This window comes from Streptomyces sp. NPDC042259 (assembly GCF_055582085.1).
In genome coordinates this window covers 327,447-442,789 of record NZ_JBVJDW010000002.1, presented here as the reverse complement: position 1 = coordinate 442,789, position 115,343 = coordinate 327,447, and the positions used below count along the sequence as shown (strand labels likewise).

20 protein-coding genes and 1 pseudogene are annotated in these 115,343 nt (G+C 73.5%); 16 read left to right on the top strand and 5 right to left on the bottom strand.

Going from position 1 to position 115,343, the window contains the following annotated elements; all coding sequences use genetic code 11:
• The first annotated feature begins 106 nt into the window (after window positions 1-106).
• The 5 genes from ACZ6MA_RS06635 to ACZ6MA_RS06615 all read left to right on the top strand — a co-directional run bounded on the left by ACZ6MA_RS06635 (window position 107) and on the right by ACZ6MA_RS06615 (window position 53,638).
• Window positions 107-1,138, top strand: coding sequence for a GDP-mannose 4,6-dehydratase (locus ACZ6MA_RS06635; protein ID WP_469431611.1), 1,032 nt, complete (start codon window positions 107-109; stop codon window positions 1,136-1,138).
• A 282-nt stretch (window positions 1,139-1,420) separates the two neighbouring features.
• A complete protein-coding gene (locus ACZ6MA_RS06630; protein ID WP_469431610.1) occupies window positions 1,421-29,830 on the top strand; it encodes a type I polyketide synthase in 28,410 nt (9,469 codons plus the stop codon).
• A gap of 12 nt (window positions 29,831-29,842) precedes the next feature.
• Window positions 29,843-46,090: a type I polyketide synthase gene (locus ACZ6MA_RS06625; protein ID WP_469431609.1), complete on the top strand. Its 16,248-nt coding sequence runs from the start codon at window positions 29,843-29,845 to the stop codon at window positions 46,088-46,090.
• Window positions 46,091-46,126: 36 nt separating this feature from the next.
• Complete coding sequence (locus tag ACZ6MA_RS06620) at window positions 46,127-52,339, top strand: type I polyketide synthase (protein ID WP_469431608.1); 6,213 nt, start codon at window positions 46,127-46,129, stop codon at window positions 52,337-52,339.
• 111 nt (window positions 52,340-52,450) lie between these two features.
• Window positions 52,451-53,638 (top strand): cytochrome P450, encoded by a 1,188-nt coding sequence (locus ACZ6MA_RS06615; RefSeq protein ID WP_469431607.1) that lies wholly within the window; start codon window positions 52,451-52,453, stop codon window positions 53,636-53,638.
• Window positions 53,639-53,726: 88 nt separating this feature from the next.
• Here ACZ6MA_RS06615 and ACZ6MA_RS06610 read toward each other — a convergent pair whose 3' ends face one another.
• From ACZ6MA_RS06610 to ACZ6MA_RS06595, 4 genes are all read right to left on the bottom strand, one after another.
• Window positions 53,727-53,927, bottom strand: a complete 201-nt coding sequence (locus tag ACZ6MA_RS06610; RefSeq protein ID WP_469431605.1) for a ferredoxin — start codon at window positions 53,925-53,927, stop codon at window positions 53,727-53,729.
• Between the two features lie 97 nt (window positions 53,928-54,024).
• Window positions 54,025-55,200, bottom strand: a complete 1,176-nt coding sequence (locus ACZ6MA_RS06605) for a cytochrome P450 (protein WP_469431604.1) — start codon at window positions 55,198-55,200, stop codon at window positions 54,025-54,027.
• Window positions 55,201-55,219: 19 nt separating this feature from the next.
• Window positions 55,220-56,278, bottom strand: a complete 1,059-nt coding sequence (locus tag ACZ6MA_RS06600) for a DegT/DnrJ/EryC1/StrS family aminotransferase (protein ID WP_469431603.1) — start codon at window positions 56,276-56,278, stop codon at window positions 55,220-55,222.
• Window positions 56,279-56,289: 11 nt separating this feature from the next.
• Entirely contained in the window at window positions 56,290-57,678 is a 1,389-nt protein-coding gene (locus ACZ6MA_RS06595) for a glycosyltransferase (RefSeq protein ID WP_469431602.1), read from the bottom strand.
• Window positions 57,679-58,084: 406 nt separating this feature from the next.
• Between ACZ6MA_RS06595 and ACZ6MA_RS06590 the strand changes: the two are divergent.
• From ACZ6MA_RS06590 to ACZ6MA_RS06580, 3 genes and pseudogenes are all read left to right on the top strand, one after another.
• Window positions 58,085-61,309, top strand: a pseudogene (locus tag ACZ6MA_RS06590) (type I polyketide synthase); the annotation flags it as partial.
• Window positions 61,310-61,350: 41 nt separating this feature from the next.
• The gene (locus ACZ6MA_RS06585; protein WP_469431600.1) at window positions 61,351-70,839 is read left to right on the top strand and encodes a type I polyketide synthase; all 9,489 of its coding nucleotides are present in this window, start codon (window positions 61,351-61,353) and stop codon (window positions 70,837-70,839) included.
• Window positions 70,840-70,859: 20 nt separating this feature from the next.
• Entirely contained in the window at window positions 70,860-103,166 is a 32,307-nt protein-coding gene (locus ACZ6MA_RS06580) for an SDR family NAD(P)-dependent oxidoreductase (protein WP_469431599.1), read from the top strand.
• Window positions 103,167-103,341: 175 nt separating this feature from the next.
• Here ACZ6MA_RS06580 and ACZ6MA_RS06575 read toward each other — a convergent pair whose 3' ends face one another.
• The gene (locus ACZ6MA_RS06575) at window positions 103,342-104,106 is read right to left on the bottom strand and encodes an NAD-dependent epimerase/dehydratase family protein (RefSeq protein ID WP_469431598.1); all 765 of its coding nucleotides are present in this window, start codon (window positions 104,104-104,106) and stop codon (window positions 103,342-103,344) included.
• A 465-nt stretch (window positions 104,107-104,571) separates the two neighbouring features.
• Between ACZ6MA_RS06575 and ACZ6MA_RS06570 the strand changes: the two genes are divergently transcribed.
• The 8 genes from ACZ6MA_RS06570 (at window position 104,572) to ACZ6MA_RS06535 (ending at window position 115,265) form a co-directional block, all read left to right on the top strand.
• Window positions 104,572-105,225, top strand: coding sequence for a PAS domain-containing protein (locus ACZ6MA_RS06570; protein WP_469431596.1), 654 nt, complete (start codon window positions 104,572-104,574; stop codon window positions 105,223-105,225).
• 266 nt (window positions 105,226-105,491) lie between these two features.
• Window positions 105,492-106,262: a thioesterase II family protein gene (locus tag ACZ6MA_RS06565; protein WP_469431595.1), complete on the top strand. Its 771-nt coding sequence runs from the start codon at window positions 105,492-105,494 to the stop codon at window positions 106,260-106,262.
• A 236-nt stretch (window positions 106,263-106,498) separates the two neighbouring features.
• Entirely contained in the window at window positions 106,499-106,795 is a 297-nt protein-coding gene (locus tag ACZ6MA_RS06560) for an acyl carrier protein (RefSeq protein ID WP_469431594.1), read from the top strand.
• Complete coding sequence (locus tag ACZ6MA_RS06555; RefSeq protein ID WP_469431592.1) at window positions 106,792-108,015, top strand: beta-ketoacyl-[acyl-carrier-protein] synthase family protein; 1,224 nt, start codon at window positions 106,792-106,794, stop codon at window positions 108,013-108,015. The genes ACZ6MA_RS06560 and ACZ6MA_RS06555 overlap by 4 nt, the downstream gene beginning before the upstream one ends.
• Window positions 108,012-110,333 (top strand): MMPL family transporter, encoded by a 2,322-nt coding sequence (locus ACZ6MA_RS06550; RefSeq protein ID WP_469431591.1) that lies wholly within the window; start codon window positions 108,012-108,014, stop codon window positions 110,331-110,333. Before ACZ6MA_RS06555 ends, ACZ6MA_RS06550 begins: the two co-directional genes overlap by 4 nt.
• Window positions 110,334-110,509: 176 nt before the next feature.
• Entirely contained in the window at window positions 110,510-111,448 is a 939-nt protein-coding gene (locus ACZ6MA_RS06545) for an isocitrate lyase/PEP mutase family protein (protein WP_469431590.1), read from the top strand.
• A gap of 348 nt (window positions 111,449-111,796) precedes the next feature.
• Window positions 111,797-114,343 carry a tetratricopeptide repeat protein gene (locus ACZ6MA_RS06540; protein WP_469431589.1) on the top strand — a complete coding sequence of 849 codons (2,547 nt, stop codon included), beginning with the start codon at window positions 111,797-111,799 and terminating at the stop codon, window positions 114,341-114,343.
• Window positions 114,344-114,635: 292 nt separating this feature from the next.
• A complete protein-coding gene (locus ACZ6MA_RS06535; protein ID WP_469431587.1) occupies window positions 114,636-115,265 on the top strand; it encodes a 50S ribosomal protein L25/general stress protein Ctc in 630 nt (209 codons plus the stop codon).
• Window positions 115,266-115,343: the final 78 nt, after the last annotated feature.

Here is a 115,343-nt window from a genome sequence, read left to right as displayed (position 1 = left end):
CGGTCATTCTTCCGGTGCGTTCACCGTCGGACTCTCGCATGTTCCGCTCCCGTGGTGGGACAGCTCTGCGTGCGGGCGGTCTGTCCGGGGGAGAGAAGGGGATGACATGTCCAGGCGCGCGTTGATCACTGGGATCACCGGACAGGACGGTTCTTACCTGGCGGAACACCTGCTGTCGCAGGGTTACCAGGTGTGGGGATTGATCAGGGGGCAGGCCAATCCGCGGAAATCGCGGGTGAGCCGTCTGGTCTCCGATTTGTCGTTCGTGGACGGCGATCTGATGGATCAGGCAAGTCTCGTATCGGCCGTGGACACGGTGCAGCCGGACGAGGTGTACAACCTCGGTGCGATTTCCTTTGTGCCGATGTCGTGGCAGCAGGCCGAACTCGTCACCGAGATCAACGGCATGGGTGTCCTGCGGATGCTCGAAGCCATCCGCATGGTGAGCGGACTGAACGGCTCCCGCCACGCGGGCGGCAACCAGATCCGTTTCTACCAGGCGTCCTCCTCGGAGATGTTCGGCAAGGCCGCCGAGACTCCGCAGAGCGAGACCACCAGGTTCCACCCCCGCAGCCCGTACGGCGTCGCGAAGACGTACGGGCACTTCATCACGAAGAACTACCGTGAGTCCTTCGGGATGTACGCGGTTTCCGGGATGCTCTTCAACCACGAGTCCCCGCGCCGTGGCGCGGAGTTCGTCACCCGGAAGATTTCGCTGGCGGTCGCCCGGATCAAGCTGGGCCACCAGAAGAAGCTGCACCTGGGGAACCTCGACGCGGTGCGCGACTGGGGCTTCGCCGGCGATTACGTCCGGGCGATGCATCTGATGCTCCAGCAGGAGGAGCCGGGCGACTACGTGGTGGGCACCGGACAGATGCACACCGTGCGCGACGCGGTGCGCTATGCCTTCGAGCACGTGGGCCTCGACTGGAAGGACTACGTCAGCGTCGATCCCGCCCTGGTCCGGCCGGCCGAGGTGGAGGTGCTGTGCGCGGACACCCGGCGGGTCCGTACCGCGCTGGGCTGGGAGCCGACCGTCGACTTCCCGCAGCTGATGCAGATGATGGTCGAATCCGACCTCCAGCAGGTGTCCCGTGAGCACGAGTACGGGGACCTCCTGCTGGCCGGCAGCTGGTGACGCCCGGCCCGGCCGCACCCCACCAGAACGAGTAACAGACACGAGGCGTCAAAAAACCGGCGCGGCGTGACGCGTATCCGCGTCCCGCCGCGCCGTCGCGGACGAAGCGCCGCGCAGAACTAGGGATTTCTTGCCGACGTCGCGACGAGACTCGCTTCATGGCATTCCGCGGACGCGGATGCCGCGAGTCTCGTCGCCCCAGGCCAAGACGTGCCTGCCGGGTGACGTTCGGGCGGCGCGATTCAGGTTCGGCCACTGGCTGTCGAGATTGGTTGAGTTGAGATGGACAACGAACAGAAGCTCCGGGACTACCTCAAGCGAGCGACAGCCGATCTCCGACGGACGCGGCAGCGGGTGCAGGAGTTGGAGTCGGTCTCCCAGGAGCCCATCGCCATCATCGGCATGACCTGCCGCTACCCGGGCGGTGTGGCCGGCCCGGAGGACCTGTGGCGGATGGTCGAGGCCGGGGGCAACGGCATCACCGACTTCCCCACGGACCGTGGCTGGGACCCCGAGGCCCTCGCCGCCTCGCAGACCAACTCCGGTGGCTTCCTGCACGACGCGGCCGACTTCGACACCGGCTTCTTCGGGATCTCCCCGCGCGAGGCGGTGGCCATGGACCCGCAGCAGCGGGTGCTGCTGGAGTCGTCCTGGGAGGCCTTCGAGCGCGCCGGCATCGACCCCACCTCGATCCGCGGGACCCGGACCGGTGTGTTCATGGGCGCGATGGCCCAGGACTACCGGGTCGGCCCCGCCGACGGTGTCGAGGGCTTCCAGCTCACCGGCAACACCGGCAGTGTGCTCTCCGGACGCATCTCCTATGTCTTCGGTGCCGTCGGTCCCGCCGTGACCGTCGACACCGCCTGCTCCTCCTCGCTCGTGGCCCTCCATCTCGCCGCCCAGGCGCTGCGCGCGGGGGAGTGCTCGCTCGCGCTGGCCGGTGGTGTCACGGTCATGGCGAGCCCCACGACGTTCGTCGAGTTCAGCCGTCAGGGCGGGCTGTCCGCCGACGGCCGCTGCCGTTCCTTCGCCGACTCCGCCGACGGCACCGGCTGGGCGGAGGGCGTCGGTGTGCTGGTGCTGGAGCGGCTCTCCGACGCCCAGCGCAATGGGCACGAGATCCTCGCCGTGGTGCGCGGCAGCGCCGTCAACCAGGACGGCGCCTCCAACGGTCTGACCGCCCCGAACGGCCCGTCCCAGCAGGCGGTCATCCAGCAGGCGCTGGTCAACGCGCGACTGTCGGCCGACGAGGTCGACGTCGTCGAGGCGCACGGCACGGGCACCACGCTGGGTGACCCGGTGGAGGCCCAGGCACTGCTGGCCACTTATGGCCGCAACCGCGACGAGAGCCGGCCGCTGCTGCTCGGCTCGGTCAAGTCGAACATCAGCCACACCCAGGCCGCCGCCGGTGTCGCCGGTGTCATCAAGATGGTCATGGCGATGCGCCACGGCGTCCTGCCCAAGACCTTGCTGGTCGACGCCCCCTCGTCCCATGTGGACTGGTCGCAGGGCGCCGTCCGGCTCCTGACGGAGAACACCGTCTGGCCCGAGACGGGACGGCCGATGCGCGCGGCCGTCTCCTCCTTCGGCATCAGCGGCACCAACGCCCACACCATCATCGAGCAGGCCCCCGAGCCCGAGCCCGCGACCGGTCCCGAGGGCCCGGCGGACGTCAGCGTCGATACCGTCGATACCGTCGAGGCGGGCGTCGTGCCGGTGGTGGTCTCCGGGCGGACCCGCGAGGCCCTGCGGGCCCAGGCCGGACGGCTGCTGTCCGCCCTGAGTGCCGATCCCCGCCCCGGTGTGCTCGACACCGCCTTCTCCCTGGCCACGACGCGGGCCGGTTTCGAACACCGCGCCGTGCTCGTCGCGGCCGGGCACGACGACGTCGTGGCCGGTCTGACGGCCCTGGCCGAGGACCGCCCGGCGCCCGCCTGTGTCCAGGGCACCACCCAGGGCGAGGGCAAGCTCGCGTTCCTCTTCTCCGGGCAGGGCAGCCAGCGCCTGGGCATGGGACGCGAGCTGTACGAGCGGTTCCCCGTCTTCGCCGAGGCGCTCGACGAGGTCCTCGCCGCACTCGACCCCCATCTGGACGGGTCGCTGCGCGAGGTCATGTGGGGCGAGCGGGAAGAGGAGCTGGAGCGTACCGGCTACGCCCAGCCCGCCCTGTTCGCCGTGGAGGTCGCCCTCTTCCGGCTGACGCGCTCGTGGGGCGTCAAGCCCGACTTCCTGGCCGGCCATTCCATCGGCGAGATCGTCGCCGCCCATGTCGCCGGTGTGCTGTCGCTGCCCGACGCGGCCGCCCTGGTCGCCGCCCGCGGCCGCCTGATGCAGGCACTGCCCGCCGGCGGCGCCATGGTGGCCGTCCAGGCCACCGAGGACGAGGTCCTGCCGCTGCTGGCCGAGCAGCCGGCCGACCGGGTGTCCGTCGCCGCGGTCAACGGCCCCGGCGCCGTCGTCATCGCCGGTGCCGAGGACGCGCTCGCCGCCGTCGTCGCCCGGCTGGAGGCCGACGGCCGCAAGACCAAGCGGCTGCGCGTCTCGCACGCCTTCCACTCGCCGCTCATGGAGCCGATGCTCCAGGAGTTCCGCGCGGTGGTGTCCGGGCTGACTCTCCAGGCGCCCCTGATGCCGTTCGTGTCGAACCTGACCGGCGAGCCCGTGACCGTCGCCCAGGTCACCTCCGCCGACTACTGGGTCGACCACGTCCGCCGGGCCGTCCGCTTCGCCGACGGCGTCGACTGGCTGCGCGACCACGGGGTGACCACCTTCCTGGAGCTGGGCCCCGACGGCGTCCTCGCCGCCATGGCCCAGAGCTGCCTGGACGAGGCCGGCGCCGAGGGCCGCGCCGCCCTGCCCCTGCTGCGCGCCGGCCGCCCCGAGGTGCGGGCCGTCACCACCGGCCTCGCCGGTCTGCACACCCGGGGCGTACCCATGACGTGGGACGCCTACTTCGCGGGCACCGGCGCGCGCCGCGTCGACCTGCCGACCTACGCCTTCCAGCGGCGGCGGTACTGGCCCAAGGACAACCCCGGCCAGTCCGGCGACCTGCGCGCCGCGGGACTCGGCGTGGCACATCACCCGCTGCTGTCCGCGGCCGTCTCCCTCGCCGACTCCGACGGCGCCCTGCTCACCGGCCGCCTGTCGCTGCGCTCCCACCCCTGGCTCGCCGACCACGCCGTACGCGGCACGGTGCTGCTGCCCGGCACCGCCTTCCTGGAGCTGGCCGTCCGGGCCGGCGACGAGGTCGGCTGCGACCGGGTGGAGGAGCTGACGCTCGCCGCACCGCTGACGCTGCCCGAAGAGGGCGGCATCCAGGTGCAGTTGTGGATCGGCAGCCCCGACGACACCGGCCGCCGGACCCTCAACGTCTACTCCCGCCCGGACGGCGCCGACGAACTGCCGTGGACGCAGCACGCCACCGGTGTGCTCACCGCCGGTGAGCGCGGGCTGCCGTTCGACGCGACCGTGTGGCCGCCGGCGGGGGCCGAGCCGGTGTCGCTCGACGGCCTCTACGACCGCCTCGCGGAGGACGGCTTCGGCTACGGCACGACCTTCCAGGGTCTGCGCGCCGCCTGGCGGCTCGGCGGCGAGGTCTTCGCCGAGGTGAGCCTGCCCGAGGGCGGCGACGCCGACGCGGGCGCCTTCGGCCTCCACCCCGCGCTGCTGGACTCGGCGCTGCACGCGGCCCGGTTCACCGACCTCGGCGCCCAGGGCCAGGGCGGGCTGCCGTTCTCCTGGGAGGGTGTGTCGCTGCACGCCACCGGCGCCTCGGCGCTGCGGGTCCGGCTCGCCCCGGCCGGTGAGGGCACCGTCTCGATCGCCGTCGCCGACACCTCCGGCGAGCCGGTCGCCTCCGTCGACTCCCTGGTGCTGCGCCCGGTGTCCGAGCAGCGCCTCGGCGACGCCGCCGGGGTGGCCCGGGACGCGCTCTTCCGGCTGGACTGGGCGCCGGTGCGGGCCGAGTCGGCCGCGTGCGAGTCGGTGGCCCTGGTGGGCCCGGACGCCTTCGGGCTGGCCGGGGCGCTGCCGGGCGCGGTGGCGCACCCGGACCTGGCGTCCTTGACGGCTTCGGACGCGGCGGTCCCGGCCGTGGTGCTGATCACCGCCGCCGGTGCGGACGGTGACGCGACCGCCGCGTCCGCGCACGCCCTGGTGGCCCGGACGCTGGACCACCTGCAGCAGTGGCTGGCCGACGAGCGGTTCGTCGGCTCGCGCCTGGTGTTCGTGACCCGTGGCGCACTGGGCGGCGGCGACCTCGCCGCGGCCTCGGTGTGGGGTCTGGTGCGTTCGGCGCAGACGGAGAACCCCGGCTGCTTCGGCCTGCTGGACATGGAGACGGCCGTCACGGACGACACCTCGGCCGCCGCGATCACCCGGGCGCTGACCGCCGACGAGCCGCAGCTGGCCGTCCGCGCGGGCGAACTCGTGGCCGCCCGCCTGGCCCGGGTGCCGGTGCCGGACACCGTGTCGGAGCCGGTGTTCCCGGATGCCGGGGGCCGGGTGCTCGTCACCGGCGGCACCGGCGGGCTGGGCGCGGTCGTGGCGCGGCACCTGGTGACCGCGCACGGGGTGCGCGAACTGCTGCTGGTGAGCCGCCGGGGCCGCGCCGCCGACGGGGTGGACGACCTGGTCGCGGAACTGGCGGAGCTGGGCGCCGAGACGGTGGTGGCCGCCTGCGACATCGCCGACCGCGAGAGCCTCGCCGAACTCCTCGACCGGCACCCGGTCACCGCGGTGGTGCACGCGGCGGGGGTCCTCGACGACGGTGTCATCGCCTCCCTGACGCCCGAGCGCGTCGACGCGGTGCTCCGCCCGAAGGTCGACGCGGTGTGGAACCTGCACGAGCTGACCCGTGAGACGCACCTGACCGCCTTCGTAGTGTTCTCCTCCGTCGCCGGTACGTTCGGCGGCGCGGGGCAGGCCAACTACGCGGCCGGCAACGCCTTCCTCGACGCACTCGTCCAGCGGCGCCGCGCCGCGGGCCTGCCCGGCCTCTCCCTGGTGTGGGGACCCTGGGACCGGTCCGGCGGTATGACCGACACGCTCGACGACGCCGATCTCCAGCGACTGGCCCGCGCGGGCATGCCCGCCCTGACGGCCGAGCAGGGCGTGGCGCTGTTCGACGCGGCCCTGGCCGCCGACGAACCCGTCGTCCTGCCGGTCCGGCTCGACCTGCCCGCCTTCCGCGCGAACGGCGACGTCCCGCCCCTGCTGCGCGGCCTCATCCGGACCCGCGCCCGGCGCGCGGCCGTCGCCGGGTCGAGCACGGCCACCGGCCTGGTGCAGCGCCTGGGCCGGCTGACGGACGCCGACCGGGACGCGGCCCTGCTGGACTTGGTGCGCGGCCAGGTGGCCCTGGTGCTCGGGCACGCCGACGCCGACGAGATCGACGTCGCCCGCCCCTTCCGCGACCTCGGCTTCGACTCGCTGACCGCGGTCGAACTGCGCAACCGGCTGAACACCGTGACCGGGCTCCGGCTGCCCGCCACCCTCGTCTTCGACTACCCGAGCGTGCGCACCCTGGCCGGGTACGTCCTCGACGAGCTGCTCGGGTCGCAGTCCGCGCCCGACGCGCCCGCCGCGCGGGCCGTGGACACCGACGACCCGATCGTCATCGTGGGCATGGCCTGCCGCTATCCGGGCGGGGTGACGTCGCCGGAGGACCTGTGGCGGCTCGTCACCGAGGGCACCGACGCGGTCTCCGGCTTCCCCGCCAACCGCGGCTGGGACGTCGACGGCCTCTACCACCCCGACCCCGACCACCCCGGCACGGCCTACACCCGCTCGGGCGGCTTCCTGCACGACGCGGGCGAGTTCGACCCCGCCTTCTTCGGGATGAGCCCGCGCGAGGCGCTCGCCACCGACTCCCAGCAGCGGCTGCTGCTGGAGGCCTCCTGGGAGGCCGTCGAGCGCGCCGGGATCGACCCGGTGAGCCTGCGCGGCAGCCAGACCGGTGTGTTCGCCGGTGTGATGTACAGCGACTACAGCGCCGTCCTGGCCGGTGGTGACTTCGAGGGCTTCCAGGGCAGCGGCACCTCCCCGAGCCTGGTCTCGGGCCGGGTGTCCTACACCTTCGGGCTGGAGGGCCCGGCGGTCACCGTCGACACGGCGTGCTCGTCGTCGCTGGTGACGCTGCACCTGGCCGCGCAGGCCCTGCGGGCGGGCGAGTGCTCGCTCGCGCTGGCCGGCGGTGTGACGGTGATGTCGACACCGTCGGTGTTCGTGGAGTTCTCCAAGCAGCGGGGCCTGTCCGCGGACGGCCGCTGCAAAGCGTTCTCCGACGCGGCCGACGGCGTCGGCTGGTCCGAGGGCGTCGGTGTGCTCGTCGTCGAGCGGCTGTCCGACGCGCGGGCCAACGGGCACCCGGTCCTCGCGGTCGTCCGCGGCAGCGCCATCAACCAGGACGGTGCCTCCAACGGACTGACGGCCCCCAACGGCCCGTCCCAGCAGCGCGTCATCCGCCAGGCACTCGCCAGCGGCGGGCTCGCGCCCGCCGACGTCGACGCCGTCGAGGCGCACGGCACCGGCACCACCCTCGGCGACCCCATCGAGGCCCAGGCCCTGCTGGCCACCTACGGGCGGGACCGGGACGAGGACCGACCGCTGCTGCTCGGCTCGGTGAAGTCCAACATCGGCCACACCCAGGCCGCCGCCGGTGTCGCCGGCGTCATCAAGATGATCATGGCGATGCGGCACGGCGTCCTGCCGCGCACCCTGCACATCGACGCCCCCTCCAGCAAGGTCGACTGGACCGAGGGCGCCGTCGAGCTGCTCACCGAGCAGACCGCGTGGCCCGAGACCGGCCGCCCCCGCCGGGCCGGCATCTCCTCCTTCGGCATCAGCGGCACCAACGTCCACACCATCATCGAGCAGCCCCCGGCCCCCGCCCCCGAGCGGACCGCCCCGTCCGCCCTCGACACCGCGCCCGCCGCGACCGTCGTCCCGTGGCTGATCTCCGGCCGTACCCGCGAGGCCCTGCGGGCGCAGGCGGCACGGCTGCGGTCCTACGTCGAGGCGCGCCCCGAGCTGGCCCCCGCCGACATCGCGTACTCGCTGCTGACCACCCGCTCCCGCTTCGACCAGCGCGCCGCCGCGGTGGCGGGCGACCGCGAGGCGCTGCTGCGCGCGCTCGCCGCGCTGGCCGCCGACCGGCCCGACGCCCACCTCGTCGAGGGCGAGGCCGCCCACCCGGGCAGGACCGCGTTCCTCTTCGCCGGCCAGGGCTCGCAGCGCCTGGGCATGGGCCGGGAACTCTACGAGCGCTTCCCCGTCTTCGCCGAGGCCCTCGACGCGGTCCTCGCCGAACTGACCCCGCGTCTGGACGCCCATCTGGACCGCCCGCTGCGCGAGGTGCTCTTCGCCGCCGCGGAGTCGGCCGACGCCGCGCTTTTGGACCGTACGGGCTGGACCCAGCCCGCCCTCTTCGCCGTCGAGGTCGCACTGTTCCGCCTCGTGACGTCCTGGGGCATCACCCCCGACTACGTCACCGGGCACTCCATCGGCGAACTCGCCGCCGCGCACGTCGCGGGCGTCCTCTCCCTCACCGACGCCTGCGCGCTGGTCGCCGCGCGGGCCGGACTCATGGAGGCGCTGCCGGCCGGTGGCGCGATGGTGGCCGTCCAAGCCACCGAGGAAGAGATCCTGCCGCAGCTCACCGACCGGGTGTCGATCGCCGCGGTCAACGGGCCGTCGTCGGTCGTCGTCGCCGGTGACGAGGACGCCGTCGGTCAGCTCGCCGACGCGTTCGCGGCCCAGGGGCGCAAGACCAAGCGCCTGCGGGTGAGCCATGCCTTCCACTCGCCCCGCATGGACGCGATGCTGGACGACTTCCGGCGCGTCGCCGAGGGCCTGACCTACGCGGCACCCGCCATCCCGCTGGTGTCGAACCTGACCGGGCGGCTCGCCACCGAGGAGGAGCTGCGCTCCCCCGACTACTGGACGCGGCACGTGCGCGGCGCGGTCCGCTTCGCCGACGGCGTCCGCACCCTGCGCGACGCGGGCGTGACCACCTATCTGGAACTCGGCCCCGACGGCGTGCTGTCCGCCATGGCACAGGACACCCTCGGTGACGAACACGGCGCCCTGCTCGTCCCCGTGCTGCGCGCCGACCGCTCCGAGGAGCAGACCCTCACCGCGGCGCTGGCGCGCCTGCACACGCACGGCCTGGACGTGGACTGGTCCGCCGCCCTCGCGCGCCTCGGGGCCCGCCGGGTGGACCTGCCGACCTACGCCTTCCAGCACGAGTTCTACTGGCCGCAGAACCAGGCGCCGGTGACCTCCGTCGCCTCCGCCGACCCCGCGCACCAGCGGCTGTGGGCCGCCGTGGAGCGCGGCGACGCCGACGAACTGGCCACGATCCTGGGCCTGGAGGACGATCAGGTCTCCTCGCTCGGCTCGCTGCTGCCCGCCCTGTCGTCCTGGCGCCAGGGCAACCAGGAGAAGGCCCTCCTCGACACCTGGCGCTACCGCGTCGAGTGGACCCGGCTGCGCCAGGCCGCCGCCCCGGCGGCGGACGGCGACTGGCTGCTCGTCGGCACCGACGCGACCGACGCCGGGCTCCGCGACGACCTGCTCGCCGCGCTGAACACCCACGGCACCCGGGCCCGCGCCCTGGTGCTCGACGCGTCGTGCGCCGACCGGAGCGTCCTCGCCGAGCGGCTCGCCGCCGTCGAGGGGGCGGAGGACCTCACCGGCATCCTGTCCCTCCTCCCGCTGGACGAGAGCCCGAGCACGGCCTGCCCGCCGCTCACCACCGGACTCGCCCTGACGGTCGCCCTCACCCAGGCACTCGGCGACAGCGGGCTCGGCGCCCGGCTGTGGACCGCCACCCGGGGCGCCGTGTCGACCGGCCCCGCCGACCCCGTCACCCACCCCGCCCAGGCCGCCGCGTGGGGCCTCGGCCGCGTCGCCGCCCTGGAATACCCGCGCGGCTGGGGCGGCCTCGTCGACCTGCCCGAGGTGCTCGACAAGCACGCCGTGCGGCGCCTGCTGGGCGTCCTGGCCGGCACCGACGGCGAGGACCAGGTGGCGGTCCGCGCCTCCGGCCTCTCCGGCCGCCGCCTCGCCCGCGCCGTCGTGGCGGACCTGCCCGCCGAGACCGCCTTCACCGCCCACGGCACCGTGCTGATCACCGGCGGCACCGGGGCGCTCGGCGCCGACGTCGCCCGCTGGCTCGCCCGCAGCGGCGCCGAGAACCTGGTGCTCACCAGCCGCCGCGGCCCCGGCGCCCCCGGCGCGGACGGACTCCGCGCCGAACTGGAGGCGCTGGGCGCCCGCGTCGAGATCGTCGCCTGCGACGTCGCCGACCGGGACGCCCTGGCCGCCGTGCTCGCGAACGTCCCCGACGAGCTGCCGCTGACCGGTGTCGTGCACACCGCCGGCGTCGGCCAGGCCGCACCCCTGGAGCAGACCCCCGTCGCCGCCTTCGCCGAGCTGACGTCGGCCAAGGCGGCGGGCGCCGCCAACCTCCACGCCCTGCTCGGCGACCGCGAACTCGACCTGTTCGTCCTCTTCGGCTCCATCGCCGGTGTGTGGGGCAGCGGCGGCCAGAGCGCCTACGGCGCGGCCAACGCCTACCTCGACGCCCTGGCCGAGCACCGCCGCGCCCGTGGCCTCGCCGCGACATCCGTCGCCTGGGGGCCGTGGGCCGAGGCCGGCATGGCCGTCGACGACGCCATCTCGGACAGCCTGGCCCGCCAGGGCCTGGGCTTCCTCACCCCGCGCACCGCCATGACCGAACTGCGGCGCGCCGTCGTGCAGGGGGACGTCACCGTCACCGTCGCCGACGTCGACTGGGAGCGCTACTACCCGCTCTTCGCCTCCATGCGCCCCAGCGCGCTGCTCGCCGACCTGCCCGAGGTCCACGCCCTCCGGCGGGACACCGCCCACGAGAGCGGTGCCGCCTCCGAGTACGCCGCCCGCGTCCGGGCCCTGGCCGACGACGAGCGGGAGCGGCTCCTGGTGGACCTGGTCCGCGACGAGGCCGCCGCGGTCCTCGGCCACGACTCGGCGGACTCCGTCCCCGCGCAACGCGCCTTCCGCGAGGCCGGCTTCGACTCGCTGACCGCCGTGGAGCTGCGCAAGCGCCTGGGCACGGTCACCGGTCTCACCCTGCCGGCCACCATGGTCTTCGACTACCCCACCCCGCTGGCCCTGGCCCGCTACCTGGGCGCGGAGATCCTCGGCGCCGGCATCGACGTGGCCGGCCCGGTCGCCACCTCGGCGGCGGCCGACGACGAACCGATCGCGATCATCGGCATGAGCTGCCGCTACCCGGGCGGGGCCGGCTCGCCCGAGCAGCTCTGGCGACTCGTCGCGGACGGCGTGGACGCCATCTCGGAGTTCCCCGCCAACCGCGGCTGGGACACCACCGGCCTCTACGACCCCGACCCCGACCGGGCCGGCACGACCTACACCACCCAGGGCGGATTCCTGCACGAGGCCGGCGAGTTCGACCCCGGCTTCTTCGGGATCTCCCCGCGTGAGGCCCTGGGCATGGACCCGCAGCAGCGCCTGCTGCTGGAGACCACCTGGGAGGCCGTCGAGCGGGCCGGCATCGACCCCGCCTCGCTGCGCTCCAGCCTGACCGGCACCTTCATCGGCTCCAGCTACCAGGAATACGGCCGCGGCGGCGCCGAGCCCGGCTCCGAGGGCCACATGGTCACCGGCAGCCAGCCGAGCGTCCTCTCCGGCCGGGTGTCCTACGTCTTCGGCCTGGAAGGCCCCGCCGTCACCGTCGACACGGCGTGCTCGTCGTCACTGGTCGCCCTGCACCTGGCCTGCCAGTCGCTGCGCAACGGCGAGACCACCCTCGCCGTCGCGGGCGGTGTCACGGTCATGACGACCACCGACCCGTTCGTCGCCTTCAGCCGCCAGCGGGCACTGGCCACCGACGGCCGGTCCAAGGCGTTCGCCGAGGAGGCGGACGGCTTCGCCCTCGCCGAAGGCGTCGGCATCCTGCTCGTCGAGCGGCTGTCCGACGCCCAGGCCAACGGGCACCCGGTCCTCGCGGTCGTCCGCGGCAGCGCCATCAACCAGGACGGCGCGTCCAACGGACTGACGGCCCCCAACGGCCCGTCCCAGCAGCGCGTCATCCGCCAGGCCCTGGCCAACGCCCGGCTGTCCCCGTCGGACGTCGACGCGGTGGAGGCCCACGGCACCGGCACCCCGCTCGGCGACCCCATCGAGGCCCAGGCGCTCCAGGTGACCTACGGCCGTGACCGCGACGCGGACCGGCCGCTGCTGCTCGGCTCGGTGAAGTCCAACATCGGCCATACCCAGTCGGCCTCCGGTGTCGCGGGCGTCATCAAGATGGTCATGGCGATGCGCCACGGCGTGCTGCCGAAGACCCTGCACAGTGACAACGCCTCCTCCCACGTCGACTGGTCGGCGGGCGCCGTCGAGCTGCTCACCGAGCCGGTCGCGTGGCCGGCGGGGGAGCGGCCGCGCCGCTGCGCGGTCTCCTCCTTCGGCATCAGCGGGACGAACGCGCACGCGGTCCTGGAGGAAGCACCGAGCACCCAGGAGACCCCCATTGGGGAACCCGCGTCCCCGGCCGACGCCGCCGGGCCGCTCCCGTGGGTGGTGTCCGCACGCAGCGCCCCCGCCGTACGGGACCAGGCCGCGAGCCTGGTGTCGGCCGTGGAGGCCGAGCCGGGCTGGCGCCCGGCCGACATCGGGTACTCCCTGACGTCGGCACGGTCGCTGTTCGAACACCGCGCGGTCGTGGTCGGCTCGGATCGCGAGGAGCTGCTGACCGGTCTGCGGTCCGTCGCCGCCGACGCGTCGTCGCCCGCCGTCGTGCGCGGTGTCGCCGATGTCGACGGCAAGACGGTGTTCGTGTTCCCGGGCCAGGGGTCGCAGTGGGTGGGCATGGGTGCCCGGCTGCTGGAGGAGTCCCCGGTCTTCGCCGAGCGCGTCGCCCAGTGCGCGGACGCGCTCGCCCCGTTCGTCGACTGGTCGCTGACCGACGTCCTGCGCCAGGCACCGGACGCCCCCACCCTGGACCGGGTCGACGTCGTCCAGCCGGCGTCGTTCGCGGTGATGGTGTCGTTGGCGGCGTTGTGGCAGGCCCATGGGGTGTCTCCGGATGCTGTGGTGGGTCATTCGCAGGGTGAGATCGCGGCGGCTGTGGTGTCGGGTGCGTTGTCCCTGGAGGACGGTGCGCGCGTCGTGGCGCTGCGCAGTCAGACGATCGGTCGTCGGCTGGCGGGGCGTGGCGGGATGATGTCCGTCGCGTTGCCGGTGGTGGAGGTCGAGGAGCGGCTTGCCGGTTTCGCGGGCCGGGTGTCGGTCGCGGCGGTCAATGGTCCTCGTTCCGTGGTGGTTTCCGGTGATCCGGAGGGTCTGGACGAGTTGTTCGCGCGGTTGTCGGACGAGGGTGTCCGGGTGCGGCGGATCGCGGTGGACTATGCCTCGCACTCCGCGCAGGTCGAGGACCTCCACGACGAGCTGCTGTCCGAGCTGGGGCCGATCCGGCCCCGCGAATCCGAGGTGCCGTTCCTGTCGACCGTTACCGGCGGTTGGCTGGACACCAGCGGCATGGACGCCGAGTACTGGTACAACAACCTCCGCAACACGGTGGAGTTCGAAGCGGGCATACAGGCGCTCCTCGGTACCCACCACCGGGTATTCGTCGAGGTCAGCTCGCACCCCGTGCTGACCGTCGGCGTGCAGGACATGCTCGACGACGCCAGCGGCCAGGGACTGGTGACCGGCACGCTGCGGCGGGACGAGGGCGGGCTGCCGCGGTTCCTTACCTCGCTGGCCGAGGTGTTCGTCCGGGGCACTGCCGTCCGGTGGCCGGTGGACTACACCGCCGCCGGTGCCCGCCGGGTCGACCTGCCCACATACGCGTTCCAGCACGAACACCTGTGGATCGTCCCCTCCGAGACCGACCGGACGACCGCGTCGGACCCCGCCGACGACGCCTTCTGGGCCGCCGTCGAGCAGCAGGACGTCTCCGCTCTCACCTCGAGCCTGCACATCGACGAGGAGTCGCTCGCCGCCGTGCTGCCCGGTCTGTCGTCGTGGCGCCGTCAGCGGCGTGAGCGGTCGGCGCTGGACGCCTGGCGTTACCGGGTCGCCTGGTCACCGCTCGCTGGTGTGCCGCAGGTGTCGCTGTCGGGTACGTGGCTGGTGGTCACGGCCGAGGGCATCGCCGACGAGGACGTGGTGGCCGCGCTTTCCGGGCAGGGCGCGCAGGTGCGCCGCCTGGTCCTGGACGAGTCCTGTGTCGACCGTGCCGTTCTCGCGGCCCGGCTGGAGGACGCCCACGATGTGGCGGGCATCGTCTCGGTGCTGGCGGCGGCCGAGCAGCCGTCCGCCGCGTACCCGGCGCTGGCCTCCGGTCTCGCTCTGACCGTCGCGCTCGTCCAGGCCCTGGGCGACGCGGGGATCGACGCGCCGCTGTGGTGTGTGACGCGCGGCGCGGTATCGACGGGCCGTTCGGACCTGGTGACCAACCCCGTACAGGCACAGGTGCTGGGCGTCGGCTGGACCGCCGCGCTCGAACACCCCCAGCGCTGGGGCGGCACGATCGACCTGCCCGGCACGCTCGACGAGCGCGCCGGACAGCGCCTGGCCGCCGTCCTCACCGGAACCACCGGCGAGGACCAGCTCGCGATCCGCTCCTCCGGCGTCTTCACCCGCCGGGTGCTGCCCGCCCCGGCGGGCGAGCCGAACCCGGAGCGGACGTGGTCGCCCCGCGGCACCACCCTGATCACCGGCGGCACGGGCACCCTCGGCCCCCACATCGCCCGGTGGCTCGCCGGCCAGGGCGCCGAGCGCCTGGTCCTCGTCAGCCGCAGCGGCACGAACGCCCCCGGCGCCGCCGAACTGGTGGCGGAACTCGCCGCACAGGGCGCCGAGGCCACCGTCGCCGCCTGCGACATCACCGACCGCGACGCCCTCGCCGCACTGATCGCCGGGCTGAAGGCCGACGGCCACACCATCCGTACCGCCATCCACACCGCGGCCGTCATCGAGCTGCACTCGCTCGCCGAGACCACCATGGAGTCCTTCGCCAAGGTCATCGACGCCAAGGTCGCCGGCGCCCGGAACCTCGACGAACTCCTGGACGACGAGGAACTCGACGCGTTCGTCCTCTTCTCCTCCGCCGCCGGCATGTGGGGCAGCGGACAGCACGCCGCCTACGTGGCGGGCAACGCGTTCGTCAGCGCGCTCGCGGAGAACCGCCGCGCCCGCGGAGTGACCGCGACGTCCCTGCACTGGGGCATCTGGGCCGACGACCTCGGCCTCGGCCGGGTCGACCCCGACCAGATCCGCGGCAGCGGCCTGGAGTTCATGGACGCCCGGCTGGCGCTGGCCGGCATGCGGCGCGCCCTGGACGACGACGAGACGGTCCTCGCCATCGCGGGCGTCAACTGGGACACCTACCACCCGGTGTTCACCTCGGCCCGCCCCACCACGCTCTTCGACGAGGTGCCCGACGTCCGCCGGCTGGCCGAGGCCGCCGAGCGGAGCGTGCGCAAGGACGGCGAAGGGGAGTTCGCGGCCCGGCTGCGGGCCCTCCCGGCCGTCGAGCAGGAACGCCAACTGCTGGAACTGGTCCGCTCCGAGGCCGCCGTCGTCCTCGGCTACACCTCCGCCGAGGCCCTGTCCGACACCCGCGCGTTCCGCGACGTCGGCTTCGATTCGCTGACCGCCGTGGGCCTGCGCAACCGCCTCCGGGAGATCACCGGACTGCGGCTGCCGACGACCATGGTCTTCGACTACCCCACCCCGCTCGCGCTGGCGGAGTTCCTGCGCGGCGAGATCGCGGGCGTCGAGATCTCCTCGGCCGCCCCGGCGGCCTCCGCCCACCTCACCGACGACCCGATCGTCGTCGTCGGCATGAGCTGCCGCTACCCCGGCGGTGTCGGCTCCGCGCAAGACCTGTGGGACCTCGTCACGAACGGCACCGACGCCGTCTCCGGCTTCCCCGCCGACCGCGGCTGGGACGCCGAGGGCCTCTACGACCCGGACCCCGACCGCCACGGCAAGACGTACTCCGTCCAGGGCGGATTCCTCACCGACGTCGCGGACTTCGACGCCTCCTTCTTCGGCATCTCCCCCCGCGAGGCGCTCGCCATGGACCCCCAGCAGCGGCTGCTGCTGGAAACCGCCTGGGAGGCGCTCGAAGGCGCCGGCATCGACCCCGACTCGCTGCGGGGCAGCTCGACGGGCACCTTCATCGGCGCGAGCTACCAGGACTACGGGACCGGCGCCGCCGGCGCCACCGAGGGCTCCGAGGGCCACATGGTCACCGGCACGCTCTCCAGCATCCTCTCCGGCCGGGTCTCCTACCTCTTCGGCTTCGAGGGCCCGGCGGTCACGCTCGACACGGCCTGCTCCTCGTCGCTGGTCGCCATGCACCTGGCCTGCCAGTCGCTGCGCGACGGCGAGAGTTCCCTCGCCCTCGCCGGCGGCGTCAGCATCATGGCCACCCCGAACGCCTTCGTGGGCTTCAGCCGCCAGCGGGCCCTGGCCGTCGACGGCCGCTGCAAGGCCTACTCGGACGACGCGGACGGCATGACCCTCGCCGAAGGCGTCGGCCTCGTCCTGCTGGAACGGCTCTCGGACGCCCGCCGTAACGGCCACGAGATCCTCGCCGTCGTGCGCGCCAGCGCCATCAACCAGGACGGCGCCTCCAACGGGCTGACCGCCCCCAACGGCCCCTCCCAGCAGCGCGTCATCCGCCAGGCGCTGGCCAACGGCGGTCTCACGGCCGCCGACGTCGACGCGGTCGACGGACACGGCACCGGCACCGCCCTCGGCGACCCGATCGAGGCCCAGGCGCTGCTGGCCACCTACGGCCAGGACCGGGAGCGGCCGCTGCTGCTCGGGTCGGTCAAGACCAACATCGGCCACACCCAGATGGCCTCCGGCGTCGCGAGCGTCATCAAGATGGTCATGGCCCTGCGCGCGGGCGTCCTGCCGAGGACGCTGCACGCCGAGACGCCGTCGTCCCACGTGGACTGGTCGGCGGGCGCCATCGAGCTGCTGACCGAACCGGCCGAGTGGCCCGAGACCGGGCGCCCCCGCCGGGCCGGTGTGTCCTCCTTCGGACTCAGCGGCACCAACGTGCACACCATCCTCGAACAGGCGCCCCCCGCCGACGAACCGGTGGCACCCGAGAGCGGGCCCACGCCCGGCGTCGTGCCCCTGACCCTGTCCGCGAAGAGCGACACCGCCCTGCGCGCCCAGGCCGACCGGCTGCTGTCCCTGCTTGCCGAGCGGCCCGGCACGGCCCTCACCGACCTCGCCTTCTCCCTGGCCACGTCCCGGACCGGCTTCGAACGCCGGGCGGGCATCGTGGCGGGGGAGCGCGAGGACCTGCTGCGCGGTCTGACGGCCCTGCGCGACGGCACCCCCGCCCCGGGCCTCTTCCAGGGCACCACGGGCCGCGGCCGGCTGGCGTTCCTGTTCACCGGGCAGGGCAGCCAGCGGCCCGGCATGGGCCGGGAACTCTACGCACGCTTCCCGGTGTTCGCCGACGCGCTGGACGCCGCGATCGCCCACCTCGACACCGCCCTCGACCGCCCCCTGCGCGACGTGCTCTTCGCGGCGGACGGCACCCCCGAGGCCGAGCTGCTCGATGCCACCGGCTACGCCCAGCCCGCCCTGTTCGCCGTCGAGGTGGCGCTGTTCCGCCTCGTGGAGTCCTGGGGCATCAGGCCCGACTACCTCGCCGGACACTCCATCGGCGAACTCGCCGCCGCGCACGTCGCCGGGGTGCTGTCCCTTCAGGACGCCTGCGCCCTGGTGGCCGCCCGCGGCCGGCTGATGCAGGCCCTCCCGGCCGGCGGTGCCATGGCGGCCCTCCAGGCCACCGAGGAGGAGGTCCGCCCGCTGCTGGCCGACCACACCGACCGGGTGTCCGTGGCGGCCGTCAACGGCCCCGCCTCGCTCGTCGTCTCCGGCGACGAGGACATCGTGGTGGACCTCGCCGCCCGCTTCGAGGCCGACGGCCGCAAGACCCGGCTGCTGCGGGTGAGCCACGCCTTCCACTCGCCGCTGATGGACGCGATGCTCGACGACTTCCGCCGCGTCGCCGAGACCGTCACCTACCACCCGCCCACCATCCCCTTCGTCTCCAACACCACCGGTGAACTCGCCACCGCCGAGCAGGTGTGCACGGCCGAGTACTGGGTGCGGCACGTCCGCGACGCCGTCCGCTTCGCCGACGGCGTGAACTGGCTCGCGCAGCACGGCGTACGCGCCTTCCTCGAACTCGGCCCCGACGGCGTGCTCTGCGCGATGGCCCGCGAGAGCCTCGCCGACGACCCGCACACCGTGCTCGTCCCGCTGCTGCGCCGGGGCCGCCCCGAGGAGCCGGCGATCACCGCCGCCCTCGTCGACGCCCACGCGCACGGGGTGTCCGTCGACTGGACCGGCTACTTCGCCGGTTCGGGCGCGCGCCGGGTGGAGCTGCCGACCTACCCCTTCCAGCGGGAACGCTTCTGGCCGGAGGCCGTCGCGGCCCCGGCGGCCTCCGGACCGGTGGACCCCGTGGACGCCGAGTTCTGGTCGGCCGTGGAGCGGGAGGACCTGGGGTCCCTCGCGGACACGCTGGAGCTGGACGGGGAGACCGTGACGGCGATGGTGCCGGCGCTGTCGTCCTGGCGCCGCCGCCGGCGTGAGCAGTCCGTGGCCGACGCCTGGCGCTACCGCGTCACCTGGAAGCCCCTCACCGCCCCCGCCACCGCCGCACCGCGCGGCCCCTGGCTCCTCCTCGTCCCGGCCGGCGCGGACACCGACCCCTGGACGCGTGCCCTGACCGACGGCCTCGCCATGGAGACCGTCCGCGTCGAGGTGACCGCACCCGACCGCGCCGCCCTCGCCGGGCGCCTGCGCGAACTGCTCGACGAAGGAGCCCGGTTCGAGGGCGTCCTGTCGCTGCTCGCCCTCACCGACGACGAGCGGGCCGGGCACCCCGGGGTACCCGCCGCGCTGGCCCTGACGGCCACGGCCGTCCAGGCCGCGGGCGACGCCGGACTCGACGCCCCCCTGTGGTGCGTCACCCGCGGCGCCGTCTCCGTCGGCCGCTCCGAGCACGTCCAGGACCTGTCCCAAGCGGCGGTCTGGGGCCTCGGCCGCGTCGCCGCCCTGGAGAACCCGCAGCGCTGGGGCGGACTCCTCGACCTGCCCGGACAGCTCGACGACCACACCGCCCGCCGCATCGCGGGCGTGCTCGCCCGGACCGACGGCGAGGACCAGGTGGCCGTCCGCGCCTCCGGCGTCTTCGTCCGCCGGCTCGCCCACAGCCCCGCGGCGGACCGGCCCGTACGCCGCGTGTTCGCCCCGACCGGCACCGTGCTGATCACCGGCGGCACCGGCGGGCTCGGCGGCCACGTCGCCCGCTGGCTGGCCCGCAGCGGCGCACAGCACCTGCTGCTCACCAGCCGCCGCGGCCCCGACGCCCCCGGCGCCGCCGAACTGCGCGCCGAACTGGAGCAGCTGGGCGCCGACGTCACCGTCACCGCCTGCGACGCCGCCGACCGCGACGCGCTCGCCGCCGTACTCGCGGGCATCCCCGCCGACCGGCCGCTCACCGCGGTCATCCACACCGCGGGCGTCGTCGAGGACGGCGTCCTGGCCGACCTGACGCCCGAGGACTTCTCCGCCGTCCTGAACGCCAAGGCCGTCTCGGCCCGCAACCTGCACGAACTGACGCGGGAGACCGCCCTGTCGGCATTCGTGCTGTTCTCCTCCACGGCCGGCACCCTCGGCGCCGCCGGACAGGGCAACTACGCCGCCGCCAACGCCTACCTGGACGCCCTCGCCGAACACCGCCGGGCCGCCGGCCTCACCGCGACCTCCCTCGCCTGGGGCCCCTGGGCCCAGTCCGGCATGGTCGCCACCGACGCCGACGTCGAGAGCCGCGTACGCCGCGGCGGCTTCGCACCGCTCGCACCCGAGCGGGCCATCGCCGCGCTGAAGCAGGCCATCGAGCACGACGACACCGTCCTCGCCCTCGCCGACATCGACTGGAGCCGCTACGCCGCCACCGTCGCGGCCGTCCGGCCCGCCCCGTTCGTCGCCGACCTGCCCGAGATGCGCCAGGCCACCACGACCGGCACCACCGCGGACACCACCGGCCACGGCGAACCCGCCCTGCGCCGCCGCCTCGCGGAACTGCCCGCGGCCGACCGCGGCCGGTTCCTGGTGGACCTGCTGCGCACCCAGGTGGCCGCGGTACTCGGCCACAGCGACGCCGCACGGGTGGAGTCCGACCGGGCCTTCAAGGACCTCGGCTTCGACTCGCTGACCGCCCTCGAACTGCGCAACGGGCTCGCCGCGGCCACCGGCCTGAGCCTGCCCGCCTCCCTGGTCTACGACCACCCGACCCTGCTGGAGCTGTCCGCGTTCCTGCTGGCCGAGATCGCCGGGACACTGCCCGGCACCGAGGAGAGGGCACCCGCCGCCCGCCCGGCCGATGACGACCCGATCGCGATCGTCGGCATCGGCTGCCGCTTCCCCGGCGGCGTGTCCTCCCCGGAGGACCTCTGGCGGCTGCTCGCCGACGGCCGCGACGGCATCTCCGCCTTCCCCACCGACCGGGGCTGGGACCTCGACGCCCTCGCCGCCGGGGCCTCCGCCACCACCGAAGGCGGATTCCTCACCGGCGTCGCCGACTTCGACGCCGCCTTCTTCGGGATCTCCCCGCGCGAGGCCCTCGCCATGGACCCCCAGCAGCGACTGCTGCTGGAGACCACTTGGGAGGCCCTGGAGCGGGCCGGCATCGACCCCGCGTCGCTGCGCGGCTCCCGCACCGGCGTCTTCGTCGGCACCAACGGCCAGGACTACCCCACCCTGCTGCGCCGGTCCGCCTCCGACGTCCAGGGATACGTGGCGACCGGCAACACCGCCAGCGTCATGTCCGGCCGGCTCTCCTACACCCTCGGCCTCGAAGGCCCGGCGGTCACCGTCGACACCGCCTGCTCGGCGTCGCTCGTCGCCACCCACTGGGCGGCCGGGGCGCTGCGCTCCGGCGAATGCGAACTGGCGCTCGTCGGCGGCGCGTCGGTGATGTCCGGACCGGACTCCTTCGTCGAGTTCAGCACCCAGGGCGGGCTGGCCCCCGACGGCCGCTGCAAGGCCTTCGCCGACGGCGCCGACGGCACCGCCTGGTCCGAGGGCGTCGGCATCCTCGTCCTGGAGCGCCTCTCCGACGCGCGGCGCAACGGCCACGAGGTCCGCGCCATCGTGCGCGGCACCGCCGTCAACCAGGACGGCGCCTCCAACGGCCTCACCGCCCCCAACGGCCCGGCCCAGCAGCAGGTCATCCGGCAGGCCCTGGCCGACGCGGGCCTCACCGCCGCCGACGTCGACGCCGTGGAGGCACACGGCACCGGCACCACGCTCGGCGACCCCATCGAGGCACAGGCACTGCTCGCCACGTACGGGCAGCACCGGGAGCGGCCGCTGCTGCTCGGCGCGGTCAAGTCCAACATCGGCCACACCCAGGCCGCCGCCGGCATGGCGGGCGTCATCAAGATGGTCCTGGCCATGCGGCACGGCTCACTGCCCAAGACCCTGCACATCGACGCGCCCTCCTCGCACGTCGACTGGTCGGCGGGCGCCGTCGAGCTGCTGACCGAGCCGGCCGAGTGGCCCGAGACCGGGCACCCGCGCCGGGCGGGCGTCTCCGCCTTCGGCGTCAGCGGCACCAACGCCCACGTCATCGTCGAACAGGCACCGCCGGCCGAGGCCGCGCCCGAAGCGGACCCCGTGCGCACCACCGCACCGGGCGTCGTGCCGTGGGTCGTCTCCGGGCGGACCCCCGAGGCGCTCGGCGAGCAGATCGAGCGGCTCACCTCCTTCGTGGCGGACCACCCCGGGCTGTCCCCGGTGGACGTGGGGTACTCGCTCGCGAGCGGCCGCTCCGTCCTCGGGCACCGCGCGGTGCTGCTGGCCGGCCCGGACGGGGTGACGGAGGCCGCGCGCGGCCTGCGCGCCACCGCGGGCACGTCCGCGTTCCTGTTCTCCGGGCAGGGCAGCCAGCGGGCCGGCATGGGCCGCGAGCTGTACGAGCGGTTCCCCGTCTTCGCCGAGGCCCTGGACGCCGTCCTGGCCCATCTGGACCTGGAACTCGACCGCCCGTTGCGGGACGTGCTGTTCGCCGAGGCGGGCACCGACGAGGCGGCGCTGCTGGACCGGACCGGCTTCACCCAGCCGGCGCTGTTCGCGATCGAGGTCGCGCTCTACCGCCTGGTCGAGTCCTGGGGCATCACCCCGGACTTCGTGGGCGGTCACTCCATCGGCGAGATCACCGCCGCCCATGTGGCCGGGGTGTTCTCCCTGGAGGACGCCTGCCGGCTGGTCACCGCCCGCGCCACGCTGATGCAGGCCCTGCCGGCGGGCGGTGCGATGCTCGCGGTGGAGGCCACCGAGGACGAGGTCACCCCGCTGCTGCCGGACGGCGTCACGATCGCGGCCGTCAACGGCCCGCACGCCGTCGTCGTCTCCGGCCCCGAGGAAGCCGTCCTGGAGACCGCCGGACGGTTCGCCGCCGACGGCCGGCGCACCACCCGGCTGCGGGTGAGCCACGCCTTCCACTCGCCGCTGATGGACCCGATGCTGGACGCGTTCCGCGCGGTCGCGGAGACCCTGACGTACACGGCGCCGCGCGTTCCCGTCGTCTCCAACCTCACCGGCGCGCTCGCCGACCCCGAGCGGCTGTGCACGGCCGAGTACTGGGTGCGGCACGTCCGCGAGGCCGTGCGCTTCGCCGACGGCGTCCACACCCTGCGCGCCGCCGGGGTGGACACCTTCCTCGAACTCGGCCCCGACGCGGTGCTCTCCGCCCTCGTCCGGCGCGCCCTCGACGGGCAGGAGCCGCAGCCGGCCGTCGTGCCGGCGCTGCGCGGCGACCGGGGCGAGGAGCGGGCCGTGGTCACCGCGGCCGCCCTGCTGCACGTGCGCGGGACGGCCGTGGACTGGCCGGCCCTGTTCGCGGGCTCGGGTGCGCGGCGGGTGGACCTGCCGACGTACGCGTTCCAGCGGGAACGCTTCTGGCCGGAGGCCGTCGCAGCCCCGGCGGCGGCCGGTCCGGTGGACCCCGTGGACGCCGAGTTCTGGTCGGCCGTGGACCGGGAGGACCTCGGTTCGCTCGCGGACACGCTGGAGCTGGACGGGGAGACGGTGACGGCGATGGTGCCGGCGCTGTCGTCCTGGCGCCGCCGCCGGCGTGCGCGGTCCGCCGCCGACGCCTGGCGCTACCGCGTCACCTGGAAGCCCCTCACCGGTGCCCCGGCGGCCGCCGGGGCAGGTCGCCGGCTGGTGATCGTGCCGGCCGGGTACGCCGACGACGCGTGGCTCACCGCCGCCGTCGACGCCCTGGGCGAGGACACCGTCCGCGTCGAGGCCGACGCCACCGACCGCGCCGCCCTCGCCGACCGGCTGACGGCGGCCCGGAACGACGACGCCGCCGCGTACACGGCCGTGGTGTCCCTGCTGGCCGTCACCGCCACGGGGGACACCTCGCTCCCCGGGGAGGCGGCATGGCCCGCCGGGCTGCTGGACGCGCTCGGCACCGCCGGCATCACGGCACCCCTGTGGTGCGTCACTCGCGGCGCGGTCTCCGCCGGCCGCGCGGACGCCCCGGCGCACACCGGCCAGGCCGCCGTGTGGGGCCGGGGCAGGGTGGCCGCGCTGGAACACCCCGACCGCTGGGGCGGGATGGCCGACCTGCCCGACACGCTCGACCCGCGCTCGGCCGGCCGCTTCGCCACCGCGCTGGGCGGCCACGAGGACGAGGACCAGATCGCGATCCGCCCCTCCGGTGTGCTCGCGCGGCGTCTGGTGCGGGCGGGCCGCTCCACCGCCGCGGCCTGGAGCCCGTCCGGCACGGTGCTCGTCACCGGCGGCACCGGTGCCATGGGCGGCCGCGTCGCCCGCTGGCTGGCCGGGCACGGTGCCCGGCACCTCGTGCTCACCGGCCGGACCGGGGCGAAGGCCCCCGGCGCCGCCGCCCTGGAGGCCGAGCTGACCGGACTGGGCGTCACGGTCACGATCGCCGCGTGCGACCTCACCGACCCCACCGCCCTCCCCGCCGTCCTGGCGGCCCTCCCCGAGGACGCCCCGCTGACCGCCGTCGTCCACGCCGACGAGGAGACCGGCACCGACGTGACGGCCGCACTCGCCGGGGTGACCCACCTCGACGCCGCCCTGGGCGACCGGGACCTGGACGCGTTCGTCCTCTTCGGCTCCATCGCCGGTGTCTGGGGCGTGCGCGGGCAGGGCGACGAGGCCGCGGTCGGCGCGCTCCTGGACGCGTTCGCCGCCCGGCGCCGCGCCCGGGGCGCCACCGCCCTCGCCGTCTCCTGGGGCGCCTGGGAAGGGACGACCGACCCCGGCATGACCGGGCACCTGCGGTTGAGCGGGCTGCCCGTCATGGACCCCGAAGCGGCGCTCACCGCGCTCGCCCACGCCGTCACCGACGACGCGAGCGGCGTCACCGTCGCCGACGTGCGCTGGGAGACCTTCGCGCCCGCCACCACCGCCACCCGCCGCACCACGCTCTTCGCGGAACTGCCCGAGGCCCGTACGGCCGTCGAGGCCCTCGGGGACGGGAGCCGGGACGGAGGGTCCGCCGCGGGCACGCTGCGGCAGCGGCTGGGCGCCCTGCCGGAGTCCGAGCGGTCCGCCGCACTCCTCGACCTGGTCCGCGACAAGGTCGCCGTGGTCCTCGGGCACACCGGCGCCGACGCCGTCGACGCCGACCTGCCCTTCCGGGACCTCGGCTTCGACTCCCTGACCGCCGTCGACCTGCGCGGCCAGCTCACCACCGCGACCGGACTGAACCTGCCCGCGACCCTCGCGTTCGACCACCCCACCCCGGCCGTGCTGGCCGACCACCTCAAGGCCGAACTGCTCGGCGAGCTGTCGGTGACGACGGCCGACGCCACACCCACCGGCCCCGTGACCGACGACCCCGTCGTCATCGTCGGCATGGCCTGCCGCTACCCGGGCGGGGTGCGCTCCCCCGAGGACCTGTGGCACCTCGTCATGAACGAGACCGACGCGGTCGGCGACCTGCCCACCGACCGCGGCTGGGACCTGGACGACCTGCTCTCCGGCGGACCCGGCGGCCGCGGCCGCAGCGCCACCGGGCACGGCGGGTTCCTCTACGACGCCGCCGACTTCGACCCCGGCTTCTTCGGGATCTCCCCCCGCGAGGCACTGGTCATGGACCCCCAGCAGCGCATCGTGCTGGAGACCGCCTGGGAGGCGCTGGAGCGGGCGGGCATCGACCCCGTCACCCTGCGCGGCACCGACGCCGGCGTCTTCGTCGGCGGCGGCAGCGGCGACTACCGCCCGCCGGTGGAGTACGGGGAGTGGCAGACCGCCCAGTCGGCGAGCCTCCTCTCCGGCCGGCTCGCCTACAGCTTCGGGCTGAACGGGCCCACCGTCTCGGTGGACACCGCCTGCTCCTCGTCGCTGGTCGCCCTGCACCTGGCCGCACAGGCCCTGCGCAACGGCGAGTGCTCCCTCGCGGTGGCCGGCGGTGTGACCGTCATGGCCACCCCGACCGGATTCATCGAGTTCAGCGCCCAGGGCGCCCTGTCCGCCGACGGCCGCTGCAAGGCGTTCTCCGACGCGGCCGACGGCACCGGCTGGTCCGAGGGCGTGGGCATGCTCGTCATCGAGCGGCTCTCCGACGCGCGGCGCAACGGCCACCGGGTCCTCGCGGTCCTGCGCGGCTCGGCCATCAACCAGGACGGCGCGTCCAACGGCCTCACCGCGCCGAGCGGCCCCGCCCAGCAGCGCGTCATCCGCCGCGCCCTGGCCGCCGCCGGACTGACCACCACCGACATCGACGCCGCCGAGGCCCACGGCACCGGCACCAAGCTCGGCGACCCCATCGAGGCCCAGGCACTCCTGGCCACCTACGGCCAGGACCGCGAACGGCCCCTGCTGCTCGGCTCGCTGAAGTCCAACATCGGCCACACCCAGGCCGCGGCGGGCGTCGCGGGCGTCATCAAGATGATCCTCGCGATGCGCCACGGTACGCTGCCGAAGACCCTGCACGCCGACACCCCGACCACCCACGTGGACTGGACGGCGGGCGCGGTCCGGCTGCTCACCGAGACGACCGGCTGGCCCGACGCCGGGCGCCCGCGCCGCGCCGCCGTCTCGGCGTTCGGCGCCAGCGGCACCAACGCGCACGTCATCCTGGAGCAGGCACCACAGGAGGCGCCCGCCACGGCACCCGCCGGGCCCGCCCGCAGGGCCGGCACCTGGCCGGTCCTGGTGTCCGGCAAGACGCCCGGCGCGCTGCGCGCCCAGGCCCGCAGGCTCCTGGAGCACACCGCCGCGAGCCCCGAGCCGGCCGTCGGCGACCTCGCATACGCGCTGGCGACCACCCGGTCCGCCTTCGAACACCGGGCCGCCGTGCTCGCCACCGACCCGCACACCCTCCTCGCCGGACTCACCGCGCTGGCCACCGGGGAGCCGGCCCCCCACACCCTGGTGGGCGAGACCGGACGCACCGGCCGGACCGCGTTCCTGTTCTCCGGGCAGGGCAGCCAGCGGCTCGGCATGGGCCGCGAGCTGTACGAGCGGTTCCCCGTCTTCGCCGAGGCCCTCGACGAGGTCCTCGCCCACCTCGACCTCCACCTGGACCGCCCGCTGCGGGAGGTGATGTGGGGCGAGGACGCGGAGGCCCTGGACAACACCGGCTACGCCCAGCCCGCCCTGTTCGCCATAGGAACAGCCCTCTTCCGGCTCGTGACGTCCTGGGGCGTCACGGCCCGGTTCCTGGGCGGCCATTCCATCGGCGAGATCACCGCCGCGCACGCCGCGGGCGTCCTCTCACTGGCGGACGCCTGCCGCCTGGTCACCGCGCGGGCCGGCCTGATGCGGGCCCTGCCCACCGGCGGCGCCATGGTCGCCCTGCGGGCCACCGAGGACGAGGTCACCCCGCTGCTGACCGACGACGTCGCGATCGCGGCCGTCAACGGCCCGGACGCCGTCGTCGTCTCCGGCACCGAGGAGGCGGTCCTGTCGATCGCCGGTCACTTCACGGACCTGGGCCGCAAGTCGACGCGGCTGCCGGTCAGCCACGCCTTCCACTCGCCGCTGATGGACCCGATGCTGGACGACTTCCGGCGGGTGGCGGAGGAGCTGACCTACCACGAGCCCACCGTGCCCGTCGTGTCGAACCTGACCGGCGAGACGGCCACCGGCGAGGAACTGCGCACGCCCGCGTACTGGGTGCGGCACGTGCGGGAAGCCGTCCGCTTCGCCGACGGCATCCGCGCCCTCACCGGCCGGGGCGTGACCACCCTCCTGGAACTGGGCCCCGACGGGGTGCTGTCCGCCCTGGCCCGGGAGTCCGCCCCGGAGGCGACGCTCGCCGTACCGGCCCTGCGCAAGGGCCACGGCGAGGAGACCACCCTCGTCACCGCGCTGGCCCGGCTGCACCTCGGCGGCGTCGCACCCGACTGGTCGGCGTTCTTCGCGGGCACCGGCGCCCGTCGGACGGAACTGCCGACCTACGCCTTCGAACACGCCCGCTTCTGGCCCGAGGACCGGCCGGCGGCCCCGGATGCGGCCCAAGTAGCGGCAGACGCCACCGACCGCGAGTTCTGGGACGCCGTCGAACGGGAGGACTTCGCCTCCCTGGAGTCCGTCCTGAGCGTCGGCGGGGACACCCTCTCCAAGGTCCTTCCCGCGCTGCTCGACTGGCGCCGGGCCCGGCGGGAACAGTCCGTCGTCGACGGCTGGCGGCACCGGATCGTCTGGAAGCCGCTCACCGAGGTCCCGGCCGGACGCCCCGCCGGCACCTGGCTCGCCGTGACCCCCGCCGGATCCGGGGACGACCCCTGGACGACCGCGGCGCTCGCCGCGCTCGGCACCGACGTGGTGCGGCTGGACGTCGCGGACACCGCCGACCGGGCCGCGCTCGCCGGCCGGCTGCGGGAACTGGTCACGGACGGCGCGCCGTTCGCCGGGGTCGTCTCCCTGCTGGCCCTGCGGGAGACCGCGGACGGGAGCGCGCCCACCGGGCTCGCCCTCACCACCGCGCTGCTCCAGGCCCTGGGCGACGCCGCGATCGGCGCCCCGCTGTGGTGCGTCACCCGCGGCGCGGTGTCCGTGGGCCGCGCCGAGGCCCTGCGCAACCCCCTCCAGGCCGCCGTCTGGGGCCTGGGCCGGGTCGCCGCGCTGGAGCACCCGGACCGCTGGGGCGGACTCGTCGACCTCCCCGAGGTCCTCGACGAGCGCTCGGCCACCGGCTTCGCCGCCGTCCTCGCCGGTGCGCAGGGCGAGGACCAGGTGGCCGTACGGCCCGCCGCGGTCTTCGGCCGACGGCTGGTGCAGGCACCCGGCAAGGGAGCCGGACCGCAGTGGGATCCCACCGGCACGGTACTGATCACCGGCGGCACGGGCGCCCTCGGCGGCCACGTCGCCCGCCGGCTGGCCCGCGACGGCGTCCGGCACCTGGTGCTCACCAGCCGCCGCGGCGAGGACGCCCCCGGCGCGACCGCGCTGCGGGACGAACTCCTCGCCCTGGGGGCCCGCGTCACCGTCGCCGCCTGCGACGTCGCGGACCGCACCGCACTGGAGGCCGTCCTCGCGGACATCCCCGCCGAGCACCCGCTCACCGGTGTGGTGCACGCGGCCGGCGTCCTCGACGACGGCGTCCTCGACCGGCTGACCCCGGAGCGCTTCGAAGCGGTCTTCCGCTCAAAGGTCACCTCCGCGTTCCTGCTGGACGAACTGACCCGCGAGCTGGACCTGTCGGTGTTCGCCCTGTTCTCCTCCGCCTCGGCGGCCGTCGGCAACCCCGGCCAGGCCAACTACGCGGCGGCGAACGCGGTGCTCGACGCCCTGGCCGAACACCGCCGGGCGCAGGGCTTCCCGGCGACCTCGATCGCCTGGGGCGCCTGGGGCGGCGGCGGCATGGCCGACGGCGCCGCCGCCGACGCGGCGGCCCAGCGCGCCGGCATCGGCGCGATGGACCCCGAACTGGCCCTGGAGGCCATGCGCCGGCTGGTCATGGAGAGCGAACCGACAGCGGTCGTCGCCGACGTCGCACCCGAGCGGTTCGCCCTGGCCTTCAGCGCCGCCCGCCCCGCCGCACTGCTGCGGGAACTCCCCGGCTACCAGGCCGCGATCGCGGCCACCACGCCGCAGGACGGCGGCGGCACGGCCGACGGCGGCCTCCGCGACCGGCTGGCGGCCCTGCCGCACAGCAGGCGCCACGAGGCGGTGCTCGACCTGGTCCGTACCCGGGCCGCCCACGTCCTCGGCCACCCCGACCGGGACGCCGTCGGCGCCGAACGGTCCTTCCGGGACCTCGGAGTCGACTCCCTGGGCGCCGTGGAACTGCGCAACCAGCTCGGCGCGGCCAGCGGCCTGAGCCTGTCCGCGACCCTCGTGTTCGACCACCCGACCCCCGCCGCCCTCGCCGAGCACATGCTGCGGCAGCTCGTACCCGACGAGAACGGCACCACCGACACCACCGACGGCGAGGAAGCGGAGATCCGGTCCCTGCTGTCCTCGGTGTCACTCGCCCAGCTGCGCGACATCGGCGTACTGGAACCCCTGCTGCAACTGGCCGGACGGGGCACGGCAGACCCGGAACCGGAGGACGGGGACGCGGAGTCCATCGACTCCATGGCCCTGGACGACCTGGTCCGTGCCGCCCTCGACAACCAGTCCGACGCGTCGCGCGATTGACGGAGTAGAGACATGAACAGCACCAACGAGAAGGTTGTCGAAGCACTCCGTGCCGCGATGAAGGAAGCCGAGCGGCTGCGGCGGCAGAACCGGCAACTGGTCACCGCCGCCACCGAACCCATCGCCATCGTGAGCATGAGCTGCCGGTACCCCGGCGAGGTGGCCTCGCCCGAGGACCTGTGGCAGCTCGTCGCCTCCGGCACGGACGCCATCTCCGGCTTCCCCACCGACCGCGGCTGGGACCTGCGGGCCCTGCACACCAGCGAGGTCGACGACCGGGGCACCAGCGTCAGCCAGCGCGGCGGGTTCCTCGGCTCCGTCGCCGACTTCGACCCCGGCTTCTTCGGCATCTCGCCCCGCGAGGCGGTCACCATCGACCCCCAGCAGCGGCTGCTGCTGGAGACCGGATGGGAGGCCTTCGAACGGGCCGGCATCGACGCGAACGGGCTGCGCGGCAGCAAGACCGGTGTCTTCGTCGGCACCAACGGCCAGGACTACGCCTATCTGACCGTCCGGTCGCTGGACGACGCGACCGGCGACGTCGGCACCGGCATCGCCGCGAGCGCCGCCTCCGGCCGGCTCTCCTACGCACTCGGCCTGGAGGGCCCCGCCGTCACCGTCGACACCGCGTGCTCGTCGTCGCTGGTCGCCCTGCACCTGGCCGTGCAGGCCCTGCGCAACGCCGACTGCTCGCTGGCGCTCGTCGGCGGCGTCAACGTGATGTCCACCCCCGGCTCGCTGGTGGAGTTCAGCCGCCAGGGCGGCCTCGCCCGCGACGGCCGCTGCAAGGCGTTCTCCGACGCGGCCGACGGCACCGGCTGGTCCGAGGGTGTCGGCGTGCTGCTCCTGGAGCGGCTCTCCGACGCCCAGCGCAACGGCCACCCCGTGCTGGCCGTGGTGCGCGGCTCCGCCGTCAACCAGGACGGCGCCTCCAACGGCTTCACCGCGCCCAACGGCCCCGCCCAGCAGCGGGTCATCCGGCAGGCCCTGGAGCGTGCCGGGCTGTCCCCGGCGGACGTCGACGCGGTGGAGGCCCACGGCACGGGCACCCCGCTCGGCGACCCCATCGAGGCGCAGAGCCTGCTCGCCACCTACGGCCAGGACCGCGAACACCCCCTGCTGCTGGGGACGATCAAGTCGAACATCGGTCACTCCCAGGCCGCCGCCGGTGTCGCCGGTGTCATCAAGATGGTCATGGCCATGCGGCACGGCGTCCTGCCCAAGACGCTGCACGCCGACACGCCCTCCTCCCACGTGGACTGGTCGGCGGGCGACGTCTCGCTGCTGACCGAGGCCCGGGAATGGCCCGAGGCGGGCCACCCCCGGCGGGCCGGTGTGTCGTCCTTCGGCGTCAGCGGCACCAACGCGCACGTGATCATCGAGCAGGCGCCGGCGGACACCACCGGCCCCGAGCCGCGCGACGAGCCCGTCCGGCGGCCGGGCGCCGTCCCGTGGGTGCTCTCCGGCCGGACCGTCCAGGCGCTGCGCGACCAGGTGACGGCCCTGCTCTCCCGCCTGGAGAGCGAACCCCGGCCCGCCGCGCCGGACGTGGCGCTGGCCCTGGCCACCTCCAGGGCGGCCTTCGAACACCGGCTGGCCGTCGTGGCGGACGACGGTGACGGTCTGCGCGCCGCCCTGACCGCCTGGGCCGAGCACGGCACCGCCCCCCAAGCCGTGGAGGGCGTCGCCGCGGGCCGGGCGAAGTCCGCGGCGCTGTTCTCGGGCCAGGGCTCGCAGCGGCTCGGCATGGGCCGGGAGCTGTACGGCTCCTTCCCCGTCTTCGCCGAAGCGCTGGACGCGGTGCTCGCCGAGCTGGACCCCCTGCTGGAGAGCCCCCTGCGGGAGGTGCTGTGGGGCGACGACGCCGCGGCGCTGAACGCGACGGGCCACACGCAGCCCGCGCTCTTCGCGCTCGAGGTCGCGCTGTACCGCCTCGTCGAGTCATGGGGCGTCACCCCGGACTTCGTGGCCGGTCACTCCATCGGTGAGATCGCCGCCGCGCACGTCGCGGGGGTCTTCTCCCTGGGTGACGCCTGCCGTCTGGTGGCCGCCCGTGGCCGTCTGATGCAGGCCCTGCCCGCCGGCGGCGCCATGGTCGCCGTCCGGGCCACCGAGGACGAGATACGGCCGCTGCTGACCGAGACGGTGTCGATCTCCGCGGTCAACGGCCCGTCGTCCGTGGTGATCGCGGGGGAGGAGGCCGCGGTCCTCGACCTCGCCGGCCGTCTCGCCGCCGACGGCCGCAAGACATCCCGGCTGTCGGTCTCGCACGCCTTCCACTCACCGCTCATGGAACCGATGCTGGACGACTTCCGCACGGTCGTCGCCGGTCTGGCCTTCACCGAACCGGCGATCCCCGTCGTCTCCACCCTCACCGGCCGCCCGGCCAAGGCGGGGGAGCTGGGCGACCCCGAGTACTGGGTGCGCCACGCCCGGGAAGCCGTGCGGTTCGCCGACGCCGTGCGGGCGCTCACCGCCGAAGGCGTGGGAACCCTCTGGGAAGTGGGGCCGGACGGCGTGCTGTCCGCCATGGCCCAGGAGTCGGCCCCGGCCGGCACCCGCACCGTGCCGGTCCTGCGCAAGGACCGCCCCGAGGAGAACGCCGCCGTCACCGCCCTGGCCGGGCTCCACACGGCCGGCGTGCGGGTGGACTGGCGGGCGTTCTTCGCCGGCACCGGCGCCCGCCGGGTGGACCTGCCCACGTACGCCTTCCAGCACGAACGGTTCTGGCCGCAGGTGTCGACGGCCGCCGGCGACGCCGCCGGGCTCGGCCTGACCCCCGCGAAGCACCCGCTGCTGGGCGCGACGATGGTGATGGCGGGCTCCGACGAACTGGTGCTCACCGGCACCCTGTCGCTGCGCACCCACCCCTGGCTGGCCGACCACGTCGTCAGCGGCATGGTCTTCTTCCCCGGCACCGGCTTCCTGGAACTCGCGATCCGGGCCGCCGACGAGGTCGGCTGCGCGTCCGTCGAGGACCTGACCCTCGTGGCCCCGCTGATCCTGCCCGAACACGGCACCACCCAGGTGCAGATCCAGGTGGGCGGCGCGGACGACGACGGCCGCCGGGAGCTGCGCTTCCACTCGCGCCCCGCCGACGCCCCCGACCAGGACTGGTCCCTGCACGCCACCGGCACCCTCGCCAAGGACGAACGGACACTGCACTTCGACGGCGCCCAGTGGCCGCCGCGCGGCGCCGACCCCGTCGACCTGGACGGCCTGTACGAGCGCTACGCCGAAACGGGCCTGGACTACGGCCCGGTGTTCCGGGGCCTGCGCGCCGTCTGGCGGCGCGGCACGGAACTGTTCGCCGAGGTCGCCCTCGACCAGCGGGTCAAGGATGCCGACGCCTTCGGCCTCCACCCCGCCCTGCTCGACGCGGTGCTGCACTCGACCGTCTTCGCCAGCGACGACGGCGACCAGCGGGGCCTGCTGCCCTTCTCCTGGAGCGGGGTCTCCCTGCACGCCTCCGGCGCCTCGGTGCTCCGGGTCAAAATCACCAACTGTGGCCCGGACGCCGTCGAACTGATCGCCGTCGACGCCGAGGGCGCCCCCGTCATCTCGGTGACCTCGCTGACCCTGCGCTCCGCCGCCCCCCAGGCGGCGGCCGCGGCCACCCGCCGCGACGAGCTGAACTCCCTGTTCCACCTGGACTGGATACCCCAGACGCCCCAGGTGACGGCATCCGGCACCGCCCCCACCGGCTGGGCGGTCCTCGGCGACGACACCCTCGCCCTGGCCGACGCCCTGGAGTCCGCCGGCATCACCCCGCTCCACGCCGCCACCCTCACCGCACTGGACACCACGGCGGAGACCGTCGTCGTCCCCGTCACCGGCGACCCCACCCGCGTCCCCGCATCCGTGCACGAGCTGACCCACCGGGTACTGGGCCTCCTCCAGGAGTGGCAGGCCGACGAGCGGTTCGCCCGCTCCCGGCTGCTGATCGTGACCCGGGGCGCCGTCGCGACCGGCGACGAGAGCGTCACCGACGTCGCCGCCGCACCCGTCTGGGGCCTGGTGCGGTCCGCGCAGGCGGAGAACCCCGGCCGCCTCCTCCTCGTCGACCTCGACGAGACGGCGGACTCCGCCGCCCTGCTCCCCGCCCTGCCGGGCCTGCTGGAAGCCGACGAGCCGCAGGCCGTCGTCCGCGCCGGCACCGTACGCGTCGGCCGTCTCGCCCGCCTCGCGTCCTCCGGCGCCCTCGTCCCCCCGGCGGGCACCCCGTGGCGGCTGGGCAGCACCGCCAAGGGCAGCCTCGACGGGCTGGCCCTCATCCCCTGCCCCGAGGTCCTCCAGCCGCTGACCGGCCGCCAGGTACGCGTCGACGTACGGGCCGCCGGCGTCAACTTCCGCGACGTCCTCAACGCGCTCGGCATGTACCCCGGCGAGGCCGGGCTCTTCGGCTCCGAAGCCGCCGGAGTCGTCACCGCCACCGGCCCCGACGTCACCGGCCTGCGCCCCGGCGACCGCGTCATGGGCATGCTGTTCGGCGGCTTCGGCCCCCAGGGCGTCGTCGACGAACGGCTCCTCACCCCCGTCCCCGACGGCTGGTCGTGGGAGACCGCCGCCTCCGTGCCGCTGGTGTTCCTCACCGCCTACTACGCCATGGTCGACCTCGCCGGGCTGCGCCCCGGCGAGAAGGTCCTCGTCCACGCGGGCGCGGGCGGCGTGGGCATGGCCACCGTCCAACTGGCCCGCCACCTGGGCGCGGAGGTCTTCGCCACCGCCAGTGAGGGCAAGTGGGACGTCCTGCGCTCGCTCGGCGTCGCCGACGACCACATCGCCTCCTCACGCACCACCGACTTCGAGCACGCCTTCGCCGCCGTCACCGACGGCAGCGGCGTCGACGTCGTCCTCAACGCCCTGTCGGGCGAGTTCGTGGACGCGTCGCTGCGCCTGCTGGCGCCCGGCGGCCGCTTCCTGGAGATGGGCAAGACCGACATCCGCGACGCCGGCACCCTCCCGGGTGTCGACTACCGGTCCTTCGACCTCGGCTTCGCCGACCCGGACCGCATCGGGCAGATGCTGACCGAACTGGTCGGCCTGTTCGACCGGGGCGCCCTGCGGCCGCTGCCCATGAAGACATGGGACGTGCGCCGCGCCAAGGACGCGTTCCGGTACATGAGCCTCGCCAGGCACGTCGGCAAGATCGTGCTGACCAACCCCGTCGCCTGGGACCCGGACGGCACGGTCCTGATCACCGGCGGCACCGGAGGTCTCGCCGCCGAACTCGCCCGCCACCTGGTCACCGAGCGTTCCGTACGCCATCTGCTGCTGGTCAGCCGCCGGGGCCCGAACGCCCCGGGAGCGGCGGAACTCAGTGCGGAGCTGACGGCCCACGGCGCCGAGGTGACCGTCCTCGCCGCCGACATCGCCGACCGCACCGCCGTGGCGGACCTGCTCGGCCGGATCCCGGCCGCACACCCGCTCACCGCCGTCGTGCACACCGCCGGCGTCCTCGACGACGGAGTCATCGCCTCGCTCACCCCCGAGCGGCTCGACACGGTCCTGCGCCCGAAGGTCGACGCCGCCTGGCACCTGCACGAGCTGACCCGCGACCTGGACCTCGCGGCCTTCGTCCTGTACTCCTCGACGGCCGGCGTCATGGGCAGCCCCGGACAGGGCAACTACGCCGCCGGCAACACCTTCCTCGACGCCCTGGCCCACCACCGGCACCACCAGGGCCTGCCCGCGACCTCCCTCGCCTGGGGGGCGTGGGAGCAGGGCGCCGGCATGACCAGCACCCTCGACGACCGCGACGTACGCCGCATCAGCGGCGGCGGCCTGCCGCCCCTGTCGGTGGAGCTGGGCCTCGCCCTGTTCGACGCCGCCACCACGACCGACGAGGCACTGGTCGTCCCGCTCCCCATCGGCTCCGGCCCCGGCGCGCTGCCCTCGGCGGACGGCCTGCCGGCCCTCCTGCGCGGACTCGTCACGACCGGCCGCCGCGCGGTGGCGAGCAGCGCCGCGCGCGCCTCCCGCAAGGACCTGGTCCAGCAGCTCGCCGGCCTCGGCGAGGAGGAGCGCCTGCGGTTCCTCGTCGACCTCGTGCGGGCCGAGGCCGCCGTCGTCCTCGCGCACCCCTCACCGGAGGCCATCGCCGCCGAACGGGAGTTCCGCCAGCTCGGCTTCGACTCGCTGACCGCGATCGAACTCCGCAACCGGCTGCAGACCACTACCGGCATCACCCTCTCCGCCACCCTCGTCTTCGACTACCCCACCCCCAAGAGGCTCGCGGAGTACCTGCGAGACGAAGTGGTGGGCGCGGACACCGAAGCGACCGGCGACACCCCCGCGCCCAGGGCCGCGGCCACCGACGAACCGATCGCCATCGTCGGCATGAGCTGCCGGTTCCCCGGCGGCGTGGACTCCCCGGAGGCCCTGTGGGACCTCCTGGCGGCCGACGGCGACGCGATCTCCTCGTTCCCCGGCGACCGCGACTGGGACCAGCACGCCATCGGCGGCGGTGACCTCACCGGCGCGGGCGGCTTCCTGCGCGGCGCGGCGGACTTCGACGCCTCCTTCTTCGGCATCTCCCCCCGCGAGGCCCTGGCCATGGACCCGCAGCAGCGTCTGCTGCTGGAGGTGTCGTGGGAAGCCGTCGAGCGCTCCGGGCTCGACCCGGCGGCACTGCGCGGCAGCCGCACCGGCGTCTTCGTCGGCGTGAGCGGCCAGGACTACTCCAGCCTCATCATGCGCTCCACCGACGACGTGGAAGGCCACGCCACCACGGGCCTCGCGGTCAGCGTCGCCTCCGGCCGGCTGTCCTACACCCTCGGCCTCGAAGGCCCGGCGGTCTCGGTCGACACGGCCTGTTCCTCGTCGCTGGTGTCCCTGCACCTCGCCGCGCAGGCCCTGCGCAGCGGCGAGTGCACGCTCGCCCTGGCGGGCGGTGTGACGGTGATGTCCACCGCGATGGGCTTCACCGGCTTCTCCCGCATGGGCGGACTGGCCAACGACGGCCGGTGCCGGGCGTTCTCCGACGACGCCAACGGCACCGGCTGGTCCGAAGGCGTCGGCATGCTGGTCGTCGAGCGCCTGTCGGACGCGCGAGCCAACGGCCACCGGATCCTCGCCGTGGTGCGGGGCTCCGCGGTCAACCAGGACGGCGCGTCGAACGGGCTGACGGCGCCGAACGGTCCGTCGCAGCAGCGAGTGATCCGCCAGGCCCTGGCCAGCGGCGGCCTTTCGCCCGCCGACATCGACGCCGTCGAGGCGCACGGCACGGGCACCCCGCTCGGCGACCCGATCGAGGCGCAGGCACTGCTCGCGACCTACGGGCGGGACCGGGACGCGGAGCGTCCGCTGTGGCTGGGTTCGGTGAAGTCGAACCTCGGTCACACGCAGGCCGCGGCCGGTGTCGCGGGTGTCATCAAGATGGTGATGGCGATGCGGCACGGTGTGCTGCCGCGCACCCTGCACGTGAGCGAGCCCTCGACGCACGTCGACTGGTCGGCGGGCGCCGTGGAGCTGCTGACGGAGACGACGGCCTGGCCGGAGGGCCGGGTGCGCCGGGCGGGGGTGTCGTCGTTCGGTATCAGCGGGACGAACGCCCACGTCATCGTCGAGCAGGCACCGCGGGACGCGGCCCCGGCGGAGGACCCGGACGTGGTGCCGGGCGTCGTGCCATGGGTGGTGTCGGCCAAGTCCGAGGCCGCGCTGGACGCCCAGCTCGACCGGATGCGGTCGTTCGCGGCCGACGGCGCGGGCGAGGCCACCCCGGTGGACGTCGGCTTCTCGCTGGCGACGGCACGCTCGGCGTTCGACCACCGTGCGGTGTTGTTGTCCTCGGCCGAGGGTGTGGTCGAGGCGGCGCGTGGTGTGGCGGTCGATCGTCCGCTGGCGGTGTTGTTCTCGGGTCAGGGTTCGCAGCGGCTGGGGATGGGCCGGGAGCTGTACGCGCGCTTCCCGGTGTTCGCGGAAGCGTTGGACGCGGTGTTGGCGGAGCTGGAGCCGCTGGTCGAGGGCTCGCTGCGGGAGGTGATGTGGGGCGACGTTGCCGCTCTGCTGAACGAGACCGGTTACACGCAGCCGGCGTTGTTCGCGGTCGAGGTGGCGTTGTTCCGGTTGGTGCGGTCGTGGGGTGTGAGGCCGGACTTCGTGGCCGGTCACTCCATCGGTGAGATCGCCGCCGCGCACGTCGCCGGGGTGTTCTCGCTGTCGGACGCCTGCCGGCTGGTCGCGGCGCGTGCTGGTTTGATGCAGGCGCTGCCCGCCGGTGGTGCGATGGTGGCGGTCCAGGCGACCGAGGCCGAGGTGCTGCCGTACCTCACCGACGAGGTGTCGGTCGCGGCGGTCAACGGTCCGTCGTCGGTGGTCATCGCCGGTGCGGAGTCCGATGTGCTGGACATCGCGGGCCGGTTGTCGGCGGAGGGGCGTAAGACGTCACGCCTGCCGGTGTCGCACGCGTTCCACTCGCCGCTGATGGAGCCGATGCTGGACGACTTCCGGACGGTCGTCGAAGGTCTGTCCTTCGCGGCACCGTCCGTCCCGGTGGTCTCCAACCTCACCGGCGACCTCGCCACCCCCGATGAGCTGTGCTCGGCCGAGTACTGGGTGCGGCACGTCCGTGAGACCGTCCGTTTCGCCGACGGCATGCGCGCCCTGGCCGGTGAAGGCGTCGGCACCTTCCTGGAGTTGGGCCCGGACGGGGTCCTCTCGGCGATGGCCGCCGAGTCGGTGCCGGAGGGCGCCGTGACCGTGCCGGTCCTGCGCAAGGACCGGCCCGAGGAGACCGCCGCCGTCACCGCCCTGGCCCGCCTGCACGTGACGGGCCTCGCGGCCGACTGGCAGGCGTTCTTCGCCGGGACCGCCGCCCGCCGGGTGGACCTGCCCACCTACGCCTTCCAGCGCGAGCGCTACTGGCCGCGACTGGCCGACGCCACCGTGGCGACCGGTACGGACGCCGTGGACGCGGAGTTCTGGTCCGCCGTGGAGCGGGCGGACGTCGCCTCCCTCGCGTCGAGCCTGGAGATCGACGGCGACTCGCTCGAAGCCGTACTGCCCGCGCTGACGTCATGGCGCACGCGCCGTCGCGTGCAGTCGGCGGTCGACTCCTGGCGCTACCACGAGGTGTGGCGGCCGCTCACCGGCACGCCCCGGGCCGAGCCCGCCGGGGCGTGGCTGGTGCTCACCCCGGCCGGTGCCACCGACGAGGCATGGCTCGCGTCGGCGGTCACCGCGCTCGGTCCCGACACGGTCCGCCTCGACGTCGACGGCGAGGACCGCGCGCGCCTGGCCGAGCGCCTCGCCGGACTCGCCGAGCAGGCGGAGTTCACGGGTGTGGTGTCCCTGCTGGCGCTCGACGAGACGTGCGACGCCTCGGGTGTTCCCGCCGGTCTGCTCGCCACCACCGTCCTGGTCCAGGCGCTGAACGACGCCCGGATCACGGCCCCGCTGTGGGCCGTGACCCGGGGCGCGGTGTCCGTGGGCCGCTCGGAGGGGCCCACCGGCCTCGCACAGTCCGCGGTGTGGGGGCTCGGCCGGGTCGCCGCGCTGGAGTACCCCGGGCAGTGGGGCGGGCTGATCGACCTGCCGCAGACGCTCGACGAGCGGTCCGCGCGGCGCTTCGCCGCCGTCCTGGCGGGCGTCGACGCGGAGGACCAGATCGCGGTCCGGGACTCGGGCACGTTCGGCCGCCGGCTGGTGCCCGCGCCGAGCGGTGGACAGCAGGAGCGCTGGGAGCCCTCGGGCACCGTGCTGATCACCGGCGGTACCGGTGCGCTGGGCGGGCACGTGGCCCGCTGGCTGGCCCGGCACGGCGCGCGCCACCTGCTGCTGCTGAGCCGCAGGGGCCTCGCGGCGCCCGGCGCGCCGGAGCTGCGGGACGAACTGACCGCGCTCGGCGCCGAGGTCACCGTCACCGCCTGCGACGTCGCCGACCGGGCCGCCCTCGCGGCCGTACTCGCGGCCGTACCGCGGGAGTTCCCGCTGACCGCGGTGGTGCACGCGGCCGGTGCGCTGGACGACGGGGTGCTGGACGGGCTCACCCCCGAGCGGTTCGCATCGGTGTTCCGCTCCAAGGTCACCTCCGCGTTGCTGCTGGACGAGCTGACCCGTGAGCTGGACCTGTCGGTGTTCGCCCTGTTCTCCTCGATCGCCGGTGCCGTCGGCAACCCCGGCCAGGCGAACTACGCCGCCGCCAACGCGGTCCTGGACGCGCTCGCCGAACGACGGCGCGCGGCCGGACTCCCGGCGACGTCGATCGCCTGGGGGGCCTGGGCGGGCGACGGCATGGCCGACCGGGCGGATGTGCGGACGGGCGGTGCCGTCCTGGACCCCGAATCCGCGACCACGGCACTGTCCCAGGTGGTGGCCGAACCGGCAGCGTCGGTGGTGCTCGCGGACCTGCGGCAGCCACGCGTCCTCCAGGCGCTGCTGAGCCTGCGGCCGAGCGCGCTGCTCGACGAGCTGCCCGAGGCACTCCGGGCGGCGGAGGCGGTGCGTACGGCCAACCGCGACAGCGCTTCGGCGGTGTCGACCCTGCGGGAGCGGCTGACGCACGGGACCGGTGCCGAGCGTCTGGCCCTGGTGCTCTCCCTGGTGCGCGCCCGGGCCGCCGCCGTCCTCGGACACTCCGGTGCCGAGGCCATCAGCGGCGACAAGGCGTTCCGGGACTTCGGCTTCGACTCGCTCACGGCCGTGGAGCTGCGCAACCAGCTCATGGGCGCGACCGGCCTGTCCCTGCCCACCAGCCTCGTCTTCGACTACCCCACCCCCCGAGCCCTCGCCGAACACCTCGTGGCCGAGCTGGTGGGGGAGGAGCGGGCGGCCCCGGCGGCTCCCGTCGCGCCCGCCGCCCCGCCCACGGACGACCCGATCGTGATCGTCGGCATGGCGTGCCGCTTCCCCGGCGGGGTGTATTCGCCCCGGGAACTGTGGGAGCTGCTCGTCGAAGGCCGCGACGGCATCGCGGAATTCCCCTCGGACCGCGACTGGGACCTCGACCTCCTCGCCGGCGGCGGGCAGGGCGCCAGCGCGACCGGCAAGGGCGGCTTCCTGTACGACGCGGCGGAGTTCGACGCGGACTTCTTCGGCATCTCGCCCCGCGAGGCGGTGGCGATGGACCCGCAGCAGCGGCTGCTGCTGGAGGTGTCCTGGGAGGCCTTCGAGCACGTCGGGATCGACCCGGCGACACTGCGCGGCAGCCAGACCGGTGTCTTCGTCGGCACCAACGGACAGGACTACGCCAACCTCGTACTGAAGGCCCGCGACGACGTGGAGGGCCACGCCGGCACCGGCCTGGCGGCCAGCGTCATCTCGGGCAGGCTGTCCTACACGTTCGGCTTCGAGGGCCCCGCGGTGACCGTGGACACCGCGTGCTCGTCGTCCCTGGTGTCCCTCCACTGGGCCGCGCAGGCACTGCGCGGCGGCGAGTGCTCGCTCGCCCTGGCCGGCGGCGTCACCCTGATGGCGACCTCGACGAGCTTCGCCGGCTTCAGCCGCCAGGGCGGGCTGTCTCCGGACGGCCAGGTCAAGGCGTTCTCCGACGACGCGGACGGCACCGCGTGGTCGGAAGGCATCGGCATGCTGGTGGTGGAGCGGCTCTCCGACGCCCGCCGCAACGGGCACCCGGTGCTCGCGGTGGTGCGGGGCTCCGCGGTCAACCAGGACGGCGCGTCCAACGGGCTGACCGCCCCCAACGGCCCCTCGCAGCAGCGGGTCATCCGCCAGGCCCTGGCCGGCGGCGGACTGTCCCCGGCCGATGTCGACGTCGTCGAGGCGCACGGCACGGGCACCAAGCTGGGTGACCCGATCGAGGCGCAGGCGCTGCTGGCCACCTACGGGCGGGACCGGGACGCGGAGCGTCCGCTGTTCCTCGGTTCGGTGAAGTCGAACCTCGGTCACACGCAGGCCGCGGCCGGTGTGGCCGGTGTCATCAAGATGGTGATGGCGATGCGGCACGGTGTGCTGCCGCGCACCCTGCACGTCAGCGAGCCCTCGACACAGGTGGACTGGTCGGCGGGTGCGGTGGAACTGCTGACGGAGACGACGGCCTGGCCCGAGTCGGGCCGTGCGCGCCGCGCCGGTGTCTCCTCGTTCGGCATCAGCGGCACCAACGCGCACGTGGTCCTGGAACAGGCACCGGCCGCCGAACCGCCGGTGGCCCGGGGGCCGGTGGCGGTCCCGGACGTGGTGCCGTGGGTGGTGTCGGGCCGGACCGAGGCGGCGTTGGACGCCCAACTGGACCGGCTGCGGTCCCACGCGGCCGACGACACCGCGGCGTCCGCGCTCGACATCGGGTACTCGCTCGCGGCGGGCCGCTCGGTGTTCGAGCACCGGGCGGTGCTCCTGTCCTCCGCCGACGGGGTCGTCGAGACGGCACGGGGCCTGGCGGCCGGTGAGCGCACGCCGGCGCTGCTGTTCTCGGGTCAGGGTGCCCAGCGCCTGGGCATGGGGCGGGAGCTGTACACGCGCTTCCCGGTGTTCGCGGCGGCGCTCGACGAGGCCCTCGCGGAGCTGGAACCGCTGCTGGACCGGTCGTTGCGTGCGGTGATGTGGGGTGACGACGCCGCTTCGCTGAACGACACCGGTCACGCCCAGCCCGCGTTGTTCGCGGTCGAGGTCGCGCTGTTCCGGCTGGTCGAATCCCTCGGGGTCACCCCGGGCTTCGTGGCCGGCCACTCCGTCGGAGAGATCGCGGCGGCCCACGCGGCGGGTGTCCTCTCGCTGCGGGACGCGGCACACCTGGTGGCCGCCCGTGCCCGTCTGATGCGGGCACTGCCCGAGGGCGGGGCGATGGTGGCCCTCCAGGCGACCGAGGCCGAGGTGCTGCCGCTGCTGACCGAGCAGGTGTCGATCGCCGCGGTCAACGGCCCGAACGCCCTGGTCGTCTCGGGCGAGCGGGACGCGGTAGGGGAGATCGCGGCCAAGCTGTCGGCCGATGGCCGCAAGACGTCACGGCTGTCGGTGTCGCACGCCTTCCACTCGCCGCTGATGGATCCGATGCTGGACGACTTCCGCACGGTGGTCGAAGGTCTGACGTTCCACGCGCCGTCGGTGCCGGTGGTCTCCAACCTCACCGGCCAGGTGGCTTCGGCCGACGAGCTGTGCTCGCCGGAGTACTGGGTGCGGCACGTCCGCGAAACCGTCCGCTTCGCCGACGGGGTACGCACCCTGACCGGCGCGGGGGCGAGCGTTCTGCTGGAGCTCGGGCCCGACGGGGTCCTCTCGGCGATGGCCGCCGAATCGGTGCCGGACGGCACCGTCGTCGTGCCCGTCCTGCGCAAGGACCGGCCCGAGGAGACCGCGGCCGTCACCGCCCTGGCCCGGCTGCACGTCGAAGGCGTCACGATCGACTGGGCGGCGCACTTCGCGGACACCGCGGCCCGCCGGGTGGACCTGCCCACGTACGCCTTCCAGCGCGAACGCTACTGGCCGCGCGCGTCGCACGCCGCGGGTGACGCCTCGGGCCTGGGCCTGGCCTCCGCCCAGCACCCGCTGCTGGGCGCCGCGGTGGTCATGGCCGGGTCGGACGAGGTGGTGCTGACCGGGCGGCTGTCGGCCGCCACGCACCCGTGGCTCGCGGATTGCCGCGTGGGCGGTGCGGTGACGCTGCCGGGCGGCGCCTTCGCGGAACTCGCGGTCCGCGCCGGGGACGAGGTCGGCTGCGACCTGGTGGCGGACCTCACGGTCCTGACCCCGCTGGTGCTGCCCGAACAGGGCGCCGCACAGCTCCAGGTACGTATCGGTACCGCCGATGACGGCGGTAGGCGCACGCTGGGCGTGTACGCCCGCCCGGAGGGCGCCGCGGGCGCGCCGTGGACCCGGCACGCCACCGGTGCGCTCACCGGCGGCGCTGACACCGCGACCGCCGGATTCGACGCGGCCACCTGGCCGCCCACGGGCGCCGAGCGGGTGGACCTGGCCGGCTACTACGAGGAGGCGGCCGAGGACGGCGTCGACCACGGGCCGGTGTTCCAAGGACTGGACGCGGTGTGGCGCCGCGAGGGCGAGGTGTTCGCCGAGGTCGCGCTGCCCGAGCGGGTCACGGACGCGGCGGCGTTCGCCGTGCACCCCGCACTGCTCGAAGCCGTGGCCCAGGCCGCCGGTTTCGCACTGCCGGCGGGGACGGGCAACGGCCTGGTGGCCGCCTCGTTCAGCGGACTGTCGGTGCACGCCGCGGCCGCGTCACACGCCCGGGTGCGGCTGACCGCCACCGGCGCCGACACGGTGACGTGCGTCGCGCTCGACCCCGGGGGCGCCCCGGTGTTCTCCGCGAAGTCGCTGGTCCTGCGCCCGGCCGAGACCGGGGGGATAGCTGCCGCCGCGGGCGTTGCCACGCTGCGCGTCGAGTGGCTCGACGCACCGGCCACCCACACACCGGCGGCCGGTGCCGAGGGCCCGTGGGCCGTCGTCGGCGCCGACCCGTTCGGCCTGGGCGACGCCCTGGAGTCGGACGGCGCACGGTCCGTACGCCGGGCGGAGACACTGGCGCGGCTTCTCGACGGCGACGGGGCCGTCCCGGGCACGGTGGTGGTGTCCGTCGCCGGCGCCCCCGCCGATGCCTCCGGGGCGCTGCCCGCCTCGGTGCGGGCCGTGGCGTCCCATGTCCTCGGGGTGCTGCGGGAGTGGCGGGCCGACCGGCGGCTGGCGGACTCGCGGCTGGTGTTCGTGACCCGTGGCGCCGTCGCCGTGGGGGACGGGGCCGTGACCGACCCGGCCGCGGCCGCGGCATGGGGCCTGGTGCGGGCCGCCCAGGCCGAGAGCCCCGGCGGCTTCCTGCTCGTCGACCTCGACGACGTGCTCGTACCGTCCCTCGTCCCGGCCCTCCTGGCCGCGGACGAGGACCAGTTGGCGGTGCGGGACAAGACCGTCCGGGTCGCGCGGCTGGTCCGCGTGCCCCAGGAGGACGTGCCCCGGGCACGGGCCTGGGACCCGGACGGCACGGTGCTCGTCACCGGCGGTACGGGGGGCTTGGGCGGCGAGCTGGCCCGCCACCTCGTCGCCGAGAAGGGCGTGCGGCATCTGCTGCTGGCCGGCCGGCGCGGGCCGGAGGCACCCGGGGCCGAGCGACTGGCGGCGGAACTGACGGCCGCCGGAGCCACGGTCACCGTCGCCGCCTGCGACCTCGCCGACCGCGGCGACCTGGCCGCGCTACTCGCCTCGGTCCCCGCCGGGCACCCGCTGACGGCGGTCGTGCACACCCCCGGTGCACACGAGGCCGGTGCGGACGACGACGGCACGCTTGACGACGGCACGCTCGACTCGCTGACCCCCGAGCGGCTGGGCCTGGCCCTGTGCCCGAAGGCGGACGCGGCGTGGAACCTGCACGAGGCGACCCGCGAGCTGGAGCTGTCGGCGTTCGTCCTGTGCACCTCCGTCGCGGGCGTGCTGGGCGGCCCCGGCCGGGCCGGTTTTGCCGCGGCCGACGCGTTCCTGAACGCGCTGGCCCAGTACCGCGCGAACCGGGGACTCGCCGCGACGTGCGTGGCGTGGGACCCCCGGCCCGAAGACGTTGAGGCCAACGGGGACAGCGCGGCCGGCGGCGCGACGGGTACCCCGGCCGCGGCGGACGGCGGGCGGACGGCCCGTACCGCGCTGCCGCCGCTGACGCTCGATCAGGGCCTGGCGTTCTTCGGCACGGCCGTCGATCTCGACGAGGCTCTGGTGGTCTCCCTAGGGCTGTCGGCTGAGGGGACCGCTCGATCGGCCGGTGAGATACCGTCGATTCTCCGAGGGCTGGTACGGACCCGTCGCCGCACCGCGGCACCCGGAGGACGGCCGGCCGGTCTGCTCCAGCGCTTGGAAGGGGTACGCGAGAACGAGCGGGCGCAGCTGCTGGCGGAGCTGGTGCGGACCGAGGTCGCCGCCGTACTGGGGCACCCCACACCGGACACGATCGTGGCCGGCCAGGAGTTCCGCCGGCTGGGCTTCGACTCCCTGACGGCGGTGGAGCTGCGCGACCGGCTGAACGCCGCGACGGGGCTGAAACTGCCCACCACCTTGGTCTTCGACCACCCCACTCCGCTGGCCGTCTCCGAGTACCTCGCGACGGCCCTGCTGGGCGACCCCGCCCCGGCCACCGCACTGTCCCCGCTGGCCGAACTCGACCGGCTGGAGACGGCGCTGTCGGCGGGCGACCCCGACGAGGTCACGAAGTCCGGAGTCGTGGTGCGGCTGCGGCAGTTGCTGGACCGGCTGAGTGAAACCGGCACGGAGACCGGGGGACTCGCGGTGACGGAACGCATCGAGGCGGCGAGTACCGACGAGGTGTTCGCCTTCATTGACAACGAGCTCGGCCGGATGAATGACCGCTGAGCCCCGGTCGATTTTTACAAGGAAGGTTCCCTGAGGATGCCGGACGACAAGAAACTCGTCGACTACCTGAAGTGGGTCACCGCGGATCTGCACGAGACCCGGCAGCGCCTGCGGGAGGTCGAATCCGGCCGGCACGAGCCGGTGGCCATCGTGGGAATGGCCTGCCGGCTGCCGGGCGGGGTCCGCTCCCCTGAGGACCTGTGGGAACTGGTCGCCTCCGGTGGCGACGCGATCAGCGGTTTCCCCACCGACCGCGGCTGGGACCTGGACGTGCTGGCCGCCGGCGGACAGGGCGCCAGCGCGACGCTCGAAAGCGGATTCCTGCACGACCTCGCCGACTTCGACCCCGGGTTCTTCGGGATCTCGCCGCGTGAGGCACTGGCGATGGACCCCCAGCAGCGACTGCTGCTGGAGGTCGCCTGGGAAGCGATGGAACGCGCCGGAATCGACCCGGTCGCACTGCGGGGCAGCAGGACCGGTGTCTTCGTGGGCACCAGCGACCAAGACTACAAGCACCTGGTGCTGGCGTCGCGGGACGACATGGGCGGCTTCGCCGGTACCGGTCTGGCGGCGAGCGTCCTCTCGGGCCGGCTGTCCTTCGCCTTCGGGCTCGAGGGCCCGGCGGTGACGGTGGACACGGCCTGTTCCTCGTCGCTGGTCTCGCTGCACCTCGCGGCGCAGGCGCTGCGCAACGGGGAGTGCTCGCTGGCACTGGCCGGTGGTGCGACGGTCATGGCGACCTCCGCGAACTTCGCCGGATTCAGCGAGCAGGGCGGTCTGGCACCCGACGGGCGCTGCAAGTCCTTCTCCGACGCCGCGAACGGCACCGCCTGGTCGGAGGGTGCCGGCATGCTGCTGGTGGAGCGTCTCTCCGACGCCCGGCGCAACGGCCACCCGGTCCTCGCGGTGCTGCGCGGCAGCGCCGTCAACCAGGACGGCGCGTCCAACGGTCTGACCGCCCCCAACGGCCCCTCGCAGCAGCGGGTCATCCGCCAGGCCCTGGCCAGCGGCGGACTGTCGCCGGCCGACGTGGACGCGGTCGAGGCACACGGCACGGGCACCAAGCTGGGCGACCCGATCGAGGCGCAGGCGGTTCTGACCACCTACGGCCAGGACCGGGAGCGTCCGCTGCTGCTGGGCTCGCTGAAGTCGAACATCGGCCACACGCAGGCCGCCGCCGGCGTCTCCGGTGTGATCAAGATGGTCATGGCGATACGGCACGGCGTGCTGCCCCGGAGCCTGCACCTGGACACCCCGTCCTCGCACGTGGACTGGGACGCCGGCGCGGTGGAGCTGCTGACCGACAGCAGGGCGTGGCCGGAGACGGGCCGGGAGCGACGTGCCGGTGTGTCGTCCTTCGGCATCAGCGGCACGAACGCGCACGTGATCCTGGAGCAGGCCCCGCCGGCCGAGGACGCCGGGACCGACAGCGTCCTGGAGCCCGGCGTGGTGCCGTGGCCCCTGTCGGGCAAGTCCGCCGAAGCACTGCGCGGACAGGCGGCCCGGCTGCTGGCGTGGCTCAAGGAGCACCCCGGGGCACGGCCCACGGACGTCGGCTTCTCGCTCGCGACGGGCCGGACGGCCTTCGAGTACCGGGCCGTCGTACCGGCCGCCGACCCGGCGGAGGCGGTGGACGCCCTGACGGCACTGGCGGCCGACGCGCCGACGGCCGCACCGGTCCACGGTGTGGTCTCGCAGGGAAAGCTCGCGTTCCTGTTCTCCGGACAGGGCAGCCAGCGCATCGGCATGGGCCGCGAGCTGTACGAGCGCTTCCCGGTCTTCGCCGAAACCCTGGACACCGTCCTCGCCCTGCTGGACCCGGGGCTGGACCGGCCGCTGCGGGAGGTGATGTGGGCCGACGACCCGGAGCCGCTGAGCCGGACCGGCTACACCCAGCCCGCGCTGTTCGCGGTGGAGGTGGCGCTGTTCCGGCTGCTGGAATCGTGGGGCGTCACCCCCGACTTCGTGGCGGGCCACTCCATCGGCGAGGTCACGGCCGCCCATGTGGCGGGGGTCTTCTCGCTGGAGGACGCCTGCCGGCTGGTGACGGCCCGCGCCACGCTGATGCAGGCGCTGCCGGCGGGCGGGGCGATGGTCGCGCTGCAGGCATCCGAGGAGGAGGTCCTGCCGCTGCTGTCCGACCGGCTGTCGATCGCCGCGATCAACGGCCCGTCGTCCGTGGTGATCTCCGGTGACGAGGACGCGGCGCTGGAGGTCGCGGCCCGCCTGTCGGCGCGGGGCCGCAAGACGTCCCGGCTGCCGATCAGCATCGCGTCCCACTCGCCGCTGATGGACGCGGTGCTGGAGGACTTCCGCGCCGTCGTGGAAGGCCTGTCGCCCCAGCCGCCGGCCATCGCGGTGGTCTCCCACCTCACCGGCGAGGTGGCGGTGGCCGAGGAACTGTGCTCGGCCGACTACTGGGTGCGGCACATCCGCGAGGCGGTGCGCTTCGCCGACGGCACGCGGACGCTGCTCAAGCAGGGCGTGACCACCTTCGTCGAACTGGGCCCGGACGCCGTGCTGTCGGCCCTGGCCCAGGAGACGCTCGCGGCCGAGGCGGTGACCGTCGTCCCCGTGCTGCGCAGGAACCGGCCCGAGGAGCCCACCATCGTCACCGCGCTCGCCGAACTGCACTGCGGCGGCGTCACGGTGGACTGGGACACGTTCTTCCGGGGCACGGGCGCGCGGCGCGTGGACCTGCCGACGTACGCGTTCCAGCGGGAGCGGTTCTGGCCGACGGTCTCGGCGCGCGGCGGCGATGCCGCGGGCCTCGGACTGATCCCCGCCGAGCACCCCCTGCTGGGCGCGGCGATGTCGGTGGCGGGCTCCGACGAACTGGTCCTGACCGGCACCCTGTCGGCGACCACGCATCCCTGGCTGGCCGATCACCGGGTCATGGGCCGGATCACCCTGCCGGGCTCGGCGTTCGTCGAGCTGGCCGTCCGGGCCGGGGACCAGGCGGGATGCGACCGGGTCGCGGAACTGGCCCTGGACGCCCCGCTGGTCCTCGCCGAGCGGGGAGCGGTCGCGGTCCAGGTCCGCGTGGGCGAGGCGGACGAGTCCGGCCGACGCGCCGTCACCGTCCACTCCCGGCCCACGGACGCCGTGGAAGGCGACTGGACCGCACACGCCCGGGGTGTGCTCGTCACCGGCGAGCCGACGGGCGGGACCGAGGGGGCTGACGGGGCTGACGGGGCTGAGGGGGCCGGCGGGCTCGACGACGGCGTGTGGCCCCCCGAGGGGGCGCGGCCGGTCGATCTCACCGACCTGTACCCGCGGCTGGACCGGGCCCGCTTGGCCTGCGGGCCGGTGTTCCGGGGACTGCGGGCCGCCTGGCAGCGTGACGGCGAGTGGTTCGCCGAAGTGGCGCTCACCCAGGAGGCCATGGCCACCGGGGCGTTCGCCATCCACCCGGCGCTGCTGGACGGCATCGTCCGGGCCGCCGGTCTGCTGGCCGCCGGTGACACCGACGGTGGTGTCGTCGCCGGTGCGTGGGGCGGGCTCACCCTGCACGCCTCCGGCGCCTCGGCGCTCCGCGTCCGGCTGGCCGCCACGGACGGGGACTCCCTGTCGTTCACGGCCGTCGACGCCTCGGGCGCCCCGGTGGTCTCCGCGGAGTCGCTGACGCTGCGTCCGCTCTCCGGCGAACAGCCGGTGACGGTCACGGCGGCGGGCGGCCAGGCGTCCCTGTTCGCCGTCGAGTGGGCCAAGATCCCGATGGGTGCGGCGCCCGCATCGGGCACCCGCTGGGCCGTCGTCGGCGCCGACGAACTCGACCTCGCCTACGCGATGCACCGGGCCGACGAAACCATCACCGGCTACGGTGACACCCTCGCCGGGGCGGTCGGTGACAGCGGCGTCGCACCGGACGTCTTCCTGGTTCCCGTCGCGGGTGACGCCTCGGCCACCGGACCCGCGGCGGTGCGCGCGCTGACGACCTGGGTGCTGGGTCTGCTGCAGGAATGGCTGGCGGACGAGCGGCTGGCGAACTCGCGGCTGGTGTTCGTGACCCGGGGGGCGATCGCCCTCGACGGCGAGGACCTCCCCGACCTGGCCGCGGCCGCGGTATGGGGCCTGGTGCGCTCCGCCCAGACCGAGAACCCCGGCAGCTTCCTGCTGGTGGACCTCGACGACGCGTTCGTCTCGGCCGCCGAGCTGCCCGGCCTGATCAGCCTGGACGAACAGCAACTGGTGGTGCGGGCGAACACCGTCCGCGCGGCCCGGATGGCACGGCTGCCCGAGCGGGACCCGGCGGAAGCCGCGGTGGACGGCGACGGTCCGTGGGACGGCCACGGGACCGTGCTGATCACCGGTGGTACGGGTGGTCTCGGCAGCGGCCTGGCACGCCACCTGGCGGCCGAACACGGCGTGCGGCACCTGCTGCTCGCCAGCCGCCGCGGTGAAGCCGCGCCGGGGGTGGCACAGCTACGGGCGGAACTGGCAGCCCTGGGCGCCGAGGTCGTGGTCGCCGCCTGTGACGTGGCCGACCGGGACGCGGTGTCCGCGCTGGTGGCGGGCGTACCGGCCGAGCATCCGCTCACGGCCGTGGTGCACACCGCCGGTCTCCTGGACGACGCGATGCTGGGTTCGCTGACGCCCGAGCTGATGGAGCGGGTGCTGCGGCCGAAGGTGGACGCGGCATGGAACCTGCACGAGGCGACGCGCGGACTCGACCTGTCGGCGTTCGTGCTGTACTCGTCCGTCTCCGGTGTGCTGGGAGCCCCGGGACAGGGCAACTACGCCACGGCCAACGCGTTCCTGGACGCACTGGTCGCCCACCGCAGGGCGCTGGGCCTGCCGGGCCTCTCGCTGGCCTGGGGCCCGTGGGCCGAGGGCAGCGGCATGACCGGCTCTCTCGACAAGTCCGACGTGGACCGGATGTCCCGCTCCGGCATGCCGCCGCTGTCCATGGAACAGGGCCTGGCCCTCTTCGACGCGGCGACCGGCCGGACGGAAACCCCCGTCATCCCCGCCCGCGTCAACATCGCCGGACTCCAGGTGCAGCAGGCGCTGCCGGCCCTGTGGCGGGACCTGGTCCCGGCCGCGCGCCGTACGGCCACGGCGGGGGACCGGTCCGCCGTCACCCTGCGGGAGCGGCTGCGCGGTCTCGAAAGCGCGGCGCGGGCGAGCCTCTTCCTGGAGGTGGTGGTGGGATACGCCGCCGGTCTGCTCGGCCACCGGGACGCCGGCGCGATCAAGGCCGACCGCCGCTTCCTGGAACTCGGTTTCGACTCCCTGGCCTCCGTCGGGCTCCGCAACCAGCTCGCCGAGGTGCTCGGCATGCGCCTGCCGTCCTCGGTGGTGTTCGACAACGAGACACCGCTCAAGCTCGCCGAGTGGCTGCACACCGAGTTCGAGAACCAGAACGACCCGAAGGCCGCGCCCACGACGGCCGGTGGGGTGCGAACGGCCCATCACGCGGACGACACGGTGGAAGGGCTGTTCTTCAACGCGGCGAAGGCCGGCAAGCTGGTCGAGGCCATGCGCCTGCTGCGGGCGGTCGCCAACACCCGGCCCACCTTCGAGAGCCCGGCCGAGCTGGAGGAGCTGTCCGCCCCGGTCACCCTGGCCGAGGGCCCGAGCACGCCCCGCCTGGTCTTCGTCAGCGCACCGGGCGCCACCGGGGGCGTGCACCAGTACGCCCGTATCGCGGCGCACTTCCGGGGCAAGCGGCACGTCTCCGCGCTGCCGCTCATGGGCTTCGCGCCCGGCGAACCGCTGCCCGCCACCAGCGAGGCCGCGGGCAGGATCGTCGCGGAGAGCGCCCTGCACGCCAGCGACGGGGAACCGTTCGTCCTGATCGGCCACTCCTCCGGCGGCTCGCTCGCCTACCAGGCCGCGGGTGTGCTGGAGGAGACGTGGGGGGTCCGCCCCGAGGCGGTCGTCCTGCTGGACACCCCGAGCGTGCGCTACGAGCAGGGGGAGGGAAACGACCTCGACCGGACCATGCGCTTCTACCTGGCCGATGTCGACTCCCCGTCGGTCAACCTCAACAGCGCGCGGATGTCCGCCATGGCCCACTGGTTCATGGCCATGACCAGCATCGAGGCATCCCCCACGACCGCTCCCAAGCTCCTGGTCAAGTGCACCCTGCCCTGCAACGGCCTGATGTTCGACACCTCGTCGGTGCCCGTGGACGAGGTGCGTGAGATCGAGGCCGACCACCTGTCACTCGCCAAGGAACACTCGGCGCTGACGGCGCGGGCGATCGAGGAATGGGTCCGGGCGCTGCCGACCGCCGGCGCCTGACCCCCCTCCCGGTCACCGGGAACCTCGTACGTGGCCCGGCCGCCCCGGCACCGGGGCGGCCGGGCCACGCCTTCGCCACCCCCCCACACGAGAACGCCAGAAGGAGGCACCATGACCACGTCCTACGAACTGCCCGAGATCACCGCCGACCCCCCCGCCGTCCTAAGGCTGAGCCCGCTGCTGCGCGGCTTACAGGCCCGCGGCGCGGTCTGCCGGGTCAAGACCCCCGCCGGTGACGAGGCATGGCTGGTGACCCGGCACGCCGAGCTGAAGGAACTGCTGCTCGACCCGCGTCTGGGCCGCTCGCACCCCGACCCGGTGAACGCCCCGCGGTACGTCAGGAACCCGTTCCTGGAGCTGCTGATCACCGACGACGACCCCGAGAGCGCGCGCAAGCTGCACGCCGAGACCCGCACGCTGCTCACCCCGAACTTCTCCGCCAAGCGCGTCCGCGACCTCAAGCCCCGGGTGGAGGCCATCGCGGAGGGCGTGCTGGAGGGCTTCGTCGCCCAGGGGCCGCCCGCCGATCTGCACGGACAGCTGTCCCTGCCGTTCTCCCTCATGGTGCTGTGCGAGCTGATCGGCGTGCCGCCCGAGGACCGGGCACGCCTGGTGGAACTGCTGTCCGGCATGGCCGGCGTGGACGAGCCGCAGGGCATCGCGGAGGGCCAGCGGGCCCTCTTCGCCTACCTGCAGGAGCTGGCGGGCCGCAAGCAGACCGCCCCCGGCGACGATGTGATGTCCCGGCTGTGCGAGAGCGGGGCCCCGGCCGAGAAGGTCGGCCACATGGCCGCGGGGCTGCTGTTCGCCGGGCTGGACGCCGTCGCCAGCCACGTCGACCTCGGCGTGGTGCTGCTCGCCACCAACCCCGACGCGCGACAGGCCGCGCTGGGGGATCCGCGCGTCATGGCCGCCGCCGTCGAGGAGATCCTGCGGACGGCCAAGGCCGGTGGTTCGGTGCTGCCCAGATACGCCAGCGCCGACGTGGAGATCGGTGAGGTGACCATCAAGGCGGGCGAACTCGTCCTGCTGGACTTCACCCTCCCCAACTTCGACGAGCGGGTCTTCACCGAGCCGGAGCGCTTCGACATCACCCGGTCGCCCAACCCGCACCTGACGTTCGGCCACGGCATGTGGCACTGCGTCGGCGCCCCGCTGGCCCGGCTGGAGCTGCGCACGATGTACACCCTCCTCTTCACCCGGCTGCCGGAGCTGCGGCTCGACCTGCCGGTGGAGGACCTCCAAGTGCTGGGCGGACGGCTCTCGGGAGGGCTCACCGAGCTGCCCATGCGGTGGTGACCGCCGCCCGGCCCAGGGCGTGAAACGGGCCCCGCCCCCACGGTCGTGTGGGGGCGGGGCCCGGCTCATGCCCGGGGCGTCGGGGAACTCAGTCCTCGTGCACCGTGATCGCCTGGGACGGGCAGATCCTGCCCGCCAGCCGCACGTCCTCCACGACCGCCTCCGCCGGCTCCCCGTCGAGGACCATGACGATGCCGTCGTCGTCCTGGTCGAAGACGTCCGGCGCCGACAGCACACACTGCCCGGCCCCGATACAGCTGTCGATGTCCACGCTGATACGAACCATCATTTCCTCCATCGGCGAATCGATACCTTCTCGCGCGCCCGGACGCGCGGCGGGCCGGGCGGGGGAGTCCGAGTCCCCCGCCCGGCCCGTGGGAGCGCCGCTACCAGCGCACGGGCAGCGCGTGCAGCCCGAACAGCACGCTGTCGTACTTCAGCGGCAGCTCATCGACCGGCACCGCGAGTTCCAGCGTCGGGATCCGCTCGAACAACGACCGGTAGGCCAGCTCCATCTCGACCCGGACCAGGTTCTGCCCCAGGCACTGGTGCACCCCGTACCCGAACGCCACGTGGTGACGGGCGGACCGGCTGGGATCGAACTGGTGCGGGCACTCGAAGACCGTCTCGTCGTGGTTGGCCGCCGCGACCAGCGGCACGATGCCCTCGCCCGCCTTGATGAGCTGCCCGCCGATCTCCACGTCCTCCACCGCCACCCGGAACGCGACCAGGTCGGCGACGGAGTAGTAGCGCAGCAGCTCCTCCACGGCCCGCTCGTCGCCGATCCACTGCGGGTTCATCAGCAGCGTCACCGCGCCGAGCCCGATGTTGTTCGCCGTCGTCTCGTGGCCGGCGATGAGCAACAGCATCCCCACGCCCGACAGTTCCTGCGGGGTCAGCTTGCCGTCCGCCAGCAGCCGGCTCATCAAGTCGTCGCCCGGCCGCTTCGACTTGAGCGTGATCAGCCGGTTGAGATAGCGCAGCAGCGCCTTGGTGGCCGCCTCCCGCTGCTCGTCGGTCGAGGTCAGGGTGACCAGTACCCGGGTCTGCGCCTCGAAGAAGTCACAGTCGGCCTTCGGCACCCCCAGCAGCCTGGAGATCACCAGCGACGGCACCGGCAGCGCGAAGTCCGCGATCAGATCGGCGGAGTCGCCCTTGGCGAGCATGGCGTCGATGCGCTCGTCGACGATCGCCTGGATCACCGGCCGCATCTCCCTGATCCGGCGGACGGTGAATTCCGGGATCAGCGTCTTGCGGAACCGGGTGTGCTCCGGCGGGTCCAGCGCCACGAACCAGCCGGGCACCTGGTCCTGGGCGGGCACCCCACCGGTCTTCGCCGGCCGGGGGAAGCCCGGGTGCGAGGGATTGGAGCTGATCCGGGGGTCGGTGAGCACGGCCCGGACCTCTTCGTGCCGGGTCACCAGCCAGACCGGCGCACCGGTGGGCAGCGTCGAGCGGACGAGCCCCTCGCGCTTGCGCAGGCCCGCGTACTCCTCCGGTGGATAGGGCCGGCCGGGCCGCCGCAACGGGAAGCCGACCATATTCGAATCGGTGGTAGTCATTGTCTGCGTTTCCCCTGTGTCAGCGCGCGCCGTAGAACTCACGGATCTTCCCGATGATGAAGTTCTGGTCGTCCTCGGTCAGGCCCGTGTGGGTCGGCAGATAGAAGCCGTCCTCGCTGAACCGGGTGGCGTTCAGCGTCGGCCAGGCCGGGTCGAGATAGCCGGGCTGCATGCTCATCGGCTTGAAGAACACCCGGGTCTCGATGGAGGCGTCGGCCAGGAACGCGCGCAGCTCCTCGCGGCGCTCGGCACGCAGGTCGTACATCCACAGCACGTCCCGCGGGGGCATCAGGGTGATCCCCTCGATGTCCCGCAGCCCCTCGTCGTAGCGCTTCTCTATCTCCCGGCGGGTGGCCAGGATCTCGTCGAGCTGCTCCACCTGGGCCAGCGCGACGGCGGCCTGGAGGTTCGTCATCCGGAAGTTGTAGGCGAGCTTCTTGTGCAGGAAGTTGTGTTCCTTGTTGAACGCCATGCCCCGCAGATGGGCCATCTGCTCCGCGAGCCGGGGATCGTCGGTGAGGCAGATACCGCCCTCGCCGGAGGTGATGATCTTGTTGGCGAAGAGCGAGAAACAGGCGATGTCACCGACCGGCCGTACGCCGTGCGCCTCCGCCGTGTCCTCCACGACCCGCAGGTTGTAGTCGTGGGCCAGCTCCATGATCGCGTCCATGTCGCACCGGCGCCCGTAGATGTGCACCGGCATGATGACCTTCGTACGCGGGGTGATCTTCTCCTCGATGCGGGAGACGTCGATATTGAGATCGTCCCCGCAGTCCACGAACACCGGGGTCGCCCCCAGGTACGTCGCCGACCACGCGGTCGCGATCATCGTGAATTCGGGGATCAGCACCTCGTCGCCCGGGCCGACGCCCAGCGCCCGCAGGGCCAGGGTCAGTGCCGTGGTCCCGGAGGAACAGGCGACCCCGTGCGCGACCCCGTTGTACCGCGCGAACGCGCTCTCGAATTCCTTGACCTTCGGGCCCTGCGACGAGATCCAGCCGTCGCTGATCGCCTCGGTCACATAGGAAAGCTCCCGCCCCTTGAGCCAGGGCTGCGAAACCGGATACGTGAATGCCATGGAAACCTCGCTCAGTCCTTCGCCAGTGCGGGGAGTCCAAGGATCAGATCGGCCGCGGCGCCCCGCCCGCCGGCCGCCCGCAGAATCCGTCCGAAGTGCTCGGCGCGCTCGCGGAACGAACGGTCACCGAGCACCCGGGTCAGCTTGCCGACGACGTCGTCGGCGTCGACGGTCTCGGGACGGTCCAGTTTCAGGCTCACCCCGAAGTCCTGGCCGCGCCGTGCCTGGTCGTCGCAGTCCACCCACAACGGCCGCACCACCAGGGGCTTGCCGAAGTACAGCCCCTCGTGGAAGCCGTTGCCACCCGCGTGGGTGAAGAAGACCTTCACGCTCGGATGGGCCAGCACGTCCAGCTGGGAGGGCACCCAGTCCACGATCCGCAGATTGTCCGGCAGCGACTCGGCCGGGGGCAGCAGCTTCTGCTGTTCCCGCGGCAGCTTCCACAGGAACTGGTGCCCGTCGCTCATCCGGCGCGCCACCTCCACCAGCGACGCGACGTGCGCCCGCGTCAGCCGGGTGATCGTGCCGAAGCCCATGTAGACCACGGAGTCGTTGTGCGCGAGCCACTCCGACAGCCCGTCGTCCTCGGGCGCCTGGGGCAGTGGCGGCACCATCGTGCCGACCAGGCGCATCTTCGCGGGAACGGGGAACGGGTAGTCCAGTTCGGGCACCGAATAACACAGCACCATCTCGGACTTGTCGATCCGGACCATCATGCCGCGCGCCTCGGGGGAGATGCCCAGCTCCTTGCGGACCTGGTTGTCCTCCTCCACCACCTTGCGCATGTCGGACGTCATGAACAGCCCCAGCGTACGCATCCGGAACAGCTGGTTGGCCACCCGCTGGGCGGGGGTCATGTCCAGCGGCAGACCGGTGTGCGGCACGGGGAAGTGCGGCTGGGTGTACGACTTGGCGAACGGCACGTGCGAGGTCAGCACATTGCTGGGCAGGAACGGCACCCCCAGCACGAACGGAATGTTCTTGGTGATCGCCAGCTCGTACGCGTACTGGCACATGCTCTCGATGACCATCAGCGCCGGCTTCACCTCGTCCACCACGGCCTCGAGCGCCCGGTACTTCGCCACCCGCGAACGCGGGGCGAACGAGTGCTTGATGACCGCCCGGTGTGCCTTGAACCTCGACCGCTGTGTCACTTCCCGGTACGTCTTGTCGTCCCAGGTGACGGCGGACATCTCGGTCACCACCTCGCCCAGGGAGGCGAATTCCACCGGGGTGTCCACCTTCAGCGCCTCTACCTCCGCGCGCCGGTTCTCGTCCGTCGCGAACCACAGGTCCTGAACTCCCCGCCGGGACAGCTCCTCGGCCAGGACGAGCAGCGGATTCAACAGTCCGCTTTCGGGATAACTGACAAACAGAATCGGCCGCCGAGTCGAGCCCATGACAATAACCCTCCAGAAGTGGCGGCCCGGCAGCAGCTCGGCGCCAGGTGTGCGCACGGCCGGTCGCCGAGTGGCCGCGTCTCAATCGATGCCCGCGCCCACGGCCGGCGTCGTCCGCCCGGGACGTCAAGGGACAAGACTGCGGGAAGAATCGAGATGGTTACGTGGTCTCACGCCAGGTCGAAGAGAATCCCTAGTCTTCGTCCCGAAGGAACGGCCGGGCCGGCCGACCGTGGCCGCCCGTACCGGAAATGACACGGCATCAGGCAAGCGATCACGTTCTTCTTGTAGGGAAATCTACAGCCTTCCCGCCCATACGATCCGCTCGAAGTGAAGTTTCCGAGCCGACATTCCTCATGGGTGGTGCAGCGTCATGACGAGCGGAGCAGACAGCGCGTCCTGCGGCGCGGGCGGTCAGGGGGCCGGAGCGCACGCCCACGACCCGGTGGTGATCGTCGGGATGGCGTGCCGGTACCCCGGCGGTGTGCGGTCGGCCGCGGACCTGTGGGACGTGGTCGCCTCCGGCCAGGACGTGATCTCCGCGTTCCCGGCCGACCGCGGCTGGGACCTGGCGGCCCTCGCCGGTACCGGCCGGGGCTCCAGCGCCACCCGTGAGGGCGGTTTCCTCTACGACGCGGCCGGCTTCGACGCCGGTTTCTTCGGCATCTCCCCCCGGGAGGCGCTGGGCATGGACCCGCAGCAGCGCCTGACCCTGGAGGTCTCCTGGGAGGCGGTCGAACACGCCGGGATCGACCCGCTGAGCCTGCGCGGCAGCCGGACCGGGGTCTTCGTCGGCACGAACGGCCAGGACTACGCCCTCGTCGCCCAGCGGTCGACGGAGGACCTGGAAGGGCACTCGCTGACAGGACTGTCCCCCGCCGTGGCCTCCGGCCGGGTGGCCTACACCCTCGGGCTGGAGGGCCCGGCGGTCACCGTGGACACCGCGGCCTCCTCCTCCCTGGTGGCCCTGCACTGGGCGGGCCAGGCGCTGCGCGCGGGGGAGTGCTCGTTGGCCCTGGCGGGCGGGGTGACGGTCATGTCCACCCCCGCGGCCTTCGTCGGGCACTCCCGGCAGGGCGGCATGGCCCCCGACGGGCGGTGCCGGGTCTTCTCCGACGACGCGGACGGCACGGCCTGGGCCGAGGGCGTCGGCATGGTGCTGCTGGAACGGCTGTCGGACGCGCGGCGCAACGGTCATCCGGTGCTGGCGGTGCTGCGGGGCAGCGCGGTCAACCAGGACGGCGCGTCCAACGGTTTGACGGCCCCCAACGGCCCGTCGCAGCAACGGGTGATCCGGCAGGCGCTGGCGAACGCGGGTCTGTCCCCGTCGGATGTGGACGCGGTGGAGGCGCACGGCACGGGCACCCGGCTGGGTGACCCGATCGAGGCGCAGGCGCTGCTGGCGACCTACGGCCAGGACCGTGAGACGCCGCTGCGACTGGGGTCGTTGAAGTCGAACATCGGCCATGCGCAGGCCGCGGCCGGTGTCGCGGGCGTCATCAAGATGGTCATGGCGATGCGCCACGGCGTCCTCCCCAAGACCCTGCACGTCGGTACACCGACCTCGCGGGTGGACTGGACGGCGGGCACCGTGGAACTCCTCACCGACGCGATGGCGTGGCCCCGGACGGACCGCCCGCGACGGGCCGGGGTGTCGTCGTTCGGCATCAGCGGCACCAACGCGCACGTGGTACTGGAGCAGGCCCCGCCGGCCGGCGGACCGGTACGGGAGCCGGGCCCCGGCACGGTACCCGCCGTGGTGCCGTGGGTGACCTCCGCCCGCACCGAGGAAGCGCTGGACGCCCAGCTGGACCGCGTCAGGGCACTCGCGGCGGCCGACACCGGCCTCGCGCCCGTCGACGTCGGATACTCCCTGGCGACCGGCCGGTCGGTGTTCACCCACCGTGCGGTGCTGCTCGCCGCACAGGGCGAGACCGTCCTCGCGGCCCGCGGCACGGCGGGCGGTGCGGGGGCCCTGGTGGCCCTGTTCCCGGGCCAGGGAAGCCAGCGCCTGGGCATGGGACGGGAGCTGTACGGCCGGTTCCCGGTGTTCGCCGACGCCCTGGACACGACGCTGTCCGTCCTGGACCGCCATCTGCCGCGCCCCCTCCGGGACGTGATGTGGGGCGACGACCCGGAGGAGCTGAACCGCACCGGGTACACCCAGCCCGCGCTGTTCGCGGTGGAGGTGGCACTGTTCCGACTGGCGGAGTCCTTCGGTGTCACACCGGACTTCGTCGCGGGCCACTCCGTCGGCGAAGTGGCGGCCGCCCATGTGGCCGGGGTGTTCTCGCTCGACGACGCCTGCCGTCTGGTGGCCGAGCGCGGCCGGCTGATGCAGAAGGTCGCGGACCGCGGTGCGATGGTCGCCGTCCAGGCCACCGAGGACGAGGTGCTGCGGCTGCTGACCGAGACGTCGCTGACCGAGACGGTGTCGGTCGCCGCGGTCAACGGGCCCTCGTCGGTCGTCCTCTCCGGCGCCGAGGACGCGGTCCTGGAGATCGCGGGGCGACTGGCGGCCGAGGGGCGCAAGACCTCGCGGCTGCGGGTGTCGGTCGCCGCTCACTCCCCGCTGGTGGAACCCGTGCTGGACGAGTTCCGCGCGGTACTCGAGGGCCTGACGTTCTCCGCGCCGGCCCTGGCCGTGGTCTCCAACGTCACCGGCCGTATCGCCGAGCCCGGGGAGCTGTGCGCCCCCGAGTACTGGGTGCGGCACGTGCGCCGGGCCGTCCGCTTCGCCGACGGGATCACCGCCCTGCACACGGCCGGCGTCGGCGTCACCCTCGAACTGGGCCCCGGCGGCGTCCTCTCCGGCATGGCCCGGGGCTGCCCGGGCGCGGCGGACCTCACGCTGGTGCCGGCGCTGCGCGACGACCGCGGCGAGGAGGCCGCACTGCTCACCGCGCTGAGCCGGCTGCACGTCATCGGCCGGCCGGTGGACTGGCCGCGGATGTTCGAGGGCACGGCCGCCCATCGGGTGGACCTGCCGACGTATGCCTTCCGGCACGAACGCTTTTGGCCGGTCGGCGCGGACACCACCCTCGCGCACACCGCGCCCGGCGGTGACGGTGCCGAGGCGCGGCCCGCTCCCGCACCGGCGGCCGGGGAGCGGCCGTTCGCCGAGCGGCTGCGGTCGATGCCCGCCGCCAAACGCTCCGGGTATCTGCTCGGCCTCGTACGCGCCGAGGCCGCCACCGTGCTCGGGCACGGCGGTGCGGGGCGCGTCGGCGCCCACCACATCTTCAAGGAACTGGGTTTCGACTCGCTGACGGCCGTCGAACTGTGCGACCGGCTGAGCGCTGTCACCGGCCTGCGGCTGCCCAGCTCGCTCGTCTTCGACTGCCCGACACCGGTGTCGGTCGCCGACCATCTGCTCGCGCGGCTCGTGGACGACTCCGCGGCGCCGGCCCTCGAGGAACTCGACACGCTGGAAGCGGTGGTGCGGGCGGCGGCGGCGGACGGAACGGACGCCGAACGCGCGGCGATAGCCGAGCGTCTGGACCAACTCCTCGTCTCGCTCAGGGAATTGACGAGGAAGGCGGAACCGGACGGCGGCTCCGAGGAAGACATCAAAACGGCGTCGGTCGACAGACTGCTCGACATCATCGACGAAGAATTCGAAATCGCTTAAAGATCGACAGCTTTCGTTCATTACGGGATGAGGACGGACCGGTGCAGGAAGACCAGCAGGACAAAGTTGTCGACTACTTGAGGCGAGTGGCCGCGGACCTCCGACGTGCGCGCCAGCGCATCGACGAACTGGAGTCCAAGAGCCGCGAACCGATCGCGATCGTGGGCATGGGCTGCCGTTTCCCCGGCGGGGTCGCCTCGCCGGAGGGGCTGTGGGACCTGGTCGCCTCCGAGGGCGATGCCATTTCGAGCTTCCCCGCCGACCGCGGCTGGGACCTGGCCGCACTGACCGGCGACGGCGAGGGCCGCAGCACCACCCACGAGGGCGGCTTCCTCTACGAGGCGGGCGACTTCGACGCCGGCTTCTTCGGCATCTCCCCGCGTGAGGCGCTGGGCATGGACCCGCAGCAGCGGCTGCTGCTGGAGGTCTCCTGGGAGGCACTGGAGCGGGCGGGCATCGACCCGCTGTCGCTGCGCGGCAGCCAGGCGGGCGTCTTCGTCGGCTCGTACCACTGGAACCCGGGCACGGCCCGGGCGACGGGCGAACTGGACGGCCACGCGCTGACCGGCACCGCCGCCAGCGTCCTGTCGGGACGGCTCGCCTACACCCTGGGCCTCGAAGGCCCGGCGCTGACCGTCGACACCGCCTGCTCGTCCTCCCTGGTGGCCCTGCACGTGGCGATGCGGTCGCTGCGTGACGACGAGTGCTCGCTCGCCGTCGTCGGCGGCGTCACCGTCCTGTCCGACCCCGCTGTGTTCGTCGAGTTCAGCAAGCAGGGCGGACTGGCCCCCGACGGCCGCTGCAAGGCGTTCTCCGACGCCGCGGACGGCACGGGCTGGTCCGAGGGCGTCGGCGCGCTCGTCGTCGAGCGGCTCTCGGACGCGCGGCGCAATGGTCATCCGGTGCTGGCGGTGCTGCGGGGCAGCGCGGTCAACCAGGACGGCGCGTCCAACGGTTTGACGGCCCCCAACGGCCCGTCGCAGCAACGGGTGATCCGGCAGGCGCTGGCGAACGCGGGTCTGTCGGCGGCGGATGTGGACGCGGTGGAGGCGCACGGCACGGGCACCCGGCTGGGTGACCCGATCGAGGCGCAGGCGCTGCTGGCGACCTACGGCCAGGACCGTGAGACGCCGCTGCGACTGGGGTCGTTGAAGTCGAACATCGGTCATACGCAGGCCGCGGCCGGTGTCGCGGGCGTCATCAAGATGGTCATGGCGATGCGCCACGGCGTGCTGCCGAAGACCCTGCACAGTGACAACGCCTCCTCGCACGTCGACTGGTCGGCGGGCGCCGTCGAGCTGCTCACCGAGCCGGTCGCGTGGCCGGCGGGGGAGCGGCCGCGCCGCTGCGCGGTCTCCTCCTTCGGCGTCAGCGGCACCAACGCGCACGCGGTCCTGGAGGAAGCGCCCCCGGCCGGGGAATCGGCCGACGAGGCGCCCACGGCCACGGTCGACACCGCCATGGTCGTCCCCTGGGTGCTCTCCGGCCGGGCCCCGGGCGCCGTGCGCGACCAGGCCGTGAACCTTCTCTCCCGGCTGGACGCCGACCCCGGTCTCCGCCCGGTCGACGTCGGGTACTCCCTCGCCTCCCGGTCGCTGTTCGAGCACCGCGCGGTGATGGTGGGTGCCGGCCTGGACGACCTGCGGGAAGGGCTCGGCACCCTCGCGGCCGAGGACACCGCCGCCGCCGTCGTACAGGGCGTCGCGGACATCGACGGCAAGACGGTGTTCGTGTTCCCGGGCCAGGGGTCGCAGTGGGTGGGCATGGGTGCCCGGCTGCTGGAGGAGTCCCCGGTCTTCGCCGAGCGGCTGGCGGAATGCGCCGAGGCGCTGGGCGCCTTCGTCGACTGGTCGTTGGCGGATGTGCTGCGCCAGATGCCGGGCGCGCCGTCGCTGGAGCGTGTCGACGTCATTCAGCCGGCGTCGTTCGCGGTGATGGTGTCGTTGGCGGCGTTGTGGGAGGCCCATGGGGTGTCTCCGGATGCTGTGGTGGGTCATTCGCAGGGTGAGATCGCGGCGGCTGTGGTGTCGGGTGCGTTGTCCCTGGAGGACGGTGCGCGCGTCGTGGCGCTGCGCAGTCAGGCGATCGGGCGCCGTCTCGCCGGACACGGCGGGATGATGTCCGTCGCGTTGCCGGTGGGGGAGGTCGAGGAGCGGCTTGCCGGTTTCGCGGGCCGGGTGTCCGTGGCCGCTGTCAATGGTCCTCGTTCCGTGGTGGTTTCCGGTGATCCGGAGGGTCTGGACGAGCTTGCCGCGCGGTTGTCGGACGAGGGTGTCCGGGTGCGGCGGATCGCGGTGGACTATGCCTCGCACTCCGCGCAGGTCGAGGACCTCCACGACGAGCTGCTGTCCGAGCTGGGGCCGATCCGGCCCCGCGAGTCCGAGGTGCCGTTCGTCTCGACCGTTACCGGCGGGTGGCTGGACACCAGCGGCATGGACGCCGAGTACTGGTACAACAACCTCCGCAACACCGTCGCGTTCGAAGCGGGCATACGGACGTTGCTCGACGCGGACCACGGCGTGTTCGTCGAGGTCAGCTCGCACCCCGTGCTGGCGATGGCCGTACAGGACGTCATCGAGGACGCCGGCGGGCACGCCGTCGCGGTCGGCACCCTGCGGCGCTATGAGGGCGACCTGTACCGCTTCCTGACGTCGCTGGCCGAGGTGTTCGTCCGGGGCGTGTCCGTCGACTGGCGGTCCGTCTACGCCGGCACCGGTGCCCGCCGGGTCGACCTGCCGACGTACGCGTTCCAGCACGAACGCCTCTGGGCCATGCCGCACGAAGTCGAGCTGCTCGCGGCGACGGACCCCGCCGACGCCGAGTTCTGGGCGGCGGTGGAGCGGGAGGACCTGGGCTCGCTCACCTCGAGTCTGCACATCGACGAGGAGTCGCTCGCCGCCGTGCTGCCCGGTCTGTCGTCGTGGCGCCGTCAGCGGCGTGAGCGGTCGGCGCTGGACGCCTGGCGTTACCGGGTCGCCTGGTCACCGCTCGCTGGTGTGCCGCAGGCGTCGCTGTCGGGTACGTGGCTGGTGGTCACGGCCGAGGGCATCGCCGACGAGGACGTGGTGGCCGCGCTTTCCGGGCAGGGCGCGCAGGTGCGCCGCCTGGTCCTGGACGAGTCCTGTGTCGACCGTGCCGTTCTCGCGGCCCGGCTGGAGGACGCCCACGATGTGGCGGGCATCGTCTCGGTGCTGGCGGCGGCCGAGCAGCCGTCCGCCGCGTACCCGGCGCTGGCTTCGGGTCTCGCTCTGACCGTCGCGCTCGTCCAGGCCCTGGGAGACGCGGGGATCGACGCGCCGCTGTGGTGTGTGACACGCGGCGCGGTATCGACGGGCCGTTCGGACCTGGTGACCAACCCCGTACAGGCACAGGTGCTGGGCGTCGGCTGGACCGCCGCGCTGGAGCACCCGCAGCGGTGGGGTGGCATGGTGGACCTGCCCGGCACGCTCGACGAGCGCGCCGGCCGGCGGCTCGCGGCCGTCCTCACCGGTACCACCGGTGAGGACCAGCTCGCGATCCGCTCCTCCGGTGTCTTCACCCGGCGCGTGGTCCGGGCCGCCGCCTCCGGCCAGGGCACGGGACGCGGCTGGAAGCCGCGCGGCACGACGCTGATCACCGGCGGTTCCGGTGCGCTGGCCCCGGACCTCGCCCGGTGGCTCGCCGGCCAGGGCGCCGAACACCTCGTGCTCGTCAGCCGCCGGGGCCCGAACGCGCCCGGCGCCGCCGATCTACTGGCCGAACTCGCCGCGCTGGGCACGGAGGCCGAAGCGGTCGCCTGTGACATCAGCGACCGCGACGCGATCGCCGGGCTGCTGTCGGGCCTCACGTCCGACGGCCGCACCGTGCGGACGGTCGTGCACGCCGCGGCCGTCATCGAGCTGGAGTCGCTGGCGGGCACCACCATGGAGGAGTTCGCCAGGGTGGTGTCCGCCAAGGTCGCCGGCGCCCGGCACCTGGACGAACTGCTGGACGACGAGGAACTCGACGCGTTCGTCCTCTTCTCCTCCATCACCGGCATGTGGGGCAGCGGCCGGCACGCCGCGTACGGCGCGGGCAACGCCTATCTGAGCGCGCTCGCCGACCACCGCCGCGCCCGTGGCCTGACCGCCACGTCCCTGCACTGGGGGAAGTGGCCCGACGACGCCGAGGCTGCACAGCTCGACCCGCACCAGATCCGCCGCAGCGGACTGGGCTTCATCGACGCGGGCCCGGCGCTGGCCGGCATGCGGCGCGCCCTGGACGACGACGAGACGGTCCTCGCCATCGCCGACGTGAACTGGGACGTCTACCACCCGATCTTCACCTCCGGCCGCCCCACGACGCTGTTCGACGACGTGCCCGAGGTCCGGCGGCTGACCGAGACCGCGGAGCGGGCCGTGAGCCCCGGCGCCGAAGGGGAGTTCGCGGCCCGGCTGCGCGCCCTGCCCGCCGCCGAGCGCGACCGGCTGCTGCTGGAGCTGGTCCGCGGCCGGGCCGCGACCGTCCTCGGACACACCTCCGGTGAGGCGTTCCCCGAGCGGCGTGCCTTCCGTGACGTCGGCTTCGACTCCGTCACCTCGGTGGACCTGCGCAACCGGCTGGTGGCCGCCACCGGACTGCGACTGCCGAGCACCCTGGTCTTCGACTACCCGACCCCCCTGGCGCTGGCGGAGTACCTCCGCGACGAGATCGCGGGAACCACCGCGGCCGACGCGCCCGCGGTGTCCGCCGCCGCCACCGACGAGCCGATCGCGATCGTCGGGATGAGCTGCCGCTACCCCGGCGGCGCGCACACCCCCGAGGACCTGTGGCGACTGCTCGTCGACGGTGCCGACGTGATCTCCGAGTTCCCCGCGGACCGCGGCTGGGACGCCGGCGCGCTGTACGACCCGGACCCCGACCGGCACGGCAAGACGTACTCCGTCCAGGGCGGATTCCTGCACGAGGCCGCCGAGTTCGACGCCTCCTTCTTCGGGATCTCCCCCCGTGAGGCGGTGGCGATGGACCCCCAGCAGCGGCTGCTGCTGGAAACCGCGCACGAGGCGCTCGAACGCGCCGGCATCGACCCCGACTCGCTGCGGGGCAGCGCGACCGGCACCTTCATCGGCGCGACCTACCAGGACTACACCTCCGGGGTCCCGAACGCCGCCGAGTCCGAGACGTACATGGCCACCGGTACCGCCTCCAGCGTGCTCTCCGGCCGGGTCTCCTACCTCTTCGGCCTGGAGGGCCCCGCCGTCACCGTCGACACGGCCTGCTCCTCCTCGCTCGTCGCCCTGCACCTGGCCTGCCAGTCGCTGCGCAACGGCGAGAGCACCCTCGCGCTCGCCGGCGGTGTGGCGGTCATGTCGACCCCGAGCCCCTTCGTCGGCTTCAGCCGGCAGCGGGCCCTGGCCGTCGACGGGCACTGCAAGCCGTTCTCCGACGACGCGGACGGCATGACCCTCGCCGAAGGCGTCGGCCTCGTCCTGCTGGAACGGCTCTCGGACGCCCGCCGCAACGGCCACCAGGTCCTCGCCGTCGTCCGCGGCAGCGCCGTCAACCAGGACGGCGCCTCCAACGGGCTGACCGCCCCCAACGGCCCCTCCCAGCAGCGCGTCATCCGCCAGGCCCTCGCCAACGCGGGTGTCGCGCCCGCCGACGTCGACGTGGTCGAGGCCCACGGCACCGGCACCAAACTGGGTGACCCGATCGAGGCCCAGGCGCTGCTGGCCACCTACGGCCAGGACCGGGAGACACCGCTGCGACTGGGCTCCCTCAAGGCCAACATCGGCCACACCCAGGCCGCCGCAGGTGTCGCGGGCGTCATCAAAATGGTCATGGCCCTGCGCGAAGGCATCCTGCCCGGCACGGTCAACGTCAGCGAGCCCTCGACGCGGGTCGACTGGTCCGCCGGCGCGGTGGAGCTGCTGACCGAGGCCGAGAAGTGGCAGGCCGAGGGACGCATCCGCCGAGCGGGTGTGTCGTCGTTCGGCATCAGTGGCACCAACGCCCACCTGATCCTCGAACAGGCACCGGACGACGCGGCCGACGAGCGGGAACCGGCCGCCGACCACCCGGGCGTCGTGCCCTGGCTCGTCTCCGCGAAGTCCGACGCCGCGCTGCGTGACCAGGCCGCCCGGCTGCTCGCCCGCGTCGGTGACAGCCCGGAGCTGCCGCCCGTACGGGTGGGCTGGTCGCTGGCCACCACCCGGCCCCGGCTGGAACACCGCGCGGTGCTGCTCGGCGAGACGCACGAGGACTTCACCCGCTGCCTGGAGGCGCTGGCCACGGCCGGCACCACGCCGGGCGTCGTCCGCGGTGCCGCCACCGGCGGCGACGCCGGCCCGGTGTTCGTCTTCCCCGGCCAGGGCTCGCAGTGGTGGGGCATGGGCCGTGCGCTGCTGGAGACCTCCGAGGTGTTCCGGTCCGCCGTGGACGACTGCGCCGAGGCCCTCGCCCCGCACATCGACTGGTCGCTGCGGGACGTCCTGGCCGGCGCCTGCGACACCGCGACGGCGGAGCGGGTGGACGTGGTCCAGCCCGCACTGTTCTCCATGATGGTGGCGCTGTCCGCGCTCTGGCGCTCCCACGGAGTCGAACCCGCCGCCGTGATGGGGCACTCACAGGGCGAGATCGCCGCGGCGTGCGTCGCGGGCGCCCTGTCCCTGCCGGACGCCGCGGCCGTCGTGGCCCTGCGGAGCAAGGCCCTGCTGGCCCTGTCCGGCAAGGGCGGCATGATGTCCGTGGCCGCCTCCGCCGAACAGGTGACCGCCCTCCTGGAACCCTGGGGCGACCGGCTCTCGCTGGCCGCCGTGAACGGCCCCTCCTCGATCGTCGTCTCCGGCGACCCGGAAGCCCTCGCCGCACTCAGGGAACAGTGCGCGACGGCGAAGATCCGCGCCCGCATGGTCGCGGTCGACTACGCCTCGCACGGCTCGCAAGTGGAGTCCATCCAAGGCGAGCTGGCGCGCCTGCTGGCCTCGGTCACCCCCCGCGCGCCGAAGGTGCCCTTCTACTCGACCGTGACCGGCGAACGGCTCGACGCGCCCACCATGGACGGCGGCTACTGGTACACCAACCTGCGGCAGACCGTACAACTGGAGCAGGCCACCCGGGCGCTGCTCGCCGACGGGTACCGGCTCTTCGTCGAGGCCAGCCCGCACCCCGTCCTGACCGGGGCCGTGCAGGAGACCGCGGAGGCCACCGACACCCCGACCGCGGTGGCCCTGGGCTCGCTGCGCCGCGACGAGGGCGACACCAAGCGCTTCCTGACCTCCCTCGCCGAGGCGCACGTCCACGGCGCGCCCGTCGACTGGCGCGCGGCGTTCCCCGCCGCCGCCCACGCCCCCGTCGACCTGCCCACCTACGCCTTCCAGCGCCGCCGGTACTGGCCGGAGGCGGTGCCGCCCACCCCGGACGGCACCGGCACCGGCACCGCGGCGGACGCCGCGTTCTGGGGGCTCGTCGAGAACGGCGACCTGGACGCCCTGGCCGGCGAACTCGGCGTCGCCGAGAACACCGAACTCACCTCCCTGGGCGCACTGCTGCCGGCCCTCTCGGCGTGGCGGACCAAGTCCCGGCAGTCCACGGCGGCCAACGCCCTGCGCTACAAGGTGGACTGGACCAGGCTCCGCGAGCCCGCCTCCACGACCATGGACGGCACCTGGCTGGTCGTCGCACCGGCGCGCGGCGCCACCGACCCGTGGGTGGCGGCCGCCGTCGACGCCCTGGGCCCCGACACCCTCCGCCTCGACGTCGAGGACACCGACCGCGACGCGCTGACCGCCCTCCTGACCGCCACCGCCCCGGACGGCGCCGGCATCACCCAAGTGGTGTCCCTGCTGGGCCTCGTCGAGGACCGGCACGCCGACTACACCTCGGTGCCCGCCGGGCTGGCCATGACGCTGGCCCTGGTGCAGGCACTGGGCGACGCGGGCATCGAGGCACCGCTGTGGTGCCTCACCCGGGACGCCGTCGCGGCCTGCCGCGACGACAAGGTCACCCACCCCGTCCAGGGCGCGCTGTGGGGCCTCGGCCTCGTCACCGCCCTGGAACAGCCCGGCCGCTGGGGCGGTCTGATCGACCTCCCCGACACCATCGACGCGCGCACCGCCGCCCGGCTGCGCGCCGTCCTGGCCGCCCCCGGCGGCGAGGACCAGGTGGCCGTCCGCGCCGCGGGCACCTTCGGCCGCAGGCTCGTCCACGCCGCCCCCGGCGGCAACGGCCCCGAGCGGCGCTGGTGGGAGCGGGGTACGGTGCTCATCACCGGCGGCACCGGCGGCCTCGGCGGCCGCGTCGCACGATGGATCATCGAGCGCGGCGCCCGGCACGTCGTCCTCACCAGCCGCCGCGGACCGGACGCCCCCGGCGCCGACGGACTCCGCGCCGAACTCGAGGCCCTCGGTGCCCGGGTGACCATCGCGGCCTGCGACGCCGCGGACCGCGACGCCCTGACCGCCCTGCTGGCGGGCCTGCCCGCCGACCTCCCCCTGACGGCCGTGGTGCACGCCGCCGGTGTCGCCGACGGCGACGCCGACGCGCGGTCCCTCACCGTGGAACAGCTCGACGCGCTGCTGCGCTCGAAGCTCACCGCGGCCCTGCACCTGCACGAGGCCACCGAACACCTCGACCTCGACGCGTTCGTCCTGTTCTCCTCCGGTGCCGGCATCTGGGGCAGCGGCGGGCAGGCGGGCTACGCCGCCGCGAACGCCTTCCTCGACACCCTCGCCGAACACCGCCGCGCCCGGGGCCTGACCGCCACGGCCGTCTCCTGGGGAGCCTGGGCCGAGGCCGGCATGGCCACGGTCGCCGAGGTGCACGACCGGCTGAGCCGGCGCGGCGTCATGCCGATGGACCCCTCCCTGGCCATCGCCGCCCTCCAGCAGAGCCTCACCGACGACGACACCCAGGTCACGGTCACGGACATGGACTGGGACCTGTTCACCCCGAGCTTCACCGCCACTCGCCCCAGCCCCCTGCTGTCCGGCATCCCCGAGGTCCGCGCCGTGCTGGCCGCCCAGGAAGCCCCGGCCGACGACGACGGCGACGACTCCGCACTGCGCCGACGTCTCGAAGACCTGTCCGACGCCGAGCGCGGGCGGGCCCTGCTCGACGTCGTCCGCGTCGAGGCGTCCGCCACCCTCGGCCACGAGAGCGCGGACGCCATCCCCGCCGACCGGGCCTTCCGGGACGTCGGATTCGACTCCGTGACGGCCATCGAACTGCGCAACCGGCTCCGGGTGGCGACCGGGCTGGCCCTGCCCGCCGCCCTGGTGTTCGACTACCCCACGCCCACCGCACTCGCCCAGTGCCTGCGCTCGTACCTCTTCCCCGACACCGCCCCGGCACCGAAGACGGACGACCCCGACGCGCACATCCGCGAAGCCCTCACCACCGTCCCCATCAGCCGGCTCCGCAAGGCGGGCCTGCTGGAGATGGTGTTGCGGCTCGCCGACGAAGAAGCCGAGACCGCCACCGCCGCGCCCGACACCGCGTCACCGATCGACTCGATCGACGACATGGACGCCGAGAGCCTGCTGCGACTGGCGACCGAGAGCACGACGAACTGAAAGCGACCTGGAGAAGAACGATGAACACCTCCACCAACCAATACGTCGAAGCGCTGCGGTCGTCCCTGAAGGAAATCGAGCGGCTGCGGCAACAGAACCAACAGCTGGTCGCGGCGGCGGTGGAACCGATCGCGGTCGTCGGCATCGGCTGCCGCTTCCCGGGAGGCGTCGCCTCACCGGAGGACCTGTGGCGACTCGTCGCCGAAGGCCGCGACGCGATGTCGGACTTCCCCACCGACCGGGGCTGGGACCTCGCCGCCCTCGCGGGCGACGGCCCCGGCGGCAGCCTCGCCCAGCAGGGCGGCTTCGTCCACGACGCGGCCGAGTTCGACCCCGGCTTCTTCGGCATCTCCCCCCGCGAGGCCGTGGCCATGGACCCCCAGCAGCGCATGCTGCTGGAGGTGTCCTGGGAGGCGCTGGAACGGGCCGGCATCGACCCCGCGTCCCTGCGGGAAAGCGCCACCGGGGTGTTCGTCGGCACCACCGGCCAGGACTACAGCACCGTCATCACCGGCTCCGACGAGGACGCCGAGGTCTACTCCACCACCGGCCACGCGGCGAGCGTCATCTCCGGGCGGCTGTCCTACACGCTCGGCTGCGAAGGCCCCGCCGTCACCGTCGACACCGGCTGCTCCTCCTCGCTGGTCGCCCTGCACCTGGCCGCGCAGGCACTGCGCGGCGGCGAGTGCTCCCTCGCCCTGGCCGGCGGTGTCACGGTGATGTCGACGCCCGGCGCGTTCGTCTCCTTCACCTCACAGGGCGGCCTGGCCTCCGACGGCCGCTGCAAGTCGTTCTCCGACGACGCCGACGGCACGGGATGGGCCGAGGGCTCGGGCGTCCTGATCCTGGAGCGCCTCTCCGACGCCCAGCGCAACGGCCACCCGGTGCTCGCGGTGCTGCGCGGCTCGGCCGTCAACCAGGACGGCGCGTCCAACGGCCTGACCGCCCCCAACGGCCCCTCCCAGCAGCGCGTGATCCGCGCCGCCCTGGAGAACGCGCACCTCGCGCCCGCCGACGTGGACGCGGTGGAGGCACACGGCACCGGCACGACCCTCGGTGACCCCATCGAGGCCCAGGCCCTGCTGGCCACCTACGGCCAGGACCGGGAACGCCCGCTGCTGCTGGGCTCCCTGAAGTCGAACATCGGGCACACCCAGGCCGCCTCCGGCGTCGCCGGTGTGATCAAGATGGTCATGGCGATACGCAACGGCGTCCTGCCCCGGACGCTGCACGTGACGCGGCGGTCCTCGCACGTGGAGTGGTCGGCGGGCTCGGTGGAGCTGCTGACCGAGTCCACGCGGTGGCCGGACGCGGGCCGGGCGCGCCGGGCGGGCATCTCCTCGTTCGGCATCAGCGGCACCAACGCCCACGTCATCGTCGAGCAGGCACCGGCCGTCGAACCGGCGGCCGTCGAGGAGCCGGCGGTGTCACCGGGCGTCGTGCCGTGGGTGGTGTCGGGCAGGACCCCGGCGGCGCTGGAAGCACAGCTGGCACGCGTCACGGCGTTCGCGGCGGACCACCCCGACGCCACCCCGCTCGACGTGGGCCTCTCGCTCGCGGCCGGCCGGTCGGTGTTCGAGCACAGCGCGGTGCTGCTGGCCTCCGCCGAGGGCGTCACCGAGGCCGCCCGCGGGGTGGCCGCGGCCGACGAGCGACTGCTCGCGGTGGTGTTCTCCGGGCAGGGCTCGCAACGGCTCGGCATGGGCCGGGAACTGTACGGCCGCTTCCCCGTCTTCGCCGAGGCCCTGGACGCGGTCCTGGCGGAGCTGGAACCGCTGCTGGACGGCCCGCTGCGGGAGGTGATGTGGGGCGAGGACGCCGCGGCGCTGAACGAGACGGGCCGCACCCAGCCCGCGCTGTTCGCCGTCGAGGTGGCGCTGTTCCGGCTGGTGGAGTCCCTGGGGATCACCCCGGACTTCGTGGCCGGTCACTCCATCGGTGAGATCGCGGCGGCCCATGTGGCCGGGGTGTTCTCCCTGGGTGACGCCTGCCGTCTGGTGGCCGCCCGTGGCCGTCTGATGCAGGCCCTGCCCGCCGGCGGCGCCATGGTCGCCGTCCGGGCCACCGAGGACGAGATACGGCCGCTGCTGACCGAGACGGTGTCGATCGCCGCGGTCAACGGCCCGTCGTCCGTGGTGATCGCGGGGGAGGAGGCCGCGGTCCTCGACCTCGCCGGCCGCCTCGCCACGCAGGGCCGCAAGACATCCCGGCTGCCGGTCTCGCACGCCTTCCACTCGCCGCTGATGGAACCGATGCTGGACGACTTCCGCACGGTCGTGGAGGGCCTGACGTTCGAGGCACCGGCGATCCCCGTGGTCTCCAACCTCACGGGCCGGGTGGCCACGTCGCAGGAGATCCGCTCCGCGGAGTACTGGGTGCGGCACGTCCGTGAGGCCGTGCGCTTCGCCGACGGCGTCCGGGCCCTGGTGGCCGAGGGCGTGGGCACCCTGCTGGAGCTGGGCCCGGACGGTGTCTGCTCGGCGATGGCCGCCGATTCGGTGCCGGACGGCACCCTGGTGGTCCCCGTCCTGCGCAAGGACCGCCCGGAGGAGACCGCGGCCGTCACGACACTGGCCCGGCTGCACGTCACCGGGGTCCGCGTGAAGTGGACGGCGCTCTTCGCCGGAACCGGCGCCCGCCGGGTGGACCTGCCCACCTACCCGTTCCAGAACGAGCGTTTCTGGCCCTCCGGGGTCGCGCACCACACCGGTGACATGCGGGCCGCCGGCCTGGCCTCGGCCGGGCACCCCCTGCTCGGTGCCGCCGTGGAACTCGCCAACGGCGAAGGGGCGCTGTTCACCAGCCGCCTGTCGGCACAGTCACACCCGTGGCTGGCCGACCACGTCGTCAACGGCCGGGTGCTGCTGCCCGGCACGGCCTTCGTGGAACTGGCCATCCGCGCCGGTGACGAGGTCGGCTGCGACCGGGTCGAGGAACTGGCGCTGGCCGCCCCGCTGGTGCTGCCCGAACAGGGCGCGATCCAGTTCCAGGTGCGCGTCGGCGCGGCCGACGACGCCGGACGCCGCACGGTCGGCATGTACTCGCGCGCCGAGGGCGCGGTCGACGCACCCTGGTCCGGCCACGCGACCGGTGTCCTCGCCCCCGGCACGCCCGCGGCCGGGCCCGCCTTCGACGCCACGGTGTGGCCCCCGGCCGGCGCCGAACCGGTGGACCTGGAGGGCTGCTACGAACGCCTCTCCGAGATCGGCTTCGACTACGGGCCGCTGTTCCGGGGCCTGCGGGCCGCGTGGCGGCGCGGCGACGAGGTGTTCGCCGAGGTGAGCCTGCCCGAGGGCGGCGAGGCCGACGCGGCCGCGTTCGGACTCCACCCCGCCCTGCTCGACGCCGCCCAGCACGCGGCCGCCTTCGGTGACCTCGGCGCGATCAGCCACGGCGGACTGCCGTTCTCCTGGGAGGGCGTGTCCCTGCACGCCTCCGGCGCCTCCGCCGTACGGGCCAGGCTCTCCCGCACCGGCGAGGACATGGTGTCGATCACCGTCGCGGACACCGCGGGCGGCCTCGTCGCCACCGTCGACTCGCTGGTCTCCCGCCATGTACCCACCGAACAGCTGACCGAGGCCGACTCCCCGCGCCGGGACTCCCTGTTCCGCGTGGAATGGTCCGCCGTCCGGGCCGAGCCCGTGACGGCCGCCGGACCGGTGGCCGTCATCGGCACCGACGCCACGGCACTGGCCGAGACCCTGCGCGCCACGGGCACGCCCGCCGACGCGCACACCGACCTGGACGCCCTGTTCACCACCGGCACCCCGGTGCCGGACGTGGTCCTCGTCCCTGTGACCGGCGACCCGGGCCCGGACCGGATCACCTCGACACACGCCCTGACCGGCACCGTCCTGGCCCTCGCACAGCGCTGGCTGACGGACGAGCGGTCCGCCGACGCCCGCCTGGTCTTCGTGACGCGCGGCGCGGTGGCCGTCGCCGGCGACGCCCCCACGGACCTCGCCGCGGCCGCCGCGTGGGGCCTGGTGCGCTCCGCCCAGACCGAGAACCCGGGCCGGTTCGGCCTGCTGGACCTCGACGCCGCCTCCCTCGCCGCCGTTCCGGCCGCACTGGCCGCCGGCGAACCCCAACTGGCCGTCCGCGACGGACAGCCGCTGGCCCCCCGGCTGGCCCGCCTGACGGTGCCGGACACCGCCCCCGAGGCCGTATGGGACGCCGACGGAACCGTCCTGGTCACCGGCGGCACCGGCGGCCTGGGCGCCGTGCTGGCCCGCCACCTCGTCACCCACCGCGGCGTACGCCGACTGCTGCTGGTCAGCCGCCGCGGCCCCGCCGCCGCCGGCGCCGACGACCTGGCCGCCGAACTGACCGCACAGGGCGCCCACGTACGCGTCGCCGCCTGCGACGTGTCCGACCGCGCCGCACTGACCGGGCTGCTGGAGTCGGTCGACGCCGCCCACCCGCTGCGGGCCGTCGTGCACACCGCCGGCGTCGTGGACGACGGAGTCATCGGCTCGCTGACCCCCGAACGCCTGAGCGCCGTACTGCGCCCCAAGGTCGACGCCGTGTGGAACCTGCACGAGCTGACCCGGGACCTGGACCTGACCGCGTTCGCCGTGTACTCGTCGGTGTCCGCCACCCTGGGCAGCGCGGGCCAGGGCAACTACGCGGCCGCCAACGCCTTCCTGGACGCCCTGGCCGCCCACCGCCGCGCCGCGGGCCTGCCCGGCCTGTCCCTGGCCTGGGGCCCCTGGACCCAGTCGGTGGGCATGACGGGCTCGCTCACCGACGTGGACGTGGAGCGCATCGCCCGGCTGGGCATGCCGCCGCTGACCGTCGAACAGGGCGTGGCCCTCTTCGACGCGGCCCTGACCGGCACGGAGCCGGTGGCCCTGCCGGTACGGCTCGACCTGCCGGCCCTGCGCGCCAAGGGCGAAATCCCCCCGCTGCTGCGCGGCCTCATCCGCGTCCCCACCCGCCGCGCCGTCGCACAGTCCTCGAACGCCGTCGACTCCCTCGTCCAGCGCCTCGTCCCCCTCACCGGTGAGGAGCGCCGCGAAGTCCTGCTGGACCTGGTGCGCGGCCAGGTGGCCCTGGTGCTCGGACACGCCGGCGCCGACTCCGTCGACGTCGCCCGCCAGTTCCAGGACCTCGGCTTCGACTCCCTGACCGCGGTCGAACTGCGCAACCGCCTCAACACGGCGTCCGGCCTGCGGCTGCCCGCCACGCTCGTCTTCGACTACCCGACACCGGGAGCGCTGGCCGACTACCTGCTGGACGAACTGTTCGGCGCCGAGGCCGAGACGGCGGCCCCCGTGCCCGCACGGGCCACGACACCGGTCGCCGACGACCCCATCGTCATCGTCGGCATGGCCTGCCGGTACCCGGGCGACGTGGACTCGCCCGAGGACCTGTGGCAGATGGTCACCGAGGGCGCCGACGCGGTCTCCGGCTTCCCGGTCAACCGCGGCTGGGACATCGACGGCCTGTACGACCCCGACCCGGACCACCCGGGCAGGACCCACGTCCGGCACGGCGGCTTCCTGCACGACGCCGGCGAATTCGACGCCGAATTCTTCGGGATGAGCCCGCGTGAGGCCCTGGCGACCGACTCCCAGCAGCGCCTGCTGCTGGAGACGTCGTGGGAGGCCATCGAGCGGGCCGGCATCGATCCGGTGTCGCTGCGCGGCAGCCAGACCGGTGTCTTCGCCGGTGTGATGTACAACGACTACGGCAACGCCCTGACGGGCGAGGAGTTCGAGGGCTTCCGCGGCAACGGCAGCGCGCCGAGCATCGCCTCGGGCCGGGTGTCCTACACGTTCGGGCTGGAGGGCCCGGCGGTGACCGTGGACACGGCCTGCTCCTCCTCGCTGGTCGCGATGCACTGGGCCGCCCAGGCCCTGCGCGCGGGGGAGTGCACGCTGGCACTGGCCGGCGGTGTGACGATCATGTCCACCCCCAACACCTTCGTGGAGTTCTCCCGCCAGCGCGGCCTGGCCGCCGACGGCCGGTGCAAGGCGTTCTCCGACTCGGCCGACGGTGTCGGCTGGTCCGAGGGTGTCGGCATCGTGGTGCTGGAGCGTCTCTCCGACGCCCGGCGCAACGGCCACCAGGTCCTCGCGGTGGTGCGCGGCAGCGCCGTCAACCAGGACGGTGCCTCCAACGGCCTGACCGCCCCCAACGGCCCCTCGCAACAGCGGGTCATCCGCCAGGCACTCGCCAGCGGCCATCTGTCGTCGACCGACGTGGACGTCGTCGAGGCGCACGGCACCGGCACGACCCTGGGTGACCCGATCGAGGCGCAGGCACTGCTCGCGACCTACGGCCGGGACCGGGACGCGGAGCGTCCGCTGCTCCTCGGTTCGGTGAAGTCCAACATCGGTCACACCCAGGCCGCGGCCGGTGTCGCCGGTGTCATCAAGATGGTCATGGCCATGCGTGAGGGCATCCTGCCGCGCACGCTGCACGTGACGGAACCCTCGACGCATGTGGAGTGGTCGGCGGGCGCCGTGGAGCTGCTGACCGAGCAGACGGCCTGGCCCGAGGGCCGGGTGCGCCGGGCGGGTGTCTCCTCGTTCGGTATCAGCGGGACGAACGCCCACGTCATCGTCGAGCAGGCACCGTTCACCGAGGCGCCGGTCCCGGAGCCGACGGTGGCACCGGACGTGGTGCCGTGGGTGGTGTCGGGCCGGACCGGCGCGGCGCTGGACGCGCAGCTCGACCGGGTCAGGACGTTCGCGGCCGAGCGCGCCGACATCGCCCCCGTGGACCTGGGTCTCTCGCTGGCGACGGCACGCTCGCTGTTCGGGCACCGTGCGGTGTTGTTGTCCTCGGCCGAGGGTGTGGTCGAGGCGGCGCGTGGTGTGGCGGTCGATCGTCCGCTGGCGGTGTTGTTCTCGGGTCAGGGTTCGCAGCGGCTGGGGATGGGCCGGGAGCTGTACGCGCGTTTCCCGGTGTTCGCCGAGGCGTTGGACGAGGTGTTGGCGGAGCTGGAGCCGCTGGTCGAGGGCTCGCTGCGGGAGGTGATGTGGGGCGACGACGCCGCTCTGCTGAACGACACCGGTTACACCCAGCCCGCGTTGTTCGCGGTCGAGGTGGCGTTGTTCCGGCTGGTGCGCTCATGGGGTGTGAAGCCGGACTTCGTGGCCGGTCACTCCATCGGCGAGATCGCCGCCGCGCATGTCGCCGGGGTGTTCTCGCTGTCGGACGCCTGCCGGCTGGTCGCGGCGCGTGCTGGTTTGATGCAGGCGCTGCCCGCCGGTGGTGCGATGGTGGCCGTCCGGGCCACCGAGGCCGAGGTGCTGCCGTACCTCACCGACGAGGTGTCGGTCGCGGCGGTCAACGGGCCGTCGTCGGTGGTGCTCTCGGGTGCCGAGGACGCGGTCGTGGAGATCGCGGCGCGTCTGTCGGCGGAGGGGCGTAAGACGTCACGCCTGTCGGTGTCGCATGCCTTCCACTCGCCGTTGATGGAACCGATGCTGGACGACTTCCGCACGGTGGTCGAGGGGTTGCGGTGCGCGGCTCCCGAGGTGCCGGTGGTTTCCAACCTCACGGGTGAGGTCGCTACCGCCGACGAGCTGTGCTCGCCGGAGTACTGGGTGCGGCATGTCCGCGAAGCGGTCCGGTTCGCCGACGGAGTACGGACCCTGGTCGACGCGGGCGTCGGAACCCTCCTGGAGCTGGGCCCGGACGGGGTGCTGTCCGCGATGGCCGCCGACTCGGTGGCCGAGGACACCGTGACGGTTCCGGTGCTGCGCAAGGACCGGCCGGAGGAGACCGCGGCCGTCACCGCCCTGGCCGGGCTGCACGTCCAGGGTGTGACGGTGGACTGGCCGGCGTTCTTCGCCGGCACCGCCGCCCGCCGGGTGGACCTGCCCACCTACGCCTTCCAGCACGAGCGGTTCTGGCCCGCGGGGATGCTGAGCACCCCCGGCGACATGCGGGCCGTGGGACAGGCTTCCCCCGGACACCCGCTGCTGGGCGCCGCGGTGGAACTGGCCGACGGTGAAGGCGCGCTGTTCACCAACCGCCTCTCGGTGCGGTCGCACCCCTGGCTGGCCGGCCACGCGGTGATGGGACGCGTGCTGCTCCCCGGCACGGCCTTCGTCGAACTGGCGATCCGCGCCGGTGACGAGGTCGGCTGCGACCGGATCGAGGATCTGGCGCTCGCCGCCCCGCTGGTGCTGCCCGAGCGGGGCGCGGTCCAGCTCCAGGTGCGGGTCGGCGGGGCCGACGACACCGGCCGCCGGTCCGTGGGCGTGTACTCGCGTCCCGAAGGCGCGGTGGACGAGCCCTGGACCCAGCACGCGATGGGCGTGCTGGTCGCCGGGTCCGGTGCCACCGGCACCGGGTTCGACGCCACCCAGTGGCCGCCGGCCGGCGCCGAACCGGTCGACCTGACCGGCTTCTACGAGGCACGCGTCGAGGACGGCTTCGCGTACGGCCCCGACTTCCAGGGGCTGCGGGCGGCGTGGCTGCGCGACGGTGACGTGTTCGCCGAGGTGAGCCTGCCCGACGACGCGCAGGCAGCCGCGGACGCGTTCGGCCTGCACCCGGCCCTGCTCGACGCGGTGCTGCACGCCGGCGGACTCGTCGGCTCGGAGCGACAGGCGGTGCCCTTCTCCTGGGAGGGCGTGTCCCTGCACGCCTCCGGCGCCTGCACCGTGCGGGTCAGACTGACACGCGCCACGGACGGCGCCCTGACGATCGACATCGCCGACACCTCGGGCGCCCCCGTCGCCACGGTGGACTCGCTGCTGGCCCGGGAGATCTCGGCCGACCAGTTCGCCGAAGCCGACACCCGGGACCGTGATTCCCTCTTCCGCCTGGAATGGTCCCCGGTCACGGCCGACCACGCGGCCGTGACGACGGTGGCCGTCGCCGGAACCGACGCCCTCGGCCTGGCCGAGGCGATGCGCGCCGCGGACGCCGACGTCGCGGTGCACACCGACCTGCGCGCGCTGGCGGACTCGGACGGCCCGGTGCCGGGCGTCGTCCTGGTGCCCGTGGCCGGCGATGCCGACGCCACGGTGATCGACGCCACGCACGGGGCGACGACCGCGGCCCTGGACGGGCTGCGGCGGTGGCTGGCCGACGAGCGGTTCGACGGATCGCGGCTGGTGTTCGTGACCCGGGGCGCCATGGCCGTCGACGCCGGTGGCGTCACCGACCTCGCCGCCGCGGCGGTGTGGGGCCTGGTGCGTTCGGCGCAGACGGAGAACCCCGGCTGCTTCGGCCTGGTGGACCTGGACGCGTCCGCCTCGTCGTCGGCCGCACTGCCGCGCGCCCTCGGTACCGACGAGCCGCAGGTCGCCGTCCGCGACGGCGAGATCCTCGCCGGCCGACTGGCCCGCACCGCGACGAGCGGCGGCCTGGTGCCGCCGCCCGCGGACGGACCGTGGCGCCTGGGCAGCCGGGCGAAGGGCAGCCTGGACGCCCTCGAACTGGCCCCCTGCCCGGCCGTACTGGAACCGCTGAACGGGCATGACGTACGGATCGAGGTCCGGGCGGCCGGGCTGAACTTCCGCGACGTACTGAACGCCCTGGACATGTACCCCGGCGACGCCGGTGTCTTCGGCTCCGAGTCCTCCGGCGTCGTCCTCGACGTCGGCCCCGAGGTGACGGGACTGCGCCCCGGCGACCGTGTCATGGGCGTGGTGACCGGCGGCTTCGGCTCACTCGTGGTGGAGGACGAACGGCGCCTGGCGCGCATGCCCGACGCCTGGTCGTGGGAGACGGCCGCGTCGGTACCGCTGGTGTTCCTGACCGCGTACTACGGGCTGGTGGAGCTGGCCGGTCTGCGACGCGGCGAGAAGGTCCTGATCCACGCCGGCGCGGGTGGTGTGGGCATGGCCGCGATCCAGATCGCCCGGCACCTGGGTGCCGAGGTGTTCGCCACCGCGAGCGAGGGCAAGTGGGACGTCCTGCGGTCGCTGGGGGTCGCGGAGGACCACATCGCCTCCTCGCGCACCACCGGCTTCGAGGCGGCGTTCGCCGCCGTCGCGGGCGACGCGGGCATCGACGTCGTACTGAACTCCCTGGCGGGAGAGTTCACGGACGCGTCACTGCGGCTGCTGACCCCCGTCGGCCGTTTCATCGAGATGGGCAAGACCGACCTGCGGGACGCGGCGGACCTCCAGGGCATCCGCTACCTGTCGTTCGACCTGGGATGGGTGGACCCCGCCCACATCCAGCCGATGTGGGACGTCCTCACCGCGCTGTTCGACGAAGGCGTGCTGCGGCCGCTGCCGGTCAGGACGTGGGACATCCGGCGGGCACGCGACGCGTTCCGCCACATGAGCCTCGCCAAGCACGTCGGCAAGATCGTGCTGAGCCTGCCCCGCACCTGGGCACCGGAGGGCACGGTCCTCGTCACCGGCGGCACCGGAGGCCTCGGCGGTGAGCTGGCCCGCCACCTCGTGACCGAACGCGGGGCCCGCCGTCTGCTGCTGGTCAGCCGCCGCGGCCCCGACGCACCCGGAGCGACGGAACTCCGCGAGGAGCTGACGGCCCACGGCGCCGACGTCACCGTCCTCGCCGCCGACATCACCGACCGCACCGCCGTGGCGGCCCTGCTCGGCCGGATCCCGGCCGCGCACCCGCTCACCGCCGTCGTGCACACCGCCGGCGTCCTCGACGACGGAGTCATCGGCTCGCTGACCCCCGAGCGCATGGCCGCCGTGCTGCGCCCCAAGGTCGACGCGGTGTGGCACCTGCACGAGCTGACCCGCGACCTGGACCTGGCCTCCTTCGTGGTGTTCTCGTCCGTGTCCGGCACCTTCGGCGGCGCGGGCCAGGGCAACTACGCGGCCGGCAACGCCTTCCTGGACGCCCTCGCCCACCACCGGGCCGCCCAGGGCCTGCCCATGCTGTCCCTGGCCTGGGGCGCCTGGGCGCAGGGCGCGGGCATGACCAGCGGTCTGGACGACCGTGACATCCGCCGCGCCGCCGACGCGGGCATGCCGCTGCTGTCGGTGGAACAGGGGCTGGCACTGTTCGACGCCGCCCTGGCCACCGGCGAACCCGCCGTGCTCCCGGTACGGCTGGACCTGGCGGTGCTGCGCACCCGCGGCGAGACCCCCGCCCTGCTGCGCGGTCTGATCCGCGACCGCTCCCGGCGCACCGCCGTGGCCGCCACGGCCGCCACGGGCGACCTGCCGCGGCGGCTGAGCGGGCTGGAGCGGGCCGAACGACTCGAAGCCCTGCGGGACCTGGTACGCGCCCAGGCGGCCGTGGTGCTCGGCCACACGAGCGGTGACGCCGTCGACCCGGAGCGGGCGTTCCGCGACCTCGGCTTCGACTCCCTCACGGCCGTCGAGCTGCGCAACAAGCTGAACACCGCGACCGGGCTGCGACTGCCCGCCACGATGGTCTTCGACTACCCCACCGTCGGGGTACTGGCGGACCACCTGCTGGCGGAGCTGACGGGCCCGGACACCGAGCCGGCCGCCGGGGACACCGCGCGCACGGCCACCCTGGCCGACGACCCGATCGTCGTCGTGGGAATGAGCTGCCGCTACCCCGGCGGGGTCAGCTCGCCCGAGGACCTGTGGCGGCTCGTCACCGAGGGCGGCCACGCGATGTCGGGCTTCCCCACCAACCGCGGCTGGGACCTCGATTCCCTCTACGACCCCGACCCGGAGCGGACGGGGACCGTGTACACCCGGTCCGGTGGCTTCCTGCACGACGCCGGCGAGTTCGACCCCGCCTTCTTCGGGATGAGCCCGCGCGAGGCGATGGCGACGGACATCCAGCAGCGGCTGCTGCTGGAACTCTCCTGGGAGGCCGTCGAGCGGGCCGGCATCGACCCGGCGACGCTGCGCGGCAGCCAGACCGGTGTTTTCGCCGGTGCCATGCACAACGGCTACGGGGCGACGCTGGCCGGTGCGGAATTCGAAGGCTTCCGCGGCAACGGCAGTGCCCTGAGCGTGGCCTCCGGCCGCATCTCGTACACCTTCGGCTTCGAGGGCCCCGCCGTCACGGTGGACACGGCGTGCTCGTCGTCGCTGGTGGCCATGCACCTGGCCGCGCAGGCCCTGCGGGCGGGCGAGTGCTCCCTCGCGGTGGCCGGTGGTGTGACGGTGATGTCGACTCCCGAGACCTTCGTGGAGTTCGCCCGCCAGCGCGGCCTGGCGCCCGACGGCCTGTCCAAGGCGTTCTCGGACTCGGCCGACGGTGTCGGCTGGTCCGAGGGTGCGGGCATGGTCGTGCTGGAGCGGCTGTCCGATGCCCGCCGCAACGGCCACCCCGTGCTGGCCGTGGTGCGCGGCTCCGCCGTCAACCAGGACGGCGCGTCCAACGGTCTGACGGCCCCCAACGGCCCCTCGCAACAGCGGGTCATCCGCCGGGCCCTGGCCAGCGGCGGACTGTCCCCGGCCGACGTCGACGCCGTCGAGGCGCACGGCACCGGCACCAAGCTGGGCGACCCGATCGAGGCGCAGGCACTGCTCGCGACCTACGGCCGGGACCGGGACGCGGAGCGTCCGCTGTGGCTGGGTTCGGTGAAGTCCAACCTCGGCCACTCCCAGGCGGCGGCCGGTGTCGCGGGTGTCATCAAGATGGTGATGGCGATGCGGCACGGTGTGCTGCCGCGCACCCTGCACGTGAGCGAGCCCTCGACGCACGTCGACTGGTCGGCGGGCGCCGTGGAACTGCTGACCGAACCCGTCGAGTGGCCCGACGCGGGCCGTGCGCGGCGCGCGGGCGTCTCGTCGTTCGGCATCAGCGGCACCAACGCGCACCTGATCCTGGAGCAGCCCCCGGCCACCGACGAAGCCGTCGCCGACGACACCGTTCCCGACGGCACCGCGACGGACACCCTGGTGCCGTGGGTGCTGTCGGGCAAGTCTCCGGAGGCACTGCGCGGCCAGGCGGCACGCCTGCTGTCGCACGTCCAGGCGCTCTCCGGACCGCGCCCGGCCGATGTGGCCTTCTCCCTCGCCACCGAGCGCGCGGGCTTCGAGCACCGGGCCGTGGTACTGGCCGGTGACCTGGCGGACGCGGTACGGGAACTGGCGGCGCTGGCCGTCGGCGAGCCCGGTGCCGCCACGGTCAGCGGCTCGGCCCGGGGCGGCAAGCTCGCGTTCCTGTTCTCCGGGCAGGGCAGTCAGCGCATCGGCATGGGCCGGGAGCTGTACGCGCGCTTCCCCGTGTTCGCGAAGGCGCTGGACGAGGTGCTGGCGGAGCTGGAGCCGCTGGTCGAGGGCCCGTTGCGGGAGGTGATGTGGGGCGACGACGCCGCCTCGCTGAACCAGACCGGTCACACCCAGCCCGCCCTGTTCGCCGTCGAGGTGGCCCTGTTCCGGCTGCTCGGCTCCTGGGGGGTGCGGCCGGACTTCCTGGCCGGGCACTCCATCGGCGAGCTGGCCGCGGCCCACGCGGCGGGCGTGCTGTCACTGCCGGACGCGTGCCGGCTGGTCGCCGCGCGCGGCCGGCTGATGCAGGCACTGCCCACGGGCGGTGCCATGGTGGCCGTCAAGGCCACCGAGGACGAAATCCTGCCGCTGCTGACCGGCCGGGTGTCGATCGCGGCGGTCAACGGCCCCACGTCCCTGGTGATCGCGGGTGACGAGACCGAGGTGCTGGACATCGCGGGCCGCCTCGCGGCGGAAGGCCGCAAGACCTCGCGGCTGCCGGTGTCGCACGCCTTCCACTCGCCGCTGATGGAACCGATGCTGGACGACTTCCGCACGGTCGTGGCCGGGCTGACGTTCAGCGAACCGTCGGTGCCGGTGGTCTCCAACCTCACCGGCCGCCAGGCCACCCCAGAGGAGCTGTGCTCCCCGGAGTACTGGGTGCGGCACGTCCGGGAAACGGTCCGCTTCGCCGACGGCGTGCGGACCCTGGCCGGCCACGGCGTGACCACCCTCCTCGAACTGGGCCCGGACGGCGTGCTCTCGGCCATGGCCCAGGAGTCCCTCACCGACGAGGCCACGACCGTGGTCCCCGTCCTGCGCGGGAACCGGCCCGAGGAGCGGGCCGCACTCACCGCACTGGCCCACGCCCACACCGCCGGGGTCCCGGTGGACTGGGCCGGGTTCTTCGCCGGAACGCCCACCCGGCGGGTGGAACTGCCGACGTACGCGTTCCAGCGCCAGTGGTTCTGGCCGACCGGCTCGGCCGGGGCGGTCGACGCGTCCGCCGTCGGCCTCACCTCGGTCGGCCACCCGCTGCTCAACGGCGCGGTGGAGCTGGCGGACGGCGAAGGCGTGCTGTTCACCGGCCGCCTCTCGCTCCGGTCCCACCCGTGGCTGGCCGATCACGCGGTGCTGGGCCGGGTCCTGCTCCCCGGAACGGCCCTGCTGGAACTGGCCATCCGCGCCGGCGACGAGGTGGACTGCGACCGGGTGGAGGAACTGACCCTGGCCGCCCCGCTCGTGCTGCCGGAGCACGGCGCCGTACAGGTACAGCTGCGCGTCGGTGTCGCCGACGACACCGGCCGCCGTACCGTCACCGTCCACTCCCGGCCCGAGGGCGCCGACGAACAGTCCTGGTCCCAGCACGCCTCGGGTGTCCTCACCGGCGGAGCGCCGACGGCCGGACCGGACTTCGACGCCGTGGTCTGGCCGCCGACGGGCGCCGAACCGCTCGACGTGACGGGCTGCTACGAGCGCTTCGCCGAGACCGGCTTCGCGTACGGCCCGGCGTTCCGGGGCCTGCGGGCCGCGTGGCGGCGCGGCGACGAGGTGTTCGCCGAGGTGACCCTGCCCGACGACGTCCAGACGGACGCCGCGGCGTACGGCCTGCACCCCGCGCTGCTGGACGCGGCCCTGCACGCCTCCCTCCTCGCCGGTGACGGCGGCGAGGGCGGGCTGCCGTTCTCCTGGGAAGGCGTGACACTCCACGCCACCGGGGCGTCCGCGCTGCGGGTACGGCTCTCCCGGTCCGCAACCGACACCGTGTCGATCGCGGTGGCCGACACCTCCGGAGAACCGGTCGCCTCGGTGGACGCCCTGCTCGTACGGGCCGTTTCGGACGAGCAACTGAGCGACGTCGCGACGCTGAGCCGCAACGCGCTGTTCCGCCCGGAGTGGGTACCCGTGCCCGCCGAGGCCGCCGACCGGCCGGTGGCCGTGGTCGGACCCGACGCCCTCGGCCTGGCCGAGGCACTGACGACGGCCGGAGCACCCGTCACGGCACCCGCCGATCTGGCGTCCCTGGTGGCGTCCGACACCCCGGTACCCGGGGTGGTCCTGGTGGGTGTCACCGGCCGCACGGGCTCCGGCCCGGTCGCGGCCGCGCACGAGCTGACCACGGAGGTACTGGGCCTGCTGCGGGAGTGGCTGGCCGAGGAAAGGTTCGTCGGCTCGCGCCTGGTGTTCGTCACCCGCGGTGCGGTGGGCGGCACCGACCCGGCCGCCGCCTCCGTGTGGGGCCTGGTGCGTTCGGCGCAGACGGAGAACCCCGGCTGCTTCGGCCTGGTGGACCTGGACTTCGCCGCCTCGTCGTCGGCCGCACTGCCGCGCGCCCTCGGTACGGACGAGCCGCAGGTGGCCGTCCGTGACGGCGAGATCCTCGCCGGCCGACTGGCCCGCACGCCCGCGGGCCGGCCGGACGCGGGCCCCGAGTGGGGCCCGGACGGCACGGTGCTGATCACCGGTGGCACGGGTGGCCTGGGCGCCGTCCTGGCCCGCCACCTCGTCGCCGAGCGCGGCGTACGGCGCCTGCTGCTCGCCAGCCGGCGCGGCGGCGAGAGCGCCGGAACCGTCGAACTCGTCGCCGAACTGGCGGCCCACGGCGCCGACACCCAGGTGGTGGCGTGCGACGTCGCCGACCGCGACGCGCTGGCCGCGCTCCTCGCCGCCCACCCGGTGACGGCGGTCGTCCACACCGCGGGCGTCCTGGACGACGGTGTCATCGGCTCGCTGACACCCGCACGCATGGCGGCGGTACTGCGCCCGAAGGTCGACGCCGCCTGGAACCTGCACGAGCTGACCCGCGGCCTGGACCTGTCGGCCTTCGTGGTGTTCTCCTCGATGTCCGGCCTCCTGGGCGGCGCCGGCCAGGGCAACTACGCGGCCGGCAACGCCTTCCTCGACGCCCTGATGGAACACCGGCGCGCCGAGGGGCTGCCGGGTGTGTCGCTGGCCTGGGGCCCCTGGGACCGGACGGGCGGTATGACCGGCACCCTGGCCGACGCGGACGCGGAGCGCCTCGCGCGCTCCGGCGTGCCTCCGCTGACGGCGGAGCAGGGCGTGGCGCTCTTCGACGCGGCCCTGGCCACCGACGAGCCCGTGGTGGTGCCCGCACGACTGGACCTGCCCGCGCTGCGGGCCCAGGGCGAGGTGCCCGCACTGCTGCGCGGCCTCGTCCGCACCCGTTCCCGCCGGGCCGTCGTGGCCGGATCGGGCACGGCCGCCGGTCTCGTCCAGCGGCTGGGCCGCCTCGACGGCACCGAGCGGCACGAAGTGCTGCTGGATCTGGTACGCGGCCAGGTCGCCCTGGTACTCGGCCACGCCAAGGGCGACGAGGTCGACCCCGGGCGGGCGTTCCGCGACCTCGGCTTCGACTCCCTGACCGCGGTCGAACTGCGCAACCGTCTCAACACCGCGACCGGGCTGCGACTGCCCGCCACACTGGTCTTCGACTACCCGTCCGTGCGGAGCCTGGCTTCGTACCTCCTCGACGAGCTGATGGGCGGCCCGGACAACGAACCGGTCGTGCCGCGGCCCTCGCGGACCGCGGTGGCCGACGACCCGATCGTCGTGGTGGGCATGGCCTGCCGGTACCCCGGTGGGGTCAGCTCGCCCGAGGACCTGTGGCGGCTCGTCACCGAAGGCACCGACGCGATCACCGACTTCCCGGCCAACCGTGGCTGGGACGTCGACGGTCTCTACAACGCGGACCCGGAGCACACGGGCACGTCGTACACGCGCTCGGGTGGTTTCCTGCACGACGCGGGTGAGTTCGACCCGGAGTTCTTCGGGATGAGCCCGCGTGAGGCGCTGGCCACGGACTCCCAGCAGCGCCTGCTGTTGGAGGCGTCGTGGGAGGCGTTCGAGCGGGCCGGTATCGATCCGGTGTCGCTGCGCGGCAGCCAGACCGGTGTCTTCGCCGGTGTGATGTACAACGACTACGGCACGGCACTGGCGGGGGAGGAGTTCGAGGGCTTCCGCGGCAACGGCAGCGCCGCGAGCGTCGCCTCCGGCCGGGTGTCCTACACCCTGGGCCTCGAAGGCCCGGCGGTCACCGTCGACACGGCGTGCTCGTCGTCGCTGGTCGCGATGCACTGGGCCGCCCAGGCCCTGCGGGGCGGCGAATGCTCGCTGGCACTGGCCGGCGGTGTGACCGTCATGTCGACTCCCAACACCTTCGTGGAGTTCTCCCGTCAGCGCGGCCTGTCGGCGGACGGCCGGTGCAAGGCGTTCTCCGACTCGGCCGACGGTGTCGGCTGGTCCGAGGGTGTCGGCATGCTGGTGCTGGAGCGTCTGTCGGACGCCCGGCGCAACGGCCACCAGGTCCTCGCGGTGGTGCGCGGCAGCGCCGTCAACCAGGACGGTGCGTCCAACGGTCTGACGGCGCCGAACGGCCCGTCGCAGCAGCGGGTCATCCGCCAGGCACTCGCCAGCGGCGGACTGTCCCCGGAGGACGTCGACGCGGTCGAGGCGCACGGTACGGGTACGACGTTGGGTGACCCGATCGAGGCGCAGGCACTGCTGGCGACCTACGGCCGGGACCGGGATGAAGAGCGTCCACTGCTCCTCGGTTCGGTGAAGTCCAACATCGGCCACACCCAGGCCGCGGCCGGTGTCGCCGGTGTCATCAAGATGGTGATGGCCATGCGGCAGGGTGTCCTTCCGCAGACCCTGCACGCCGACACCCCGTCCTCGCACGTGGACTGGGAAGCCGGCGCGGTCGAACTGCTGACGGAGAACACGGCCTGGCCCGAGACGCGGCGCGTACGCCGGGCGGGTGTCTCCTCGTTCGGTATCAGTGGTACGAACGCGCATGTGATCGTCGAGCAGGCACCGTCGGCCGAGGTGCCGCGGCGCGAGCCGGTGGTGTCGCCGGGTGTGGTGCCGTGGGTGGTGTCCGCCAGGACGGAGGCCGCGCTCGACGCTCAGGTGGACCGGCTGCGGTCCTTCGCCGCGGACGACACAACGGCCACTCCGACCGACATCGGGTTCTCCCTGGCCACCGGCCGATCGGTGTTCGACCACCGCGCGGTGCTGCTGGCCTCGGCCGAGGGCGACCTGACCGAGGTGGCACGCGGCACGGCCACTGGTGACGGGCCGCCGGCGGTGCTGTTCTCCGGTCAGGGTTCGCAGCGGCTGGGCATGGGCCGGGAGCTGTACGAGCGGTTCCCCGTGTTCGCGGAGGCGTTGGACGAGGTGCTGGCGGAGCTGGAGCCGCTGGTCGAGGGCTCACTGCGGGAGGTGATGTGGGGCGACGACGTCGCTCTGCTGAACGACACCGGCTACACGCAGCCCGCGTTGTTCGCGGTCGAGGTGGCGCTGTTCCGACTGGTGGAGTCCCTCGGGGTCACCCCGGGCTTCGTGGCCGGTCATTCGATCGGTGAGATCGCGGCGGCGCATGTCGCCGGGGTGTTCTCGCTGTCGGACGCGTGCCGACTGGTGGCGGCGCGGGGTCGCTTGATGCAGGCGCTGCCCGCCGGTGGTGCGATGGTGGCCGTCCGGGCCACCGAGGACGAGGTGACGCCGTTCCTGACGGACGAGGTGTCGGTCGCGGCGGTCAACGGCCCGTCGTCGGTGGTGCTCTCGGGTGCCGAGGACGCGGTGGTGGAGATCGCGGGCCGGTTGTCGGCGGAGGGTCGCAAGACCTCGCGGCTGTCGGTGTCGCACGCCTTCCACTCGCCGCTGATGGAACCGATGCTGGACGACTTCCGCACGGTGGCCGAAGGTCTGACGTTCCACGCGCCGACGGTCCCGGTGGTCTCCAACCTCACGGGTGAGGTCGCTACCGCCGACGAGCTGTGCTCGCCGGAGTACTGGGTGCGGCACGTCCGCGAGGCCGTGCGGTTCGCCGACGGCGTGCGGACCCTGGTCGGTGCGGGTGTGGCAACGTTCCTGGAGCTGGGCCCGGACGGGGTGCTGTCCGCCATGGCCGCCGAGAGCGCCCCGGAGGGGACTGTTCTCGTACCGGTCCTGCGCAAGGACCGGCCGGAGGAGACCGCGGCCGTCACCGCCCTGGCCAGGCTGCACGTCCAGGGTGTGACGGTGGACTGGCCGGCGTTCTTCGCCGGGACCGCCGCCCGCCGGGTGGACCTGCCCACCTACGCCTTCCAGCGTCAGTGGTTCTGGCCGTCCGGCACGGTGACATCGGTCGTGGACGCGACCGCCGTGGGGCTCACCCCCGCCGGGCACCCGCTGCTCAACGGCTCGGTCGAGCTGGCGGTCGGTGAAGGCGTGCTGTTCACCAGCCGCCTCTCGGTGCGGTCGCACCCCTGGCTGGCCGACCACGCGGTGAAGGGACGCGTACTCCTCCCGGGCACGGCCTTCGTCGAACTGGCGATCCGCGCCGGCGACGAGGTCGGCTGCGACCGGATCGAAGAGCTGACCCTGGCCGCACCGCTGCTCCTGCCCGAGCAGAGCGCGGTGCAGGTACAGGTCTCGGTGGGCGCACCCGACGAGTCGGGCAGGCGTACCGTCGAGATCCACTCGCGGCCCGAAGGCGCGGTGGACGTGCCCTGGGCTCAGCACGCCACCGGTGTGCTGACGGAGGGTGCGGCCGGCACCGGAACCGGTCTCGACACCGAGGCGTGGCCCCCGGCCGGGGCCGAGCCGGTGGAACTGGCGGACTGCTACGAGCGGTTCGCCGAGGACGGCTTCCAGTACGGGCCGGCCTTCCAGGGGCTGGAGGCGGCATGGCGCCGGGGCGAGGACATCTTCGCCGAGGTGCGGCTGCCCGAGAGCGTAGAGGGCGACGCCGACGGTTTTGGTCTGCACCCCGCCCTGCTCGACGCGGCACTGCACGCCGCGCTGCCGGCCGCGGCCGGCACGGAGGACGGCGGACTGCCGTTCTCGTGGGAGGGCGTGTCGCTGTACGCCTCCGGTGCTTCGGCACTGCGGGTCCGGCTGTCCCCGGCCGGTGCGGACGCTCTCGCGATCACGATGGCCGACGCTTCGGGAGCGCCCGTCGCGTCGGTGGAATCCCTGCTGGTCCGCGCGATGTCGGACGAGGAGCCGATCGGCCCGGAGGCGTCGGTCCGGGACGCGATGTTCCGGGTGGACTGGTCACCGGTGCGGGCGACCGCGTCGAGCGACGTCGCGTCGGTGGCGCTGGTGGGACCGGACGTCTTCGGACTGGCCGAGGCCCTGCCGGGCCTGGCCCCGCACCCGGATCTCACGTCGCTGGCCGCTACCGAGGCTCTGCCGGACGTGGTCCTGATCCCCGTGGCCGGTGCGTCCGGCGGCGACACGGTCGACTCCGTGCACGCCCTGGTGACCCGGGCGTTGGGCCAGTCGCAGGAGTGGCTGGGGGAGGAGCGGTTCGCCGGTTCGCGTCTGGTGTTCGTGACGCGGGGTGCGGTGGACGGTGCCGATCTGGCGGCTGCTTCGGTGTGGGGTCTGGTGCGTTCGGCGCAGACGGAGAATCCCGGCCGGTTCGGCCTGGTGGACCTGGACGCGACCGGTACGTCCCTGACCGCGCTGCCGCGAGCCCTTGGAGTGGATGAGCCGCAGTTGGCCATTCGCGAGGGTGAGGTCACGGCCGCGCGTCTGGCCCGGGTGCCGGAAGTCATGTCCGAGTCGGTGGCTTGGGATGCCGGGGGCCGGGTGCTCGTCACTGGTGGTACCAGTGGTCTGGGCGCTGTGGTGGCGCGGCATTTGGTGGTCGAGCACGGTGTGCGGCGACTGCTGTTGGTGAGCCGTCGGGGTCTTGGTGCCGATGGTGTGGAGGATCTGGTCGCGGAGTTGGCGGAGCTGGGTGCGGAGACGGTGGTGGCGGCGTGTGACATCGCCGACCGCGATGGTCTCGCCGGTCTGCTGGCCCAGCACCCGGTCAGTGCCGTGGTGCACGCGGCGGGTGTTCTGGATGACGGTGTCATCGGTTCGCTTACTGCCGAGCGTGTGTCGGCGGTGCTGCGCCCGAAGGTGGACGCGGCGTGGAACCTGCACGAGTTGACCCGCGAGATGGGCCTGAGCGCCTTCGTGGTGTTCTCGTCCGTGGCCGGTACGTTCGGTGGCGCGGGCCAGGGCAACTACGCGGCAGGCAACGCCTTCCTCGACGCACTCATACAGCGGCGTCACGAAGAGGGCCTGCCGGGCGTCTCGCTCGCCTGGGGCCCGTGGGACCAGTCGGGCGGTATGACGGGCACGCTTTCCGAGGCCGATGTGCAGCGCATGGCCCGTGCGGGCATGCCCCCGCTGTCGGTCGAGCAAGGCGTGGCGCTGTTCGACGCGGCCCTGTCGGCCCCGGACCCGGTGATCGTGCCCGTACGGCTCGACCTTCCCGTGCTGCGCGGCCTGGGTGAGGTGCCGGCGCTGCTGCGTGGTCTGGTACGGGTGCGTTCCCGCCGGGCAGCGGTGGCCGGTTCGAGCGCGGCCGCCGGTCTGGTGCAGCGACTGGTCCGGCTGGAGGAGGCCGACCGGCGCGAGGTGCTGCTGGACCTGGTCCGCAGCCAGGTGGCCCTGGTCCTGGGGCACGCCGGCGGGGACGAGATCGATCCCGCACGGGCGTTCCGCGCCCTCGGCTTCGACTCGCTCACGGCGGTGGAACTGCGGAACCGCTTGAACACCGTCTCGGGTCTGCGGTTGCCCGCGACGCTGGTCTTCGACTACCCGACGCCGGACGTCCTGGCGGACTACCTGCTGGATGAGCTGTTCGGGGCCGAGGCGGAAGCCTCGGTGCCGTTGCGGGCGCTGCCGCCGGTGGCCGACGACCCGGTGGTCATCGTCGGCATGGCGTGCCGGTACCCCGGTGGGGTCAGCTCGCCCGAGGACCTGTGGCGGCTCGTCTCCGAAGGCGCCGACGCGGTGTCCGACTTCCCGGCCAACCGTGGCTGGGACATCGAGGGCCTGTACAACCCGGACCCGGATCACCAGGGGACCGCGTACACGCGCTCGGGTGGTTTCCTGCACGACGCGGGTGAGTTCGACCCGGAGTTCTTCGGTATGAGCCCGCGTGAGGCGCTGGCGACCGACTCGCAGCAGCGGTTGCTGTTGGAGGCGTCGTGGGAGGCGTTCGAGCGGGCCGGTATCGATCCGGTGTCGCTGCGCGGCAGCCAGACCGGTGTCTTCGCCGGCCTCATGTACAACGACTACAACGTTGTTCTCGGCGGGGACGAGTTCGAGGGCTTCAAGGGCAGTGGCACCTCGCCGAGCGTGGCCTCCGGCCGTGTCTCGTACACGCTGGGCCTGGAGGGCCCGGCGGTGACCGTGGACACGGCGTGCTCGTCGTCGCTCGTGGCGATGCACTGGGCGATGCAGGCTCTGCGCAGTGGTGAGTGCTCGTTGGCGCTGGCCGGTGGTGTGACGGTGATGTCGACGCCGTCGGTGTTCGTGGAGTTCTCGCGTCAGCGTGGTCTGTCGCCCGACGGCCGGTGCAAGGCGTTCTCCGACTCGGCCGACGGTGTCGGCTGGTCCGAGGGCGTCGGCATGCTGGTGCTGGAGCGTCTGTCCGACGCCCGGCGCAACGGCCACCAGGTCCTCGCGGTGGTGCGGGGCAGCGCCGTCAACCAGGACGGTGCGTCCAACGGTCTGACGGCGCCGAACGGCCCGTCGCAGCAGCGGGTCATCCGCCAGGCACTCGCCAGCGGCGGACTGTCCCCGGAGGACGTCGACGCGGTCGAGGCGCACGGTACGGGTACGACGTTGGGTGACCCGATCGAGGCGCAGGCACTGCTGGCGACCTACGGCCGGGACCGGGATGAAGAGCGTCCACTGCTCCTCGGTTCGGTGAAGTCCAACATCGGCCACACCCAGGCCGCGGCCGGTGTCGCGGGTGTCATCAAGATGGTGATGGCGATGCGGCAGGGTGTTCTGCCGCAGACCCTGCACGCCGACACCCCGTCTTCGCACGTGGAGTGGGAGGCGGGCGCGGTCGAGCTGCTGACGGAGAACACGGCCTGGCCGGAGTCCGGGCGTGTTCGACGGGCGGGTGTCTCGTCGTTCGGCATCAGCGGCACCAACGCGCACGTCGTTTTGGAGCAGGCTCCGCCGGCGGACGCCGTGCGGACCGGTCCGGGAGAGCCGCCGACGGAGGAGTCCGGCGTGGTGCCGTGGATTCTGTCCGGGCGGACGGCCGACGCGCTGCGGGCCCAGGCCGACCGCCTGCTGTCGGTGGTGCGGGACGGCGGGGTCCGGACCGTGGACGTCGGTTTCTCGCTGGCCACGAGCCGGACGGTGTTCGACCACCGGGCTGTCGTGCTCGCCGACGACCACGAGGACGCGGTACGCGGTCTGGCGGCCCTGTCGGCCGGTGAACCGGACCCCGCGGTGCTGGAAGGTTCGCCCACGGGCGGAAAGACTGCACTGTTGTTCTCGGGTCAGGGTTCGCAACGGCTGGGGATGGGCCGGGAGCTGTACGAGCGGTTCCCGGTGTTCGCCGAGGCGCTGGACGCGGTGTTGGCGGAGCTGGAACCGCTGCTGGACCGGACGTTGCGTGAGGTGATGTGGGGTGACGACGCCGACGCCCTGAACGAGACCGGTTACACGCAGCCCGCGTTGTTCGCGGTCGAGGTGGCGTTGTTCCGGCTGGTGCGGTCGTGGGGTGTGAAGCCGGACTTCGTGGCCGGTCACTCCATCGGTGAGATCGCCGCCGCTCATGTCGCGGGTGTGTTCTCGCTGTCGGACGCGTGCCGGCTGGTCGCGGCGCGTGCTGGTTTGATGCAGGCGCTGCCCGTCGGTGGTGCGATGGTGGCCGTCCAGGCGACCGAGGCCGAGGTGCTGCCGTACCTCATCGACGAGGTGTCGGTCGCGGCGGTCAACGGGCCGTCGTCGGTGGTCATCGCCGGTGTGGAGTCCGATGTGCTGGAGATCGCGGGCCGACTGTCGGCGGAGGGGCGTAAGACGTCGCGTCTGCCGGTGTCGCACGCGTTCCACTCGCCGCTAATGGAGCCGATGCTGGACGATTTCCGGTCGGTGGTCGAGGGGTTGCGGTTCGCGGCTCCCGAGGTGCCGGTGGTTTCCAACCTCACGGGTGAGGTGGCTTCGGCCGATGAGCTGTGCTCGCCGGAGTACTGGGTGCGGCATGTCCGCGAAGCGGTCCGTTTCGCGGACGGAGTGCGGACCCTGGTCGACGCGGGCGTGGGAACCTTCCTGGAGCTGGGCCCGGACGGGGTGCTGTCCGCCATGGCCCAGGGCTCGGTGCCGGAGGGCACCGTGACGGTTCCGGTCCTGCGCAAGGACCGGCCCGAAGAGGTCGCGGCCTTGACGGCACTCGCCCGCGTCCATGTGTCCGGGACCCCCGTGGACTGGTCGGCGTTCTTCGCCGGGTCGGGTGCTCGCCGGGTGGATCTGCCGACGTATGCGTTCCAGCGTCAGTGGTTCTGGCCGGTGGGTGCGGTGCGTGCTGTGGGTGATATGCGTGCGGTGGGTCTGGGTTCTGCCGGGCATCCGTTGTTGGGTGCGGCGGTGGAGCTGGCCGGTGGTGAGGGTGTGTTGTTCACGGGCCGGTTGTCGGTGCAGTCGCATCCGTGGCTGGCGGATCATGTGGTGATGGGCAAGGTTCTGTTGCCTGGTACCGCGTTGGTGGAGCTGGCGATCCGTGCCGGTGACGAGGTCGGTTGTGACCGGATCGACGAGTTGACCCTCGCTGCACCGCTGGTCCTGCCCGAGCACGGAGCCGTACAGGTGCAGGTCCGTGTTGGCGTCACCGACGAAGCCGGTCGGCGCGCGGTCACGGTCCATTCCCGTACCGATGGTGGCGAGGAACTGCCGTGGTCGCAGCACGCGATGGGTGTGCTGGTGCCCGGAGCGGAAGCACCCGACACCGGTTTCGACGCCGCCGAGTGGCCCCCGGCCGGGGCCGAGCCGGTGGATCTGGCCGGCTTCTACGCGACACGCGCCGAGGACGGTTTCGTCTACGGGCCGGAGTTCCAGGGCCTGCGGGCGGCGTGGCGCCGTGACGGCGAGGTGTTCGCCGAGGTGGCGTTGCCGGAAGCCGACGGCCGTGACTCCGACGGGTTCGGCATGAACCCCGCCCTGCTCGACGCCGCGCTGCACGCGACGGTGTTCGTCGGTCTCGATTCCGACGACCGTGGCGGTCTGCCGTTCTCGTGGGAGGGCGTCTCCCTCCACGCCTCGGGGGCCTCGGCCGTCCGGGTGCGGTTGTCCCGGGCCGGTGCGAGTGCGGTGTCCATCGCGCTCGCCGACGCTTCGGGTGCTCCGGTCGCGTCGGTGGATTCGCTGCTGGTCCGTGCGGTGACGCCCGAGCAGTTGGGCGGTCCGGAGGTGCCGGTCGGGGACTCGATGTTCCGGGTCGACTGGACGCCCGTCCGGGCGGCCGCTTCGCCGGCCGTAGGGTCGGTGGCGCTGGTGGGACCGGACCTGTTCGGCCTGGCCGAGGCCCTGCCGGGCCTGGCCCCCCACCCGGATCTGACGTCATTGGCGGCCGAGGAGGGGGCGGTGCCGGATGCGGTGCTGCTTCCCTTGTCGGTCGAGCCCGGCGCGGAGACCATCGGTTCCGTTCACGCTCTCGTGACCCGGACGTTGGCTCAGTTGCAGGAGTGGCTGGGGGAGGAGCGGTTCGCTGGTTCGCGTCTGGTGTTCGTGACGCGGGGTGCGGTGGACGGTGCCGATCTGGCGGCTGCTTCGGTGTGGGGTCTGGTGCGTTCGGCGCAGTCGGAGAATCCGGGCTGCTTCGGGCTGCTGGATCTCGGTGCGGGGGAGGTGACGTCTTTGCCGCTGGTGGAGGCGTTGGCTTCCGATGAGCCGCAGTTGGCCATTCGCGAGGGTGAGGTCACGGCCGCGCGTCTGGCCCGGGTGCCGGAAGTCATGTCCGAGTCGATGGCTTGGAAGGCCGGGGGCCGGGTGCTCGTCACTGGTGGTACCAGTGGCTTGGGCGCTGTGGTGGCGCGGCATTTGGTGGCCGAGCACGGTGTGCGGCAGTTGCTGCTCGTCAGCCGTCGGGGTCTTGGTGCCGACGGTGTGGAGGATCTGGTCGCGGAGTTGGCGGAGCTGGGTGCGGAGACGGTGGTGGCGGCGTGTGACATCGCCGACCGTGACGGTCTCGCCGGTCTGCTGGCCCAGCACCCGGTCAGTGCCGTGGTCCATGCGGCGGGTGTTCTGGATGACGGTGTCATCGGTTCGCTTACTGCCGAGCGTGTGTCGGCGGTGCTGCGCCCGAAGGTGGACGCGGCGTGGAACCTGCACGAGTTGACCCGCGAGATGGGCCTGAGCGCCTTCGTGGTGTTCTCGTCCGTGGCCGGCACGTTCGGTGGCGCGGGCCAGGGCAACTACGCGGCCGGCAACGCCTTCCTCGACGCACTCATACAGCGGCGTCACGAAGAAGGTGTGGTCGGTGTGTCACTCGCCTGGGGTCCGTGGGACCAGTCCGGTGGCATGACCGGCACGCTCAGCGACGCCGATGTACAGCGCATGGCCCGCTCCGGAATGCCCGCACTGTCCGTCGAGCAAGGCGTGGCGTTGTTCGACGCCGCTCTGTCGGCCCCCGACCCGGTGGTGGTGCCCGTGCGACTCGACCTTCCGGCGCTGCGTGCCTCGGGGGAGGTGCCGTCGCTGCTGCGTGGTCTGGTGCGGGTACGTTCCCGTCGGGCCGCGGTGGCCGGGTCGAGTACCGCCACCGGGCTGGCACAGCGACTGGCCGGGATGAACGGCGAGGAGCGCCAAGAGACCCTCCTCGACCTGGTCCGCAGCCAGGTGGCCCTCGTACTGGGCCACGTCAGTGGCGATGAGATCGACCCGTCGCGGGCGTTCCGCGCCCTCGGCTTCGACTCGCTCACGGCGGTGGAACTGCGGAACCGGCTGAACACCGTGACCGGGCTCCGGCTGCCGGCCACGCTCGTCTTCGACTACCCGAGCGTCCAGGCCCTGGCGTCGTTCGTCGGGGATGAACTGCTGGGCTCGGACGCGGCGGTCGCCGTGCCGGCCCCGTCGCGCGCGATGGTGAGCGACGACCCCGTGGTGATCGTGGGCATGGCGTGCCGGTACCCCGGTGGGGTCAGCTCGCCCGAGGACCTGTGGCGGCTCGTCACCGAAGGCACGGACGCGGTGTCCGGGTTCCCGGCCAACCGTGGCTGGGACGTCGACGGCCTCTACAACGCGGACCCGGGACACGCGGGCACGTCGTATACGCGCTCGGGTGGTTTCTTGCATGACGCGGGTGAGTTCGACCCGGAGTTCTTCGGTATGAGCCCGCGTGAGGCGCTGGCGACGGACTCGCAGCAGCGGTTGCTGTTGGAGGCGTCGTGGGAGGCGTTCGAGCGGGCCGGTATCGATCCAGTGTCGTTGCGCGGCAGCCAGACCGGTGTCTTCGCCGGTGTGATGTACAGCGACTACGGCAGCACGCTGAACGGCAAGGAGTTCGAGGGCCATCAGGGCCAGGGCAGCGCGGGCAGTGTGGCCTCGGGCCGCGTCTCGTACACGCTCGGGCTGGAGGGCCCGGCGGTGACGGTCGACACCGCGTGCTCGTCCTCGCTGGTGTCCCTCCACCTCGCCGCGCAGGCTCTGCGCAGTGGTGAGTGCTCGTTGGCGCTGGCCGGTGGTGTGACGGTGATGTCGACGCCGTCGGTGTTCGTGGAGTTCTCGCGTCAGCGTGGTCTGTCGCCCGACGGCCGGTGCAAGGCGTTCTCCGACTCGGCCGACGGTGTCGGCTGGTCCGAGGGCGTCGGCATGCTGGTGCTGGAGCGTCTGTCGGACGCCCGGCGCAACGGCCACCGCATCCTGGCGCTCGTACGCGGTAGTGCCATCAACCAGGACGGTGCCTCCAACGGACTGACCGCCCCCAACGGCCCGTCCCAGCAGCGCGTCATCCGCCAGGCACTCGCCAGCGGCGGACTCGCGCCCGCCGACGTCGACGCGGTGGAGGCGCACGGTACGGGTACGACGTTGGGTGACCCGATCGAGGCGCAGGCGCTGCTGGCCACGTATGGGCAGGACCGGGACGCGGAGCGTCCGCTGCTGCTCGGTTCGGTGAAGTCCAACATCGGTCACACCCAGGCCGCGGCCGGTGTCGCGGGTGTCATCAAGATGGTCATGGCCATGCGTGAGGGAATCCTTCCGCAGACCCTCCATGTGACGGCGCCGTCGTCACACGTGGACTGGGAAGCCGGCGCGGTCGAGCTGCTGACGGAGAACACGGCCTGGCCGCAGTCCGGGCACGCACGCCGTGCGGGCATCTCGTCCTTCGGTATCAGTGGCACCAACGCGCATGTGATCGTCGAGCAGGCACCGTCGGCCGAGGTGCCGCGGCGGGAGCCGGTGGTGTCCCCGGTGGTAGTGCCGTGGGTGGTGTCCGCCAGGACGGAGGCCGCGCTCGACGCCCAGGTGGACCGGCTGCGGTCGTTCGTCGCGGACGACACAACGGCCACTGCGACCGACATCGGGTTCTCCCTGGCCACCGGCCGATCGGTGTTCGAGCACCGGGCGGTGCTCCTGTCCGCCGACGACCAGGTGATCGAGGTGGCACGGGGCGCAGCGGCCGGTGAGAGTTCACTGGCGGTGCTGTTCTCCGGTCAGGGCAGCCAGCGGATCGGAATGGGACGTGAGCTGTACGCACGGTTCCCGGTCTTCGCGGACGCCCTGGACAAGGCCCTGTCGGTACTCGACGAGCACCTTGACCGGCCTCTGCGGGACGTGATGTGGGGTGACGATCCGGACGAGCTGAACCGCACCGGTAACACCCAGCCCGCGTTGTTCGCGGTCGAGGTGGCGCTGTTCCGGCTGGTGGAGTCCCTGGGGATCACCCCGGACTTCGTGGCGGGACACTCCATCGGTGAGATCGCCGCCGCGCATGTCGCGGGTGTGTTCTCGCTGGAGGACGCCGGCCGTTTGGTCGCGGCGCGTGCTGGTTTGATGCAGGCGCTGCCCGTCGGTGGTGCGATGGTGGCCGTTCAGGCGACGGAGGAGGAGGTGCTGCCGCTGCTGTCGGACGGTGTGTCGGTCGCGGCGGTCAATGGTCCGTCTTCGGTGGTCATCGCCGGTGTGGAGTCCGATGTGCTGGAGATCGCGGGCCGACTGTCGGCGGAGGGGCGTAAGACGTCGCGTCTGCCGGTGTCGCACGCGTTCCACTCGCCGTTGATGGAACCGATGCTGGTCGACTTCCGCAAGGTGATCGACGGGTTGTCGTTCCACGCGCCGACGGTGCCGGTGGTCTCCAACCTCACCGGTGAGTTCGCCGCGGCGGACGAACTGGCCTCCCCCGAGTACTGGGTGCGGCATGTCCGGGAGACCGTGCGGTTCGCCGACGGGGTACGGACCCTGGTCGGAGCGGGTGTCGGAACCCTCCTGGAGCTGGGCCCGGACGGTGTGCTCTCGGCGATGGCCGCCGAGAGCGTTCCCGAGGGGACTGTTCTCGTGCCGGCCCTGCGCAAGGACCGGCCGGAGGAGACCGCGGCCGTCACCGCCCTGGCCAGGCTGCACGCCCAGGGCGTCCCCGTGGACTGGTCGGCGTTCTTCGCCGGGTCGGGTGCTCGCCGGGTGGATCTGCCGACGTATGCGTTCCAGCGTCAGTGGTTCTGGCCGGTGGGTGCGGTGCGTGCTGTGGGTGATATGCGTGCGGTGGGTCTGGGTTCTGCCGGGCATCCGTTGTTGGGTGCGGCGGTGGAGCTGGCCGGTGGTGAGGGTGTGTTGTTCACGGGCCGGTTGTCGGTGCAGTCGCATCCGTGGCTGGCGGATCATGTGGTGATGGGCAAGGTTCTGTTGCCTGGTACCGCGTTGGTGGAGCTGGCGATCCGTGCCGGTGACGAGGTCGGTTGTGACCGGATCGACGAGTTGACCCTCGCTGCACCGCTCGTCCTGCCCGAGCAGGGCGGCGTCCAACTGCAGCTGTGGGTCGGAAGCCCGGACGAGACCGGCAACCGCACGCTCGGCATCCACTCCCGCCCCGACAACGGCGGCGAACTGCCGTGGACACAGCACGCCACGGGCGTACTGACCGTCGACACCGGCAACACCGGGGAAGCCTTCGATGCCACGGAATGGCCGCCGACCGGCGCCGAACCCGTGGAACTCGCGGGCTGCTACGACCGGTTCGCCGAAACCGGCTTCGCGTACGGCCCCGGATTCCAGGGCCTGCGGGCGGCATGGCGGCGTGACGGTGACATCTTCGCCGAGGTGCGCCTCCCCGAAGAGGTGGCCGCCGACGCGGGAGTCTTCGGTCTGCATCCCGCGCTGCTCGACGCCGCGATGCACGCCTCCCTGCTCACCGACGGCGGAACCCAAGGCGGCGGCGGGCTGCCGTTCTCATGGGAAGGTGTGTCCCTGCACGCCACCGGCGCCTCCGAGGTCCGGGTGCGGTTGACCCCGACCGGTGACAACGCGATCTCCATCGCGCTCGCCGACGCTTCGGGTGCTCCGGTCGCGTCGGTGGATTCGCTGCTGGTCCGTGCGGTGACGCCCGAGCAGTTGGGCGGTCCGGAGGTGCCGGTCGGGGACTCGATGTTCCGGGTCGACTGGACGCCCGTCCGGGCCGCCGAGCCGGTGGCCACGGAAACCGTGGCGCTGGTGGGACCGGACGTGTTCGGTCTGGCCGAGGCCCTGCCGGGCCTGGCCCCGCACCCGGATCTCACGTCGCTGGCCGCTACCGAGGCTCTGCCGGACGTGGTCCTGATCCCCGTGGCCGGTGCGTCCGGCGGCGACACGGTCGACTCCGTGCACGCCCTGGTGACCCGGGCGTTGGGCCAGTTGCAGGAGTGGCTGGGGGAGGAGCGGTTCGCTGGTTCGCGTCTGGTGTTCGTGACGCGGGGTGCGGTGGACGGTGCCGATCTGGCGGCTGCTTCGGTGTGGGGTCTGGTGCGTTCGGCGCAGTCGGAGAATCCGGGCTGCTTCGGGCTGCTGGATCTCGGCACGCAGGAGGTGACGTCTTTGCCGCTGGTGGAGGCGTTGGCTTCCGATGAGCCGCAGTTGGCCATTCGCGAGGGTGAGGTCACGGCCGCGCGTCTGGCCCGGGTGCCGGAAGTCATGTCCGAGTCGGTGGCTTGGGATGCCGGGGGCCGGGTGCTCGTCACTGGTGGTACCAGTGGTCTGGGCGCTGTGGTGGCGCGGCATTTGGTGGCCGAGCACGGTGTGCGGCAGTTGCTGCTCGTCAGCCGTCGGGGTCTTGGTGCCGACGGTGTGGAGGATCTGGTCGCGGAGTTGGCGGAGCTGGGTGCGGAGACGGTGGTGGCGGCGTGTGACATCGCCGACCGCGATGGTCTCGCCGGTCTGCTGGCCCAGCACCCGGTCAGTGCCGTGGTCCACGCGGCGGGTGTTCTGGATGACGGTGTCATCGGTTCGCTTACTGCCGAGCGTGTGTCGGCGGTGCTGCGCCCGAAGGTGGACGCGGCGTGGAACCTGCACGAGTTGACCCGCGAGATGGGCCTGAGCGCCTTCGTGGTGTTCTCGTCCGTGGCCGGCACGTTCGGTGGCGCGGGCCAGGGCAACTACGCGGCCGGCAACGCCTTCCTCGACGCACTCATACAGCGGCGTCTCGAAGAGGGCCTGCCGGGCGTCTCGCTCGCCTGGGGTCCGTGGGACCAGTCCGGTGGCATGACGGGCACGCTCAGCGACGCCGATGTGCAGCGCATGGCCCGTGCGGGCATGCCCGCGCTGTCGGTCGAGCAAGGCGTGGCGTTGTTCGACACGGCCCTGTCGGCCCCCGACCCGATGGTGGTGCCCGTGCGACTCGACCTTCCGGCGCTGCGCACCCTGGGGGAGACGCCGGCGCTGCTGCGCGGGCTGATCCACACTCCCGCGCGCAGGACGGTCACGGCCGTGACGGACGCCGCCGAGGGACTCGCACGGCGTCTGGGCGGACTGAGCGACGACGAACGCCGCGACGTCCTCCTGGAACTGGTCCGCGACCAGGCCGCGGCGGTGCTCGGACACGCCGACGGGCAGGCGATCACCTCCACCCGGCAGTTCCAGGACCTGGGATTCGACTCCCTCACGTCCGTGGAGTTCCGGAACCGTATGAACAGGGCCACGGCGCTGCGGCTGCCCGCCACGCTGCTGTTCGACTACCCGACGCCGGCGGAACTCGTGGGCCACCTCCACGCCCGCCTCGCGGAGGAGGCGGACTCCGGGCCGGGATCGCTCCTCGGCGCGCTCGACGCGCTGGAGAAGGCGATCGCGAAGATGGACGTCGACGCGCAGGTGCACCAGCAGGTGTCCGGGCGCCTCGAAGTGCTCCGGGCCAAGTGGGACGCCCTGCGTGGCGAAGCCCGGGACGAGGAAGCGGAGTTCGACATCGACTCGGCCTCGGACGACGAGGTGTTCGCGCTCCTCGACGACGAGCTCGGCCTGTCCTGAAAACCCCGCCGCCCGGCCGGGGAGGTATCCCCCCGGTCGGGCGGCCCATCCGGCGGACCCGCGCCCGTCGGACGCGGAAACTAGCAAAATTCCCGCTCGCCATCCCCTGGAATGGAGTGGCTGCCGGCGAGCCGGCGGTCACCGGCGTCGTGCGGGGACCGGTGACCGCCGGTGCTCAGAGGCGTGTCGCGGCCGAATCCTCCCTGAACCCCCAACTGAATACGTCCAGGACCCGGCGGTAGTAGTCCGGGCCGAAACCGAGCCGGTCCACCTGGGGCACGAGCGTCCGCAACTTGTCGATGGAGATAATGTGATGGCCGCCCGCCCCCTGGTACTCGCGGCGGGCCGTCAGCCCGAGACCGCGCTCCAGATGGTCCACGACGCGGTCGACCGGGACCGCGACACCGGAGGCGACATTGACCGTCTCGGCGGTCGGATCCATCGCCAGCAGACGGTCGATCACGGTCACCGTGTCGGTCACCCCGATCAGATCGACGGTGGCGGCACGGCGGATCCGGACCACACCACCCCGCAGCCGCCGGATCAGGGTGGGGACCAGCTGATGCGGAGGCTGCCCGGGACCGACCACATGACTGAGGCGCACGATCAGATGGTCGGCGCCCGTGGCCCGCAACTGCTCCTCGAGGGCGAGCTTGTGCGCGCCGTAGGGGGAGCACGGCACCACCGGCCGGTCCTCCCGCCCGGGCCCGTCCGCAGCCCCGTACATGCCGTCGGCGGACGTCGAGAAGAACAACAGCCGTCGCCCGTCGGCCTTGCAGCGCAGCGCGGTCTCCCGTAACAACGCGGCCTCACGGGCGAAATCGGCATCGGAGGCAGCGGACGCCCGGGAGACTCCCGCCGCCAGTGCCACCGTTCCCGGGTGGCGGCCCGCGATCGGCCGTAGGCTTCCGGCGAGGAATCCGTTACCCACTATGTCCATGCGTCGAGTCCTTCGCGATGAGGGGGGTCGGCCGTGCGGGCGTAGAAGACCAGCGATCCCCCCGGAACGTCAACCACGCGGGTGGATGTCCAAGGATGTCCTTAGTGTTTCCGCGCATCGGGCGGCTCGTGGAACCCGCGCCCGCCTCGGGCCCGACCAGCGGCGCCAGCCGCCCACCCGCCGGGTGCCGACGGGCGGACCGTACCGAACCACCGAAACCCCGGCCTTGGACCGAACCAACCGAACCCTTTGGGAAGAACAAACCGCAGGCTTAGTCGTATGGGGCTGGATGACGTTGACGCGCCTCCTCGGATCTATCTACTGTGCGGTTCCGGAGCCGGGCAGTCCAGGGCATTCCGACCGAGGCCCGTACCGGTTTTCTGACGCATTTCTAGCGCGTGGTTCTGAACGCTCTGCGGAACCTGAAAGATTGGCAGGCTCGTGGCTAATTCCTTACTTGCAGACTTGGTACCGGGCGTTACTCGCGGATACACGGACGACCAAGGGGTCAACCAGCCGCAGTTCGACCAGCCGGGCCTGTGTATGGCCTCCCTCGATCCGACCCTGACGATCCGACAGGCGAATCAGGAGTTCTTCCGCCAGTTCGGTGCCTCCTCGGCCGACATGTGCGGGCGCAGCTTCCAGGACCTGGTGCACCCCAGCGTCCAGCAGCCGCTGATGCGCCAGTTCTCACGGCTGGTGGAGGGTAAGCGCCAGCGCTTCGCCACCCATGTGGTCGGGGTCCGGCAGGAGGACTCGGCGTTCGCCAGCCCCCTGACGGCCATCGCGGTCCGCGGCGGTACGCCCGAGGACGCGTCGATCCTGGTGCTGATGCCGCAGACCCAGGGATCCGACGACGCCGGGGTGGTCACCAACCGGAAGAAGATTCTCACCGAGATAGACGCGCGCATCCTCGAGGGGATAGCCGCCGGGATCTCCACGGTCCCGCTCGCGTCACGCCTCTACCTCAGCCGGCAGGGCGTCGAGTACCACGTGACCGGATTGCTCCGGAAGCTCAAGGTGCCCAACCGGGCCGCTCTCGTCTCGCGGGCCTACTCCATGGGGGTGCTCAATGTGGGCACCTGGCCGCCGAAGGTCGTCGAGGAATTCATCAAGTGACACCCATAAAAGATTGACGTCGATCGACCGGTCAATCGGCCGTTCCGGCTCGGCCACGGCGGAACTTTCGGGCCAGAAAAGCCCGACGGTTTTCCGCCGTGGCCGGGCCGTCGTCCGTCGACCGGCCCGCGGCAGGTGCGGAGTGCGGTGGAAGTGCAAGGGAAACGCCCAGAGATTCCGTGCCCGGTGCGGTGCGGTCTTGTGTCCGCTCGGCCGGCGCGCGGATAGTGACAGCGCGCCGAAAGTGAACGAGACGAAGGACGAGCATGGCTGAAATACCCGTGGACGACACGCTGTGGTGCCGCAACTTCCGCCCCGCCCCGGACGCCCCCGTACGGCTGGTCTGCTTCCCGCACGCGGGCGGCTCCGCGAGCTTCTACCTGCCCCTCGCCTCGGCGCTGACGCCGGACGCCGACGTCCTGGCGATCCAGTACCCCGGGCGCCAGGACCGCCGCCGGGAACCCTGCGTGGACGACATCGCGACGCTCGCCGAACGGGTCCACGCGGCGCTCGCCGGCTGGCTGGACCGGCCGGTGGTGTTCTTCGGGCACAGCATGGGCGCCCTGGTGGCCTTCGAGGTCGCCCGCCGCATGGAACGCGACGGGCGGGGCCCGGCGCGGCTGTTCGCCTCCGGGCGCCGCGCACCCTCCCGCTATCGCGACGAGAACGTCCACCAGCGCGACGACGACGGCATCGTCGCCGAGCTGCGCGAGATGAGCGGTACGGACACCCGGGTGCTCGGCGACGAGGAGATGCTGCGGATGGTCCTGCCCGCCATCCGGGCCGACTACCGGGCGGTGGAGACCTACCGCAGCGAGCCGGGCGCGTCCGTGCGCTGCCCCGTCACCGTCATGGTGGGCGACGACGACCCCAAGACCTCCCTCGACGAGGCCGAGGACTGGAAGGGCCACACCACCGGCGCGTTCGACATGCAGGTCTACCCGGGCGGGCACTTCTTCCTCAGCAGCCAGGCCCCCGCCGTCATCACGGCCCTGCGCGGGCACCTGGCCGCCGTGCCGGCCGCGTCCGAGGGCTGACCGGGCGGGCGGGCCGGGGCCCGCGGGCCCCGGCCCCGCGGTACGCGGACACGCGCCGCCCGTCGGCAGTACGGGTGATACCCCTGCCGACGGCGCGCGTGTCGGTGGACCCGCGGCATCCTGGCGGGTGACGCTGCATCGGACAAATAGCCGGAATATAGCGCAATGACATCAGACAGCTGATAAGTCAAACGTGCGATGGCCCGGTGTCCGGCTCCGATCGAGGAGAGCGATCGATGGAACCCGCTTATGACCTGATGGCCTGTCTGCTCACCGAGCACTTCGGCGTCCCCGAGGAGGAGATCAACCCGGACGCGACGTTCGAGCAGCTCGAAGTCGACTCGCTGGCCAGGGTCGAGCTGATCACCATGCTCGAGGACCGACTGCAGGTGACCCTGCCCGAGGAACACGGTGACGCCACGGTCGGAGAGGCCGCCGCGTACCTCGACCAGCTCGTGGCGGGCCGCCCCGACGGGAAGCCGGCCGCCCCGGCCGGGGACCAGCCGGTGGCCGTGGCCGGGCCCGCGCGGTGAGCGCCTTGGACGCCGCCGTCACCGGAATCGGCATGGTGACGCCGGCGGGGCTCGGCCGGGAGGCCACCTGGGACGGACTGTGCGAAGGAGTGGGCTTCGGCGCCCGGGACCCGTGGCTGGCCGGGCTGCCCGTCGACTTCTCCTGCGCGGCCCACGACTTCGACGGCGGGGCCCTGCTCGGCAAGCGCATCACCTGGCGCAACGACCGGTTCATCCACCTGGCCATGGTCGCCGCCCGCGAGGCGGTCGCCGACGCGGCCCTGGACACCGGCACCTGGGACGGCCCCCGGGTGGCCGTCGTCCTCGGCTGCGCCAGCAACGGCGGCGACCGCTGGCCCGCCGAGTACCGCAACCTGGCCGAGGGCCGGGTGCAGGCCATCTCGCCGACCGCCCTGCTGCGTTCGCTGCCCAACATGGTCGCGGGCGAGGTGTCCACCGACCTCCAGGCGCTGGGCCCCTGCCTCACCACCTCCACGGCCTGCGCGGCGGGCACCACGGCGATCGGCACCGCCCGCGACCTGCTGCGGACCGGGGCCTGTGACATCGCGATCGCCGGCGGCACCGACTGCGCACGCGTCTCCATGGGCTCGGCCGCCTTCTACCGGATGGGGGCACTGTCGGAGAACCGCGAGAACCCGGCGGGCGCGTCCCGGCCGTTCGACGCGGACCGCGACGGGTTCGTGCTGAGCGAGGCGGCGGCCGTCCTCGTCCTGGAACGGCCGGAGTACGCCCGTGCCCGTGGTGCGCGCATCCGCGGCTACGTCTCGGGCTACGGGGCCTCCAGCGACGGATTCCACCCCACCCGGCCGGACCCGGAGGGAGCCGGTGCGCGCCGCGCGGTGCTCGCCGCGCTCGCGGACGCCCGCGCCGACGTGTCGGAGGTGCACCACGTCAACGCGCACGGCACGTCCACGCCCCTGAACGACCGCGTGGAAGCCTCCATGCTCTCGAAGGTGTTCCGCACACCCCCGCCGGTGACGTCCGTCAAGGGCGCCATCGGGCACTCGCTCGGGGCCGCGGGCGCGATCGACGCGGCCTGCACGGTGATGTCGCTGGAACGCCAGCTCATTCTGCCGACCGCCAATCTGGACCGGCTGGACGACGGAATGGATCTGGACGTGGTGACGAAACAACCGCGACGGCACCGCATGGAGGCGGCGATCAGCGACTCCTTCGGCTTCGGCGGGCAGAACGCCGTGCTGTTCTTCCGGGCCGCGTGACCTCCCAGGACCTCGCCACCGCCCCGGCCCCGGACCCCCCGAGCGCCACGGGGACCGGGGCCGCGGCCGGTGCCGCACCCGGCCGCACCGGGCGCGGCCGGGCATGGCTCCTTTGCGCCCTCGCCGCCGTGCTGACCCTGCTGCTCGGCGTGGCCGGGGCCGGCACCCAGGAGCGGCTGGCCAACGGCGGCTACACCGCGTCCGGCACCGAGTCCGCACGCGCCAACCGGATGCTGACCGACCGCTTCGGTGGCGCCAACTCCGATCTCGTGCTGCTCGTAGAGGCCGCCGGCGGCGTCGACACGCCGCGGGCACAGGCGGAAGGGCGGCGGCTCACCCGGCGGCTGGCCCACGCGGCGGGGGTCAGCGGCGTGCGCTCCTACTGGTCGGGTGGCGCGGCCGGCACCGACGAGTCCCTCCGGTCCACGGACGGGACCCAGGCGATCGTCACGGCCGACCTCACCGGAGCGGACCGCGACGCCGCGCGAACCGCCGAAGCCCTGGTGCCCCGACTCGCCCGCGACCACGGGGCCTTGCGCGTGTGGGCCACCGGACCGGCCTGGGTCAGTGTGGAGGCCGGCCGGGTCAGCCAGCGCGACCTGGTACGCGCCGAAATCGTCGCCGCCCCCCTCACCCTGCTCATCCTCGTCCTCGCCCTGCGCTCCCTGGTGGCCGCGCTCGTCCCCCTCGTGATCGGCGTGGTGGCCGTCGTCGGGACCGTCGCGCTGCTGCGGCTGCTCAGCTACGCGATGCCGGTGTCGGTCTTCGCGATGAACCTCACCACCGCGCTCGGCTTCGGACTCGCCGTGGACTACGGGCTGTTCCTCGTCACCCGCTACCGCGAGGAACTGCGCGCGGGCGAGCCCGTGGCCGCCGCCGTCGCACGGACCGCGCGCAGGGCCGGGCACACCGTGGCCGTCTCCGCCTGCACCGTGGCCCTGTCGATGTCGGCCCTGCTGGTACTGCCCCTGCCGTTCCTGCGGTCCATGGCCTGCGCCGGAATCGCGGTGGCCCTGCTCGCCGCGGCCACGGCCACCCTGCTCGTCCCGCCCGTCCTGACGCTCCTCGGCACCCGCGTCGACCGCTGGGACCCGCTCGCCCTGCCGCGCGGACGGCGGCACGCCCGACCGGGGAAGCCACGGGCGGACAGCCCGGCCTGGCGGCGCGTCGCCCAGGTCGTCACCCGGCGCCCGGTGTACTACGGCGGCGGCTGCGCGCTGGCGCTCCTGGTGTTCGCCTCGCCCTTCACCCACGTGAACTTCGGCCTGTCGGACGAGCGGGTACTGCCCGCGCACACCGAGGCGCACCGGACGTCCCAGGCCATCCGCGAGAACTTCGTCTCCCGCGCCGAACGGAACCTGACGGTCGTGCTGCCGGACGCCGACGGCGTCCACGACCGGGCGGCACTGCTCGCCTACGAGCACCGGATCGCGGCACTGCCGTCCGTCGCACGCGTCGGCTGGATGCCCGTGCCCCGGGGGGAGGCAGCGCACCCCTGGGCGAACGCCGTCGGCACCCCCGCCACGGCCGCGCGGCAGGACCGGGTACGGGTCGCCACGCCACCCGGGCCGGGCGCCGTGCTGACCGTGACCGGCCCCGAGGACCCCCAGTCGGCCGCCGGACGGGACCTGGTGAAACGACTGCGGTCCCTGCCGGCCCCCGGCGCGCGGCTGGTCACCGGGCGCGCGGCGTACCTCGCCGACACCCGGGACGCGGTGCGCGACCGGCTGCCGCTCGCGGCGGGGATCGTCGTGGTGACGACGTGGACGATGCTCTTCCTGCTCACCGGGAGCGTGCTGCTGCCCGTGAAGGCACTGGTGATCGGGGCCCTCAGCCTCGGCACGAGCTTCGGGCTGATGGTCCACGTCTTCCAGGACGGCCGGCTGCGCGGTGTGGTCGGGGAGTTCACCGTCACCGGTGCGCTCGACATGACGATGCCGCTGCTGATGTTCGTCATCGCGTTCGGCCTCGCGATCGACTACGAGATCTTCCTGCTGTCGCGCGTGCAGGAACACTACGCACTGACCGGCGACAACCGGCGGTCCGTGGTGGAGGGCGTCGCGCGGACGGGCCGGCTGGTGACCACGGGCGCCCTCGCGGTGGCCGTGGTCACCGGTGCCCTCGCCACCTCGGGGGTGACACTGCTGAAACTGCTGGGCACGGGGCTCGCGGTCGCCGTGCTCGTCGACGCGGTCCTGGTCCGCGGAGTTCTGGTACCGGCCTGTCTGACCCTGGCGGGACGTGCCAACTGGTGGGCCCCGGCCCCACTGGCCCGGGCCCACGCGTGGCTGAGCACCCGCCTTGACGTTGGCCACTAGGGCTTTTGTGCCGCCTGCGGCGGCGGGCGCCCTGCGGGCGCGTCCTCAATCGCCGGACGGGCTGGCTGTGGCTGACCTCAGCCACAGCCAGCCCGTCCGGCGATTGAGGACACCGCACGAGTCGCCGGAGTCGGTGAACCGCGTTCACACTGGGGGCAGCGAGTCAGGAGACACCGATGAACAACCGGCAGCGCTTCCGCGCCCACCTCGCCGGGCCGAAGATGCTCATGGTGCCGATCGCGCACGACCCGCTGTGCGCCCGCATCATCGAGGGCGCGGGCTTCCGGGCCGTCGGCGTCGGTGGCGCCGCGAGCGCCGCGGCACTGCTGGGGCGCCCCGACGCCCGGTTGCTGAGCGCGCGGGAGATGGCGGACGTCGTCTGGCGGACCGTCGACGCCGTCGACATCCCCGTCTTCGCGGACGCGGACGACGGGTACGGCGACGTCACCCACGTAGCGTGGACGGTACGGCAGTATGAGAGCGCGGGCGCTGCCGGCCTGTTCCTGGCGGACCGGCCCGCGCGACGGCAGCACGGGCGGGCCGTGGGCGAGCGGGAAGACACACCGGGTGGCACCGACGACAACACCGTGCACGCCACGGAGAGCGGCACCGTCGTCGTACCGGCGGCGGAACTGATCGGCAGGATCGAGGCCGCCGTCGCCGCCCGCCGGGACCCCGACATGCTGATCATGGCTCGTACGGACGCCCTGCCGGTCCACGGGATCGACGAGGCCCTCGACCGCGCCCACCGGTGCGTGGACGCGGGGGCCGACGCGATCTGTGTCGCGCACCCCGCCTCGCCGGAGCAGATGCGCCGGATCACCGAGGAGATCACCGTCCGCCGCGGCATCCCGGCGATGGCGGACGCGAGCCCCGGCGCCACGCCCCCGCCGACGGCCGCCGCGCTCCAGGAGATCGGCTACGCGCTCGCGCTGTATCCGACGCTGGCCACCCGGGCCCTCGCGCGGGCCGTGGGCGAGGTGATGGGCGAACTGTCCTGGAGCGGGGACACCGAGCCGTTGGCGGACCGGCTGGCCCCCGCCGAGGAGTTCCACGCCCTCGCCGGCCCGCCGGAGCACCCCCGAGCCGTCGGCCCGGCCACTGCCAGGAGGTGAACACGACGGCGAACGGGTGACACCCGGGCACGGGGGATGCCCCGGGGGCGGGCGGCAGCCGACGGGCAGGGAGCGCCACCCATTTTCAGCCGCGTCCGGCACCCGGCGGCCACCCGGCGGGAGCGCGGGGGGCGTGCCCAGCGCACAGCCCCCTCCGCCGTGCTCGGATGCCTGGACAACCCGCTGATCCCCCGGGAGCGGACCCGCCCCCACCGTCGCGACGGGGTGCGGACGCCGGGGGTGTGCGCCCCCGCGTCCCTCGTGACCGTCCTGTCCGCTGCCTATACTTTCCGCCGTGTGCGGGAGGCCGCGACGGGCCGAACCGGCTCGTGCGGAGGGGGAATTCCGGTGTCTGAGCAAGACCTTTCCCTTCAGGACCTGATCTCGCGCCGGCACCGGTCCGGCTTCGTCGGCCGGCAGGCGGAACTGGCCGCCTTCCGGGACACCTTCCGCCGCCCGCCCGACGACACCTCCCACCGCTTCGTGTTTCATGTGCACGGCGACAGCGGAGTGGGGAAGACCTTCCTGCTGCGCCAGATGGAGGAGATCGCCCGCGGCCGGCGGGCGGTCACGGCCTTCGTGACCGATTCGGTCAACAGCACGCCCGAGGCCATGGGCCGTATCAGCGCCGCGTTCGCCCGGCAGGGCTTTCCGCTCCGCAAGTTCGACCGTCTGCTGGCGGACTACCACCAGAAGCTGTACGAGGCGGAGACCGCCTTCCGCGCCACGGTGCTGGCCGCCCGGCACGACGGCGACGGCCGGGAGGAGGCGCCCTCGGCCGGTGGCCGGGCCGCCGCGCAGCTGAGCCTGGCCGCCCTGGGGCTGGTCCCCGGGCTCGGCGTCGTGGCCGGGGCGCTGGACTCCGCCCAGCCGGCCCAGGGCGCGGACCGGGTCCGCGCCCGGCTGACCGCCTGTTTCCACAGCCACGACGACGTGGAACTCGTGATGTCCCCCCTCAAGGCCCTGACCCCCGCCTTCACCGAGGACCTCCGCGACGCCGCCCGCCGCAGGCCCTGGCTGGTGCTCTTCATCGACACCTACGAACGCACCGGGCCCGTCCTCGACAGCTGGCTGCGCGGCGTCGTACTGAGCGAGTCCTACGGCGCGCTGCCCGCCAGCACCGTCGTGGTCCTCGCCGGGCAGCGCCGGCTCGGCACCGTCGGCTGGGGTGACTACCCCGACGTCGTCCGGCACCTGCCCCTCGATCCGTTCACCGACGCCGAGGCACGCCAACTGCTCGCGGCCAAGGGCGTCGTGGAGGAGACCGTCGTCGAGGACATCATCCGGGTGTCGAGCCGGCTGCCCGTCCTGGTCTCGCTGCTGGCCGAGAACCACCCGGGCGGCCCCCACGAGGCCGGCGACCCGAGCGGCACGGCCGTGGAGCGCTTCCTGAAAGGGATCAGCGACCCCGTGCGCCGCGAGGCGGCCGTGGCCGCCGCCGTCCCCCGGCAGCTGAACGAGGACGTGTACCGGGCCGCCGTCGCACCGGAAGCCGCCCACCTCTTCGGCTGGCTGCGCACCCAGCCGTTCGTCACCGACCACGCCGGTGTCTGCCGCTACCACGAGGTCGTACGGACGAACATGCTGCGCCTGCGCTTCCACAGCGCGCCGGGCCGCTGGTACGCGCAACACAGCCGGCTGGCCGGCACGTTCGAGGGGTTGCGCCGGCGGATCGAGGAGGAACTCCCCCCGGAGGGCCGGTGGTGCGACGAACGATGGGTGGAATGCCGGCTGGAGGAGATGTACCACCGCCTGTGCGCCTCTCCCCACACCACACTGCCCGCCCCGCTGAGCTTCGTCGTCGACGCCTGCGAGCACGACCCCGCCCTGATCAGGCGCTGCTGCCGGATCCTCGTCGAAGCGGGCGAGACGGCCGGTCTGGAACCCGCCCGCGCCCTGGGCCGGCACATCCTCGACGTCCTGACGGACGATCACCTGGACACGCTGCGGGCGCTCGACGTCGTCCTGGCCGAGGCCACCCTCGACGCCGGGGACCGTGCCCGCGCCTTCGTGTTCCGGGCGGAGAAACGCCGCTGGGCCGGGTACCTCGACGACGCACTCGCGGACTACGGGCAGGCCCTGCGGTGGGACCCGGCCTCCGCGCGCGTCCACACCAGCCGTGGCATGCTCCACGCGTACATGGGCCGCTTCGACGAGGCCCTCGCCGACTTCGACCGCGCCCTGGAGATCACCCCCGAGGCCCCCGCCGTCCTCGCCAACCGCGGTTACACCCACCGGCTCATGGGCCGCTTCAACGAGGCGCTGGCCGACCTCGACCGGGCCCTCGGCATCCGGCCCGCGCTCGGCTGGGCGCACGCCACCCGCGGCACGTGCTACCTGGCGCTCGGCCGTTACGAGGACGCCGTCACCGCCTTCACCCACGCGCTGGACAGCGCCCCCGGCAACGCCATGGCGCTGGCCGGCCGGGCCGCCGCCCACCGGGTCCTGGGCGGCTACCCGCAGGCGATCGCCGATCTCGACCGGGCCCTCGCCGTCAACCCCGACTTCGCGTGGGCCTGCGCGCTGCGCGGCGCCGCCTACCGGCTCCTGGAGCGCTACGACGAGGCGGTCAGGGACCTGACCCGGGCCATCGCCCTCAGCCCGCGCTACGACTGGGCGATCGCGGGCCGGGGCGAGGCCTACCGGGTCACCGGCCGCTTCGACGAGGCCCTCGCCGACTTCGACCGCGCGCTGGAGATCAACCCGGACAACGACTGGGCCGTCGCCGGACGGGGCGCGACCTACCTCGACCTCCGCCGTCTGCCGGAAGCGGTCCTCGACCTGCGACGCGCCCTGGAGATCAACCCCGACAACGACTGGGCCCTCGCCAAGCGCGGACAGACCTACCGCCTCATGGGCCAGGACTTCGAACATCCCGGCCTGCGGCAGGCCTGAACCAAGCCCGTCCGGCGTTTGAGGACGCGCCCGCAGGGCGCTCTGCCGCCGCAGGCGGCACAAGGGGCCGTCGGCCGAGGAACCCGCCGGCCAGGCGAGCGGCGACGCGCCGGTTCGGCCGGATGGAGCAGGGTTGGATCATGCGGTGCCCCGGCTGGGTAAACTCGCGGCGTTGCTCGGCGCGGGAGGCCGTACTCATGGGGTGCGGCGACCGTTGTCGGCGCACCCCTCGTACCAGGCCCGCCGTGGCCGGGCCACCGTCACCGGACAGTCCGAACACGAGGAGTGCGTCATGGCTGAGGTAAAGCTGAGCGCCGAGCTGCGTAATGACTTCGGCAAGGGTGCCGCCCGTCGCACCCGTCGTGACAACAAGGTCCCCGGCGTCATCTACGGGCACGGCGCCGACCCCAAGCACGTGGCGATCGACAGCCACTCGCTGATGATGGCCCTGAAGACACCGAACGTCCTGCTCAGACTCGACGTCGCGGGCAAGAGCGAACTGGTCATCCCCAAGGCCGTGCAGCGCGAGGCCATCCGCGGCTTCCTCGTCCACGTGGACTTCCTGGCCGTGAAGAAGGGCGAGAAGGTCACCGTCGAGGTACCGGTGCTCACCGAGGGGGATCTGGCACCGGGCGGCAATCTGCTGGAGCACATCCTCAACGCCCTGCCGGTCGAGGCCGAGGCCACCCACATCCCGGAAGGGGTGACGGTGTCCATCGAGGGCCTGGAGGCCGGTCACACCATCCGGGCCGGGGACATCGAGCTGCCGCGCGGCAGCTCCCTGGCCATCGAGGAGGACGCCGCGGTCCTCCAGATCGTCGCCGCCCAGACGGAGCCGGCGGCGGAGGAGGAAGAGGAGGCCGAGGAGGCGGTGGCGGCCGCCGCGCCGGCCGCGGCCGAGGAGGCTCCGGCCGAGAGCTGACCACCGTGCCGCCCGGCCCCGGCTCCCGCGCTTCCCCACCACGGGAAGCGCGGGAGCCGGGGCCGCGCGCCACCGCGG

Bases quoted from the DNA above. Each gene is read 5' to 3' on its own strand.
- ACZ6MA_RS06635 (WP_469431611.1), top strand. From the start codon at position 107: ATGTCCAGGCGCGCGTTGATCACTGGGATCACCGGACAGGACGGTTCT.
- ACZ6MA_RS06630 (WP_469431610.1), top strand. From the start codon at position 1,421: ATGGACAACGAACAGAAGCTCCGGGACTACCTCAAGCGAGCGACAGCC.
- ACZ6MA_RS06625 (WP_469431609.1), top strand. From the start codon at position 29,843: ATGAACAGCACCAACGAGAAGGTTGTCGAAGCACTCCGTGCCGCGATG.
- ACZ6MA_RS06620 (WP_469431608.1), top strand. From the start codon at position 46,127: ATGCCGGACGACAAGAAACTCGTCGACTACCTGAAGTGGGTCACCGCG.
- ACZ6MA_RS06615 (WP_469431607.1), top strand. From the start codon at position 52,451: ATGACCACGTCCTACGAACTGCCCGAGATCACCGCCGACCCCCCCGCC.
- ACZ6MA_RS06610 (WP_469431605.1), bottom strand. From the start codon at position 53,927: ATGATGGTTCGTATCAGCGTGGACATCGACAGCTGTATCGGGGCCGGG.
- ACZ6MA_RS06605 (WP_469431604.1), bottom strand. From the start codon at position 55,200: ATGACTACCACCGATTCGAATATGGTCGGCTTCCCGTTGCGGCGGCCC.
- ACZ6MA_RS06600 (WP_469431603.1), bottom strand. From the start codon at position 56,278: ATGGCATTCACGTATCCGGTTTCGCAGCCCTGGCTCAAGGGGCGGGAG.
- ACZ6MA_RS06595 (WP_469431602.1), bottom strand. From the start codon at position 57,678: ATGGGCTCGACTCGGCGGCCGATTCTGTTTGTCAGTTATCCCGAAAGC.
- ACZ6MA_RS06580 (WP_469431599.1), top strand. From the start codon at position 70,860: ATGAACACCTCCACCAACCAATACGTCGAAGCGCTGCGGTCGTCCCTG.
- ACZ6MA_RS06575 (WP_469431598.1), bottom strand. From the start codon at position 104,106: ATGGACATAGTGGGTAACGGATTCCTCGCCGGAAGCCTACGGCCGATC.
- ACZ6MA_RS06565 (WP_469431595.1), top strand. From the start codon at position 105,492: ATGGCTGAAATACCCGTGGACGACACGCTGTGGTGCCGCAACTTCCGC.
- ACZ6MA_RS06560 (WP_469431594.1), top strand. From the start codon at position 106,499: ATGGAACCCGCTTATGACCTGATGGCCTGTCTGCTCACCGAGCACTTC.
- ACZ6MA_RS06545 (WP_469431590.1), top strand. From the start codon at position 110,510: ATGAACAACCGGCAGCGCTTCCGCGCCCACCTCGCCGGGCCGAAGATG.
- ACZ6MA_RS06535 (WP_469431587.1), top strand. From the start codon at position 114,636: ATGGCTGAGGTAAAGCTGAGCGCCGAGCTGCGTAATGACTTCGGCAAG.